Consider the following 115343-nt stretch of genomic DNA (forward strand, 5'->3'; position numbering starts at 1 on the left):
AGATCTCACCGTAGGCACCGGCCACGGAAAGGGTCTTGGCCGTCGCCATCTTCGCCGCGGACGACGGATCGTCGGGGTCGTAGTCGCTCATGTCCACCGTGGAGTAGAGAGCCGCCGCGGACTTGGCGTTCTTGACGCCGCTCTTCTCCAGCTCCGACGTCGAGTCGTTGCCGACGGTCGCCCCGTCCTTCGTGGTGCGCTTGTAGTCGCTGAGCACCGTCGCCGGCGTCGTGAGCTTGTGCGGCCCGTCGTCCTCCAGACCGCCACCGCCCCCGCCGATCACGAAGTACGCGCCCACGGCGATCGCCGCGACCACCGCGACCGCGCCGATGATGATGCCCGTCTTCTTCTTGCCGCCGCCCGGGGCCGGGGGCTGGGGGACGCCGTACGGGGCCTGGCCGTAGGGCGGCTGCTGGCCGTACGGGGGCTGCTGGCCGTAACCCTGCTGGGGCGGGACGCCCTGCGGGGGCTGCTGCGGGTAGCCGTAGCCGGGCTGGGGCGGAGGGGCCTGCTGGGGGTAGCCGTAGCCGGGCTGGGGCGCCTGCGGCTGCTGGCCGTACGGACCGGGCTGGCCGTACGGTCCGGGCTGCTGGGGCTGCCCGCCGTACGGGCCCGGCTGGTTGTAACTCATGTTCTGGGTTCCCCTCCAGATGCTTGTGCGTTCGAGACATCCTGGCGCAGACCCGTCGTGTGCATGGCATCGGGCCCCCCACCGTTACAAACCAAACGAGTTTCGGGACGGGGTGGTGACACCTCTAAACTGACCCCCGTGACCGAGAACGCTCAGCAGCAGCCACCAGCGCCCAGCACCGACCTGCCGACCCAGTACGCGCCGGCCGACGTAGAGGGGCCGCTGTACGAGCGCTGGGTAGAGCGGGGTTACTTCGAGGCGGACGAGAAGAGCGACAAGCCGCCGTACACGATCGTCATCCCGCCGCCGAACGTCACGGGCAGCCTGCACCTCGGGCACGCCTTCGAGCACACGCTCATCGACGCCCTGACCCGCCGTAAGCGGATGCAGGGGTACGAGACGCTGTGGCAGCCCGGCATGGACCACGCCGGTATCGCCACGCAGAACGTCGTCGAGCGCGAGCTAGCGAAGGAGAACAAGTCCCGGCACGACCTGGGCCGTGAGGCCTTCGTCGAGCGGGTCTGGCAGTGGAAGGGCGAGTCCGGCGGGCAGATCAGCGGACAGATGCGGCGCCTCGGTGACGGCGTCGCCTGGTCGCGCGAGCGCTTCACCATGGACGAGGGCCTCTCCAAGGCCGTCCAGACCATCTTCAAGCGGCTCTACGACGATGAGCTGATCTACCGCGCCGAGCGCATCATCAACTGGTGCCCCCGGTGCCTGACCGCCATCTCGGACATCGAGGTCGAGTACCAGGACGACGACGGCGAGCTCGTCTCCATGAAGTACGGCGACGGGGACGACACCATCGTCGTCGCCACCACCCGCGCCGAGACGATGCTCGGTGACACGGCTGTCGCCGTCCACCCCGAGGACGAGCGCTACAAGCACCTGATCGGCAAGCTGGTCAAGCTGCCGCTGACCGACCGCTCCATCCCGGTCGTCGCCGACGAGCACGTCGACCCGGAGTTCGGCACGGGTGCCGTCAAGGTCACCCCGGCGCATGACCCGAACGACTTCGAGATCGGCCAGCGCCACGACCTCCCGGCCCTGACGATCATGGACGAGCACGCGGTCATCACCGCCCACGGCCCCTTCCAGGGCCAGGACCGCCTGGAGGCCCGCTCCGCCATCGTCGCCGCGCTGCGCGCCGAGGGCCGGATCGTCGCCGAGAAGCGGCCGTACGTCCACTCGGTCGGCCACTGCTCGCGCTGCAAGACGACGATCGAGCCGCGCCTGTCCATGCAGTGGTGGGTCAAGGTCGGCCCGCTCGCGAAGGCGGCGGGTGACGCGGTCCGCGAGGGCAAGGTCAAGATCCATCCGCAGGAGATGGAGAAGCGCTACTTCGACTGGGTCGACAACCTCCACGACTGGTGCATCTCGCGGCAGTTGTGGTGGGGCCACCGCATCCCGGTCTGGTACGGCCCGAACGGCGAGGTCGTCTGCGTCGGCCCCGACGAGGAGCCGCCGAGCGGAGAGGGCTGGCGTCAGGACACCGACGTCCTCGACACCTGGTTCTCCTCCGGCCTGTGGCCGTTCTCCACGCTGGGCTGGCCCGAACAGACCGAGTCGCTCGCGAAGTTCTACCCGAACTCGGTCCTGGTCACCGGCTACGACATCCTCTTCTTCTGGGTCGCCCGGATGATGATGTTCGGCCTGTACGCGATGGACGGCACCCCGCCGTTCCACACCATCGCCCTGCACGGCATGGTCCGCGACCAGTTCGGCAAGAAGATGTCGAAGTCCTTCGGCAACGCGGTCAACCCGCTGGACTGGATGGACAAGTACGGCAGCGACGCCCTGCGGTTCACGCTCGCCCGCGGTGCGAACCCCGGCGTCGACGTCCCGATCGGCGAGGAGTGGGTCCAGGGCTCGCGCAACTTCGCCAACAAGATCTGGAACGCGACGCGCTTCGCGATGATGAACGGCGCGACGGTGGACGGCCCGCTGCCGGACCCGTCGAAGATGTCCGCGACGGACCGCTGGATCCTCTCCCGCCTGAACACGGTCGTCGCGGAAGTCGACGCGTACTACGACGACTACCAGTTCGCGAAGCTGTCCGACGCCCTGTTCCACTTCGCGTGGGACGAGGTCTTCGACTGGTACGTCGAGCTGTCCAAGACGACGTTCCAGGCGGGCGGCGAGGCGGCCGAGGTCAGCAAGCGCGTCCTCGGTGAGGTCCTCGACGTCACGCTGAAGCTGCTGCACCCGGTGGTCCCGTTCGTCACCGAGACCCTGTGGACCACCCTCACCGGCGGCGAGTCGGTCGTCATCGCCGACTGGCCGAAGGACGGTGGCTTCCGGGACGCCGACGCCGAGCGCGAGATCGAGAGCCTCCAGTCGGTCATCACCGAGGTCCGCCGCTTCCGCGCGGACCAGGGCCTCCAGCCCGGCCAGCGGGTCCCGGCCCGGCTGACCCTGGACGGCACGCCGTTCGCGACGCACGAGGCCGCCATCCGCCAGCTGCTCCGGCTCCAGCCGGAGGGCGACGCCTTCACGGCCACGGCGACCCTGCCGGTCGCCGGCGCGGAGGTCGCCCTCGACCTCTCCGGCACGATCGACGTGGCGGCGGAGCGCAAGCGTCTCGCGAAGGACCTCGCGGCGGCGGAGAAGGAGAAGGCGCAGGCGAACGCCAAGCTCGGCAACGAGGCGTTCCTGGCGAAGGCCCCCGACCACGTCGTGGACAAGATCCGCACCCGCCTGGCCAAGGCGGAGGAGGACATCGCCCGGATCCAGGCACAGCTGGAGCGTCTGCCGGAGGCGTGAACTGCTGCTTGGCGGGTGGGCGCGCAACTCGGCGCTACGAGGTGCCGCTGCGCCCACCCGTGCCGCCCCAAGCGGCACGACTGCCCGCAGCTACGCCGGCGGCTTCGCCTCCGTAGACTGGGCCCCGTGAGCGAGCTCCCTCCAGACCACAACGCCGACGACCAGCCCGACCCCCTCAACACCTTCGACGAGATCATCGCGGAGGAGACCACCCGCGACCCCGACCTCGCGGTCATCGAGGCCGGCAGCCGAACGCTGCGCACCCAGGGCGGCCCGCCCGACGCCGACATCCCGACCCGGCCCGCCGACCCCGAGGTCGACAAGGCCCTGCGCGAGGTCGAGGCGGAGCTCGCCACGCGCTGGGGCGAGACCAAACTGGAGCCCTCCGTCAGCCGGATCGCCGCGCTGATGGACGTGCTGGGGGAGCCGCAGCGGTCGTACCCGTCGATCCACATCACGGGGACCAACGGCAAGACCTCCACGGCCCGCATGATCGAGGCCCTGCTCGGCGCCTTCGAGCTGCGGACCGGCCGCTACACCTCGCCGCACGTGCAGTCGATCACCGAGCGCATCAGCCTGGACGGCGCCCCCATCTCGGCCGAGCGGTTCATCGAGACGTACCAGGACATCAAGCCGTACATCGAGATGGTCGACGCGCAGCAGGAGTACCGGCTGTCCTTCTTCGAGGTGCTCACCGGCATGGCGTACGCGGCGTTCGCCGACGCGCCCGCCGACGTCGCCGTCGTGGAGGTGGGCATGGGCGGCTCCTGGGACGCCACGAACGTGATCGATGGTGACGTCGCCGTCGTCACGCCCATAGACCTCGACCACACCGACCGGCTCGGCTCCACGCACGCCGAGATCGCCACGGAGAAGGCCGGCATCATCAAGCAGGGTGCGACGGTCATCATGGCGCAGCAGCCGGTCGACGCCGCTCAGGTGCTGCTGAAGAAGGCCGTCGAGGTGGACGCGACCGTGGCCCGGGAGGGGCTGGAGTTCGGTGTCGTGGACCGGCAGGTGGCCGTCGGCGGGCAGCTGGTGACGCTGCGCGGGCTCGGCGGTGAGTACAGCGAGGTGTACCTGCCGCTGCACGGCGCGCACCAGGCGCACAACGCTGCCGTCGCGCTCGCCGCCGTGGAGGCGTTCTTCGGCGTCGGCGCGCAGCGGGCCGACGCGCTGGACCTGGACACGGTCCGCAAGGCGTTCGCGGCGGTTGCCTCGCCGGGCCGGCTGGAGGTCGTGCGGCGTTCCCCGACGGTCGTGCTCGACGCCGCCCACAACCCCGCGGGCGCCCGGGCGGCGGCCGAGGCGATCGGTGAAGCCTTCCAGTTCAGCCGGCTCATCGGTGTCGTCGGCGCGAGCGGCGACAAGAACGTGCGGGGGCTGCTGGAGGCCTTCGAGCCGGTGTTCGCCGAGATCGTGGTCACGCAGAACTCCAGTCACCGTGCGATGGACGCCGACGAGCTGGCCGGCATCGCCGTCGAGGTGTTCGGCGAGGAGCGTGTCCAGGTCGAGCCGCGGCTGCCCGACGCGCTGGAGGCCGCGATCACGCTGGCCGAGGAGGAGGGCGAGTTCGCGGGCGGCGGTGTGCTCGTCACCGGTTCCGTCATCACCGTCGGCGAGGCCCGACTGCTCCTGGGGAAGGGCTGAGATCCGTGCGTACGCTCTGTTCTTCGACCCTGATCGGCGAGTTCTTCATCATCGGCTTCGCCGGTCTGGTCGCCATGAAGGATCCCGACCTGTCCATGACCACCGTGTGGACGGTCAGCGGTGTCGCGATGTTCCTGTGCCTGGTGCTGTGCGGCCTGGTGACGCGCCCGGGCGGGGTCGCGCTCGGCTGGGCGTTGCAGATCGCGCTCATCGCGTCGGGCTTCGCCGTGCCGATGATGTTCTTCCTGGGTGTGGTCTTCGCGGCCCTGTGGTGGGCGTCCGTGCACTACGGGCGGAAGGTGGACGACGCGAAGGCGAGATTCGCGGCCCAGGCCGGCTCCTCCACACCTGACGCTGCGTAACAGGCGCCCCGACACGCCGGGTAATCTCGTCCCACCCGCACAACCTTGATACATAAGGAGCCCGTCGTGAGCCAGCGCACCCTCGTCCTCCTCAAGCCCGACGCCGTCCGTCGTGGCCTGACCGGCGAGATCATCAGCCGCATCGAGCGCAAGGCGGGCTGGACGATCACCGCGCTGGAGCTGCGCACCCTGGACCAGGACACGCTGGAGCAGCACTACGGCGAGCACAAGGGCAAGCCCTTCTACGAGCCGCTGGTGGACTTCATGGCCTCCGGCCCGGTCGTGGCGATGATCGTCGAGGGTGAGCGGGTCATCGAGGGGCTGCGCGCGCTCGCCGGCCCGACCGACCCGATCGCCGCGGCCCCGGGCTCCATCCGCGGCGACTACGGCGTCATCGTCCGGGAGAACCTGATCCACGCCTCCGACTCGGAGGAGTCCGCCGAGCGGGAAGTGAAGATCTTCTTCCCGGGTCGCGCCTGAAGCGAAACGGCGAGAGAAGTCTGGGGGCCACGGCTCCCGGACTTTTCTGGCATATGCGTGGCGATCGAGGGAACGATGGTCCCCGAACGCCCGTCTCCACAAGCGAACCCGTGCGGCATCTGCTGACAATGGCGGAGACCCTCCCGCAGTGTTCGCGAAGGCGCGTCTACGATGGAAGCCTTCACGTCACAGCACCCACCTTTGCCTACCTGAAAAGCCCTCAAAAGCTAGTGGGAAGGCCAGACGAATCCTGATGGGGAACTCAATGTCGTTCATCGGCCGTGACATGGCTGTCGACCTCGGGACCGCCAACACGCTGGTGTACGTCAGGGGTCGCGGGATCGTACTCAACGAGCCGTCCGTCGTCGCGATCAACACCAACACCGGTGGCATCCTCGCGGTCGGTGCCGAAGCAAAGAAGATGATCGGGCGCACGCCCGGCAACATCGTTGCCGTTCGTCCGCTGAAGGACGGTGTGATCGCCGACTTCGAGATCACCGAGCGGATGCTCCGCTACTTCATCCTGAAGATCCACAAGCGGCGGTATCTGGCTCGTCCGCGGGTCGTCGTCTGTGTGCCCTCGGGCATCACGGGCGTCGAGCGCCGGGCCGTCATCGAGGCGTCGTCCCAGGCCGGCGCCCGCCAGGTGCACATCATCGAGGAGCCCATGGCCGCGGCCATCGGCTCCGGCCTGCCGGTCCACGAGGCCACGGGCAACATGGTGGTCGACATCGGCGGCGGCACCACGGAGGTCGCGGTCATCTCCCTCGGCGGCATCGTCACCGCCCAGTCCATCCGTGTCGCGGGCGACGAACTGGACAACGCGATCATCCAGCACATCAAGAAGGAGTACTCCCTCCTGCTGGGTGAGCGCACGGCCGAGCAGATCAAGATCACGATCGGTTCGGCGTACGACCTCGACTCCGACGAGCACACCGAAATCCGCGGCCGGGACCTGGTCTCCGGGCTGCCGAAGACCGTCGTCATCTCCGCGGCCGAAGTCCGCAAGGCGATCGAGGAGCCGGTCAACGCGATCGTCGACGCCGTCAAGACGACCCTCGACAAGTGTCCGCCGGAGCTGTCCGGCGACATCATGGACCGAGGAATCGTTCTGACCGGCGGCGGAGCGCTGCTGCGGGGCCTCGACGAGCGGCTGCGCCGGGAGACCGGTATGCCGATCCACATTGCCGAGGATCCGCTGGACAGCGTGGCGCTCGGTTCCGGAAAGTGCGTCGAGGAGTTCGAGGCGCTCCAGCAGGTGCTGGACGCTCAGCCGCGCAGATGACGTAACTCTTCGATTCCGCCGTACGGGACGATCTCCTCTCGTACGGCGGATCGTTGATATAGATGCATAAGCTCCCACAATGCAGCCCCTCGGGTTTCCCTGGGGCTTCCCGAATTCCGATGAGGAAGGGCACGGCCGCCGCACGTGAGGGACACACGAGAGAGCCGGCTGCTCCTGGTGCTGCTGATCGCCATCGCGTTCGCGTTGATCACGGTGGACATTCGCGGCGGGGAGGATTCCCCGGTCGACGGTGCCCGGCAGGGCGCGGCGACGGTCTTCGGCCCGATCGAGAGCGGCGTGTCGTCCGCGGTCGACCCGGTCGGCGACGCGGTCTCCGCCATCCGGGAGTCCGGCGAGCGACACGACCGGCTCGCCGTGCTGGAAGAGGAGAACGCGGCCCTGAAGGCGCGGCTCGGCAGCGACGACCGCAGCCGCAGCCGCCTCAAGCAGCTCGACAAGATGCTGAAGATGTCCGGCCGGGGCCAGTACGGCATCAAGGGCGCCGAAGTCATCGCCATCGGGGCGGCGCAGGGCTTCTCCTGGACCATCACCATCGACGTCGGCGCGGGCGACGGCATCAAACGCGACATGACCGTCCTGAACGGGGACGGGCTCGTCGGCCGGGTCACCACCGTCGGTCCCGACACCGCCACAGTGCTGCTCGCCAGCGACCCCGACTTCACGGTCGGCACCCGGATGGAGGCCAGCGACGAGCTCGGCTTCGCCTCCGGGCAGGGCGACCGCCCGCTGCGCGTGGAACTGCTCAACGGCAAGGCGGAGGTGAAGAAGGGCGACCGTCTGGTCACCTTCGGTTCGCAGGCCGACCGGCCGTTCGTGCCCGGTGTGCCCGTCGGCGTGGTCTCCCGCGTCGACCCGTCCGGCGGCGGGCTGACCCGCACGCTCTACGTCACGCCGTACGCCGCCTTCAGCAAGCTCGACATCGTCGGTGTCGTCGTCGAGGCCCCGAAGAAGGACCCGCGCGACACGGTGCTTCCGCCCAAGCCGAAGCCGACCCCCAGGCCGACGGTGACGGTGACCGTGACGCCGTCCGCCGAGGCCCCCGCGGACGGCCAGAACCAGCAAGAGCAGTAGGAGCTGTCACCTCATGCGCGTCAACCGGATCCTGCTCTCCTCCGCCCTGGTCGTCGTCGCCCTGGTGATCCAGGTGAGCGTCCTCGCCCGCCTCCATCTGCCGGGCGCCGTGCCCGACCTGATGCTCCTCACCGTCCTCGGCCTCGCCCTGGTGTACGGCCATGTGGGTGGTGCCCTCGTCGGTTTCGGCGCGGGCCTGCTCGCCGATCTGGCCCCGCCCGCCGACCACGCCGCCGGGCGCTACGCCCTCGTGCTGTGCGTCATCGGCTACCTCGCGGGCCTGGTGAAACCGGAGACGGGCCGGCTGAAGTCCGCGACCGGCCCGATGGTCGTCGTGGTGGCCGCCGCCCTCGGCTCCACCCTGCTGTACGCCGGGGTCGGTGCCCTCGTCGGTGACACGGCCGCCCGCCATGTGGGCCTGGGCAGCCTGCTGTTCACGGCCGCCCTGTACGACCTGCTGCTCGCCCCGTTCGTGGTGCCGGGGGTGATGGCGCTGGCCAGGCGCGCCGAGAACGATCCGCTCGCCGAGACCGGCTCCGCCGCCAAGGCCACCGACATCTCCTCCGGCTGGCTCTCCGGCGGCACCGGCCTGAAGATCGGCAGCCAGCGGAACGGGCTGCGGGTGAAAGCGGCCCGGGCGCGGATGGCGCGGGCCGGGCGCATCAAGGGGGTCAAGCGGCTGTGAACGCAGGGAAGTTCACCCGAACGCGCCGGTCCGGTAGGAACGCCGGCTCGTGGGTCCGTCGTTCCTCACACGTATCCGCACACACGTGCCCGGACAGACCTCAGTATCCGGGCCCGGCTTTGTACTCGCACATCCGTACGCGCACTGAGAGGGGGAGGCAGCCGCAGTGACCAACATCCCCGAGACCGGGCGGAACCCGCGGGTCCAGATCCGGCTCGTCGTCATCCAGGTCCTCGTCCTGTCCCTCCTGCTCACCCTCGGCGGACGCCTGTGGTACCTCCAGATCCGGGAGGGCGCGGCGTACGCCAAGGAGGCGTCGGGGAACCACGTCCAGCAGGTCGTCCAGCCGGCCGTCCGCGGCTCCATCCTGGACGCCCGCGGCGTGGCCCTCGCCGACAACGAGACGCGACTGGTCGTCTCCGCCTCCCGCACCGACCTGCTGAAGATGCCGGACGACGGCAAGGACGTCCTCACCAAGCTCGCCGGAGTCCTGGGCATGACGCCCAAGGAGGTCCAGGAGAAGGTCCGGCTCTGCGACGCCAAGACGCCCCAGCCCTGCTGGAACGGCTCGCCGTACCAGCCCATCCCCATCACCGACGAGGCCACCCCCAAGCAGGCCCTCCAGATCCGCGAGCGCGCCGAGGACTTCCCCGGCATCACCGCCGAGCCCGAGGCCGTGCGCCGCTACCCGAGCCCGGGCAAGGCCAACACCGCCCAGGTCCTCGGCTACCTCTCGCCGGTCACCGACGAGGAGATCAAGCAGGCGCAGAACACCAACTCGCCGTATCTGCGCTCCGACCAGGTCGGCCGCTCCGGCCTGGAGCGCCAGTACGACAAGCAGCTGCGCGGCAAGGCCGGCGTCACGCGCTACGAGGTCGACAACCTCGGCCGCGTCATCGGCCAGGCCGAGGCCGACCCGGCCCACCCCGGCGACAACCTCGTCACCAGCATCGACGCCCGCGTCCAGCGGATCGCCGAGTACCAGCTGAACGAGGCCATGAAGGAAGCCCGCAAGCAGCACGACCGGAACACCGGCACCAACTACAAGGCCGACTCCGGCGCCGTCGTCGTCATGGAGGCCAAGACCGGCCGCGTCGTCGCCATGGCCTCCAACCCGACGTACGACCCGAACGCCTGGGTGGGCGGCATCTCCGCCAAGGACTACACCCGGCTCACCGGCAAGAGCTCCAACTACCCGCTGCTCAACCGCGCGATCCAGGGCCAGTCCGCGCCCGGCTCGATCTTCAAGGTCATCCCGACGGCCGCCGCGATCAACGCCGGCTACTCCTTCGACGGCCCCTACCAGTGCTCCAGCTCGTACTCCCTGGGCGGCCAGGTCTTCAAGAACTTCGAATCCAAGGGATACGGCCCGATCAGCCTCGGCCGCGCCCTTGAGGTCTCCTGCGACACGGTCTTCTACCGGCTCTCCCACGAGGAGTGGAAGAAGGACGGCGGCAGCAAGCCGAAGAAGCACCCCAACGACTGGTTCTACAAGACCGCCCACCAGTTCGGTCTCGGCAAGGAGACCGGCATCGACCTGCCCAACGAGGTCACCGGCCGCGTCCCCGACCGCAAGTGGAAGCTGGACTACTGGAAGGCCAACAAGGACGCCTGGTGCCGCACCGGCAAGCGGAACGGCAGCTACGCCGAGAAGATCGCCTACGAGAACTGCCTCGAAGGCAACCGCATGCGCGCCGGTGACTCCGTCAACTACTCCATCGGCCAGGGCGACACCCTCGTCACGCCCATCCAGATGGCCACCATCTACTCGGCCATCTCCAACGGCGGCACCCTCTACAACCCCTCCGTCGGCAAGGCCGTCATCAGCGCCGACGGCAAGACCGTCACGCCGATCAAGCCCCAGTCGCACGGCAAGCTGCCGATGACGCAGCAGACGCGCGACCGCATAGACGAAGCCCTCGAGGGAGTCGCCACCCGCGGTACGGCCGCCTGGCGGTTCGGCGGCTGGCCGCAGGACAAGATCCCGATGCACGCCAAGACGGGTACGGCGGAGGTCTACGGCAAGCAGACCACCTCCTGGTTCGCCACGTACACCAAGGACTACTCGATCGTCATGACGATCTCCCAGGGTGGTACGGGCTCCGGCGCCTCGGGCCCCGCCGTCCGCAACATCTACAACGCGCTGTACGGCGTCTCCGAGGAAGGCGACATCGACGCGAAGAAGGCCCTGCTGCCCACCCCGGAGAAGGCCCTGCCGAAGGTCAAGACGGACGGCACCATCGCCTCCCCGAAGGTCCCCAAGGACCCGGCCAAGGACCAGCAGGCGAAAAAGAAGGACCCGAACGCCCCGGCCGACCCGCTCCAGCCGGCTACGTCGGCCCCGCCGTCGCCGGAGAACCGTGACACCCGAAGGCGTCGGCGCCGGCGGGGAAGCCGGAGGTTGCCGACATGACCGGCGGTGTGAACAGCTTCCAGGTCTCCGGCTACGGCCCCGAGCGCTCCGGCTGGACCCGGCTCCTCGCCCGCGACTCGGTGGTGCGCCGGCTCGACTGGCCGGTCCTGCTGTCCGCGACGGCCCTGTCGCTGCTCGGCACGCTCCTCGTCTACTCCGCGACCCGCAACCGCACGGAGCTCAACCAGGGCGACCCGTACTACTTCCTCATCCGGCACCTGCTCAACACCGGCATCGGCCTCGCCCTGATGGCCGGCACGATCTGGCTCGGCCACCGCGGCCTGCGCACGGCCGTGCCGGTCCTGTACGGCCTCTCGGTCCTGCTGATCCTGCTGGTGCTCACCCCGCTCGGCTCCACGATCAACGGCGCCCACTCGTGGATCAAGCTCCCCGGCGGCTTCTCCCTCCAGCCCTCGGAGTTCGTGAAGGTCACGATCATCCTCGGCATGGCGATGCTGCTGGCGGCCAGAGTCGACGCCGGCGACAGGCAGTACCCCGACCACCGCACGGTCATGCAGGCACTGGGCCTGGCCGCCGTGCCCATGGTGATCGTGATGCTCATGCCCGACCTCGGGTCGGTCATGGTCATGGTCATCATCGTGCTCGGTGTGCTGCTCGCCTCCGGTGCTTCCAACCGGTGGGTGTTCGGACTGCTCGGCACGGGCGCCATCGGCGCGATCACCGTCTGGCAGATCGGGGTGCTCGACGACTACCAGATCGCCCGCTTCGCCGCCTTCGCCAACCCCGAGCTCGACCCGGCCGGCGTCGGCTACAACACCAACCAGGCCCGCATCGCCATCGGCTCCGGAGGCCTGACCGGCTCCGGCCTCTTCCACGGCTCGCAGACCACCGGCCAGTTCGTGCCCGAGCAGCAGACGGACTTCGTCTTCACCGTGGCGGGTGAGGAGCTCGGCTTCCTCGGCGGCGGCCTGATCATCCTGCTGCTCGGCATCGTCCTGTGGCGGGCCTGCCGCATCGCCCGGGAGACCACCGACCTGTACGGGACGATCGTGGCCGCCGGCATCGTCGCCTGGTTCGCCTTCCAGACGTTCGAGAACATCGGCATGACGCTCGGCATCATGCCGGTCACCGGTCTGCCGCTGCCGTTCGTGTCGTACGGCGGCTCGTCGATGTTCGCCGTGTGGATAGCGGTCGGTCTGTTGCAGTCCATCCGGGTACAGCGCCCGATGTCGGCCTAGCGGGCAGTGACGGGGGGAGTGGAATGTCCGGGGAGTACGTGGCCCTGTGCCCGGTGACCGAGGACCTGGTGAGTCAGCTCCTCGCGCTGGCGGAGCTGGACCTGACCGACGGCGACGCCATCGAGGCGCGGATGCGCGAGGGCGGCTGGCCCGGCTGGTCGCAGGCGGTGCAGGGACCGGCGTACGAGGACACACCCGATGTCCCCGAAGCCACCCACGTCACCCCGCAGGGCCACTTCGTCACCTGCGACGGCGACGGCTCGCTCTACCTGCCGTTCGCCTACCTCTACTCGGTCGACGGCGGTCTGCTCGACGAGGACTGCTGGGGCACCCTGCCCGGCTGGACCAGCGAGGAGGGCGCCTGGCGGCCGGAGTTCGACGCGCACTTCGGCACCGTGGTGCGGCGCTTCACCGACCGGCTGGGCCTGCCGAGCCACGACATCCGGCAGCCCAGGTTCACGACCCGGTACGTCAGCTGGCGCCTGGAGCACAACGTGCTGATCGTCGGACAGGGCCCGGAGCCGCTGTCGTACCACCAGTTCGAGGACGCCCACGTGTACCTCGTCTCCCGGACGGTGAAGGACGCGCCGTTCCCGGACGGCGAGGAGATGCGGGCCCTGCTGACGACCTGAACGCGACGCCCCTCGTGACGGCACCGACCACTGCCGTCCCGGCCGGTCAGCCACTAGATTCGGTGCATGGCGGACACCAAGCGCGAGATCGAGCGGAAGTACGAGTCCGAGGACAGCGGGCTGCCCGACCTGACCGGTGTCGCCGGGGTCGCGGCCGTGCTCGACAAGGGCGTCGCCCACCTCGACGCCACCTACTACGACACCGCCGACGAACGCCTCGCCGCGTCGTCCGTCACCCTGCGCCGCCGCACCGGCGGCTCGGACGCGGGCTGGCACCTGAAGTTCCCCGTCGCCCCCGGCGTCCGCGACGAGATCCAGGCCCCGCTCTCCGACACCCTCCCCGGCGACCTCGCGGGGCTCGTCCGCTCCCGCGTCCGCGGCGGCGAACTGCTGCCCGTCGTCCGGCTGCGCTCCAACCGCGACGTGCGCCACCTCGTCGACGCCGACGGGCGGCTGCTCGCCGAGGTCAGCGTCGACGCCGTACGGGCCGACCGGCTCACGGCCGGCGGCGGTGAAACGCAGTGGACCGAGATCGAGGTGGAACTCGCCGACGGGGGAGACCCGGCCTTCCTCGACAAGGTCGAGAAGCGGCTGCGCAAGGCGGGAGTGCGGCCGTCGGCCTCGGCGTCGAAGCTGGCGCGGGCCCTGGCGGAGACGGCGCCGCACCAGCAGCAGCCCGCCGCCGTACCCGCCCGGGAACCGGCGACGGCCGGAGAGCACGTCCTGGCGTACGTGCGCGCCCAGCGGGACGCCATCGTCGAGCTCGACCCGGCCGTGCGGCGGGACGCCGAGGACTCCGTGCACAGCATGCGCGTGGCCACCCGCAGGCTGCGCAGCACCCTCAAGTCGTACGGCGAGCTGCTCGACCGGACCGTCACCGACCCGGTCGGCGACGAGCTGAAGTGGCTGGCCGGTGAGCTGGGCCTGGACCGGGACCGCGAGGTGCTGACCGAACGGCTGACGGCGGCCCTCGACGAGGTGCCGGCCACACTGGTCCGCGGCCCGGTCGCAGAGCGGCTGCACACCTGGGCGAGCGCCGCGCACGGCGGGACCCGCGGCCGGCTCATCGGCGTCCTGGACTCGCGCCGCTACCTCGCCCTGCTCGACACCTTGGACGCGCTGATCGCCGACCCGCCCCTGCGGAAGGCGGCCGGCAAGAAGCCCCGCAAGCCGATCGCCAAGGCAGTGAAGAAGGACTTCCGCAGGGTCGCCGGGCTGGTCGAGCGGGCCGTGGCACTGGAGCCCGGCACCGATCGCGATGTCGCGATCCACGAGGCCCGCAAGAAGACCAAGCGCGCCCGCTACGCGGCGGAGGCCGCCCGGCCGGCCCTCGGCAAGCCGGCCAAGGGCCTGGTCAAATCCATGAAGGCGCTCCAGACCCTGCTCGGCGAGCACCAGGACAGCGTGATGGCCCGGCAGGCCCTGCGCGAGCTGTCGGCGGTCGCCCACGCGGCCGGGGAGAGCGCCTTCACCTACGGCCTGCTCCACGAGCGCGAGGAGCAGCGGGCCGTGCGCGTGGAGACCGAGCTGCCCGGATTCTGGGACGGGATCAAGCACGGGGCGGCGGGCCTCTGATCTCCCGCTGATCCTCCTCTGATCTTCCGCGCGTACGAAGGTGCGTCCGGGTCGCGTTAGTCTGGATGGTCACCCTGTCCGTTCAGTCCAGCCCACGAAGGTGCGCGACATGCCTGCCGAAGTCGCTGCGTCGGTGTTCCCGCAGCTCGAAGCTCTGCTCCCGCACGTGCAGAAGCCGATCCAGTACGTCGGCGGAGAACTCAACTCCACGGTCAAGGACTGGGACTCCTGCGACGTCCGCTGGGCGCTCATGTACCCGGACGCCTACGAGGTCGGCCTGCCCAACCAGGGCGTCCAGATCCTCTACGAGGTGCTCAACGAGCAGCAGGGCGTCCTCGCCGAGCGCACCTACAGCGTGTGGCCGGACCTGGAGGAGCTGATGCGGGAGCACGGCGTCCCGCAGTTCACGGTGGACAGCCACCGGCCCGTGAAGGCCTTCGACGTGCTGGGCCTGTCCTTCTCCACGGAGCTGGGCTACACCAACATGCTGGCGGCCCTGGACCTCTCCGGGATCCCCCTGGAGGCCAAGGACCGCGGCCTGGACGACCCGATCGTCATGGCCGGCGGCCACGCCGCGTTCAACCCCGAGCCGATCGCGGACTTCATCGACTGCGCGGTGATCGGCGACGGCGAGCAGGCCGTCCTGGAGGTCACCGCGATCATCCGCGCCTGGAAGGCGGAGGGCCGCCCCGGCGGCCGCGAGGAGCTCCTCTTCCGCCTGGCGAAGACGGGCGGGGTGTACGTGCCCGGCTTCTACGACGTCGAGTACCTGCCGGACGGCCGTATCGCCCGCGTCGTACCGAAGCGCAGCGGTGTCCCGTGGCGCGTCTCCAAGCACACGGTGATGGACCTCGACGAGTGGCCGTACCCCAAGCAGCCCCTGGTCCCGCTGGCCGAGACGGTCCACGAGCGCATGTCGGTGGAGATCTTCCGCGGCTGCACCCGCGGCTGCCGGTTCTGCCAGGCCGGCATGATCACCCGCCCGGTCCGCGAACGCTCCATCACGGGCATCGGCGACATGGTCGAGCAGGGACTGAAGGCGACGGGCTTCGAGGAGGTCGGCCTGCTCTCCCTCTCCTCGGCGGACCACTCGGAGATCGGCGACATCGCCAAGGGCCTCGCGGACCGCTACGAGGACGACAAGATCGGCCTCTCGCTGCCGTCCACCCGCGTGGACGCCTTCAACATCGACCTGGCGAACGAGCTCACGCGCAACGGCCGCCGCTCCGGCCTCACCTTCGCTCCCGAGGGCGGCTCGGAGCGCATCCGCAAGGTCATCAACAAGATGGTCTCGGAGGACGACCTGATCCGCACGGTCGCCACCGCCTACGGCAACGGCTGGCGCCAGGTGAAGCTGTACTTCATGTGCGGCCTGCCGACGGAGACCGACGACGACGTCCTCCAGATCGCCGACATGGCGACGAAGGTCATCGCCAAGGGCCGCGAGGTGTCGAAGTCCAACGACATCCGCTGCACGGTCTCGATCGGCGGCTTCGTCCCCAAGCCCCACACCCCCTTCCAGTGGGCGCCGCAGCTGTCGGCGGAGGAGACGGACGCCCGCCTGGAGAAGCTGCGCAACAAGATCCGCGGCGACAAGAAGTACGGCCGCTCCATCGGCTTCCGCTACCACGACGGCAAGCCCGGCATCGTCGAGGGCCTGCTGTCCCGCGGCGACCGCCGGATCGGCGCCGTCATCCGCGCGGTCTACGACGACGGCGGCCGCTTCGACGGCTGGCGCGAGCACTTCTCGTACGACCGCTGGATGCGGTGCGCGGAGAAGGCGCTGGCCCCCTTCGGCGTCGACGTCGACTGGTACACGACGCGTGAGCGCACGTACGAGGAGGTCCTCCCCTGGGACCACCTGGACTCCGGCCTCGACAAGGACTGGCTCTGGGAGGACTGGCAGGACGCCCTCGACGAGACGGAGGTCGAGGACTGCCGCTGGACGCCGTGCTTCGACTGCGGGGTGTGTCCGCAGATGGACACCGAGATCCAGATCGGCCCCACGGGCAAGAAGCTGCTGCCCCTGACGGTCAAGAACGCGGCGCCGGCGCCGAGCGGGCACGCGCACTGACGGTCGTCCGGCGGCGGCACCGCATCCGTCTTGCCGCACGTGGAGCCCCCTCCGACTCGGAGGGGGCTCTTTCTCTTCTGCCGTGCATGTCGAAGGCCGACCCCCATTGCCTCATTGCCTCATGTATCGAATTTCGATAGATTCCTATCGTGGGTCGATCGAAGGAGTGGCGATGGGGAAGCTGGCCGTGGCGGCGTTGCGTGTGGTGCTCGTGGTGCTGCTCGCCGGGTCGTTGTTCGTGCAGGGGGTGATGGTCCCGCTGCTGGCCATCGACATGAACGGGCTCAGGCCCGAATACGCGTACCTGCGCACCCCGATCCTCGTGATCTTGGTGCTGGGTGTCGTTACCGCCCAGGTCGTCGTGGTCTGCGTGTGGCGGCTGGTGACGATGGTGCGTCGTGGGACGGTGTTCTCCACGGCCGCCTTCCGGTACGTGCACATCGTGATCGGCGCGTTCGTGGCGGCCGCCCTGCTGGTCTTCGCGCTCGCGGTCGTTCTCGCCCCGGGCGAGGCCGTCGCTCCCGGCGTCGTGCTGTTGCTGTGCGGGGTCGTCGTGGCCGTGCTGGGTGTGGCGCTGGTCGTGCTCGTCCTGCGGATGCTGCTCGCGCAGGCCGTCGCACGGGACGTCGAAGCGGCCCGGATGCAGGCCGAGTTGGAAGAGGTCATCTGATGCCGATCGCCGTCGACATCGACGTGATGCTGGCCAAGCGGAAGATGTCCGTGGGCGAACTCGCCGAACGCGTCGGCATCACTCCCGCCAACCTCGCGGTCCTCAAGAACGGCCGTGCCAAGGCGGTCCGTTTCTCGACCCTCGCCGCCCTCTGCGAGGTCCTCGAGTGCCAGCCGGGGGACCTGCTGCGGTGGGAGGCGGACGGGGCCGCCGACCGGACAATGCACTGATGGAGAACATCAGCATCCGCCCGGCTCGGTCCGGCGAACTGGCGGCCGTGGCGGCACTTCGCTGGGAGTGGCTCGTCGAGAACGGTGACGAGGCCCTCGGCGAACGCGAGGAATTCGTACGGCACTTCGTCGACTGGGCCCGGGACAACGCGGGTTCGCACCGGTGCATGGTGGTCGTGCGTGACGACGGCGTCGTCATCGGCATGGCCTGGCTGGCGGTGGTGCAGCGGGTGCCCACGCCCCGGGCGCCCCGGCGGGCCTCCGGCGATCTGCAGTGCGTGTACGTCGTACCCGGGGCGCGCGACGGCGGAGTGGGCGGCGCGCTCATCCGGGCCGTGCTGGACGGGGCCCGGGAGCTCGGGCTGGAGCGGGTGACCGTGCACTCGAGCCCGCGGGCGATTCCCGCGTACGCCCGGTGCGGCTTTGAGGAGTCGCCCCGGCTGCTGCACGCGCGGGTCGCCGGCACGTGAGCCGTATGATCATGACGCCGGGTGGAGGAACTGCGGAAGAACGGGGCGGGGCTGTGCGGTGCTGGATCCGGACGGGCCGCTGAGGCGTCTACGACGGTATGGATCTGGAGAAACCGGCCCGCGAGGGCTCCGAGACGCGAGTCGATCTGCGGAAACGGGTGCCCGAACCGGCCGCGCCGCCGGTGCGTGAGGCGGCGCCCGAGGGGTGTCTCGCCGTCGCGATCCGGATTCCCGTGCGGATCGTCGTACTCGTGCTGGTCGTCCCCGTGCGGATGGTGTGGGACGCGCTCGTCGTGGTCGGGCGGTTCCTGAACGACGTGCTGTTCCGGCCGCTGGGCCGGGCACTGCTGTGGCTCGGGCGGGCGGTGTTCGTCTGGCCGTTCGTGGGGCTGTGGCGGTACGTCGTCGTGCCGGTGGCCAAGGCGCTCGGCTGGCTCGGTAACGTCCTCCTCGTCGTGCCGCTGGTGTGGCTCTACCGGCACGTGCTGACGCCGGTGGGACACGCGATCGCATGGGTCGTCACCCGGGTCGCCAGAGGTATCGGGGCCGCCCTCGGCTGGGTGTACTCGTACCTGCTCACGCCGGTCGGGCGTGCCGTGCTGTGGGTGCTGAAGGGGCTCGGCGCGGTGCTCGCCGCGCTCGGGGCCGGCGTGTACGCGGTCGTGGCGTGGTTCGCCCGGTATCTCGTCGTCGTACCAGCCGTGTGGCTGTACACGTGGGTGCTCGCGCCCGTCGGGCGGGCGATCGCCTGGTGCGCGAAGGGGCTGGTGTGGCTGGTGAGCGTGGTCGTCACCGGCATCGGGACGGCTCTGTACTGGATCGCCCGGATCCTGTTCGTCCTTCCCGCGCTCGCCGTGTGGCGCTGGATCCTCACGCCGGTCGGGCGGGTCCTCGCCGTCATCGGGCGGGAGGTCGCGGACGCCCTCGGGCACGCGTGGCGGATCGCCGGGCACATCTCGCTCGCCGTCGGGCGGTTCCTCGCGACGCTCTTGAGGTGGATCTTCGTCGAGCCGGTGCGGTGGGTGTACCGGAGCGTGCTGACGCCCGTCGGGCACCTCGTGCGGGACGTCGTCCTGCGGCCCGCCGCCGAGGCCTCCCGCAGTGTGGGACGGGCCACGCGGCAGGCGCTGGCCGCCGCCCGGGAGTCCGTACGGCAGGCGCGCGCCGACTTCCGGCGGATGCTCTTCGGCGAGCCTCGGCAGCCGCAGCCGGTCGACCTCGGGGAACCTTCGGGCCGCGAGGCACGTACTCTTGGTAGCAGTACGACCGCTCTCACGAAGGACTGAACGACACTGGGCAAGCGACAGCCCGAAGGCCCGCCGCCCGCACCCGCGGTGCAGCGCATCCGACTGCGCTACACCAAGCGCGGCCGCCTCCGGTTCACCAGCCACCGTGACTTCCAGCGCGCCTTCGAGCGTGCGCTGCGCCGTGCCGAGGTGCCGATGGCCTACTCGGCGGGCTTCACACCGCACCCGAAGGTGTCGTACGCCAATGCCGCACCCACCGGCACGGGCAGTGAGGCGGAGTACCTGGAGATCGCGCTCACCGCGCAGCGCGACCCGGAGCAGCTCAGGATCCTTCTCGACGAGTCGCTGCCCACCGGCCTCGACATCGTCGAGGCGGTCGAGGCCCGCACCCCGGGCCTCGCCGACCGGCTGACGGCTTCCGTGTGGGAGCTGCGGCTGGACGGCGTGTCGCAGGAGGAAGCCCGCCGGGCGGCGGACGCCTTCAACGCGGCCGAGACCGTCGAGGTCCAGCGCCTCGCCAAGAACGGGGTACGCACCTTCGACGCCCGCTCCGCCGTCGTGAGCCTGGAGATCCCCGACCTCACAGAAACGCACAGTTCGCAGGCTGATAGGCCGACCGACCAGCCCTGTGCGATACTGCGGCTGGTTGTTCGGCACGTGACGCCTGCCGTACGACCCGACGACGTCCTGTCCGGTCTCCGCGCCGTGGCCGACCTGGCGCCGCCGGTCCCCGCAGCGGTGACCAGGCTGGCGCAGGGGCTGTTCGATGAAGAGACCGGCACGGTGACCGACCCGCTCGCGCCTGACCGCGAGGCAGCGGAGGCCCACTCAACGGCCGAACCGCCTGCCGCCGCGACGGCGCCGGCGTAGGTTCCGCGAAGGGACGGACGTCGTAGCGCCGCCCTCGGACTCGGGAGCCACCTGGGTCGGGCAGCGCACCGACCAGAAGACTTTCGCCAGGCCGTACGCATTCGGCGTACGGAACCGGCGAGACAGGACACAGAGAGCTCCCGTGCGGCGCCCGCGCCCCGGACGGCGGCGACGCGCACAGCGCGAGCCGCGGACGTCACCGGCACAGCCGGACCAGGCGCGGCGCCCGGGAGCCTGACGGGAGAAAAGCCCGCATGCTCGAACCGACCGAACCCACAGAGTCCGCCACGGACTCCGAACAGAACACCCCCAGCGACACCCTGCCGCCCCGCCGGCGGCGCCGTGCCGCGTCCCGGCCGGCGGGTCCGCCCGTCGGTACCTCCTCCGACGCTCCGGTGGAGACCGTCACGCCGGCCATACCGGCCGCGGACCCCGATCAGCTCGCGGCCGACGCCGCGGAGGCCGACGAGGTCGAGGAGACCGCCGCCGAGGAGACCGTCGCGGCGGCGCAGGAGACCACCGAGGCCGCCGAGAGCGCCGAGGAGGCCGCGCCCGCCGCTCCGAAGAGGCGCCGCGTGGTGCGCCGTGCCGCCGCCCCCGCCGGTGCTCCGGCGGGGGCTGAGGCCGCCGAGACCGTGGTGCCGGTGACCGCCGGTGCCCCCGCCGCCTCCGAGGCTTCCGAGCAGGCCGAGGCCGCCGCGTCCGCCGAGGTGTCCGAGGACGCCGCTCCGCGTCGCACTCGGCGCCGTGCGACGCGCACGGTGACCTCGCCCGCCGCGGCTCCGGCGGAGGCCGTGGAGACGGCGGCGCCTGCTGCCGGCGCGCAGGCCGAGCCGAGCGCCCCTGAGCCCGCCGCGGCCGCTGACGGCGCGGAGACCGCCGAGGAGGCTGCTCCGCGCAGGACCCGGCGGCGTGCCACGCGCCGGGTGACCGCGCCCACCGAAGCGCCTGCCGCCGCACAGGCGGCGGAAGGAACCGCCGACGCGGGCCGCTCCGGCTCCGTCACCACGACCGACGCGCCCGCCGAGGCCGCCGCTGCCGTGTCCGGTGGGCCCGCCGAGGCCCCCGCCGGCACGCCCGCCGAGGAGGCGAAGGCACCTGTGACCGATTCCCCCGCCGCTGAGTCCGACGGAGCCCCCGAGGCCGCCGCTCCCGCCGCCCAGGCGTCCGAGGCTGCCGAGCCCGCCGAGGATGCCGGTCCGCGGCGCCGCCGCCGGGTCGTCCGCCGGGCCGCCAGTGGTTTCGCCGAGCCCGCACAGTCCTCGCGGGCCTCCCGCGGCTCGAAGTCCGCGCGGGGCGCCGCCGGTGCCGCGGCCGCCGGTGAGGAGGAGACGTCGGCACGGCCCGCGCGGCCCGCCGTCGCCCTGTTCCAGGCGCCCGTGTTCACCGAGCCCCAGTTCCAGACGCCGGAGCGGGCCGCCGCCGCAGCCGCCGCCGAGGCGGCCGGGGCCGAGGAGCCCGAGGAGGCGGAGGAGTCCGCGCCGGCGGAGGTGCGGGAGGAGCAGCCCGGCGGGTCGCGCCGCAGGCGTCGTCGCCGGGGTGCAGACGAGCCCGAGGCCCAGGCCACCGAGGCCCCCGCCACCGAGAGTGCCGTCGCCGAGAGCGCCGTCGACGAGGCGGAGGAGCCCGAGGAGTCCGCCGACGGCGACGACCAGGACGACTCCGAGGGCACCGGCTCGCGCCGTCGCCGCCGCCGGGGCGGCCGCCGCCGTCGGCGTGGTGACTCCGCCGAGAGTGACGCCGAGGCCGGCGAGGGCACGGACGCCGAGTCCGAGCAGGTCGCCGCCGCGCAGGCCGCCGAGGACACCGCGGAGCAGACCGAGGAGGACCAGGACGAGTCCGACGAGGCCGCCGACCGCGACGAGTCGTCCGGCGGGGGCTCCAGCAGCAGCCGCCGTCGCCGTCGCCGCCGTCGCCGTGCCGGTGACAGCGCGCCCGAGGCCGAGCCGTCCGACGACGACCCGGAGCGCACGGTCGTCAAGGTCCGCGAGCCCCGCCCCAAGGCCGAACCGTCCGACGAGGTGCAGTCCATCAAGGGCTCGACCCGTCTGGAGGCCAAGAAGCAGCGCCGCCGGGAGGGCCGCGAGCAGGGCCGCCGGCGCGTCCCGATCATCACCGAGGCCGAGTTCCTGGCCCGGCGCGAGGCCGTCGAGCGCGTGATGGTCGTCCGCCAGCACGGCGACCGTACGCAGATCGGCGTCCTCGAGGACAACGTGCTCGTCGAGCACTACGTCAACAAGGAGCAGGCGGTCTCGTACGTCGGCAACGTCTACCTCGGCAAGGTGCAGAACGTCCTGCCGTCGATGGAGGCCGCCTTCATCGACATCGGCAAGGGCCGCAACGCGGTGCTGTACGCCGGTGAGGTCAACTTCGAGGCGCTCGGCATGGCCAACGGGCCGCGGCGCATCGAGTCCGCCCTGAAGTCCGGGCAGTCCGTGCTCGTCCAGGTGACGAAGGACCCCATCGGGCACAAGGGCGCCCGCCTGACCAGCCAGGTCTCCCTCCCCGGGCGCTACCTCGTGTACGTGCCCGAGGGCTCCATGACCGGCATCAGCCGCAAGCTGCCCGACACCGAGCGGGCGCGGCTGAAGACGATCCTCAAGAAGATCGTCCCCGAGGACGCGGGCGTCATCGTGCGCACCGCCGCCGAGGGCGCGAGCGAGGACGAGCTGCGCCGGGACGTCGAGAGGCTCCAGGGGCAGTGGGAGGAGATCCAGAAGAAGGCCAAGAACGGCGGCAACGCGCCGACGCTGCTGTACGGCGAGCCGGACATGACCGTCCGGGTCGTGCGCGACATCTTCAACGAGGACTTCTCCAAGGTCGTCGTCAGCGGCGACGAGGCGTGGCAGACCATCCACGGCTATGTCTCGCACGTCGCGCCGGACCTCGCCGAGCGGCTGACGAAGTGGACCTCCGAGGTCGACGTCTTCGCCACCTACCGGATCGACGAGCAGCTCGCCAAGGCGCTGGACCGCAAGGTCTGGCTGCCCAGCGGCGGTTCGCTGGTGATCGACCGGACCGAGGCGATGGTCGTCGTCGACGTCAACACCGGCAAGTTCACCGGTCAGGGCGGCAACCTCGAGGAGACCGTCACCAGGAACAACCTGGAGGCGGCCGAGGAGATCGTCCGCCAGCTGCGGCTGCGCGACCTCGGCGGCATCATCGTCATCGACTTCATCGACATGGTGCTGGAGTCCAACCGGGACCTGGTGCTGCGGCGCCTGCTCGAATGCCTGGGCCGGGACCGTACGAAGCACCAGGTGGCCGAGGTGACCTCGCTGGGGCTCGTGCAGATGACCCGCAAGCGGGTCGGGCAGGGCCTGCTGGAGTCCTTCTCCGAGACCTGCGTCCACTGCAACGGACGCGGTGTCATCGTGCACATGGAGCAGCCGACCAGCGCCGGCGGAGGCGGTGGCAAGCGCAAGAAGCGTGCCCGTGCCGGTGCCGCCGATCAGCCGCACGTGCACGAGGCGGCCGTCGAGACCGCCGAGCAGGAGGCGGAGACCGAAGCCGAGGTCGGTGCCGAGATCGCCGAGCCGATCGCGCTGCCCGAGCCGGTCTTCGAGCCCGACGAGGAGCTGTACAGCAGCGCCGCCGAGGCGGAGGCCGCGGCCACGCGCGGTCGGTCGCGGCGCCGGGCGAGCCGGCGGGCGTCGGCTCCGGCGGGTGCGCCGCGCGGTGAGACGGCGGAGCCGAAGGCCGAGCAGGCCGAGGTGCCGACGGCTCAGGACGTGACCGCCGCCGAGGAGGTCGCCCGTCCGGTGCAGCCGGAACCGGCCGCCGAGGCGCACGCCGAGCCGATCGCCGTCGAGGACCCGGTCGTCGAGGCCCCGGCCGCCGAGGAGGCCGCGCCCAAGGGCCGTGGCCGTCGGCGGGCGACGCGCAAGGTGTCCGCGCCGGCCGGTTCGCCGGCGGGGGCGGAGGCCACCGTGGTGACGGTTTCCGAGACCGCGCCCGCGGCGTCCGAGGCCACGCAGGCGCCCGAGCAGGCCGAACAGCCCGCGGTGGCTGAGCAGGCGCCCGCCGAGAGTGCCGCCCCGGCCCGTCCGCGGCGCCGTGCCGTGCGCAAGCCCACCGTGTCCACCGCGTCCGAGGAGGCGGCCGTCGTGGTCGTCCCGTCGGCCGCGTCCGAGGAGGCTCCGGAGACCGTGGCGGCTGACGGCGCCGCCACGGAGGAGGCCGCCGAGGAGGCGGCCCCGGCCAAGAAGACGGCCCGCAAGACGGCCAAGAAGGCCACGGCGAAGAAGGCCGCCGCCAAGAAGACCGCGGCGAAGAAGACCGCGGCCAAGAAGACGACGGCGAAGAAGGCGGCGGCGAAGACCACCAAGACCGCCGCCAAGAAGACCACGTCGAAGAAGACCGTCGCGGCGGAGCAGTCCCGCTCCTCCGTCTCGGCCTCCACCGACGAGGACTGACCCGCCTCGACGTCCGCCCGGGGCGTGCGCGAACCGCGCGCTCGCCCCGGCGGACGCGACCGGCGTGACCGGTCGCACAGGCGGCGGGCCCGGCTCGGTTTGACCCTCTTGGCCGCGGGCCCGTAACCTTGACCGTCGGCGTGTCGAATGACGCGTCACATCCCCGTAAACCTCATCCTCCGGGCGCCGGGCGCCCAGGAGAGGCCGCTCGCTGTGTCGGGTGGCTGGCCTGCGGGGGTGCCGTTTCCCGAGCGAGAGAGTGAGTCCGCGTGTACGCCATCGTGCGCAGCGGTGGCCGCCAGCACAAGGTTGCTGTCGGCGACATCGTTGAGGTTGACAAGATTTCCACTGCCCAGGTTGGCGACACGGTCGAGCTCTCGACCCTGCTCGTTGTCGACGGCGACGCCGTGACCAGCGACCCGTGGGTGCTGGCCGGCATCAAGGTCCAGGCCGAGGTCGTGGACCACCACAAGGGCCAGAAGATCGACATTCTGCGCTACAAGAACAAGACCGGTTACCGCCGTCGCCAGGGCCACCGCCAGCAGTACACGGCGATCAAGGTCACTGAGATCCCCACGGCTGCGAAGTAAGGGACTGAGGAGAAATGGCACACAAGAAGGGCGCATCGTCCACCCGGAACGGTCGCGACTCCAACGCCCAGCGGCTCGGCGTGAAGCGCTTCGGCGGTCAGGTCGTCAACGCGGGTGAGATCCTGGTCCGTCAGCGCGGCACCCACTTCCACCCGGGCGCCGGTGTCGGCCGTGGCGGCGACGACACGCTGTTCGCGCTCCAGGCCGGTTCGGTGCAGTTCGGCACCCACCGTGGCCGCAAGGTCGTGAACATCGTTCCGGTCGCCTGACCGGAAGCTTTCGCGAGGCGGACCTCACTTCCCTCACGGGAAGCGGGTCCGCCTTTCGCGTGTTACGCAGAGAACAACCCCGTACAACCCGTACACAACGGCCGTACATCACTGGAGGCACCCACCATGACCACCTTCGTGGACCGCGTCGAGCTGCATGTCGCCGCGGGTAACGGAGGTCACGGCTGTGCCTCCGTTCACCGTGAGAAGTTCAAGCCGCTGGGCGGGCCCGACGGCGGCAACGGCGGGCGCGGCGGGGACGTGATCCTCACCGTCGACCAGTCCGTCACCACGCTCCTCGACTACCACCACTCCCCGCACCGCAAGGCCACGGGCGGCAAGCCCGGCGAGGGCGGCAACCGCTTCGGCAAGGACGGACAGGACCTCGTCCTGCCGGTGCCGGACGGCACGGTGGTGCTCGACAAGGCGGGCAACGTCCTCGCCGACCTGGTAGGGCACGGCACGTCGTACGTCGCCGCGCAGGGCGGCAGGGGCGGGCTCGGCAACGCGGCGCTGGCGTCCGCGCGGCGCAAGGCGCCCGGGTTCGCGCTGCTCGGCGAGCCGGGAGACGTGCGCGAAGTCGTCCTGGAGCTGAAGACCGTCGCCGACGTGGCGCTCGTGGGGTACCCGAGCGCCGGCAAGTCGTCGCTGATCTCGGTGCTGAGCGCCGCCAAGCCGAAGATCGCCGACTACCCGTTCACCACGCTCGTACCGAACCTCGGCGTCGTCACGGCCGGCTCGACGGTGTACACGATCGCCGACGTGCCCGGCCTGATCCCCGGAGCCAGCCAGGGCAAGGGCCTGGGCCTGGAGTTCCTGCGGCACGTGGAGCGGTGCAGTGTGCTCGTGCACGTCCTGGACACCGCCACGCTGGAGTCGGACCGCGACCCGGCCTCCGACCTCGACGCCATCGAGGAGGAGCTGCGGCAGTACGGCGGGCTGGACAACCGTCCGCGGATCGTCGTGCTGAACAAGATCGACGTACCGGACGGCAAGGGCCTGGCCGAGATGGTGCGGCCCGACCTGGAGGCGCGCGGGTACCGCGTGTTCGAGGTGTCGGCCGTGGCGCACATGGGCTTGAAGGAGCTGTCGTACGCGCTCGGCGAGCTCGTGGCGAAGGCGCGTGCCGCGAAGCCGAAGGAAGAGGCCACGCGGATCGTGATCCGGCCCAAGGCCGTGGACGACACCGGCTTCACCGTGACGCGCGAGGCCGACGGCCTGTTCCGGGTTCGGGGCGAGAAGCCCGAGCGCTGGGTGCGGCAGACCGACTTCAACAACGACGAGGCGGTCGGCTACCTGGCGGACCGGCTCAACCGGCTCGGGGTCGAAGAGGAACTCATGAAGGCGGGGGCCCGGGGCGGCGACGGTGTCGCCATCGGTCCCGAGGAGAACGCCGTGGTCTTCGACTGGGAGCCGTCCGTGATGGCCGGGGCCGAAATGCTCGGCCGACGTGGTGAGGACCACCGGTTGGAGGAGGCGCGACCGGCCGCGCAGCGCCGCAGGGACCGGCAGGCCGAGCGGGACGAGGCGCAGCGGGAGTTCGACGACTTCGAGCCGTTCTGATCCGTTCCGGGGGCCGTTAACGGAAAGCAAATTCGCAACGGATCCCGAGGCAACCAAGTGGTGCTCCGGTGAGTCGTACTGGGCAGTGCGGATGAGGATCTTGGTCTTCGCCGCGTCGCAACTGCCCAGCGGATCACCGGAGTTCACGTGCCCCAGTCCATGAGCAAGCGCAACATCGGCCGAGGCGTCGAAGTCGCGGCGGCGATCGCCGTGGTCGCGGCCGTCACCGTACCGATGGCCGCGCACGCCGCCGACGCCGCCCCCACCACCCGGGCCGCCGCGGCGAAGCTCCACGACGACTTCAACGGCGACGGCTACCAGGACCTGGCCGTCGCCGCCCCGCGGGGCAAGGTGGGCGGCAAGACCCGCGCCGGGTACGTGGCCGTCGTGTACGGCTCGGCGAAGGGCGTCGACCTCGCCCGCAAGCAGGTCATCAGCCAGGACACCCCGGGCATACCCGGTGCCGCCGAGGCCGAGGACCACTACGGCGAGGGTCTGGCCGCCGGTGACCTGGACGGCGACGGTTACGCCGACCTGGTCGTGGGCGCGCAGGGCGAGGACGTCGGCGACGTCATCAGCGCCGGCACGCTCGCCGTGCTGTGGGGCGGGCCGCAGGGCCTGTCCGGCGGTACGGCCGTGGCCACCGGCACCGAGGAGGACCGCGTCGACCCGCTCCAGCCGGCGCTCGGCGACTTCAACGGCGACGGTCACCTGGACCTCGCCACCGGGAACCGCCTGCTGTACGGGCCGTTCGACCGCACCACCGGTGCCGCGAGCAGCCACCGCCTCGCCCTGGAGGCCGAGTACGCCACTGACGACGTGGCCGCCGGTGACGTCGACCACGACGGCATCACGGACCTGGTCGCGCTCATCCACGACCACAGCGACGACGACCTGCACGACCCGGACGCCAAGCACCGCCGCGTGGTCCACCTGCGCGGCACCCCGGACGGCCTGAGCGCCCCCGCCCCGCTGAACAACCCCGACGGCACGCGGATGCGGGGCGGCGAGAGCCTCGGCATCGGCGACGTGAACAAGGACGGGTACGGCGACCTCGTCATCGGCCGCCGGCTCGACGGTTCCGGTGAGGTCCCGCTGGAGGACCCGCTGCTGAAGGGCGGCCAGATCGGGGTCGTGTACGGCGCGGCCGACGGCCCCGACACCTCCCGTACGACGATCATCACGCAGGACACCCCCGGTGTGCCCGGCAGCCCGGAGTGGGGCGACGGCTTCGGCGGGGGCGTCTCCGTGGCCGACGTCAACGGCGACGGCTACGCCGACGTCTCCACCGGCAGCGGGACCGAGAGCATCGGGGACGTGTACGCGGCCGGGCAGTTCACCGTCCTGCGCGGCGGGAAGTCCGGGCTGACCGGCGACGGCGCCCTGTCCATGAACCAGAACACCGCGCACGTCCCGGGCACGGCGGAGCAGAACGACTTCTTCGGCGCCAGGACCAAGCTGCTCGACGTCAACGGCGACGGCCGGCCCGAGCTGTTCGTCAGCGCCACCGGGGAGAACCGGGACGGGGGAGTCTGGGCGTTCCCCAACCCGGCCGGCGCCCCCACCGCCACCGGCTCGGTCAGCTTCGGCGCGGGCACCCTCGGCACCGTCGCGGACGGCTCCGCCCTCGGCGCGGGATTCGCCCGGTGATCTCTGCCTGATCATCTGTCAGACCCACCCCGGCAACGGCTTGTTCCGACGCTGGCGGTGGGTCTCCTTTTGTCTGCTTAGTTGTCATGTACGTGAACTCCGGCGTTCAGCGGGCGGACCGCCCGCGAGCGTGAAGCTTCCCAGTGTCCAAGTGGCCAGCGAGGTAAGGGAGTCAGACGATGACCGGAGCAGTATCCCCCGACCGACGCCGTTTTCTGACCGCCGGTGCCGCGGTCCTCGGTGCGGCGGCCTCCGCCCAGCTGTGGCTTCCGGCCACCGCCCACGGGGCCGAGACTCCGCTGCCCGACGGCGTGTTCAGCCTCGGCGTCGCCTCCGGAGACCCGCTGCCGGACGGCATCGTGCTGTGGACCCGGCTCGCCCCGGACCCGCTGAACGGCGGCGGAATGCCCGACCGGGTGGTGCCCGTGGAGTGGCAGCTCGCGGAGGACCAGCGGTTCAGAAAGCTCGTCCGCCGGGGCACCGCCCAGGCCCGGCCCGAGTACGGGCACAGCGTTCACGTGGACGTACGCGGGCTGCGCCCGGACCGCACGTACTGGTACCGCTTCCGCACCAGCGGGCAGCTGTCGCCCGTCGGCCGCACCCGTACCGCGCCCCACCCCTACAGCTCCGGTGGCTCCCTGCGCATGGCGCTGGCCTCCTGCCAGAACTGGCAGCACGGCTATTTCACGCCGTACGCCGACATGCTCGACCAGGACCCGGACGTCGTGGTGTTCGTCGGGGACTACATCTACGAGTCCACGCCGTCGGCGACGGGTGTACGACGCCACGAGGGGACCGGTGAGCCGTTCAGCCTCGCCCAGTACCGCAACCGGTACGCCCAGTACCGCACCGACGCCGACCTCGCGGCGATGCACGCGAACGCGCCCTTCGTGGTGTCCTTCGACGACCACGAGGTGGACAACGACTTCGCCGGCGAGATCCCGCAGGACCCGGACAAGCAGCCGCACGACGCGTTCGTGGCCCGGCTGACCGCGGCCTACCAGGCGTTCTACGAGCACATGCCGGTCCGTGCGACCGCCGTCCCCAACGGGCCGCACATCCGGATGTACCGCCGTCTGGAGTTCGGCCGGCTGGCCCGGCTCAACGTCCTGGACACCCGGCAGTACCGCAGCGACCAGGCCAAGAGCCAGGCCGGTGCCCAGGACCCGTCGCTGACCATGCTGGGCGCACGGCAGAAGCAGTGGCTGCTCAACGGGCTGCAGAACTCGCCGGCCCGCTGGAACCTGATCGCCTCGCAGATCATGATGGCCGAGACGGACCTCCAGGTCGGCGAGGGCAAGCTCTGGTTCTACGACGCCTGGGACGGCTACCAGGCCGAACGCAACCGCTTCCTGAAGGAGTTCAGGCAGGTCCGCAACCCCGTCGTGCTCTCCGGCGACCGGCACCTGACGATGATCAGCGACCTCAAGGAGGACTACGCCGATCCGGACTCCACGGTCGTCGGCGCCGAGTTCGTCGGCACCTCCATCTCCAGCAACGGCGACCAGGACCAGGCGGCCTTCCGCAAGGAGTGGGACCCGCGGCGCCCGGACAACCCGCACTGGAAGCTGCTCGACGCCCACCGCGGCTACCACCTCTTCGACATCGGCCGCGCCGGCATCGACGCGCAGGTGAGGGTGGTCGACACCGTCCGGCAGCCGTCGGCGACGCCGAGCACGCTGGCCAGGCTGCGGGTCGAGGCGGGCCGGCCGGGAGTCGAGGTGGTCTGACCCGACCCCTGACACACGCGTGAGCCCGGTACTCCTCGGAGTGCCGGGCTCTTCCTCGTACGAGAGGCGTGAGCATGTGAGAAGTCCGACCCGGGCCACCGGCGTATTGCTCTCGCCGAGACCGAAATGCTGCGGAATCTTAACCACCAATTCCGCGGCAATGAGCTGCCGCGACCGGCGCCGGGGTGACGGTGCGGGCCTGCGCCGCCAAAGCGCGTACCGTGCACGAGACATCGTCCAAGGAACTCGTGAAGGTCCTGGGTCACCGCTGTCACAAGCGGCTCCGACGTCGCTGAGCACCTGTGGAGTTACTCACAGCGCATTTCCCGGAGGGTCGCGCAGCCGTCTCACCAATCACCAGGAGTGGGAGGTGAATGACAGGTTGCGCGCACATATGCGGCGGAGGGCGCTCACCTTGCACTGCGGTAACCACAAGTGGGACCATTTCCAAGTTCCCTGTCGCCCCAAGGTAGGTCACCTGTGTCCCAGCACATAGCCAAGCCCCGTACCACCGCAGTGATCCTGGCCGGTGGTACCGGTCAGCGGGTGGGTCTGTCGATCCCCAAGCAGCTGCTGAAGATCGCCGGCAAGGCAGTCATCGAGCACACGCTGACCACCTTCGAGAACGCGGACTCGATCGACGACATCATCGTGCTGATGGCACCCGGCTACGTGCCCGACGTCGAGAAGATCGTCGCGAAGGCCGGATTCAAGAAGGTCTCGAAGGTCATCGAGGGCGGCGCCACGCGGAACGAGACCACCGAGCGCGCCATCTCGGCCCTGGGCGAGGGCCTGGCCGAGGGCGAGGACGCCAACGTCCTCTTCCACGACGCCGTGCGCCCCCTGCTGTCGCAGCGCGTCATCGACGACTGCGTCACCGCGCTGGAGCGCTACCAGGCCGTCGACGTCGCCATCCCCTCCGCCGACACCATCATCGTCACGCGCACGCACGGCGAGGACGGCGAATTCATCACCGAGATCCCGGACCGCTCCCGGCTGCGCCGCGGCCAGACCCCGCAGGCCTTCAAGCTGTCCACGATCAAGCGGGCCTACGAGGTGGCCGCCGGCGACCCCAACTTCCAGGCCACCGACGACTGCTCCGTCGTGCTCAAGTACCTGCCGGACGTGCCGATCCACGTCGTCGCGGGTGACGAGTACAACATGAAGGTCACCCAGCCCGTCGACGTCTTCATCGCCGACAAGCTCTTCCAGCTGGCCTCCACCGCCGCGCCCGAGCAGGTCTCCGAGGAGGCCTACCGGGAACTGCTGACCGGCAAGACGGTCGTCGTCTTCGGCGGCTCCTACGGCATCGGCAAGGACATCGCCGAACTCGCCGAGTCCTACGGCGCCAAGGTCTACGCCCTGGGCCGCTCCACCACCGGCACCCACGTGGAGAACCCGGAGGAGGTCGACGACGCCCTGTCCAAGGCCTACGCCGAGACCGGCCGCATCGACTACGTGGTGAACACCGCCGGAGTGCTGCGCATCGGCAAGCTCGCCGAGACCGACAACGCCACCATCGAGGAGGCGCTGAAGGTCAACTACCTGGCCCCGGTGCAGATCGCCCGTTCGTCGTACAAGTACCTGTCCGAGACCAAGGGCCAGCTGCTGCTGTACACCTCCAGCAGCTACACCCGGGGTCGCGCCGAGTACAGCCTGTACTCCTCGACCAAGGCCGCCATGGTGAACCTCACCCAGGCCCTGTCCGACGAGTGGGCCGGCGACGGCGTCCGCGTCAACTGCATCAACCCGGAGCGCACCGCCACCCCGATGCGCACCAAGGCGTTCGGCCAGGAGCCGACCGGCTCGCTGCTGTCCTCCGAGGCCGTGGCCCGCACCTCGCTCGACGTGCTGCTGTCCGAGCTGACCGGCCACGTCATCGACGTCCGCCAGCAGGACCCGACCGCCGGTGCGGCCCGCGCCTCCGGCTTCGAGCAGGCACTCGCCTCGGTGCTGGACCGGCAGGACGGCGTGTAATAATTGGCGCCAAATAGACTTCGGTAATTCAGGCCTCTGCGCCCTTCTGTTAACGGCTTCGTCAACAGGGGTGTTCGCAGGGGCCTGAATCCATACCGTCTCGCGAATATTCACAGACCAGCCGCATTTCAGAACCAAGACCGGCACACCCCTCCCAAGAGCAGGTTTCTCCGTGATATCCACCGCTATTCGCGTCGCCCGGGTGGGCAGCGCGGCCGAGCTGGCCGCGGCGGTCCTCATGATGCTGGGCTTCCCCTGCCTCATGCTGGCCGCGCTCGTCCCGAGCGTCCCCGCCTTCGCGGCAGCGGCCGCCGTGACGTACCTGGCGGACCACTATCTGCACCGCAAGGGCAGCTACCTGATCAACCGCCTCAGCAAGGTGCGGGCCGGCCTGTCGATCCGCTTCCTGATCCGCCAGCTGCTCCTGGTCCTGCTGCTGGCCCGGCTGTCCCTCGCGGACAACCTGATCTACTACGGGGCGATCGCCTGCTTCATCGCCTTCTACGGTCTGCAGGCCCCGCACGGTGCGCTGGTCCAGCTGATCCGCAACCGCCGCCGCATGCCGGTCGCCACCCGCAACGTCGACCTGAAGTCCCGCATCCGCATCCCGGACGCACCGCCGCGCCGGCTGCTGCACCGCTCCGCCGAGAAGATGCTGCACCTCGACCTCTTCGCGGTCGCCGGCATCCTGCTCGCCGCGCAGGTGAAGTCGGCCCTCGTCGGTTTCGTCGGCATCGGCATCACGGTGGCCGTCGCCACCCTGTACGTCCTGGCGCTCATGCCGTACGTCCGGGGCCGGAAGATCCCGCCGAACGCCGAGAAGGTGCTGGCCGCCGTCGATGACTGGCTGGGCGAGTACAAGCCGGAGACGGTCCTGTACTTCTCCGGTTCCAAGGACTCCGCGTACCAGGTGAACATGTGGCTGGACACCATGGAGAAGCTGGACTCCAAGCCGCTGATCATCCTGCGTGAGCGGGCCATCCTGAACAACCTCGCGCCGACCACGGTCCCCGTCATCTGCGTGCCCGGAGGGGTGCACCTGATGAACATGGACCTGTCCACGGTGCGGGTCGCGCTCTACGCGGCGAACGTCGGCAAGAACATCCACATGCTGCGCGTGCCCACCATCAAGCACGTCTTCATCGGCCACGGCGACAGCGACAAGCTCGCCAGCGTCAACCCGTACAGCAAGGTCTACGACGAGGTGTGGACGGCCGGCCGCGCGGGCCGCGACCGCTACGCCATCGCCGACGTCGGTGTCCGCGACGAGGACATCGTCGAGGTCGGCCGCCCGCAGCTCGCCCCGATCCAGCCCTGGCAGGGCGTCCCCGAGGGCCGTATCCCGACCGTCCTGTACGCCCCCACCTGGGAGGGCTGGGACGGTAACCCGGGCAACACCTCGGTCGTGCTGGCCGGCGAGAACATCGTGAAGCAGCTCGTGCAGGCCGACCCGCCGGTCCGCGTCCTGTACAAGCCGCACCCCTTCACCGGCAACGTCAGCAAGGAGGCCGGCGCCGCCCACCAGCGCATCACCGCCCTGGTCCGGAAGGCCGCCGCCGAGCGTGCCGCCGACTCCCGCTTCGTCACCGACAACGCCGCCCAGACGCAGGCCAAGGCCGAGCTGGCCCGGATCGAGGCCCGGATCGCCCAGCTGGCCGGCAACGGCGGCGACAAGGGCCGCGACGAGGCCGAGGCCACCCGTGACGGGCAGGTCGACGTCGCCCGGCACGAGGAGGTCGCCCGGCTGCGCGCCGAGTGGAACGAGGTCTACTGGCGTTCCTTCCCCACCTGGGAGCACCGCGTCATCACCGGCTCCGAACCGCGGCTGTACGACTGCTTCAACGTCTCCGACGCGATGGTCTCCGACATCTCCAGCGTGGTCTCCGACTTCATCGCGAGCGGCAAGCCCTACGCGGTCACCGACTCCGCGGAGGTGGGCGTCGAGGAGTTCAAGCGGAACAACACGGCCGTGCGTGCCGCGGTGATCCTCTCCAACAGCGCGGACGAGCTGGGCGAGCTGCTGAGTGCCGTGCGCGACCCGGCCGCCGACCCGCTGGCCGAGGACCGCAAGGAGCTCAAGCAGTACCTGCTGGGCCCGGACGAGCCGGCCTCCATCGACCAGTTCAACACCGCCGTCGCGAACCTCGCGCTCAAGGCCGAGACGCGCAACGTCGGCCAGGAGTCACGGATCGCGGCCGCCACCGCCGAGTCGGAACTGGCGAACGCCGTGCCCGGGCAGCGGGTGTCCTCCGCCGGTGACACGGACGGTGTCGGCACGGCCTGAACAGCCGCCACCTGCTTCAGAGTTCGGCCCCCGAGGAGCGTCCTCGGGGGCCGAACTCTTTCGCGTTCCCGCTTCCTGTCGGTTCGCCATGTGAGGTGACTCACTAATACGTGTGTTTGAGGCAACCGCTTGTCCCGATCACTCGTCTACCAAGTAGCGAATGAGGCGATACGGGGGGAATATCCCATTGACTAGGGGGAAACGTGACCGTTGCGCAGCCTGATGTGAGTGTGATCATCGGTGCGTACGAAGCGATGCCGTACCTGATCGAGTGCCTCTCGTCCGTCGAGGCACAGACCATCGATCCGGAGCGCATCGAGGTCATCGCGGTGGACGACGGATCGACGGACGGCACAGGGGAGTACCTGGAGGAGTTCGCCGAGCGCGCTCCCATGCACGTCCTGGTGATCCGGCAGGAGAACTCCGGCGGCCCCAGCGGCCCGCGCAACGTCGGTCTGGGCAAGGCGACCGGGCGTTACGTCTTCTTCCTCGACGCCGACGACCGGCTGGGCCCCGAGGCCCTGGAGCGGATGGTCGACATGGCCGACCGCGCCGGCACGGACGTCGTCCTCGGCAAGGTCGAGGGCGTCAACCGCTCGGCCCCGAAGTCCATGTGGGGCAAGACGGTGGAGCGCACGGACGTCTACTCGTCCAACATCAAGTTCACGCTCAGCGCGCAGAAGCTGTTCCGCCGCGCGCTGCTCGACCGGCACGGCATGCGGTTCGACGAGTCGCTGTTCACCGGTGAGGACGCCCTGTTCACGATGGAGGCGTATCTGCGGGCGGACGGCGTCTCCGTGGTCGCCGACCACACCTGCTACTACCTGGTGGGGCGTGACGACGGCAAGCACGTGACCAAGAGCGGCAGTTACACGCTGCGCTTCGACTCCGCGCGGGCCCTGATGAACCTCATCGCCGAGCTCGTCCCCGCGGGCGGCCGGCGCGACCAGTTGATGGTCCGGCCGTTCCTCGTCACGCTGCTGCCGCAGTTCGGGCCCAAGTACCTGACGGACAGCGAGGAGATACGCCGGCACAAGTTCGAGCTGGCCAAGCCGCTGATGGACGCCCACTGGACCGAGGGCGTCGCCCAGCGCCTCAAGGTCCACGAGCGGCTGCGGCTGCATCTGGTCGCCGAGCAGCGTCCCGAACTGCTGCTGGACGTCGTGAAGTTCGTCAAGGCCAAGAAGCAGGCGGCGGCCCTGCTGGAGAAGAAGGGCCGCCGCGTCTACCTGGCTTATCCGCACTTCCGCGACCGCGCCGCGGGCATCCCCGACTCGGTGTACCTCGCCGAGCCGCGCGAGGCCCGCGCCTTCCCGGGCTACCGCGAGGGCGGCGTCGACACGTTCGTACGCCGGGCGGTGCGCAAGGCGCGACGGGTGCTGACGTCGCGTGAGGTGCGGCAGGCGGCGTGAACGCGGGCGCGGGGCCGGTGGGGTGATCGCCCACGGCCCCGCGTTCGGTGGGTTGGTTCGGCTGCTGGTTCGGCTGTTGGCTCGTCGTACTGTGCCGCTAGCGCGGTGCCGTCGTCGGCAGGCCCGCTCCGCCGCTCGCCGGCTGCGTGCGCTGACCGGGCAGTTCCGCCGCCGGCTGCTCCGCCGCCAGGCGCTCCGCCACCCGTGCCCGGTGGTCCCGGGCCTGAGCGCACAGAGCCTGTACGGCCGCGTTGAAGCGCTCCTGCGACGGCGGATCGGCCGGACCCAGCAGGCGCAGCTTCAACTCGGCGCGTGCCTCGGCCAGGACGTCCTTCTCCGGGTGCCGGACCGTCTCCAGCAGGCTCGGCACCCCGGTGGCGTCCGGTGTCAGCACGGTCGCCGCCGCCACCGTCGGGAACGCCGTGCGGAAGGCCTCCTCGGGCAGCCCGCTGGTGTTCGCCACCGCGTACGGCTTCTCGCTCGCCAGGAAGTCGCTGATCACGCTCGACACGTCACTGATCAGCAGGTCGGCCACGTTGAAGCAGGAGTACAGCGCGGGCCGGGCGTCCGTGATGATCTGGTGCTCGCCCTCCGGCAGCGAGGCCCAGTACGCCTCCTCCCAGGCCGCCGTCGCCCGTGCCACCGCCTCCGCCCGGCCCGGCTCCGGCGCCGACTGCACGCGCATCCGCTCCAGCGTGTCGGCCCCGGCCCGGAAGTCGGCCGTGGTGAGCCGGTCCAGCTCCTCGGTGAGACGGGCCAGTTCGGCACCGGCCGTGGGGCGACGCGCCCCCGTGCGCTCCCGGTTGGCCGACCGGATCAGCTCCCGGATGCGCAGATCGGCCGCGCCCGCGCGCGGGTCCACCGACCCCGTCAGCGGGTGCGGCTTGTACAGCAGCCGCACGCCCGGGTCGGCGAGCAGCGCCCGCACCAGGTTCTCACCGGCCGCGATCACCGACGTGTTGCCGGGGTTGCCGTCCCAGCCCTCCCAGGTCGGCGCGTACAGCACGGTCGTGTAGGTCCCGGCCGGCGGACCGGCGTACGGCTGCACGGCGTCCAGTTGCGGACGGCCCGTCTCCACGACGTCCTTGTCCTCGACGCCCACCTCGGCCAGCGCGTACCGCTCGCGCGCGGCGGGCCCGGCCACCCAGACCTCGTCGTACGCCTTCGCGTACGGGTTGCACGAGGACAGCTTGTCGCTCTCGCCGTGGTTGACGAAGGTGTGCCTGATCGTGGGGATGCGCAGCACCTGAGAGGTCTTGCCGGAGTTCGACGGGTGGATGAGGACCTGGAGCGTGGAGTGCTCGAGACGCATCAGCGTGGACACCTTCGGCAGGCACACGATCGGGATGTCCGTCGGCGCGATCTTCTGCACCATGAACCGCTCGCGCAGCACGATGACCGGCTTGCCGTCGAGCCCCGCGAGCGGCTCCAGCCACATGTTCGCCTGGTAGGCCGAGGAGGCGCCGCCGGAGAAGTACAGGCCCACGGTCGGCCGGTACTCGGCCAGCCACGCGTCGAACCAGGCGAGCACTTCCTGCTCGCCGGCCGGGCGGCGTCCCGGCAGCAGCCGGAAGAGCAGTGCGCCGAGGCCGGTCAGCGCGAGCGCGAGGGAGAGCGCGATGCCCGCGGCGGCGTACACCGGGTCGTCGCCCGGCGCTGCGGCCAGCAGCCCGGCCGTCGCCGGCAGGCCGAACACCAGGAGCCGGTGGCCGGGGCGGCGCAGCAGCACGGACGGGGCCGGGGACAGCCGCAGGGCCGAGGCGTCGATGTTGCGGGTCACCACCGGCAGGGTGCGGGTACGGCGCACCAGCACGGAGAGCGCCTGGATCGCGCAGTGCAGCACGTAGAAGGCGAGCAGACCGGCCACGAGCGGGGCGTACACGGTCTCCCGGTCCTGCTCGCCGAGCCGCAGCAGGCCCACCACCAGCAGCAGGTCCCGCAGGACGTGCCGCACGGAGATGTCCGCGTGCGACTTGGCGAACAGCGACAGCACCCCGCGCTGCCACCGGTACAGGGCGCCCTCGGTGGCCAGGGAGACGGTGGTCGCGGCGATCAGCAGGGGTACGTGGGGCAGCAGCGCCGCGACCGCCTGAGCGGCGAACGCGGCGGCCAGGACGATGGTGACCAGCCCCTTCAGCAGGGCCGGTGGGCGGGGGAGAGGTAGGGGCACTGCGGTCACTCCAGGAGCGTCGGGTCGGCGCGGCGCAGGTCGGCCGACCGGGTTAACGCGCGGCGACCTCCCGACGACACGCGCGTGTCGTCGAGGCGTGGGCGGCTGCCGTCCCGCATGGCGTCGGACCGTAGCGGAAGATTCCATTCCTGTCGGGGGGCGGGACCCGAGCAGGGCGACGGTGCTCCCGTGACACGAGCGGCACCGTCCGTAGCGTGGACCGGCGCCGCGCCCCGTCCGGCCGTCCCGTAGATTTCCTGGTGAGCGACCGAATCGACGCGAGGGGACGGACGGCGACGTGGCAGGGGCAAGGCAGGCCGTGGGCGAGGCCCGCAGGATCGTCGTCAAGGTCGGGTCCTCCTCGCTGACCACCGCCTCGGGCGGCCTGGACGCGGACCGCGTGGACGCGCTGGTCGACGTGCTCGCCAAGGTCCGTAGCGGCGGCGAACGGGAGATCGTCCTGGTCTCCTCGGGTGCCATCGCGGCCGGCCTCGCCCCGCTGGGCCTGCGCCGCCGCCCCAAGGACCTGGCCCGGCAGCAGGCCGCCGCCAGCGTCGGCCAGGGCCTGCTGGTCGCCCGCTACACCGCCTCCTTCGCCCGCTACGCCGTCCGCGTCGGACAGGTGCTGCTGACCTCCGACGACATGAGCCGCCGCGCCCACCACCGCAACGCCTCCCGCACCCTCGACAAGCTGCTCGCGATGGGCGCCTTCCCGATCGTCAACGAGAACGACACCGTCGCCACGGACGAGATCCGCTTCGGCGACAACGACCGTCTCGCCGCCCTGGTCGCCCATCTCGTCCACGCCGACCTGCTGGTCCTGCTGTCCGACGTGGACGGCGTGTACGACGGCGACCCCGCCAAGCCCGGCACCTCCCGCATCGCCGAGGTCCGCGACCCGTCCGACCTCGCGGACGTCGAGATCGGCAGCGCGGGCAAGGCCGGCGTCGGCACCGGTGGCATGGTCACCAAGGTCGAGGCCGCCCGGATCGCGGCAGCCGCCGGTGTTCCCGTCGTCCTGACCAGCACGATCCACGCGGCCGACGCCCTGACCGGCCAGGACACCGGCACCTACTTCCACCCCACCGGCAAACGCTCCGCCGACCGGCTGCTGTGGCTGCAGCACGCCTCCACCCCGCAGGGCGCCCTCACCCTGGACGACGGCGCCGTCCAGGCCGTCGTGGAGCGCCGCAAGTCGCTGCTGCCGGCCGGCATCGCCGCCGTCGAGGGCGAGTTCAGCGCCGGCGACCCGGTCGAACTGCGGGACGCCAAGGGGCACGCCGTGGCCCGCGGGCTCGTCAACTTCGACGCCAAGGAGATCCCCCGGCTGATCGGCCGCTCCACCCGCGAACTGGCCCGTGAACTCGGACCCGCGTACGAACGCGAGGTCGTACACAGGGACGACCTGGTGCTCCTGCACCCGTAATGGGTCGAAACGTCCGCCCCCGGTGGTGGACGTTCCGCAAAACCGCCACGCGATCTCTTGCGGCCTGCTCAACTTTGTCTCGGGGACATATTCCGCAGCAGCGCCACAGTGCAAAGGAGGCCGTCGTGAGACGAGTGCGCCCTGGGGCCGCGGCGTCCCGTGGTGGTGCCGGCTCCCGCGCGGCCGGTGAGGAGCGGGCCCTGACGAGCGTGGCAGCGGGGGACCGCTTCGAGGGCGAGGAGCCCGGTGACATCCCGCGCCTGTGGCACGTCACCCTCAGCGTCTCCGGCAAGGAGGCCCCGCTCCCCGAGGTCCGGCGCGCCCTGGAACAGCTGGCCCACGACCACCCCTTCCTCCTGACCAGCCGATACGCGGTCGACCACGCGGAGATCCGCTACTGGGAGGAGGCCCGCGACCTGCACGACGCGGCCGCCGTCGCCCTGCGCCTGTGGGGCGAGCACCGGCAGACCGCCGGACTGCCGCCCTGGGAGATCGTCGGCCTGGAGGTCATCGACCGCGCGACCTACCACCAGCGCATCGCCGAGGGGTACGGCCCGCCCCCGGCCTCGCCCGTCGGAGTTCACCCGTTCTGATCAGGTCCAGGGCGTGTCTCGGGGTGTGAAACGCGCGATGAACGCAATCGCCCGGCGCACTACGCTTCCCTCATGACCACGCTTTCGCCGTACGACTCCATGTCCCCGGTCACCGAGGCCGCCTACCGTGCCAAGGCCGCCGCCGCGAACCTCGCGCCGCTGCCGCGGGCCGACAAGGACGACGCGCTGCTCGCCATCGCCGACGCGCTGGAGGTCCGTACGAGCGAGATCGTCGAGGCCAACGCCAAGGACGTCGCCAAGGCCCGCGAGGCCGGCATCAGCGAGGGCATGATCGACCGGCTCACGCTCACCCCCGAGCGGGTCCGCGCCATCGCCTCCGACGTGCGTGACGTCGCCGCGCTGCCCGACCCGGTCGGTGAGGTCGTGCGCGGCTCCACGCTGCCCAACGGCATCGACCTGCGCCAGGTCCGCGTGCCGCTCGGCGTCGTCGGGATCATCTACGAGGGCCGGCCGAACGTCACCGTCGACGCCGCCGCCCTCTGCCTGAAGTCCGGCAACGCAGTCCTGCTGCGCGGCTCCTCCTCGGCGTACCAGTCGAACACGGCCCTCGTGCGGGTCCTGCGCGACGCCGTGGGCGGGGCCGGGCTGCCCGCCGACGCCATCCAGCTCGTGCCCGGCGAGAGCCGCGACAGCGTGCGCGAGCTGATGCGCGCCCGCGGCCTGGTCGACGTGCTCATCCCGCGCGGCGGCGCCTCCCTGATCAACACGGTCGTCCAGGAGTCCGTCGTCCCGGTCATCGAGACCGGCACCGGCAACTGCCACGTCTACGTCGACGCCCAGGCCGACCTCGACATGGCCGTCGAGATCCTGATCAACTCCAAGGCCCAGCGCGTCGGCGTCTGCAACGCCGCCGAGACCCTGCTGGTCCACCAGGACATCGCCGCCGAGTTCCTGCCGAGGGCCCTGGACGCCCTCGCGGAGGCCGGGGTCACGGTGCACGCCGACGAGCGCGTCCTGGCCCATGCCAAGGACTCCAAGGCCACGGTCGTCGAGGCGACGGCCGAGGACTGGGAGACGGAGTACCTGTCGTACGACATCGCCGCGGCCGTGGTGGACTCGCTGGACAAGGCCGTCGAACACATCCGGCTGTGGACCTCCGGCCACACCGAGGCCATCGTCACGACCTCCCAGCAGGCCGCCCGCCGCTTCACCCAACTGGTCGACTCGACCACGGTCGCCGTCAACGCCTCCACCCGCTTCACCGACGGCGGCCAGTTCGGCTTCGGCGCGGAGATCGGCATCTCCACCCAGAAGCTGCACGCCCGCGGCCCGATGGGGCTGCCCGAGCTGACCAGCACGAAGTACATCGTCACCGGGGACGGGCACGTGCGGCGCTGAGCCGCCTGCCACGTGGTATGGGAAGCGGCGCATGTGCGTGCGACAGGCGTGAACGGGCCGCGCGTGCGCCGTGCGGCACCCCGTGAACGCCGTCTCAACCGGCGGATGAATTTGCATACCGTCTGCCCAAAATGACCCCCCAGGTCTACTCTGGAACCGTGCCGGAGGACGTGGGGGGCACGCCGTTTCCTGACGGCCGGGAGCCCGACGACGACCACGACCGCGGGGTGTCGGACGAAGAGTTCGCCTCCGTGGTCTTCGACGAGGCCTTCGTACGCGCGGCCGTGGTGCACGAGCCGACCGCCGTGGAGCGCCTCCTGGCCGCCGCCAAGGCGAGAGCCGAGGCCTCCGAGGCGGAGGCGCGCCGCGCCCACTCCAGAGGCGAGCGGTACGACGAGGGGTACGGCCCGGACGCCCCCGGGAATTTCGGCCATGATCCCGAGCTGGACGAGCTGGACGACCCCGACATCCTCGAGGACCACTACGGCGGCACGGGGCCGTACTCCAAACAGGTCCGCTGGCACCGCCCTGTCGCCTGGCTGCTCGCCCTCGTGATGGGCATCGGCATGGTCGCGCTGGCCTTCACGGCGGTCTACCGGGGCGCGTCCTCCAACCGCGAGGATCCCGTGCCGGCGCCCACCTCGACCGGGCTGGAACAGGGCAGCGGGGCGGCTCCCTCCGCTTCCGCCGACTACTCCCAGCCGGCCGTCTCGGTGATCCCGCGCAACCCCTGACCGGAACCCGCCCGTCCTGGTGAGGACCTGTCAGAACTTGTGGTGCGGCCGGGCGTTTACCCGAGCTTCCGGAGACCTACCCTGAAGATATGGGCGGGCCTGGAGACCCACCTGAGGGGACACCGGAGGGCGCTCCCGGAGGTGGAGAGGACGAGTATCGATCCGTCGTCTTCGACGAGTCGTTCGTCCGCGCTGCCCGCCTCAAGGAGTACTCCGCCCAGGAGCGCATCGGCGATCACGCGCCCGCCGTGCGCCGCGCACCGCCCCTGCGCCGGGGCCTGTCCCGGCAGGCACTGGTCCTGGTCCTGCTGATCGCCGTCGCCTTCGGCACCGCGATCTACATGGGGGTGCGGCACCCCTACCAGACCCCCGCCGCCCGGGAAACCGCCGAACCCCTGCGGATGACCGTCATCCCGCTCGCCCCCGAGGGCAAGGTGCCCGGCACGGCCGACACGGCGTACCTGTACGAGCGCAGCCCCGCCGCACAGTTCAAGAGCGGTGCGGAGGGCGTGCCGCTGCCCGCCTCGCGGCGCACCGCGCACTTCTCGGACAGCCAGGTCGTCGGCGCCCTGACCACCGCCAAGGACTACATCGTCCGCTCCGCCCTCGACCCGGGCGTGCTCATGGGCGGCGAGGTCCGCGCCGTCCGGCTCCTGCTGGACCCCGATCAGCTGGACCAGTTCGACCAGAGCTTCGCCCGCCCCACCGCGGACGGACGCCACGCCCCCACCGGCTGGCTCGTCCGCTTCGACCCCTCCCGCGCCGAGCTGGCCGACCGCAAGGTGCGGGTCCAGGGCACGCTCCAGGCCGCCGAGGTCGACTCGTCCACGCTCGAGGTCACCGCCGACCACACGCTCGTCTACGCACTGCGGCCCGCCGGGGCCGGTGCCAAGGCCGAGGTGTCCCTGTTCACCGTCCGGCGCGAGCTGCACTTCCGCTTCGACCGCGACGACCTGCGCCTGCACCAGGGCCAGCTCGTCGTCTCCTACGTCCAGGCCGGCCCGCTGTCCTGCGCCGAGGACTCCACGAACCACCTGCGCCCCCTCCTGGCCGGCCAGACGGCCAAGGAAGGCGGCCCCGCCGGCACGGACCCCTACGCCACGGGCAGCGCCACGGCCCTCTGCGGCACCCTGGCGACGAGCGCGCAGCCGAGGGTGTGAGAAGACGGGCTTTCCAGGGCCTGGGCGGGCGCCTCAGCTGCCGTCGCGCGGCGGCTGGTCGTCGTCCGGGGAGCCCGAGGAGGAGTCCGACGGGCCCGGCGCCCCGGGGCCGGGGGGCTTCTGGCCCGGGTTCGTGAAGCCGCCGAAGCCCCGGCGGACGCGGTCGCCCAGGTCGCCCGCGCCGCCGGCGAGATCGGTGACCAGCTTCATCAGCGGGTCCTTGGAGCTCTTCACATGGGTCGTGTAGTGGTTCGCCGAATCCCGCCAGGAGTCCCGGACCGAGGTGTCCTTGTCCTCGTCGCGCCGCGGGTAGTGGCCGTCCATGATCCGCTGGTAGTCCCGGGACTCGGCCCACTTCTTCAGCTCGGCCGCCCGCACGGTGGTGAAGGGGTGGGAGCGCGGCAGCACGTTCATGATCTTCAGCACCGAGTCGCGCAGGTCGCCCCCGGCCTCGTACTCCTCGGCCTGGGCGAGGAACGCGTCCACGTTCATCTCGTGCAGGTGGTTGCCGCCCGCGATCTTCATCAGGCCCCGCATGGACGCCTGGAGATCCTGTCCGACCAGCAGCCCCGCCCGGTCCGCGGACAGCTCCGACTTGCGGAACCACTCCCGCAGCCCGGTCACGATCGCCATGATCGCGAGGTTGCCCAGCGGGATCCAGGCGACCCGGACGGCGAGGCTGGTCAGGAACAGCAGGATGGTCCGGTAGACCGAGTGCCCGGACAGCGCGTGCCCCACCTCGTGCCCGACGACCGCCCGCATCTCCTCCTCGTCGAGCAGCTCGACGAGCCCCGTCGTGACGACGATGATCGGCTCGTCCAGGCCGATGCACATCGCGTTCGGCTGCGGGTCCTGGTTGACGTACATCGGCGGGACCTTCTCCAGGTCCAGGATGTAGCAGGCGTCCCGCAGCATCACGTTCAGATGCGAGAACTGCTGGTCCGACACCCGCACCGAGTCGGACAGGAACAGCAGCCGCAGACTGCGCTCGGGCAGCAGGCCGCTGAGCGCCTTGAACACCGTGTCGAAACCGCTCAGCTTGCGCAGGGCCACCAGGGCGGAGCGGTCGGCCGGGTGCTCGTACGTACGCGAGGAGATTCCGGGGAAGCGCCTGCGCTGCCTGCTCGGCACGTGCTCGTGCCCGTTGTGCTCGTGGCCGTCGGACATGTCTTCCCCCATGTGCGTCTGTGTGACCTTTGCGGCCCCTTGTGCGGCCTTTTGCTTCCCCGAGGCGGAGCCCAGCCTAGGCGGAGTTACGGTGGTCGGGCAGTACAGCGAAGGAGACCATCGCCATGGAGCACCACCCCGCAGCCGCCTGGCTCGCCGAGGCCGCGTCCGCCGCCGATCGGCAAGGGGGGCCGGGGATGCTGCGGTACGTACTGCTCGTGATGATCGTGGGCTGTGTGCTGACGGCGTGGTTCCTGCTGCGTGGCTACAGACGGAAGGACGACTGAGGCACGGGGAAGGTTCCCCGCAGGGCCCCGGGACCGGGCCGGGCGGGACCGCGGACGGCCTCCGTGTCACGAACAGGCGGAGTCGGGGTGATCGCGGTCGGGGCGCCCGCTTACGATGAGCCGACGTCTTTAACCCGCCCACACGCGATAGGTCCTGCCGAAGATGAGCTTCCACAGCACCGCTGCCCAGTTGGTCACCCTCGCCGCCGAGGGCGAGGAGCACGGCGGTAACCACGAGAGCCTCAGCCCCTACCTCACCGGTGGCGGCGCCCTCTTCGCCCTGCTGCTCCTGCTGTGGATCACCACCCGCTTCAACCGCGACCGCTGAGCCCGGCCGGGCGCCCCGCGCGGGGCGCCCCGGGGACCACGGGGGCGGCCGGAGCCCTCAGGCAGGGCCGGTAGGGTCTGCACGCATGGGAGAGCAGGACATGCCTACCGGTCCGGCGAACGAGACGCCGCACGACCCGGCACAGGACACGGCGAGCGGCACCGAGCGACACTCGGAGCCCCGGCGTGCCGCCGCGGCGCACCGCCAGATCGACGGCCCCGGAAACGACCGGCCCCAGCCGGGCAAGCGCCGCCTCGGCGTCATGGGCGGCACCTTCGACCCGATCCACCACGGGCACCTGGTGGCGGCCAGCGAGGTCGCCGCGGCGTTCCACCTCGACGAGGTGGTCTTCGTCCCGACCGGCCAGCCCTGGCAGAAGAGCCACCGCAAGGTCTCCCCGGCCGAGGACCGCTACTTGATGACGGTCATCGCGACCGCGGAGAACCCGCAGTTCTCCGTGAGCCGCATCGACATCGACCGCGGCGGCCCCACCTACACCGTGGACACGCTGCGCGACCTGCGCGCGCTCAACCCCGACACGGACCTGTTCTTCATCACCGGCGCCGACGCGCTCTCCCAGATCCTCACCTGGCGGGACAGCGAGGAACTGATCTCCCTCGCGCACTTCATCGGGGTCACCCGGCCGGGCCACCACCTGAACGACCCAGGACTCCCGGAGGGCGGTGTCTCGCTCGTCGAGGTGCCCGCCCTCGCCATCTCCTCCACGGACTGCCGTGCGAGAGTCGCCAAGGGCGACCCCATCTGGTACCTGGTGCCGGACGGAGTCGTGCGCTATATCGACAAGCGCGAGCTGTACCGCGGCGAGTGAGCCGAGAGGGGCACCGGTGAACGACCGATACGACCCGGGGTACGGGGGCGACCAGTACGAGCTCGTCGGCTACGACGAGTACGGCCGGCCTGTCTACCGGCAGGTCCAGGCCCAGCAGACCCAGCAGCAGGCGTACGACCCGTACGCCCAGCAGCAACAGCAGGGCTACGGCTACGACCCGTACAGCGCGGCCGGGCAGCAGCCCCAGCCCGCGTACGACTACGGCACGAGCGGGCAGCAGCCCGGCTACGGCTCCTACGACCCCTACGCCTCCGGGCAGCACCAGGGCGGCACCGCGTCTCACGACCCCTACGGCCAGGCCACGGCCGGCGCCGGTACGGCCCAGCAGCCCCGCGTCGCCGAACAGACCGCCCACATCCCGCAGCAGGCGGGCCCGGCCGACGACGAGGGAGTCGGGGAGGGCCCTCGACGGGAGTACCACACCGAGCAGTTCGCCTTCGTCGAGGAGCCCGACGACAACTCCGAAGACGTCATCGACTGGCTGAAGTTCACCGAGAACCGCACCGAGCGCCGCGAGGAGGCCCGGCGCCGCGCCCGCAGCCGGATCGTCGCCCTGGTCGTCGTCCTCGCGCTCGCCGCGGTCGGCGGCGTCGGTTACCTCTGGTACGCGGGGAAGCTGCCCGGACTGTCCTCCGACGACACCGCGACGGGCACGGCGACGGCCGCGGGCGCCCAGAAGCGCGATGTGGTCGTCGTCCACCTGCACGACATCAAGGGCGGCGGCACCGCCACGGCCCTCCTCGTCGACAACACCACCACCAAGCGGGGCACCACCGTCCTGCTGCCCAACTCCCTCGCCCTGACCAGCGACGACGGCACCACGACGACGCTCGCCAAGTCGGTCGAGGACGACGGCTCCGACGGCACCCGCGGGGCGCTCGACACGGTCCTCGGCACCGACATCCAGGGCACCTGGCGCCTGGACACGCCCTACCTGCAGAACCTCGTCGACCTGGTCGGCAACATCGACGTGGACACCAACGCCGAGGTTCCCGACCCCGCCGCGAAGAAGAAGGGCGAGGCCCCCCTGGTCAGCAAGGGCAAGGCCCAGACCCTCAGCGGCAAGATGGCCGTCGCCTACGCCACCTACCGCGCACCCGGCGAGGCCCAGGACGCCCAGCTGGAGCGCTTCGGGCAGGTCCTGCAGGGCGTCCTGCGCAAGCTGTCCTCCGACCCGCAGGCCGCGACGACCACGATCCAGACGCTGCAGCAGATCCTCGACCCGTCCCTGACCGACAAGGATCTCGGCACCTTCCTCGCCGGGCTCTCCGACCTGGCCAAGGGCGGCGACTACCGGACGGACCTGCTGCCCGTACAGGCCGACGGCACGCTCAGCGCCCAGGCCAGTGCGGGCGTGGTCAAGAACGTCCTCGGCGGCACCGCCAAGAGCCCCGACAAGGACGCCGCCGTCAGCGTCTCCGTCCAGAACGCCAGCGGTGTGAAGGACAACACGGAGAAGGCCCGCGTCGTGCTCCTCAACGGCGGCTTCACCTTCCTGGAGGGCGGCACGGCCGGCTCCGCCCGGGCCACGTCCGAGGTCACCTACGCCGACGCCGCCGACAAGGCCGACGCGGCCGAGGTCGCCAAGACCCTGGGTCTGCCCGCGGGCTCCGTCACCAAGGGCAGGACCTCCGCGAGCGCCGACGTGGCCGTCGTCCTCGGACAGGACTACAAGCCGTCGTCCGACTAGCCGGCAGGAGTGTGCTCCCCACGCGGTCGCCGTAATCGCGTGGGGAGCGCGCGGCGGTCCGTGAGACCCTTGGTGGCAAGTGACCGCCGACGGAAAGCCTTGTAGTGACCGTGACCGACCGCTCTCACGAGCTGATCAACACCGCCGCCCAGGCGGCCGCCGACAAGCTGGCACACGACATCGTCGCCTACGACGTCAGTGACGTGCTGTCCATCACGGACGCCTTCCTGCTGGCCTCCGCGCCCAACGACCGCCAGGTCAAGTCGATCGTCGACGAGATCGAGGAGCGCCTCAGCAAGGAGCTCGGCGCCAAGCCGGTGCGCCGCGAGGGCGACCGCGAGGCCCGCTGGGTGCTGCTCGACTACGTCGACATCGTCGTCCACGTCCAGCACAGCGAGGAGCGCGTCTTCTACGCCCTGGAGCGGCTGTGGAAGGACTGCCCCGAGCTGGAGCTGCCCGAGGACGCCAAGGCCACCCGCGGCAAGGCCGAGGAGCACGCCAAGCTGCGGGCGGCCGAGGAGGCGGCGGAGCTGGAAGGTGACTGGCGGTGACCTCCTTCAGTGAGGCGTCCGCCGGCAAGGGCCGGGGCCGCCGCATCATCCTCTGGCGGCACGGCCAGACCGCGTGGAACGTGGAGCGCCGCTTCCAGGGCACCACGGACGTCGAGCTCACCGAGACCGGCGTCGCCCAGGCCCGGCGCGCGGCCCGCCTGCTGGTCGCCCTGAAGCCGGACGCGATCGTCGCGTCCGACCTGAAGCGGGCCGCGAACACGGCCGCCGAACTCGCCGCGCTCACGGACCTCGACGTGACCCACGACGAGGCGCTGCGCGAGACCTACGCGGGCGCCTGGCAGGGCCTGACGCACGAGGAGATCATCGCCCGGTACGGCGCCGAGTACGCCGCGTGGAAGCGCGGCGAGCCGGTACGCCGCGGCGGCGGCGAGCTGGAGACCGAGGTCGCCGACCGCGCCGCCCCCGTGGTGCTGCGGCACGCCGAGAAGCTCCCCGAGGACGGCACGCTCGTCGTGGTCAGCCACGGCGGAACCATCCGCACCACCATCGGCCGCCTCCTCGCCCTGGACGCCCACAACTGGGAGAGCCTCGGCGGACTCTCCAACTGCTGCTGGTCCGTCCTCGGTGAAGGCGCCCGCGGCTGGCGCCTGCTGGAGCACAACGCCGGCACCCTGCCGGAACCGGTGCTCGGCGACGACGACTGACCCCGGATTTCACTTTCCGGCAGGTCGCAGGCTAAAGTTCTTCTTGTTCGCCCGGCCCGCCGGGAAGGAACATGAGGGGCTATAGCTCAGTTGGTAGAGCGCCTGCATGGCATGCAGGAGGTCAGGAGTTCAATTCTCCTTAGCTCCACGCTTCAAGATCCCGTTCCCGTCAGGGGGCGGGATTTTTCATGCTCCCTCTTGAGTCACTCGGGCCCCCTGAGGCGTATACCTCTACGGCCCCGCCGGGTTGCCGTGTCCGGACTGGTACTGAGGCGTCGCTGACCGTATTGGTCCGGTCGTGGCAGAATCAAACGGCCGGAAGGGGGCGCGGCCCGACGGGAGGGAGTAGCGATGCCTGCGAGCATCCAGGAGGTCGACCACCTCCTCGGAGCAGCATTGACAGGGGATATGTCGACCCGCCTCAGCTGCCCTTCCTGCGGATCCGCGCACGTGGCCCAGATGCTCGGCGACAACGGCGGGATCTCCTACGTGTGCACGGCCTGCGGCCACAGCTGGAGCTGATCGATGGGTGCACACAGGCGGAAATGCGACTGGTGTGGCAGCGGGACTCCGATCGTCCGTGACATGGAGCCGATCAATCCCGACTACCAGTACTGGTGCGAGGAGTGCGCACGGGCGCTGATCATAAAGGGCGACCCGATCGAGACGTACCGTGAGCTGGAGGGCGAGCCGATCTACGGCCGGCTTCTGGAGGAGCACTGCACGCTCAAGCGGTTCTATTCGTTCGTCACGGCTTAGCGCCAGCAGAGTCGGTGCAAATCCGACATAACGGGCATCTCTGTACGAGGTGAAATCGATTTGGCGTTGGGCCCGGAGGACCAGTAATGTTGGCGTCGCCGCCAGGGAAACCAGGGGGCAACACAGCAAGGGGCTATAGCTCAGTTGGTAGAGCGCCTGCATGGCATGCAGGAGGTCAGGAGTTCAATTCTCCTTAGCTCCACAGCAGATGAGAAGGCGGGCCATCCGATCGGATGGCCCGCCTTTTCGTGTGCGGTACCCGTGTGCGGTGTCCGTGTACGCCTACGGCGGGCTCCCCTGAGGGAAGCCCGCCGTACGACGTCTGCTCAGCGGCCGAGGGCGCGGCGGCCGCGGCCCTGGGACAGGACCGGGAGGTTGCGGGACGGCGCGCCGCCCTGAGCGCGCGTGTCCTCCTCGATGCGCAGGGCCAGCGCCGGGCAGCGGCGCACCGCGCGTAGAGCCTTGTCCTCGGCGTACCGCGGCACCTTCGCCTGCGCCACGGTCGGGAAGCCGTCGGCGCCGAGCTGGAACACCTCGGGGAGGATGTCCGCGCACAGGCCGTGGCCCCGGCACAGCGTCCAGTCGACGAAGATCTTCTGGCGGCTGGGGCCGTTCTCCTCGGACTCGCCGCCGCCCGGGATGCCCGTAGGGGCCCTGCCGCCCTCGAAGAGCGGCAGAACGCCCTCCACGGGCCGTCCGCAGCCGTTTCCGAGGACGTGGGCGGCCAGGTCGTCCGTGAACGCCTTGATGGTCGACTCGATGAACATCGCGGAGCCGTCCGGGTGCGAGCACGCGCCGCGCCGCTTCACGTTCTTGGCGACCTGCTTGAGGGCTTCCAGAGCGGCCGGTCCGCCGCCGTTGAGGATGTCCTCCAGGCCGCGCGCGGCGGCCGGCAGACCGAGGTAACAGGGGCCGCACTGGCCCGCGCTCTCCTCCGCCAGCCACTGGGCGACGCGCAGTGACTCGCCCAGCGGGCACGTCTCCTGAGTGATCGGCAGGATCGCGCCGGCGCCGAGCGCACCGCCCACCGCGTCAAGGGAGTTGCGCGAGACGATCGCCTCGTTGACCGTCGCCGCGTCGATCCACTTGCCGTGGTAGCCGCCGGTGAGCACGCCCTGGGGCACCGGCGGGGCGCCGGCGAGCTGGAGGACGTACCGCAGCGGCACGCCCGTGGGGACCTCGATCACCATGGGGCGGGCGACCGCACCGGAGACCGTGAGCATGACGGTGCCCGGCTCGTCGTACAGGCCGGTGTTCCCGTAGCGCTCCGGGCCGATGCGGGCGGCGATGGCCAGTTGGGCGAAGGTCTCGGCGTTGGACAGCAACGTGGGGGCGCCGCCGACGCCGTTCTGCGAGGCGCTGACCTTGCGGCCCGGCGGGATGGCCGGGCCGCCGTCGATGGAGCGGATCAGCGACGCGGCGGCACCGGTGACCATGCGGACCGGATTGCGCTGCACGCGCGCGCGGAGAGCCGATCGGCGGCCGTTGTTGAGGCCGCGTTCGGCGAGCGCGGCCTCCATGGAGCGCTGTGTGGACTCACGGGTGACCCCCACCACGAGCGTGCGGGCACCCAGGGCCTCGGCGCACAGCAGCGCGCCGTCCAGGATCAGATGGGGAGCACGGTTGATCAGGACCGTGTCCTTGCGGCAGGCCGGCTCGTCCTCGCTGCCGTTCACGACGACGACCGGCCGGACGCCGCGCTTGATCGCCGCCTCGGCGACCGAGCGCAGCTTCTTGTGGAAGGGGAAGCCCGCGCCGCCGCGGCCCTTCAGGTTGATGCGTTCGGCGAGTTGCGCGAGCTGCTCGCCGCCCATCGGCTCGAGTGGCCCATGCACCTTCAGGTGCATGGGCAGGTCGAGCCGATCGACAAGGTCGAAGCCGGACGTGAGCTGGGGAAGGCCGACTACGCGGACTTCGGGTACGTCAGGCAAAGCCTCGTTCACTTAAAGCCTCCGGAAGGCGTGTTCCAAGGTTCGCCCGATCCCGGTGCGTCGAAGTCGTAGGACGCACCGGGCAGTGTTTCAGTGGCGGGACCGCTGTTGTACGTGTCGTTCGGGTAGTACGTGTCGTAGACGGCGTTCGTCTCACCCGTGTCGTACACGTCACTCGATCCGTAGCCGGCGGCGCCTGGATTGCCATAGGCCGGGATGCTTTGTCCGGTGTCCTGGAGCGGGTCGTAGGGCGGGATGTTGAAGCCCGTGTCCTGGAGCGGGTCGTAGGCCGACGGCGGGGCCTCGCCGACCGGGGGCGGGGACGGGATCGGCCAGTTGCCCGAGGTGCTGGAGGGGCCGTCCACGGTCGGGATGGTCTGGGTGGGCTGCATGTCCAGCGGCAGTTCCGCGCGGTCGGTCGGTCCCGGCGCGAACGCCTGCTGGCCCAGGGGCGGGCTCGAGACGGCCCGGTAGGCCGCGGCGAAGCCGTTCGTGGGCTCCTGCGGCGCGGCGCGCTCCGCCTTCTCGTACCGCGGCCCCGACGAGGAGGCCATGGCCCCCACGGGCGTGTCCCGGCCCTCGTAGCCGGGCAGCGCGGAGCCGGTGCCCGCCCGGGCCCGGCTCTCCTCCAGGTCCCTGCGGCCCAGACCGTCCCCCGGCCCGATGAGCTGGGCGAACTTGTCGGCGACCTTGCGCTTGACCGGGCGCGGAGCGGCGCGCAGGGCGAGGGCTCCGGCCACGGCGACCAGGGACACGCAGTACAGGATGACGAAGATCGGCTTGGCCTGGCGGCCCGCGTAGAGGCCGTGGACCAGGGCGGCGCACCAGGCCGGGTAGGCCAGCATGTGCATGGCCCGCCAGCGGGCCGCGACCGGCGCCGGGGACGCGAAACGGTTGCGCAGCACGCCCGTGACGCCCACGAAGATCATGAGCATGCTGGCCAGGGTGCCGAGGCCGACGAGGAACGACCGGCCCATGATCTCGTCGTTGTCGCTGGCGATGAGACCGAAGGGGATGAACACCGCGACCCACGTGGTGTGGGCGAGCGCCAGCTTGACCCCGATGTGCACCAGGAGGAAGACGATCGAGGCGACCGCCGTGGTCCGGTGCACGGCCTGCGCCAGGATGCGCCTGCGCGTGTCCAGCAGGATCCGGTCCTGGGCGACCAGTCCCCAGATCACCGAGCAGGAGAGACACACGAGGGACAGCACGCCGGCGCCGAAGTTGAGGAAGTCGGCGAACGAGTCGTCCACCGTGGAGTCGTAGTTCGTCACGGCCGGCCTCCCCACATCCCGGTGACGGGGCGTAGCGAGCTGTTACTGCGATGAGGGTTCATGGGGGCAACTCCGAGCGGTTCGGGAAAGCGGTCCCGCTGCCGCACTCTAAGCGGCGCCATACCGATGGGTACGAGGTTTGAGTTATTGCGTTGTTATCAAAGGACAATGTGGCTGTTGTGATGTCCTTTAGCGGCTGTTACGCGAAGTAACTTTTGACCCTTGTTCAGCTTTTTGGGTGCCGAGGAGGCGCAGCGGAAGCGCGTCGCGGTGCGCTGGGGGCCTGCGGTACCCTAACGCCATGCGTGCCGTACGCCTTCTGCTTAGCGGGCCGCGCTGATCAGTCCCGGCCACCGGACGAGTCGAGTGGCCGGAATCGGCGCGGCGTCCCCTCCTGTGCGAGGGGATTTTTCGTTTCTCGAACCACACAGCCGCAGGCAGAGACGATCGATGGAGCTTTGAGGATCATGAGCGAGACGAACCCCGCTGCCGCCTCCGAGGTGGCAGCGCCGCACCGCTACACGGCCGCGATGGCTGCCGAGATCGAAGCACGCTGGCAGGACTTCTGGGACGCCGACGGCACCTACGGCGCGCCCAACCCGAAGGGTGACCTGGCGGGCGACCAGGGGACCGTCGCCAAGCCCAAGAAGTTCATCATGGACATGTTCCCGTACCCCTCGGGTGCGGGCCTGCACGTCGGCCACCCGCTGGGCTACATCGCCACGGACGTCTTCGCCCGCTTCCAGCGGATGACCGGCCACAACGTCCTGCACACCCTGGGCTTCGACGCCTTCGGCCTGCCCGCCGAGCAGTACGCGGTACAGACCGGCACGCACCCGCGCGCGTCCACCGAAGCCAACATGGAGAACATGAAGTCCCAGCTGCGCCGGCTGGGCCTGGGCCACGACAACCGCCGGTCGTTCGCCACGATCGACCCGGAGTACTACAAGTGGACCCAGTGGATCTTCCTGCAGATCTTCAACTCCTGGTACGACCACGAGGCGAAGAAGGCCCGTCCGATCTCGGAGCTGATCGACCAGTTCGAGTCGGGTGAGCGGCCCGTACCGGGCCACACGCGCGCGTGGAGCGAGCTGAGCGCCGCCGAGAAGGCCGACGTCCTGGGTGAGTTCCGGCTGGCCTACGCCTCCGACGCGCCGGTCAACTGGTGCCCCGGGCTGGGCACGGTGCTGGCCAACGAGGAGGTCACCGCCGACGGCCGCTCCGAGCGCGGGAACTACCCCGTCTTCAAGGCCAAGCTGCGCCAGTGGAACATGCGCATCACGGCCTACGCCGACCGGCTGCTGGATGACCTGGAGGCGCTGGACTGGCCCGAGGCCATCAAGCTGCAGCAGCGCAACTGGATCGGCCGCTCGGAGGGCGCCCGCGTCGACTTCCCCATCGACGGCGAGCGCATCACCGTCTTCACCACTCGCCCGGACACCCTGTTCGGCGCCACCTACATGGTGCTGGCGCCCGAGCACCCGCTGGTCGAGAAGTTCACCCCGGCCGCCTGGCCGGAGGGCACCCACGAGGTGTGGAAGGGCGGCCACGCGACCCCGGCCGAAGCCGTCGCCGCGTACCGCGCGCAGGCCGCGTCCAAGTCCGACGTGGAGCGGCAGGCCGAGGCCAAGGACAAGACCGGAGTCTTCATCGGCGCGTACGCGACCAACCCGGTCAACGGCGAGCAGATCCCGGTCTTCATCGCCGACTACGTGCTGATGGGCTACGGCACCGGCGCGATCATGGCGGTCCCGGCGCACGACACGCGTGACTTCGAGTTCGCACGCGCCTTCGAGCTGCCGATCGACTGCGTCGTCGAGCCGACCGACGGCCGCGGCACCGACACCTCGACGTGGGACGCCGCCTTCGTGTCGTACGACGCGAAGATCGTCAACTCCACGGGGGAGGGTGTCTCCCTGGACGGCCTGGGTGTTGTCGACGCCAAGGCGCGCATCACCGAATGGCTGGAGTCGTCCGGCGTCGGCGAGGGCACCGTCAACTTCCGGCTGCGCGACTGGCTGTTCAGCCGCCAGCGCTACTGGGGCGAGCCCTTCCCGATCGTCTACGACGAGGACGGCATCGCCCACGCGCTGCCCGAGTCGATGCTGCCGCTGGAGCTGCCCGAGGTCGAGGACTACTCGCCGCGCACCTTCGACCCCGACGACGCGGACACGCAGCCCGAGACGCCGCTGTCGCGCAACGAGGACTGGGTCAACGTCACGCTGGACCTGGGCGACGGTCCGAAGAAGTACCGGCGTGAGACCAACACCATGCCCAACTGGGCCGGTTCCTGCTGGTACGAGCTGCGCTACCTGGACCCGCACAACAGCGAGCAGCTGGTCGACCCGGAGATCGAGCGGTACTGGATGGGCCCGCGCGAGGGGCAGCCGCACGGCGGTGTCGACCTGTACGTCGGCGGCGCCGAGCACGCGGTGCTGCACCTGCTGTACGCCCGCTTCTGGTCCAAGGTGCTGTACGACCTGGGGCACGTCTCCTCGGCCGAGCCGTTCCACAAGCTGTTCAACCAGGGCATGATCCAGGCCTACGTCTACCGCGACAGCCGTGGCATCGCGGTCCCGGCCGCCGAGGTGGAGGAGCGCGACGGCGCCTACTACTACCAGGGCGAGAAGGTCTCCCGGCTGCTGGGCAAGATGGGCAAGTCCCTGAAGAACGCGGTCACTCCGGACGAGATCTGCGCCGAGTACGGCGCCGACACGCTGCGGCTGTACGAGATGGCGATGGGCCCGCTGGACGTCTCCCGGCCCTGGGACACGCGCGCGGTGGTGGGCCAGTTCCGGCTGCTGCAGCGGCTGTGGCGGAACATCGTCGACGAGGCGACCGGCGAGGTGACCGTGGTCGACGTCGAGGACGCCGACATCGACGTGGAGACGCTGCGCGCCCTGCACAAGGCGATCGACGGGGTGCGCGGGGACCTGGAGGGCATGCGGTTCAACACCGCCATCGCCAAGGTCACCGAGCTGAACAACCACCTGACCAAGGCGGGCGGCGCCGTGCCGCGGTCCGTCGCGGAGCCGCTGGTGCTGATGGTGGCGCCGCTGGCCCCGCACATCGCCGAGGAGCTGTGGCGCAGGCTGGGGCACGAGGACTCGGTGGTGCACCAGGACTTCCCGGTGGCCGACCGGGCGTACGTGGTCGACGAGACCGTGACCTGCGTCGTGCAGATCAAGGGCAAGGTCAAGGCGCGGCTGGAGGTCTCGCCGTCGATCTCCGAGGACGAGCTGGAGAAGGTCGCCCTGGCGGACGAGAAGGTCGCCGCCGCGCTGGACGGGGCCGGGATCCGGAAGGTGATCGTGCGGGCTCCGAAGCTGGTGAACATCGTTCCGGCGTAGCCGCCGGGCACTGCGGACCGCTCTCGGGGTGGTCCCCTACGGGCAGGTTCGGGGTTTTTCTGGAACTCCGGGCCTGCCTGTTGCGTTTACCGTTGAAGAGCGACGTGAGGTGCGCGGCGAGGTCCTGAGGAGGAGCCGGTGGAAGCAGTGATCGCAGTGTTCGCCCTGCTTTTCGTCCTCTTTCTGGGGCTCGGCGTGTACGCCACGGTCAAGGTGGTCGGCGCCGCCAAGCGCGGCGTGGACCGCGGCATCACACAGGCGCGCCGCACGGTCGAGGACCACACCCTGCGGGCCAAGTCCTTCGCCCAGCCGGGCGCCGCGGGGGAACTCGCCCAACTCCGGCTGAAACTACGCACGTCGATGCGCGCCACCCAGGACGCGCTGCACGCGGCCGTCGCCGAGGACGAGTCCCTGAAGGAGTCCATCGGCCTCTTCGAACGGCTCAGTGCGCACGGGCAGGAGCTGGACGACGAGCTGAAACGCCTGGAGGCCGAGCCCGACCGCACCGCGCTCACCGAGCGGCTGCCCGGGCTGCGCGAGCGCACCGAACGCGTCACACAGTCGGCTGACGCCCTGCGCTGGGCGGCCCGCGACCGCGCCCGCCGCTTCGCGGAGGACGACCTGGACACGCTCAGCGCCCAGATCCACATGGAGGCCGGGGCGCTGCGGCACTGGACGACGGAACCGGAGCCGGAGCCCCGGCCCGCCGCCTCGCCGAAGCCGGAGCCCCGGGCCGCCTCCACGCCATGGCCCGAGGCGCCCGCCGCCGATCCCGCCGCGGCCGGGCAGACCTGGCCGGAGACCCCGCAGTCGAGCCCGGCGCCCGAGCCGGCACGGCCCGCCATCAGCCCGTCGGGACCGCGCCCGACCTACCCCTGGCAGAAGAAGCCCCGCCCCGAGAGCACCACTTGATCCGGCCACTCGCGTCACACGGCACGGGGGCCGGGCTGCCGCACGGGCGCTACGGCAGGTAACCTCCAGCTCATGTCCCGCCATGTCGCGATCGTCACCGATTCAACGGCCTACCTGCCGGCCCGGACGATGGAGCGCCACGGCATCACAGCGGTACCTCTCACCGTCGTCCTCGGCGACCGGGCCCTGGAGGAGGGCACCGAGATCTCGACCCGCGCCCTCGCCCAGGCTTTGCAGAAGCGGCGCCCGGTGACGACCTCGCGGCCCAGCCCCGCCCTCTTCGAGGAGACGTACCGCAAGGTCGCCGAGTCCGGCGCCACCGGCATCGTCTCCCTCCATCTCTCCGCCGAGCTCTCCGGTACGTACGACGCGGCCGTCGTCGCCGCGCGGCAGGCGGAGGTGCCCGTGCAGGTGGTGGACACCGGCATGATCGCGATGGCGCTCGGCTTCTGCGCGCTCTCCGCGGCGGAGGCCGCGGAGTCGGGCGGCACGATGGACGAGGCCGTCACGGCCGCGGAGAAGCGGGCCGCGGGCACGTCCGCCTACTTCTACGTCGACACCCTCGACTACCTGCGCCGCGGCGGCCGTATCGGTGCCGCGCAGGCCTTGCTGGGCTCGGCCCTCGCGGTGAAGCCGCTGCTGCAACTGGCCGACGGCCGCATCGAACCGCTGGAGAAGGTGCGGACCGCCTCGAAGGCGATCGCCCGCCTGGAGGAGATCGCGGCCGAGCGCGCGGGCAGCGCCCAGGTGGACATCGCCGTCCACCATCTCGCCGCCCCGGACCGGGCGTCGGCCCTCGCCGACCGGTTGCGGGCAAGGGTGCCCGGGCTCGCCGATCTGCATGTCAGCGAGGTCGGAGCGGTGATCGGGGCGCACACGGGGCCCGGGTTGCTGGGGGTCGTGGTTTCGCCGCAGTGAACGGTCACGGCGGGCCCTGATCACCCGTGCGGGTGGCTGGGTTATCCACAAGTCGGCCGTTCTCCCCGAGATTTGACCAAGATCATCGCGAGGGTGCCGATGTGGCCGATCCTCGTCGCATGGCACTTCGATCACGTTCACGCACAGCGACTGCGACCAGCGGGCCGGGCCGTGGACCGGCGTCCGACGGCCGCGTCCGTCACCGCCGTCACCGACCTGTCGCACGCGGCCGGGCACGGCATCGCCATGCCTCGGCGGAGGAACTCCGCCGGCGCGCGGAGGTGCTGTTCGGCGACCATGCCGAACGAGGCGGGGAGCGGCGGGAGTCGGGGCATGGCCCGCCCGAGCCCGAGGAGAGGGTTGCTCCCGCCGGGGCGGGCAGCGGCAGCGGGGACGGCCGTCCTGGGGAAGGGGCCTGGCCGGCGCGGGCCGGTCTCGCGGTGCGGGAGCGCCTGCCTGTGTGGTTGCAGGCGAGGTGTGGCCTGGAGCGGCGGAGCGTGCTCGCGTTGACGGTGGTGCTCGTCGTCGCCGCGGCGTTCGCCGTGCAGCACTTCTGGGCCGGCCGAACCCAGTCCGTGCGGCCGCCGGAGGTGGTGCGAGCGGCGGCACCCCACGGGGCGCGGGGACACGGTGGACAGGCCGATCCGGAACGAGGAGCGGGTGCGCTCGCGGGGGCGGCGAAGTCGACAGGTGCGGCGGGTGCGGCAGGGGCGGCCGAGATCGTCGTGGACGTCGGCGGCAAGGTCCGTGAACCCGGGATCCACCGGCTGCCGGCCGGTTCGCGTGTCGCGGACGCGCTGCGCGCGGCGGGCGGGGTGAAGCCCGGCACGAAGACCGACGGTCTCAACCACGCCCGGTTCCTCGTGGACGGCGAGCAGGTGATCGTCGGGGGACCGGCTCCCGCTGCGGGGGCGGGGGTGGGGACCGGTGCGGGTGGTCCTGCCGCCGGAGGCACGGGTGGTGCGGCGGCGGGCGGCATGATGCCGGGGGCTCCCGTCTCGCTCAACACGGCCACCGCCGACCAGCTCGACACCTTGCCGGGTGTCGGCCCGGTGCTGGCGCAGCACATCATCGACTACCGCACGCAGCACGGCGGCTTCCGTTCCGTGGACGAGTTGCGCGAGGTGAACGGTATCGGCGACCGCCGCTTCGCCGATTTGCGGAATCTCGTACGGCCATGAGGAGCGGCCGTGACGTGCCGACGGGACGGGACGAGGCGGCGCCTGAGGCCTTCACCGCCGGGTCGCCCCCTCCCAGCGGCTCCGCCTCTCCCGCCCGTTCGTCCGTGCACGCCTCCTCCGGGAAGCGGCTGGGCAGCGCCCGTCCGCGGCAGGAAGGCCCCACAGACCTGCGGCTCGTCCCACCCGCCCTCGCGGCCTGGGGCACGGCGGCGCTGGTGCTGGACGCGTCGCCGGGGTGGGTCCTCGGCCTCGTGGCCGGCTGTCTGGCCGCCCTCGGACTGCTGCCGCTCGCCCGGCGGGCGGGATGGGCCTCCTGGCCGCGAGCGTCGGCCGCAGCCGTGTTGCTGTGCGTGGCCGCGGCTGCCGTCTCGGCCGGGCTGCACGGGGCGGATCTGCACCGGGGACCTGTGCCCGGCCTGGCGCGGGAGTACGCGACGGTGACTGCCGAGGTGGAGCTGACCTCCGATCCCCGGCTCACCCGGCCGAAGGTCCGGGGAGATCACGTCGCTCCGACCGCCGTGCTGATCGATGCCGATGTGCGGCGCGTCCAGGAGGCGGGCGGCGCGACGGTGAGGACGCGGACGCCGGTGCTGATGATCGTCGACTTGGGGTCGGCCGACCGGACGGCAGGTGGGCGGCCAGTCGCCGATGGGCCGGTGCGGTCGCCGTGGCTGGGGCTGCTGCCCTCGACGCGGCTGCGGGTCAGCGCACGGCTGGCGCCCGCGATGACGGGCGGTGACCGGGTCGCGGCGGTGCTGCGGATACGGGGCCGGGCCGAACCGGAGGTGGTCGGGGAACCCTCGGCTGCTCAGCGGCTCGCCGGGCGGTTGCGGGCCGGGCTGCGGGAGGCGACCGACGGGCTGCCGGCGGATGCCCGGACGCTGTTGCCCGGGCTGGTCGTGGGGGACACCTCGCGGATCACCCTGGAGCTGGAGGAGGCCTTCAAGGAGACCGACCTCACCCACACGTTGGCCGTGTCCGGGGCCAACTTCACGATCCTGCTCGCCCTGCTGCTCGGGCCACCGGGCCTGGCACAGCGCGCCGAGCGGCGGGGGCTCGCGCCTCGCCTCGGTGTCTCCCTGCGGGCGACCGCCGTGCTCGGGGGCGGGCTCTCACTCGGGTTCGTCGTCGTGTGCAGACCCGATCCGAGCGTGCTGCGGGCCGCGGCCTGCGGAGCCGTCGCGCTGCTCGCCCTAGCGACCGGCCGCCGCAGGTCCCTCATCCCGGCGCTGGCGACGGCGGTCCTGCTGCTGGTGCTGTACGACCCGTGGCTGGCGCGGAGTTACGGGTTCCTGCTCTCCGTCGTGGCCACCGGCGCCCTGCTCACGCTCGCGCCGCGCTGGAGCGCCGGGCTGCGGCGGCGCGGGGTGCCGCCGCGGTTGGCCGAGGCGCTGGCCGCCGCTGCCGCCGCGCAGGCCCTGTGCGCGCCCGTCGTCGCAGTGCTGTCGGCGCGCGTGAGCCTGGTGGCGGTGCCGTGCAACCTGATCGCGGAGTTCGCGATCGCGCCGGCCACCGTGCTCGGCTTCGCCGCACTGGCCACGGCACCGATGGTGATGCCCGTGGCCAAGGTCTTCGCGTGGGTCGCGCATTGGCCCGCCGAGTGGATCGCGGAGGTCGCCCGTACCGGGGCCGCCTTGCCGGGAGCGGGAGTCGACTGGCCGGGCAGTTGGACGGGGGCGGCGCTGCTCGCGGCCGTGACGCTGGTCGTGCTGATCCTGGGGCGGCGGCTGCTCGGGCATCCCTGGTGGTGCGGGGTCTGCGGCCTCGTGCTGGTGCTGGTGATGGTGCAGCCGCCGCCGCTGACCCGGGTGGTCACGGGCTGGCCGCCGCCCGGCTGGCGGCTGGTGATGTGCGACGTGGGGCAGGGCGACGCCCTGGTGCTCGCGGCGGGCGAGGGCGCAGGTGTCGTGGTGGACGCGGGACCCGATCCGCAGCTCGTCGACCACTGCCTGCGCTCACTCGGCATCACCAGGATTCCGCTGATCGTGCTCACCCACTTCCACGCCGATCATGTGGCTGGCCTGCCCGGTGTGCTGCGCGGACGGGCGGTGGGCGCGATCGAGACCACCGGCTTCGAAGAGCCCGCGGACCAGGCCGCGTTCGTCCGCAGACAGGCGGCGGCCCGGCGGGTCCCCGTGACGCGGGCTGCCGCCGGGGAGCAGCGCCGCACGGGGGAGCTGTCCTGGCAGGTGGTGTGGCCGCCCCCGAGCCCGTCCTCGAGCCCTCCATCGGGCCCACCCCCGGCCCTTCCACCGGGCCCGCATCCGCAGGTGCTCCCGGCCGACCCGGCCCACCCGGCGCCGGAGGGGCCGAACGACGCCAGTGTCGCCATGCTGGTCCGCTCGGCCGGACTGCGCCTGCTGCTCCTCGGCGACCTCGAACCTCCGGCCCAGCGGGCGCTGGCGAGATCACCGGCGGCCGAGGCCCTGGAGAACGTGGACGTGCTGAAGGTCGCCCATCACGGATCGGCGTATCAGGACCCCGGCCTGACAGGCCGGGCCGCCCCGCGGCTGGCCCTGATCAGTTGCGGTGCCGTCAACAGCTACGGACATCCGGCGCCCGGCACGGTCGCGGCGCTGCGCGCCGGGGGTGCGGCGGTGCTGCGGACGGACCGGGACGGCGCACTTGCGGTCGTAGGAGAGGGCGGGGAGCTGAGGGTGGCGCGAGACTGAGGGCATGAACTCAGCACAGGTTGATGCCTATCTCCGCCGCCTGGGAGTCGAGCACCCGGCGTGGCCCACCGTCGACGTGCTCCGCGAACTGCACCTGCGCCATCTGAGGGCCGTGCCGTTCGAGAACCTGTCGATCCATCTCGGCGAGGAGATCGTGCTGGAGGAGAAGCGGCTGCTGGACAAGGTGGTGGGCGCCCGGCGCGGCGGGTTCTGTTACGAACTGAACGGCGCCTTCGGGGCGTTGCTCGCCGCGCTGGGGTACGACGTGGAGCTGCTCGCGGGGCGGGTGTACGGGGACGGGGAGCGGCTCGGGATCCCGTACGACCATCTCGCGCTGCGGGTGCGGACGGTGGACGGGGGCGACTGGCTGGCCGATGTCGGGTTCGGGGCGCACAGCCATCTGCCGCTGGCGTTCGGGGAGAGGGGAGAGCAGGAGGATCCCGGGGGCACGTTCCGGATCGTCGAGGCGCAGCCGGACGCGGCCGGGGTGCGCGGTGGGCACGACACGGTGGAGGCGGCGGACCTGGACGTGATCCGCGACGGCAGACCGCAGTACCGCCTGGAGGTACGGCCGCGGGTGCTCGGGGACTTCGTGGCCGGGGTGTGGTGGCACAGCACGTCGCCGGTGTCGCACTTCACGCGGTCGCTGGTCTGTTCGCGGGTCACGGAGGACGGAGGGAGGATCACGCTCAGCGGCCGCAGGCTCACGGTGACCGGAGCCGACGGCACCCGGGAGGAGCGGGAGCTGGGGACGGACGAGGAGGTGCTCGGGGTGTACCGGGAGCGGTTCGGCATCGAGCTCGGATCGGTTCCGACGGTTCGGGGCACCGGCCAGGACGGCTGATCGGGGCCGGATGAGGGGCAGGGCGAGCGAGAGCAGATGAGGGGGAGGGGGAGCGAGAGCAGACGAGTCAGAGGGGGCAGACACCCCACTTGGCCCACATGGGGCTACTCATGCGTAGTCCCAGCACAAGCGCTGGATTCCCGTGATGTGGTCCCGTGTTGCCTCGAAAGCCCCATCGGTGGTCGAATGCCTCCTCGGTGAACAGTGATCAAACAGCTGACTTCGAGTCGCACGAGGTGTCCAGATGATCGGCCGCTGGCTGGGAAGCCGAACCAACCGGGTGCAACGTACGAGCCCCTTGGCGGCGGTGCCGACGCCGCCGAGTGCCGGGGTGCTGGCCTGCCGGGTGCTCGACCCCGTCAACGAACCGGTCAGACATGCCGAGTTCGCGGTCACCGACGCCATGGGGCGTCCGGTGGTCAGCGGGGGAGCGGATCCGTTCGGGTCGTTCGTGACGACGGTCCCCGCGGGGGAGTACCGGCTCGCGGTGTCCGCGGAGGGGTACGCGCCGTACCGGGCGACCACGCAGGTCGCCGAGGACTCGCTCGCCTCGCTCGGTGACGTGACGCTCCAGGTGGCCCGGCCGCCGGAGCTGCCCGCGCCCGGCGACTGGGAGATCGAGTCGGCGCACTCCTCGATCGGCTTCACCGCGCGGCACATCGGCATGGCCCGCATCCACGGACAGTTCAAGTCCTTCGCGGGCGTCATACGGATCACCGAGCCGCTGGAGCGGTCGGCGATGCACGTGGTGATCGACGCGGCGTCCATCGACACCAACATGAAGATGCGCGACGACCATCTGCGGTCGGCGGACTTCCTGGACGTCGCCAAGTTCCCGACGCTCGAGTTCTACAGCGATCGGTTCGTGCACAAGGGCGGGAACCGGTGGGCCGTGACGGGGGCGCTGTCGCTGCACGGCGTGACGCGCACGGTCACGCTGGACACGGAGTACCTGGGGCTGGGCAACGGCATGGAGGGCGAGGTGCGCGCTGCCTGCCGGGCCACGACCGAACTGCACCGGGACGACTTCACGGTGAGCTGGCAGACGATGCTGGCCCGCGGCATCGCGGTGGTGGGACCGAGCATCAAGGTCGACCTCGACGTGCAGGTCGTCCGCAAGGCCTGAGCGGCCGGGCCGGGAGCCGGTGTCGGACAATGGCCGGCGTGAGTGATGTGCGACATGTGCTGGTGCTGCCCGACCGTGATGCCGCGGAAGAGGTGGTGGAGGCCCTGCGGGAGCGGTTCGCGGTCGCCGAGGAGCCGCAGCTGGTGCGGGACGCGCTGGCCGGCGAGGACGATGCCGAGGACGCGCAGTGGCTGGTCGTCCTGAGGGACGAGGAAGAGCGGCTGGATCCCGGGGAGCTGGACCGGTTCGCCGGTGAGTGGGAGGGCTGGCGGGAGGAACCGTAGGCCCGGTCGAGAACCGTAGGCCTGGTTGTCAGTGCCGCGTGGGATGCTTGTCGCGATGGCCAGGAAGACTGCGAATGACGATCCTCTCGCCCCCGTGACGCTCGCCGTGGGCCAGGAGGAGCTGCTGCTCGACCGTGCCGTGCAGGAGGTGGTGGCCGCCGCGAAGGCCGCCGACGCCGACACGGACGTACGGGACCTGACCCCCGACCAGGTGCAGCCCGGCACGCTCGCCGAGCTGACGAGCCCGTCGCTCTTCGCGGAGCGCAAGGTCGTCGTCGTACGCAACGCGCAGGACCTGTCGGCCGACACGATCAAGGACGTGAAGGCCTATCTCGGGGCGCCCGCCGAGGAGATCACCCTGGTGCTGCTGCACGCCGGCGGGGCCAAGGGGAAGGGGCTGCTCGACGCGGCGCGCAAGGCGGGGGCGCGCGAGGTGGCCTGTCCGAAGATGACGAAGCCGGCGGACCGGCTGGCGTTCGTGCGGGGCGAGTTCCGGGCGGTGGGCAGGTCCGCCACGCCGGAGGCGTGCCAGGCGCTCGTCGACTCGATCGGGAGCGATCTGCGGGAGCTCGCGTCGGCAGTTTCGCAGCTGGTCGCGGACGTCGAGGGGACGATCGACGAGGCGATCGTCGGGCGGTACTACACGGGCCGGGCCGAGGCGTCGAGCTTCACGGTCGCCGACCGGGCGGTCGAGGGGCGGGCGGCGGAGGCGCTGGAGGCGTTGCGCTGGTCGCTGGCGACCGGGGTGGCACCGGTGCTGATCACGAGCGCGCTGGCGCAGGGCGTCCGGGCGATCGGGAAGCTGTCGTCGGCGCGTGGCGGACGGCCGGCCGATCTCGCGCGCGAGCTGGGCATGCCGCCGTGGAAGATCGACCGGGTGCGGCAGCAGATGCGGGGCTGGACTCCGGACGGGGTGGCCGTGGCGCTGCGGGCGGTGGCAGAGGCGGACGCGGGCGTGAAGGGCGGCGGGGACGATCCCGAGTACGCCCTGGAGAAGGCGGTGGTCACGATCGCGCGGGCGGCCCGCTCCAGGGGACGGGGATAGGCATCCGCCGACCGAGCTGCCCTGCAAAGGCGTGTCCGCACAGGGTGTCTCAGTAGACCGGCTCCCCGATCCCCAGCAGGTTCCCCTCGCTGTCGTGGAACCAGGCGCCGCGTTCGCCCCGGGCGCCCTTGCTCGGGTAGTTCCCCTCGATCTCGGCGATCCCGCCCTCCGTGCGGAAGCCGGGCACGTCGACCTCCTCGAAGACCACGCCGCGCCGCTTGAGCTCCGCCACGGCGGCCTCGATGTCGCCCACCTCCAGCGCCATCTGGGTGAAGGTGCCGGGCGAGGCCCCCGTCGACCGGAACAGCACGAAATCCGCGCCGCCGCAGCGGTACAGCAGCCCGCCGGGCCGTTCGTCGACCGGCTCAAGACCGAGTTTCTCGGAGTAGAAGCGCCGCGCCCGGTCCAGATCCCGGGCGGGCAGCCTGGTCGCCACACGGGCCCCGGCCAGCACGTCCCTGTCGTCCGCCCTGCTGTCTGCCCTGTCGTCCGCGTCCATGTCTCCACTGTGCCGCGAGTGCCGCCCGGAGGGAGAATCGGGAGTGTCAGCCGTACTCGCCAAGCGACGGAGAGGTGGCGAAGGCCATGGCTGAACACCCGCACGCAGCGCTGGTCCGCAAGGGATTCGAGGCCTTCTCGCGCGGTGACATGGACACCCTGCGCGGGCTGATCGCCGGGGACGCCACACACCACGTGCCCGGCGATCACCCGTTGTCGGGCGACTTCAAGGGCGTGGACTCGATCATCGAGATGTACGAGCGGCTCGGCGCGGAGACCAACGGGACGATGCGAGCCGAACTGATCGGCGTCGCTGTCGACGGCCGCGGCCACGCGGTCGGCATGACCCGCTTCACGGCCGAACGCAACGGCAAGCGCCTGGACGACACCGGCTGCATCGTCTTCCGGATCGTCGGAGACAAGGTCACCGACCTCGACGAGTGTGTCGAGGACATCGACAAGAACAACGAGTTCTGGTCCTGAACAGGCCGAAGGCCGGGTGCCTTCCCATGGGGAACAGGAGGGCAACCGGCCTTCGGTTCAAGCTGTTGGATCCGCGCCCGCGTGGCGAACGCAGGCCGCGCGCGGACCCGAAGGGGTGCCGGACGGGAGCGGATGAGAGAGGGCCCGCTCGATTCCCTCCGGCGTCACATCAGACGTCAGCCCTTGAGCGCGGCGACCTTCTGAGCCAGCGCCGACTTCTTGTTGGCAGCCTGGTTCTTGTGGATGACGCCCTTCGAGACGGCCTTGTCGAGCTGACGCGCGGCAGCGCGCTGGTACTCGGTGGCCTTCTCGACGTCACCCGCGGCAGCAGCCTCACGGGCCTTGCGGATCGCGGTCTTGAGGGAGGACTTGACGGCCTTGTTGCGCAGCCGCGCCTTCTCGTTGGTCTTGATCCGCTTGATCTGGGACTTGATGTTCGCCACGAATGAGCCTTCTCAGGTTCTGGCACGGGGCCGCACGGATGCCGCACGGTCTGTACCGGGTGATTTCTTGAAGGAGTGCCTCCTGCGAGAGGGCATGAGGCACAGCCCCCCACGGTACCAGCGGGCTCATTCATGGCCCAAACCCGTCCATGGTCCCCACCCGTGGGACCATGGAGGCTACGTATCGATCCGATCCGACCCGAGACCGCAGACACTGCGGACGCCTCAAGAATCAGGACCCTGCGTGCCCGCGATCCCTAGCCATGTGCCCGAGCCGAGCCGTACCGACCCGGCTCTGATCCGCAATTTCTGCATCATCGCGCACATCGACCACGGCAAGTCCACGCTCGCCGACCGGATGCTCCAGCTGACCGGAGTGGTCGAGCAGCGGCAGATGCGTGCTCAGTACCTCGACCGCATGGACATCGAGCGTGAGCGCGGCATCACGATCAAGTCCCAGGCGGTGCGACTTCCGTGGGCCCCGTCCCACGACAAGAGCAAGACGCACATCCTGAACATGATCGACACCCCGGGGCACGTCGACTTCACCTACGAGGTCTCGCGATCGCTCGCAGCCTGTGAGGGCACCATCCTCCTGGTCGACGCTGCCCAGGGCATCGAGGCGCAGACCCTCGCCAACCTCTACCTGGCGATGGAGAACGACCTCACGATCATCCCCGTGCTGAACAAGATCGACCTGCCGGCCGCGCAGCCCGAGAAGTTCGCCGAGGAGCTCGCCCACCTCATCGGGTGCGAGCCCGACGACGTGCTCAAGGTCTCCGCCAAGACCGGGCTCGGTGTCGAGGCACTGCTGGACAAGGTCGTCGAACAGGTCCCGGCCCCGGTCGGCGTGAAGGACGCCCCCGCGCGTGCCATGATCTTCGACTCCGTCTACGACTCCTACCGGGGCGTGGTGACGTACGTCCGTGTCATCGACGGGCAGCTCAACAAGCGTGAGCGCATCAAGATGATGTCCACCGGCGCGACGCACGAGCTGCTGGAGATCGGCACCAACTCGCCGGAGATGCTGGCGTCCGACGGTCTCGGCGTCGGCGAGGTGGGCTACCTCATCACCGGCGTGAAGGACGTCCGCCAGTCCAAGGTCGGTGACACCGTCACCAGCCAGTCCAAGGGCGCCGAGAAGCCGCTGGGCGGCTACAAGGACCCCAAGCCCATGGTCTTCTCCGGCCTCTATCCCCTGGACGGCTCGGACTACCCGGAGCTGCGCGAGGCCCTCGACAAGCTCCAGCTCAACGACGCCGCGCTGGTCTACGAGCCGGAGACCTCCGCCGCCCTCGGCTTCGGTTTCCGCGTCGGTTTCCTCGGCCTGCTGCACCTGGACGTGATCCGGGAGCGGCTGGAGCGCGAGTTCGGGCTGGACCTGATCGCCACCGCGCCGAACGTGGTCTACCGCGTCGTCATGGAGGACGGCACCGAGCACACGGTCACCAACCCGAGCGAGTTCCCCGAGGGCAAGATCTCGGAGGTCTACGAGCCGGTCGTGCGGGCCACCATCCTGGCGCCCAGCGAGTTCATCGGCTCGATCATGGAGCTGTGCCAGACCCGGCGCGGCACCCTGCTCGGCATGGACTACCTCTCCGAGGAGCGGGTCGAGGTCCGCTACACCCTGCCTCTGGCCGAGATCGTCTTCGACTTCTTCGACCAGCTGAAGTCCAAGACCCGCGGCTACGCCTCGCTCGACTACGAGCCCACCGGCGAGCAGACCTCCAGCCTGGTCAAGGTCGACATCCTGCTGCACGGCGACAAGGTCGACGCGTTCTCGGCGATCACCCACAAGGACCAGGCGTACGCCTATGGCGTGCGGCTCGTCGCGAAGCTCAAGGAGCTCATCCCGCGGCAGGCCTTCGAGGTGCCGGTCCAGGCCGCCATCGGCTCCCGGGTCATCGCCCGCGAGACCATCCGCGCCATCCGCAAGGACGTCCTCGCCAAGTGCTACGGCGGTGACATCTCCCGTAAGCGGAAGCTGCTGGAGAAGCAGAAGGAGGGCAAGAAGCGGATGAAGATGGTGGGTTCTGTGGAAGTTCCGCAGGAGGCGTTCATCGCCGTCCTGTCGAGCGATGACAGTGCGGGGTCGGGCAAGGGCAAGAAGTAATCACGGGTTACCGTGGGTTACACCGCAAACCGGGTAGTACAGGGGCCCGTCGTGCGAAAGTGCGGCGGGCCGCTGTGCGTACACGGGGTAGCTCTCTGTAGGAAGTGACAGGCCGCGGACCCTTACGCAGCGGCCGGTCGACCTTTACTCTGATCCCTGCTCGATAGTTACTCGCGAGTTAAACAACGGCTCGCGAACAGCAGCTCGTGAGTCAAAACCAGCCGCACCTGAGCCAGCCGCACCGTCGCGGGCCCCGGAGGATGTCGTGAGCGACACACAGACACTGATCGAGAACCGTCCGCCGTCCGTGGCGGGCCTCTTCCTGGACCGCGTGGCGGCCACGCCGGACGCCGAGGCCTACCGCTATCCGGTGCCCGCGTCCTCGGGGCAGGGGCCGGACGACTGGAAGTCGCTGAGCTGGGCGCAGGCCGCCGAGCGGGTCTACGCCATCGCGGCCGGCCTCATCGAGCTGGGCGTGCAGCCCGAGCAGCGCGTCGCCCTCGCTTCCAGCACCCGCATCGAGTGGATCCTCGCCGACCTCGGCATCATGTGCGCCGGCGCCGCCACGACCACGGTCTACCCGCAGACCAACGCCGAGGAGTCGGCGTACATCCTGTCGGACTCCGAGAGCCGGGTGCTCATCGCGGAGAACGTCGAGCAGCTGGCCAAGGCGCAGGAGAAGCGCGCCGAGCTGCCCGACCTCACCCATGTCGTGGTCGTCGACCCGGCCGGGGTCGAGACCGCCGACTGGATCCTCACCCTGGACGAGCTGGAGAAGCGCGGCGCGGCCCGGCTGGAGAAGGACCCCGACCTGATCAAGGAGCGGGTCGGCGCGATCACCAAGGACCAGCTGGCCACGCTCATCTACACCTCCGGAACCACCGGCCGCCCCAAGGGCGTGCGCCTCCCGCACGACAACTGGTCGTACATGGCGAAGGCGATCGCCGCGACCGGGCTGATCAGCGGCGAGGACGTGCAGTACCTGTGGCTGCCCCTCGCGCACGTCTTCGGCAAGGTGCTCACCTCCGGCCAGATCGAGGTCGGGCACGTCACCGCCGTGGACGGCCGCGTCGACAAGATCATCGAGAATCTGCCGGTGGTGCAGCCGACGTACATGGCGGCCGTGCCGCGCATCTTCGAGAAGGTCTACAACGGTGTCGCCGCGAAGGCCCGGGCGGGCGGTGGCGCCAAGTACAAGATCTTCCAGTGGGCCGCCGAGGTGGCCCGCGAGTACGCCAAGACCGCGCAGGACAACTTCCGGCGGACCGGGACCATGTCCGTGCCGTTCGGGCTGGGCGCGAAGCACAAGGTCGCGGACGCGCTGGTGTTCGCCAAGATCCGGGAGGCCTTCGGCGGGAACCTGCGGGCGTGCGTCTCGGGCTCGGCGGCGCTGGCACCCGAGATCGGGTACTTCTTCTCCGGCGCCGGCATCCACATCCTGGAGGGCTACGGCCTGACCGAGTCCTCGGCGGCGTCGTTCGTGAACCCGGGCGAGGCCTATCGCACCGGTACGGTCGGCAAGCCGCTGCCCGGCACGGAGGTGCGGATCGCCGACGACGGGGAGATCCTGCTGCGCGGCCCGGGCATCATGGAGGGCTACCACAAGCTGCCCGAGAAGACCGCCGAGGTGCTGGAGGCGGACGGCTGGTTCCACACCGGGGACATCGGGGAGCTGTCGCCCGACGGGTACCTGCGGATCACCGACCGCAAGAAGGACCTCATCAAGACGTCGGGCGGCAAGTACATCGCGCCGGCCGAGGTGGAGGGGCAGTTCAAGGCGGTGTGCCCGTACGTCTCCAACATCCTCGTGCACGGGGCCGACCGGAACTTCTGCACGGCGCTCATCGCGCTCGACGAAGTCGCGATCACGGAGTGGGCGAAGGAGAACGGGCTGGCGGGGAAGTCGTACGCGGAGATCGTTTCCTCGCCGGTCACGGTGGAGATGGTCGACGGGTATGTGAAGCAGCTCAACGAGGGGCTTCAGCGGTGGCAGACGATCAAGAAGTTCCGGTTGCTGCCGCGGGATCTCGATGTGGAGCACGGTGAGATCACGCCGAGTCTGAAGCTGAAGCGGCCGGTTGTGGAGCGGGAGTACAAGCATCTGATCGAGGAGATGTACGAGGGGTCTCGCGAGGCGTAGGGGGTGGTGGCGCTGTGTGAGCGGCTGCGGGTCCGTCGTGGTTGCTCGCGCAGTTCCCCGCGCCCCTAAAAGCCTCCGTCCACCCGGCGTCGTAGGTCCTGGATCTCTGCGCGTAGGCGTTCGACCTCTCTGCCTTTGCGGTAGAGGTCCAGGAAGACGCTGACCTTTGCCCTGAGGACCCAGGGGTCGAAGGGCTTGGTCACGTAGTCGGCGGCGCCTGTGGCGTAGCCGCGGAAGGCGTAGCCCGAGTCGTCGTCCGCGCCTGTCAGGAAGATGATCGGGACGTCGCGGGTCTGGTCCAGGCGTTTGATGTGGGCGGCCGTCTCGAAGCCGTCCATGCCGGGCATGCGGACGTCGAGCAGGACCAGGGCGATGGGCTGCCGCAGCACCGCCTTCATCGCCTCCTCGCCGGAACGGGCACGTATCAGAGGCTCGTTGAGTGAGGCGAGGACGGCCTCCAGGGCGGTCAGGTTGTCCTCCATGTCGTCGACCAGGAGGATTCCGGCGCGTGCGGTGCTCATGACGGTCGGGCCTCCTCCGTGCCCTCCGTCTCCCGCGTGTCGTCCGGGTTCAGCAGTTCGCACACGACCGTCAGCAGCCGGTCGATGTCCACCGGCTTGGGCACGTAGTCGTTTGCGCCACCGGCGATGGACTTCTCGCGGTCGCCGGGCATCGCCTTCGCGGTCAGGGCGACGATGGGCAGGTCCGCCCAGCGCGGGGTGCGGCGGATGGCGGAGATGGTCTCGTAGCCGTCCATCTCCGGCATCATGATGTCCATCAGGACCAGTTCGACGTCCGCGGTGCGCTCCAGCGTCTCGATGCCCTCGCGGCCGTTCTCCGCGTACAGCACGGTCATGCCGACGCGGCCCAGGACGTGGGTGAGGGCGAAGACGTTGCGGATGTCGTCGTCGACGATCAGCACCCGCCGCCCGGCCAGGATCCGGCCCGGCCTGCCGGACGTCCACGCCTCCAGCCTGGTCGGCGAGGGCCAGGCGTCGTCGGTGTCGTACGCGGCCGGGAACGGTCCGGCGGTGGCCGGCTGGAGGGTCAGGGGCACTTCGGGATGATCCTCGGGAGCCGGTTCCGGTCCCGGTGCCGTGTGACCGGGGCTCACGACAGGCACGTACAGGGTGAACGTGGAGCCCTTGCCGGGTTCGCTCTCGGCGACGATCCGGCCGCCGAGCAGGCCCGCGATCTCCCGGCTGATGGACAGGCCGAGGCCGGTGCCGCCGTACTTGCGGTTGGTGGTGCCGTCGGCCTGCTGGAACGCCTCGAAGATCACCGGGAGTTTCTCCGGCGCGATGCCGATGCCCGTGTCGGACACGGCGAAGGCGATGACGTCGTCGGTGTCCCGGACGTAGTGATGCTCGGCGTCCTTCACCCGGTCGACCCGTAGCTCGACCTTGCCCGACGCGGTGAACTTGATCGCGTTGGAGAGGAGGTTGCGCAGAATCTGCTGGAGGCGCTGCTCGTCCGAGTACACCTCGCGCGGCACGTCCTCGCCGACCGCCAGCTCGAAGGCGAGCCCCCGGTCGATGGTGAGCGGGCGGAACGTGGCGTGGACGTAGTCGAGCAGCTTGATGAGGGGGAGCCGCTTGGGGCGTACGTCCATCCGGCCGGCCTCGATCTTCGACAGGTCCAGGATGTCGTTGATGAGCTGGAGGAGGTCCGAGCCCGAGCGGTGGATCGTCGTCGCGAACTGCACCTCCTGGTCCGAGAGATGACCGTCCGGGTTGTCGGAGAGCAGCCGGGCCAGGATCAGCAGGGAGTTGAGCGGGGTGCGCAGCTCGTGCGACATGTTCGCCAGGAACTCCGACTTGTACTGCGAGGACGTGGCCAGCAGGGCGGCCTTCTCCTCCAGTTCGGCGTTGGAGCGCTGCAGCTCGCCCTGCTGCTTCTGGAGTTCGTCCGAGCGCTCCTGGAGCTGCATGGCCAGGCGCTGGGACTCGCCGAGCAGGGACTCCGTGCGGGAGTTGGCGATGATCGTGTTGATGGCGACGCCGATGGTGTTGACGAACTGGTCGAAGAAGGCCAGGTGCACATCGGAGAAGCGGGAGAAGGAGGCGAGCTCGATGACGCCGAGGAGCTTGTCCTCGAAGAGGATCGGGATGATGACGATCGTGGTCGGGGCCGCCTCGCCGAGGCCGCTGTTGATCTTGATGTAGTCGGGCGGGGCGCCCTCGACCAGGATCCGCTTCTTCTCCCGGGCCGCCTGGGCGACCAGGCCGTGCACCGGGAGGGCGCCGGTCTCGACGGTCGCGTCCTGGGCGGCGCCGTAGCCGGCGATGAAGGCGAGCCCCTTGGTGGGAACCGTCGCTCCGGCCTCCTCCGGGTCGGCCAGGTAGAACGCGCCGTACTGGGCGTTCACCAGCGGGGTCAGCTCGCGGAGTATCAGGTCGGCGACCTCCATCAGGTCGCGATGACCCTGCATCAGGGAGGCGAGGCGGGCCAGGTTGGACTCCAGCCAGTCCTTCGCGCGGGTGGTCTCGCGCAGGTTGGCCACCATCAGGTTGATGTTGTCCTTCAGCTCGGCGACCTCGCCGCGGGTCTCGACCGTGATCGAGCGGGACATGTCCCCCTGGGCCACGGCGGAGGCCACCTCGGCGATCGCACGGACCTGGGTGGTGAGGTTCGAGGCCAGTTCGTTGACGTTCGTCGTCAGGCGCTTCCAGGTGCCGTAGACGCCCTCGACCCTGGCCTGGCCGCCGAGCTGTCCCTCGGAGCCGACCTCGCGGGCCACGCGCGTGACCTCCGAGGCGAAGGAGGACAGCGTGTCGACCATCGTGTTGATCGTGGTCTTCAGCTCCAGGATCTCGCCGCGCGCGTCCACGTCGATCTTCCGGGACAGGTCGCCCTGCGCCACGGCCGTCGCGACCTGGGCGATGTTGCGCACCTGGGAGGTGAGGTTGTCGGCCATGGAGTTGACGTTGTCCGTCAGGTCCCGCCAGACACCGGAGACGCCCAGCACCTGGGCCCGCCCGCCGAGCCGGCCGTCGGTGCCGACCTCGCGGGCGACCCGCGTGACCTCGTCGGCGAAGGCGCGCAGCTGCTCCACCATCGTGTTGACGGTGTCCTTCAGTTCGAGGATCTCGCCGCGGGCGTCGACCGTGATCTTCTTCGACAGGTCGCCGTTGGCCACGGCCGTGGTCACCTGGGCGATGTTGCGGACCTGCGAGGTCAGGTTCAGCGCCATGAAGTTGACGTTGTCGGTGAGGTCCTTCCAGACGCCGGAGACGCCCCGGACCTGTGCCTGGCCTCCGAGGTTGCCCTCGGTGCCGACCTCGCGGGCGACGCGGGTGACCTCGTCGGCGAAGGCGGAGAGCTGGTCGACCATGGTGTTGATCGTGGACTTGAGCTCCAGGATCTCGCCCTTGGCCTCCACCGTGATCTTCTTGCCGAGGTCGCCCTGGGCGACGGCGGTGGAGACGAGGGCGATGTTCCGCACCTGGGAGGTGAGGTTGTCGGCCATGAAGTTGACGTTGTCGGTGAGGTCCTTCCAGACGCCGGAGACGCCCCGGACCTGTGCCCGGCCGCCGAGGTTGCCCTCGGTGCCGACTTCCCGGGCGACGCGGGTGACCTCGTCGGCGAAGGCGGAGAGCTGGTCGACCATGGTGTTGATCGTGGACTTGAGCTCCAGGATCTCGCCCTGCGCGTCGACCGTGATCTTCTGGGACAGGTCGCCGTTGGCCACGGCCGTGGTCACCTGGGCGATGTTGCGGACCTGCGAGGTCAGGTTCGACGCCATGAAGTTGACGTTGTCGGTGAGGTCCTTCCAGACGCCGGAGACGCCCCGGACCTGTGCCCGGCCGCCCAACTGGCCCTCGGTGCCGACCTCCCGGGCGACCCTGGTCACCTCGTCGGCGAAGGCGGAGAGCTGGTCGACCATCGTGTTCACGGTCAGCTTCAGTTCCAGCAGTTCGCCGGTCGCCTCCACCGTGACCGTGCGGGTCAGATCCCCGCGTGCCACCGCCGTCGTGACCGCCGCGATGTCCCGCACCTGAGCCGTCAGCCGGGACGCCATCGTGTTGACGGCCTCGGTCACGTCCCGCCAACTCCCCGAAAGCCCCTGCACCTTGGCCCGGCCGCCGAGCCGCCCCTCGGTGCCGACCTCGCGCGCGACCCGTGTCACCTCGCCGGTGAACAGGGAGAGCTGGTCCACCATCTTGTTCACGGCCCGGCCGAGGCGCCGCAGGTCGCCCCGTAACTCCCGCGTGCCGTCGTGCAGATCCACCCGCTGGGTCAGATCGCCGCCGGCCACCGCGTCCAGCACGCGCGTGGCGTTCGCCGCCGGGGCGACGAGGGCGTCCAGCAGCTGGTTCACGTCGTTGACGCGGGATGTCCACAGGCCCTGTCCCGGACTGGCCGAGAGCCGCTCGTCGAGTCGGCCGTGCCGCACCAGCTCCCGTCTCACCCGGCGCACCTCGGTGGTGAAGTGGACGCTGCGGTCCATGATCTGGTTGTAGACCGCGGTGAGTTCGGCCACCATCCCGTGGCCGGTTTCCGGCACCTTGGTGAAGTCGCCGTCGCGGGCGGCTGTCATGGCGGCGAGCAGGGGACGCAGATCGGATGCACGAATCTGACCGTCTTCGTACCGGTCTTCGACCACAGGAGTAGCACTGTTCTCACTCATGACGGCCCACTTCGGTAACTCGGCGCTTATGGGCGTGGCCAGTCTGTCACCCTGTCGGCATCGACTGTGGCGTATTCGTACGAACTGCCCGGGGAGCTGTCCATGGGGGCCATTCCGACGCAACGGGAGACCGCTTCCCGTGCCTCAGAGGCGCCTGCGCACGCTTCGGAGATGCCTGTACCCCTGCACGAGGGGGCCGTCTCCGAGGATTGTGCGCCGTCTTCCGAGGCGCCGGTGCCCGGGTGCGAGGCGCCCGTGGCCGGGCCCGAGGCGTCCGTGCCCGGCTGTGAGGCGCCCGTGCTCACCGCTGAGGCACCCGGGGGCGCGTCCGAGGTCTCCGGGCTCGCGTCCGAGGCGCCCGTGATCGCGCCCGAGGTGTCCGGCCCGGTATCCGAGGTGTCCACAGTCGCTTCCGAGGCGCCCGTGAAGGAGCGTGCGCGGGCGTACGCGACCCTGCCCGGCAGCTCACTCGCGCCGGGCTCCGCTCGCGCCCTGGTGCGCGCGGCGATCACCGAGTGGACCGGGCTCGGTCTGCCCGGCGCCGAGCACCTCACCGACCGTCTCGCCGACGACGCCCTGCTCGTCGTCAGCGAACTCGTCACCAACGCCGTCGTGCACGCCGGCACCGACGTCCAGCTGGAGTGCCGGCTGGAAGGCGACGACAAGGACACGGCCGCGCTCCTCGTCGAGGTCTCCGACCACCACCCCTCACGCGCCCCGCGCGGCGGCGAGCCGGAAACGCCGCACGACACCCCGGAGTACGGGCGCGGCCTGCGGCTCGTCGGCGCGCTCTCCGAGGCCTGGGGCATCACGTACCGCACGGGCCGGAAGACCGTGTGGGCGCGGCTGCCCGCCGGGGGCTGTGAGGCCGGCGATCAGATCGAGGCGTACGCCGGGGAGCACGCGCTGGCGCGCGGGCTGCGCGTGGCGGAGATCCTGGCGCCGGATCCGCCCCCCGGGCAGGATGCCCGGGAGAGGGGACCGAGGGACGCGCGGGACCCGCACGATTCTGGCGGCGGCTCGGGCGACCTGCGCGACTGGCACGACCTGCGGGAGTGGCGGGAGCGGTACGAGGACTGCGACGGCCGTGACGGACGCGACGGGTCCTGGCTGGGCCGCGGGGCCCTCTCCTTCCTCGCCGAGGCCTCCGACCTGCTCGCCGGACAGCTCGACGAGGACCTGGTCGCCGCCCTCGCCGGGCAGTTGATCGTGCCCCGGCTGGCCGACTGGTGCGCGGTGTGGCTGGAGGACGAGGCCACCGCCGGCGGCTGGAGCGGCGGGGCCGGAGCGGGCGGGCCCCGGCTGGCCCGGGTCTGGCACGGCAGCGAGAACCGCATCGAGGAGCTGCGCCGGGCCCTGGAGAAGGACGCACCGCACCCGTCCGACCCGTCAGAGGCCGGGCCGGCCGACTATCCCTGGCCCGGTGAGGCGCTCGGTGACGCCCCCGGCGAGCCGGGCTCGGCCCTCGCGTACCGGCTCGTCGCCGGCGGACGCCCGCTGGGCACCCTCGTCATCGGACGGTCCGGGTCCGCCGGCTTCCCCGACGAGATCACCGGCCTCGTCGAGGACCTCAGCCGCCGGGTCGCGCTCGCCATCGGGGCCGCCCGCCAGTACGCCCGCCAGGCCACCATCAGCGCCGTCCTCCAGCGCGGACTGCTGCCCGGCGCCGTGGCCGAGATCCCCGGGGTGCGCAGCGCCCTCGTCTACGAACCGTGCGACAAGGGCGGGCCCAGCGGCGACTTCTACGACCTGTTCCCGGCCGGTGACGGCCGCTGGTGCTTCGCCGTCGGCGACGTCCAGGGCAAGGGGCCCGAGGCCGCCGTCGTGATCGGCCTGGCCCGGCCCTGGCTGCGGCTGCTGGCCCGTGAGGGCTATCGGGTCGCCGACGTCCTCGACCGCCTCAACCAGCTCCTGCTCGACGACGCCACGGAGGCCGCGGACGCGGCGGCCCGCGCGCTGGTGGCCGCCGGCGCGCGGCCGACCCCGCCCGGCGACGGCCCTCAGACACGCTTCCTGTCCCTGCTGTACGGCGAGCTGGTCCCCTTCGACGGTGGCGTCCGCTGCACCGTCGCCTCCGCCGGGCACCCGCTGCCCCTCGTGCTCGGGGCGGGTGGCGAGGTCCACACGGCCGCGCAGCCGCAGACCCTGCTGGGGGTCGTCGAGGACGCCGCGTACGCGAGTGAGACCTTCGAGCTGCGCTCCGGCGACACCCTGCTGTGCGTCACGGACGGAGTGACCGAGCGGCGCTCGGGCTCCCGCCAGTTCGACGACGGGGACGGGCTGGCGACGGCGCTGGCCGGGTGTGCGGGGCTGGACGCGGAGCTGATAGCCGAGCGGATCAAGCGGATGGTGCACGAGTTCGGGGCGCGGCCCCCGGCGGACGATCTGGCGCTGCTGGTGCTTCAGGCCGAGTGACCGCCCGGGTGCTGGACAATGGAGGACATGCCTTCCGCACTCCCCGACGGTGAGCCCGTCCCCGACGACGGCGCGCTGCCCGCATCCGCGCTCGCCGGGGCCGCCGACCGTCCGCTCGGGTTCTACCTGCACGTTCCGTACTGCGCGACCCGCTGCGGCTACTGCGACTTCAACACCTACACGGCGACCGAGCTGCGCGGCACCGGTGGCGTGCTGGCCTCGCGCGACAACTATGCCGAGACGCTGGTCGACGAGGTCCGGCTGGCGCGGAAGGTGCTGGGGGACGACCCCCGGCCCGTTCGTACGGTGTTCGTGGGCGGGGGTACGCCCACCCTGCTCGACGCCGGTGACCTGGTGCGGATGCTCGCAGCCGTCCGTGACGAGTTCGGGCTGGCGGAGGACGCCGAGGTCACGACCGAGGCGAACCCGGAGTCGGTGGATCCGGCGTATCTGGCGGCCCTGCGTGAGGGGGGCTTCAACCGGATCTCCTTCGGGATGCAGAGTGCGCGGCAGCATGTGCTGAAGGTGCTGGACCGCACGCACACGCCGGGGCGGCCGGAGGCGTGCGTCGCGGAGGCCCGGGCGGCCGGGTTCGAGCATGTGAATCTCGACCTGATCTACGGCACGCCCGGGGAGTCCGACGACGACTGGCGGGCCTCGCTGGACGCGGTGCTGGGGGCTGGGCCGGACCATGTCAGCGCGTACGCCCTGATCGTCGAGGAGGGGACGCAGCTGGCGCGTCGGATCCGCCGGGGCGAGGTGCCGATGACCGACGACGACGTGCATGCCGACCGGTACCTGATCGCGGACGAGGTCCTCTCGGGCGCGGGCTTCGAGTGGTACGAGGTGTCGAACTGGGCGACCTCGGAGGCGGGGCGGTGCCTGCACAACGAGCTGTACTGGCGGGGGGCCGACTGGTGGGGGGCCGGGCCGGGCGCGCACAGTCACGTGGGTGGGGTGCGGTGGTGGAACGTGAAGCATCCCGGGGCGTATGCGGGGGCGCTGGCGGCGGGGCGGTCGCCGGGGGCCGGGCGTGAGGTGCTGTCGGAGGAGGACCGGCGGGTCGAGCGGATCCTGCTGGAGCTGCGGTTGCGGGAAGGTGTGCCGTTGTCGTTGCTGCGGGAGGAGGGGCTTGCGGCGTCGCGGCGGGCGTTGTCGGACGGGCTTTTGGATGCCGGTCCGTACGAGGAGGGGCGTGCCGTGCTGACGTTGCGCGGGCGGTTGCTGGCGGATGCGGTGGTTCGGGACCTCGTGGACTGAGGTGCTGCGGCGTCGGTGCTGGGGCCGGGGCGTTGCGCAGCCCGGCGGAGCGGGGTGCCGCTGCGCCGACCCGTGCCGCCCCAGCGGCACGACTGCCCGCAGCTAAGCGGCATGCAGCAGCCCGGCGGAGCGGGGTGCCGCTGCGCCCACCCGTGCCGCCCTGGGGGCACCTCCCAGGCCCTTAAGGCACTGGGGGAGGCACGCATGCCCGCAGCTAGGCCGTCACGAAGTCGATCAGTTCCTCGACCCTGCCCAGCAGGGCCGGCTCCAGGTCCTTGTACGACCGTACGGCCGACAGGATCCGCTGCCAGGCCGCGCCCGTGTTCTCCGGCCAGCCCAGCGCGCTGCACACCCCCGTCTTCCAGTCCTGGCCGCGCGGGATCCGGGGCCATGCCTCGATGCCCAGGGACGACGGTTTCACCGCTTCCCAGATGTCGATGTAGGGGTGGCCCACGACCAGGGCGTGCTCGCTCGTCACCGACTCGGCGATACGCCACTCCTTGCTGCCCGGCACCAGGTGGTCCACCAGGACGCCCAGCCGCGCGTCCGCGCCGGGGGCGAAGTCGGCGACGATCGACGGCAGGTCGTCGACGCCCTCCAGATACTCCACTACCACGCCCTCGATGCGCAGGTCGTCGCCCCAGACCTTCTCGACCAGCTCGGCGTCGTGCCGGCCCTCGACGTAGATGCGCCCGGCGCGGGCCACGCGGGCGCGGGCGCCGGGGACGGCCACCGAACCGGACGCCGTACGGGTGGGACGTGCGGGGCCGGCGGGCGAGGGGCGCACCAGCGTCACGACCCTGCCCTCCAGGAGGAAGCCGCGCGGCTCCAGGGGGAACACCCGGTGCTTGCCGAAGCGGTCCTCCAGGGTCACCGTGCCCGCCTCGCAGCGGATCACCGCACCGCAGAAACCGGTCCCGGCCTCCTCGACCACCAGGCCCGGCTCCGCCGGAACCTCGGGCACCGGCTTCGGCTTCTTCCACGGCGGGGTCAGGTCCGGAGAGTACTGGCGCATTCGAATGACGATAGGAGAAGGCGTACGGCGATCACCGCGACACGCCGAAATGCGCCGCCAGCGCGTCGCGCTGGGCGCGCACGAACGCCGCGTCCACCACCGCTCCGTGACCGGGCACGTACAGCGCGTCCTCGCCGCCCAGGTCGAGCAGCCGGTCCAGGGCGGCCGGCCAGTGCGACGGCACGGCGTCGGGGCCCGCCTGCGGCTCGCCGGACTCCTCGACCAGGTCGCCGCAGAACACCACCTCCGGATCCCCCGGCACCAGCACCGCCAGGTCGTGCGCGGTGTGCCCGGGGCCCACGTTGGCCAGCAGCACCTGGCGCCCGCCGCCCAGGTCGAGGGTCCACTCGCCGGAGACCAGGTGGCGGGGCGCGACCAGCCGGTCCGCCGCCTCCTGCGCGGTGGTCTCCGCCAGGCCGCCTCGCACCGCGTCGGCGCGCAGCTCCTCGCGGTCCCGGACGCGCGTCAGCACCGCGTCCACGCCCACCGCGCCGAACACCTCCGCGTCCGTGAACTCCGCCACCCCGAAGACATGGTCGAAGTGGGGATGGGTCAGCGCGAGATGCGTCACACGGTGACCGGTGAGCGACCGCGCCTGCTCGCGCAACCGCGCGCCCTCGGCCGGGCTCGACCCCGCGTCGATCATGAGGACCGCGCCCTCACCGGCGACCAGCCCCGCCGTGCAGTCCCACACCGGGAGCCGGCACCGCCCCACCCCGGCGGCCACGCGTTCCCATCCGAGCTCTTCCCAAGTCACCGTCATACGGCGACGCTAGCGGTGACCGCCGCCCTGGGCACGACAGCACGCGACCAGCCTTGCCGGGGGTGTACCTCACCGCCGTACACTGGGCGGGGAATGCTGGCACTCGCACGCGCAGAGTGCCAGGCCTCACAGGCAGGACACCAGGCGGACGACTTCTGGAGGTGTGCGCGAATGCTCAGTGAACGCAGGCTTCAGGTGCTGCGCGCCATCGTCCAGGACTACGTCGGCACCGAGGAGCCGGTGGGCTCCAAGGCCCTCACCGAGCGGCACAACCTCGGCGTCTCGCCGGCCACCGTCCGCAACGACATGGCAGCCCTGGAGGACGAGGGGTACATCGCCCAGCCGCACACCAGCGCCGGGCGCATCCCCACCGACAAGGGCTACCGGCTGTTCGTGGACAAGCTGGCCGGGGTCAAGCCGATGACCGCGCCCGAGCGGCGCGCGATCCAGAACTTCCTCGAGGGAGCCGTCGACCTCGACGACGTCGTGGCGCGTACGGTGCGGCTGCTGGCCCAGCTCACGCGCCAGGTCGCCGTCGTGCAGTACCCGTCGCTGACCCGCTCGACCGTGCGCCACGTGGAGCTGCTCGCTCTCGCGCCCGCGCGGCTGATGCTCGTGCTGATCACGGACACCGGGCGGGTCGAGCAGCGCGTGGTCGACTGCCCGGCGCCCTTCGGCGAGGCCTCGCTCGCGGATCTGCGCGCGCGGCTCAACAGCCGGGTGGCGAACCGCCGTTTCGCGGATGTGCCGAGTCTGGTGGAGGATCTGCCGGAGGCGTTCGAGCACGAGGACCGGGGTACGGTCTCCACGGTGCTCTCCACACTTCTGGAGACGCTCGTCGAGGAGAACGAGGAGCGGCTGATGATCGGCGGCACCGCCAACCTGACCCGCTTCGGGCACGACTTTCCCCTCACGATCCGGCCGGTGCTGGAGGCGCTGGAGGAGCAGGTCGTGCTCCTCAAGCTGCTCGGCGAGGCGAAGGATCCGGGCGTGACCGTACGTATCGGTCATGAGAACGCCCACGAAGGACTCAACTCCACGTCCGTCGTGTCGGTCGGCTACGGTTCGGGCGGCGAGGCTGTCGCCAAGCTCGGCGTGGTCGGACCGACCCGCATGGACTACCCGGGAACGATGGGAGCGGTACGCGCAGTGGCACGGTACGTCGGACAGATCCTGGCGGAGTCGTAGTGGCCACGGACTACTACGCCGTACTCGGCGTGCGCCGCGACGCGTCGCAGGAAGAGATCAAGAAGGCCTTCCGGCGGCTCGCGCGCGAGCTGCACCCGGACGTCAACCCCGATCCGAAGACCCAGGAGCGGTTCAAGGAGATCAACGCCGCCTACGAGGTGTTGTCGGACCCGCAGAAGAAGCAGGTCTACGACCTCGGCGGCGACCCGCTCTCGCAGGCCGGGGGCGGCGGCGCGGGCGGCTTCGGGGCCGGCGGCTTCGGGAACTTCTCCGACATCATGGACGCGTTCTTCGGCACGGCGTCGCAGCGCGGTCCGCGCTCGCGCACCCGCCGCGGCCAGGACGCGATGATCCGCATCGAGGTGGAGCTCGACGAGGCGGCCTTCGGCACGACGAAGGACATCCAGGTCGACACGGCGGTCGTCTGCAACACCTGTAACGGTGAGGGCGCGGCGCCGGGGACCTCCGCCCAGACGTGCGACATGTGCCGCGGTCGCGGTGAGGTGTCCCAGGTCACGCGGTCCTTCCTCGGCCAGGTCATGACCTCGCGGCCCTGCCCGCAGTGCCAGGGCTTCGGCACCGTGGTGCCCACGCCGTGCCCGGAGTGCGCGGGTGACGGGCGCGTGCGGTCGCGCCGTACGCTCACGGTCAAGATCCCGGCCGGTGTCGACAACGGCACGCGGATCCAGCTCGCCGGTGAGGGCGAGGTCGGGCCCGGCGGCGGTCCCGCGGGCGACCTGTACGTCGAGATCCACGAACTGCCGCACTCGCAGTTCCAGCGGCGCGGCGACGACCTGCACTGCACGGTCACGCTGCCGATGACGGCGGCCGCCCTCGGCACGAAGGTGCCGCTGGAGACGCTGGACGGCCTGGAGGAGGTCGACATCCGCCCGGGCACCCAGTCCGGCCAGTCGATCCCGCTGCACGGCCGCGGAGTCACACACCTGCGGGGCGGCGGACGCGGCGACCTCATCGTCCACGTCGAGGTCCAGACCCCGAACAAGCTGGACGTCGAGCAGGAGCGCCTGCTCCGCGAGCTGGCCAAACTGCGCGGCGAGGAACGGCCCACGGGTCAGTTCCAGCCGGGGCAGCAAGGGCTGTTCTCGCGGTTGAAGGACGCGTTCAACGGGCGGTGACGCCGGCTCCCCAGGGGGCCTGCGGGTGGCTTTTCCTCTGGTCTATGCCACACGGCAGGCCGGTTTCGGAGTAGTCCGGAGGACGTGACAACATGCGGTCATGTCCTCCGCGCTGACCGATCTCTTCCCCCACCCGATCGTGCAGGCCCCCATGGCGGGCGGCGTCTCCGTGCCGAAGCTCGCCGCCGCCGTGTGCGAGGCGGGCGGGCTCGGGTTCCTCGCCGCCGGGTACAAGACCGCCGACGGGATGTACGAGGAGATCAAGCAGCTGAGGAGCCTCACCGGCAGGCCCTTCGGCGTGAACCTCTTCATGCCGCAGCCGGAGTACGCCGACCCCGCCGCCATCGACGTCTACGCCCACCAGCTGGCCGGCGAGGCCTCCTGGTACGAGGCCGAGTTGGGCGACCCCGACAGCGGCCGTGACGACGGCTACGAGACCAAGCTCGCGGTCCTGCGCGACAACCCCGTGCCGGTGGTGTCGTTCCACTTCGGCGCACCGAGCCGGGAGGTCGTCGACGCCCTGCACCGGGTCGGCACCTTCGTCCTGGTCACCGCCACCACCCCGGACGAGGCCCGGGCCGTCGAGCGGGCGGGCGCGGACGCGGTCATCGCGCAGGGCGTCGAGGCCGGCGGCCACCAGGGCACGCACCGGGACCTCCCCGAGACGGACGGCTGCGGCATCGGGCTGCTGTCGCTGGTCGCCCAGATCCGGGAGACCGTCAGCATCCCGATCATCGCCGCCGGCGGCATCATGCGCGGCGGCCAGATCGCCGCCGTCCTCGCCGCGGGCGCGAGCGCGGCCCAGCTCGGCACCGCGTTCCTCGCCACCGCCGAGTCGGGCGCGAACGCCCTGCACAAGCAGGCGCTGACCCACCCCCTGTTCGTCCGTACGGAGTTGACCCGGGCCTTCTCCGGGCGCCCGGCGCGCGGCCTGGTCAACCGCTTCCTGCGCGAGCACGGCCCGTACGCGCCCGCCGCCTATCCCGAGATCCACCACCTCACCGCGCCGCTGCGCAAGGCCGCCGCCAAGGCGGGGGACGCGCAGGGCATGGCGCTGTGGGCCGGGCAGGGCCACCGGATGGCGCGGGAGCTGCCCGCCGGGCAGCTCGTGGAGGTGCTGGCCGGTGAACTCGCCGCGGCGCGGACAGCGTTGTCGGGCGGAGGCGGAGTGCGATGACAGCTCCGGTGTTCGTGGTCGAGCACTTCGACGCGGGCGGAGGCGGCCGCTATGTCCTCGACGGCCCGGAGGGACGGCACGCCGTCTCCGTGAAGCGGCTGCGTCCCGGAGAGGACGTGGTCCTCACGGACGGGGCCGGGCGCTGGGCGGACGGTGTCGTGCTCGACACCGAGGGCAAGGACCGGCTGATCGTCCGGCTGGACCCGGTGACGGAGGAGCCGCCGGAGCAGCCGCGGGTGACCGTCGTCCAGGCGCTGCCCAAGGGCGACCGCGGGGAGCTGGCCGTCGAGACGATGACCGAGGTCGGCGTCGACGCGATCGTGCCCTGGGCGGCGGCGCGCTGCATCACGCAGTGGAAGGGCGACCGCGGGCTGAAGGCGCTGGGCAAGTGGCGGGCGACGGCCCGGGAGGCGGGCAAGCAGTCCCGCCGGGTGCGCTTCCCGCAGGTCGCGGAGGCGGCGACGACCAAGCAGGTCGCGGCGCTGCTGGCCGGTGCCGACTTCGCCGCCGTGCTGCACGAGAGCGGGGACGAGGCGCTGGCGACGGCCGAACTGCCGTCGTCCGGCGAGATCGTGCTCGTCGTGGGGCCCGAAGGGGGCGTGGCGCCGGAGGAGTTGGCGCTGTTCGCACAAGCGGGGGGCAAGGCGTATCGCCTCGGGCGCAGTGTGCTGCGCACATCGACTGCCGGGACCGCGGCCACGGCCGTGCTCCTGGCTCGCACCGGCCGCTGGACCTGAACCCTTCTCGGAGGCACCGTGGAACTCGCACAGGTACGACTGCTCGTGACCGACTTCGCCGCCTGCTACCGCTTCTACGGCGAGGTCCTCGGCCTCAAGCCGCAGTCGGGGGCGGCGGACGGGCCGTACGAGAAGTTCAGCCCCGCCGTGGGCTCGGCGGGGATCGCCCTCCAGGACCGCACGATGATGGCCGAGGTCCTGGACGAGTTGGGCGACACGGCGAACGGCCACCGCTCCCTGGTCGTCCTGCGCGTCGACGCCCTGGACGCGTACTGCGAGGAGGTCACGATGCGCGGCGCCACGATCCTCCACGGTCCGGCCCACCTGACCGACCGCCTGCGCGTCGCCCACCTCAAGGACCCCGAGGGCAACTTGGTCGAGCTGCAGGAGTGGTTGCTGCTGCGCGGCTGACGCCTTTGCGCCCTACCGCGCGGCCCCCGACGGTGGCAGGCTCCCCTCCATGGGGGTACTGAGGAGGATTCGGCGAGGGCCGCGCAACCGTACGGTGGCGGTCGCGGTGACCTGCGCGGTGGCTGCCGTCGGCGGCGTGGTGGCGTGTGAACCCGGTGGCGGGATCAGTTCCGCGTCCGTCGCGTACACCACCGACGAGGCCGTCACCAAGGAGCTGAACCGGCAGAAGGCCGGCGTGCGTTGGCTCACGTGCACCGCCTCCTACGGGGATTCCGGCCAGGGCGGGAAGCCGTCGCCGTCGGCGAGTGAGAGGACCGTCGCCACCGTCGACTGCGAGGGGGAGACGGAGGACGGGAAGGACATCACCGTCGACGGCAAGGTCACCCACGCGCTGGACGGCGCCTGTGTGCGCGGGAACATCACCGCCAAGGTGGACGGCAAGGTGTGGTTCGAGGTCGACGGGCTCGGCGACTGCAACTCCACCAGCCCGCCGCCCGTCGGAGGCGGGCCCCCGAACGGGCAGCCCGGCCCCACCGTCACCGTGACCGTCACGCAGACCATCTGGTGTGACCGGTACCCGGACTGCCGCCCTGTCGAGGGCAAGTGATCCGAACCCTGTCCGTACGACGGCCTCCCTGCATAGGGTGATCGGGTGACACAGTCCGCATCGCCTGCTTACCTCCGTTTCCCGCACGTGCACGGTGACCTGGTCGCCTTCACCGCCGAGGACGACGTGTGGCTCGCTCCTCTCGACGGCGGACGGGCCTGGCGGGTCAGCGCCGAGAACGTGCCGGTGACCCTGCCCCGCATCTCGCCCGACGGCACCACCGTCGCCTGGACCTCCACCCGGGACGGCGCCCCCGAGGTGCACATCGCCCCGGTCGACGGCGGCCCCGCCAAGCGCCTGACGTACTGGGGCAGTCTGAAGACACAGGTGCGCGGCTGGACCCCGGACGGCGAGGTGCTCGCGATCAGCTCCCACGGGCAGGCGAGCCTGCGGCGCACGTGGGCGCGTGCCGTGCCGCTCGACGGCGGTCCGGCCACCACGCTGCCGTACGGGCCGGTCGGTGACATCGCCTTCGGGCCGAGTGTCGTCCTGCTGTCCGCGCCGATGGGGCGCGAGGCCGCCTGGTGGAAGCGGTACCGGGGCGGTACCGCCGGGAAGCTGTGGATCGACCCCGACGGAGACGGCGAGTTCGTACGGCTCCACGAGGGGCTGGACGGGAACATCGAGTACCCGCTGTGGGTGGGGGACCGGATCGCCTTCCTCTCCGACCACGAGGCCACCGGCGCGCTGTACTCCTCCCTCGCCGACGGATCCGACCTGCGCCGGCACACACCGCTCGACGGTTTCTACGCCCGGCACGCGGCGACCGACGGCACCCGTGTCGTCTACTCCAGCGCCGGTGAGCTGTGGGTGCTGGACGACCTGGACGGGGCGGAGCCGCGGCGGCTCGACGTGCGGCTCGGCGGACAGCGCGTCGACCTCCAGCCGTTCCCCGTGAACGCCTCCCGGTGGTTCGGGTCGGCGTCCCCGGACCACACCGCGCGCGGCAGCGCCGTGTCCGTACGCGGCTGCGTCCACTGGGTCACCCACCGCTCCGGCCCGGCCCGCGCCCTGGCCGCGACGCCCGGCGTCCGGGCCCGGCTGCCGCGGACGTTCCGCGCGGACGGCGAGGAGTGGGTGGTGTGGGTCACGGACGCCGAGGGCGACGACGCCCTGGAGTTCGCGCCCGCCACCGGCCTCACCCCGGGGGCGACACCGCGCCGGCTCGCCGCCGGGCAGCTCGGCAGGGTGCTGGAGCTCGCCATGGCACCGGACGGCAGCCGTGCGGCCGTGGCCTCCCACGACGGGCGCCTGCTGCTCGTGGAGCGGGAGACGGGCGAGGTGCGGGAGGTGGACCGCAGCGAGGACGGTGACGTCTCCGGGCTGGTCTTCTCACCCGACTCCTCCTGGCTCGCCTGGTCCCACCCCGGCCCGCGCCCCCTGTCGCAGCTGAAGCTCGCCAACACCACCGACCTGTCGGTCACCGAGGCCACCCCGCTGCGCTTCCAGGACTACGCGCCGGCGTTCACGACGGACGGCAAGCACCTCGCGTTCCTGTCGACCCGCTCCTTCGACCCGGTCTACGACGAGCACGTCTTCGACCTGGCCTTCGTGGAGGGTGCCCGGCCGCATCTGATCACCCTCGCGGCCACCACGCCCTCCCCGTTCGGGCCCCAGCGGCACGGCCGGTCCTTCGAGACGCCCGACCGGGAGGAGACCCCCGACAGCGAGGGCACCCCCACCACCCGCATCGACCTCGAAGGCCTCGCCGACCGCATCGTGCCCTTCCCGGTCGAGGCCGCCCGCTACTCCAACCTGCGTGCCGCCAAGGACGGCGTCCTGTGGCTGCGCCACCCGGTCGCCGGTGTGCTCGGCGCGTCCCGGGCCACCCCGGACGACCCCGAGCCCAAGTCCGAGCTGGAGCGGTACGACCTCGCCCAGCAGCGGATCGAGCATCTCGCCGTCGACGCCGACCACTTCGAGGTCAGCGGCGACGGCAAGCGGGTGCTGCTGTGGACCGACGGCCGGCTGAAGGTCGTCCCCAGCGACCGGCGCGCCTCCGGCGACGACGACAGCGACACCAACATCACCGTCGACCTGGGCCGCGTACGCCAGTTCGTCGACCCGGCCGCCGAGTGGCGGCAGATGTTCGACGAGAACGGCCGCATCATGCGCGACCACTTCTGGCGGCCGGACATGAGCGGCGTCGACTGGGACGGCGTCCTCGACCGCTACCGGCCGGTCGTGGACCGGCTCGCCACCCACGACGACCTGGTCGACCTGCTGTGGGAGGTGCAGGGCGAACTCGGCACCTCGCACGCCTACGTCACCCCGCGTGGCGGCTTCGGCGGCGGTCCCCGCCAGGGCCTGCTCGGCGCCGACATCTCCCGCCACGAGGACGGCACCTGGCGCGTCGACCGCATCCTGCCCTCCGAGACCTCCGACCCGGACGCCCGCAGCCCGCTGGCCGCGCCCGGTGTCGCCGTACGCCCCGGGGACGCGATCCTCGCGGTCGCCGGCCAGCCGGTCGACCCGGTGGCAGGACCCGGCCCGCTGCTGATCGGCACGGCGGGCAAGCCGGTGGAGCTGACCGTCTCCCCGTCCGGCGGCGGCGACCCGCGGCACGCCGTCGTCGTCCCGGTCGCCGACGAGGAGCCGCTGCGCTACCACGCCTGGGTCGCCGACCGGCGCGCCTACGTCCACGAGAAGTCCGGCGGCCGCCTCGGCTACCTCCACGTCCCGGACATGCAGGCCCCCGGCTGGGCCCAGATCCACCGCGACCTGCGCGTCGAGGTCGCCCGCGAGGGCCTGGTCGTCGACGTCCGGGAGAACCGCGGCGGCCACACCTCCCAGCTGGTCGTCGAGAAACTCGCCCGCCGCATCGTCGGCTGGGCCGTCCCCCGCGGCATGCGCCCCTACAGCTACCCCGAGGACGCCCCGCGCGGCCCGGTCGTGGCCGTCGCCAACGAGTTCTCCGGCTCCGACGGCGACATCGTCAACGCCGCGATCAAGGCCCTGGGCCTCGGTCCGGTGGTCGGCACCCGCACCTGGGGCGGCGTCATCGGCATCGACAGCCGCTACCGCCTGGTCGACGGCACCCTGGTCACCCAACCCAAGTACGCCTTCTGGCTGGAGGGTTACGAGTGGGGGGTGGAGAACCACGGGGTGGACCCGGACGTGGAGATCCTCCAGCGGCCCCAGGACTACGCGGCGGGCAGGGACACCCAACTGGACGAGGCCATCCGGCTCGCGTTGGAGAGTCTGGAGGCCAATCCCGCAAAAACGCCTCCGGCTTTGCCGACTTCTTAAGGGCGCGGGGCTGTATCGATTTGCGGCTCCGCCGCGTGGGCGCGACCAGCCCAAACGCGCCCGCACCCGACGACGATACGATGCCCGAGTCGGACCCCCATTCGGCCAACCCCCGGAGGAAACATGGCAGGGGAACCCCAGGACGACTGCCTGTTCTGCAAGATCGTCGCTGGAACCATCCCGGCGACGATCGTCCGCCAGACGGAAACGACTGTCGCGTTCCGCGACATAAACCCCCAGGCCCCCACCCACGTCCTGATCATCCCCAAGGCGCACTACGAGAACGCCGCCGCCCTCGCCGCCGCCGACCCGGCCCTCACCGCGGACGTGCTCCGCGAGGCCCGGGCCGTCGCCGACGAGGAGAAGCTGGACAGCTACCGCCTCGTCTTCAACACCGGCAGCGGCGCCGGCCAGACGGTCTGGCACGTGCACGGCCACGTGCTCGGCGGCCGCGGTCTCGACTGGCCTCCGGGGTAACGGGGTAGTCCGCCTTGTCCGTACGCGAACTCGTGGTGCTCGGCACCGCCAGCCAGGTCCCGACCCGCCACCGCAACCACAACGGCTACCTGCTCCGCTGGGACGGTGAGGGCATCCTGTTCGACCCCGGCGAGGGCACGCAGCGCCAGATGGTGCGTGCCGGGGTCGCCGCGCACGACCTGAACCGGATCTGCGTCACGCACTTCCACGGCGACCACGCACTCGGCTTGCCCGGGGTCATCCAGCGCATCAACCTCGACCAGGTGCCGCACGAGATCACCGCCCACTACCCGAAGTCCGGGCAGCGCTTCTACGAGCGGCTCCATTTCGCCACGCCCTTCCGCGCGACCGTCTCCCTCACCGAGGCCCCGGCCGACGGGGACGGTGTGCTCGCGGTCACGCCGTCGTACACGCTGGACACCCGCAGGCTGTCGCACTCGATCGAGTCGTACGGCTACCGGATCACCGAGCACGACGGCCGCCGCATGCTGCCCGAGCGGCTCGCCGCGCACGGCATCAAGGGACCGGACATCGGCCGGATCCAGCGCGAGGGCTCGCTCGGCGGGGTCTCGCTCGACGAGGTCAGCGAGCTGCGGCGCGGGCAGCGGTTCGCGTTCGTCATGGACACCCGCCTGTGCGAGGGGGTGTACGCGCTCGCCGAGGGCTGCGACATGCTCGTCATCGAGTCGACCTTCCTCGACGAGGACGAGCAACTCGCGGTGGAACACGGTCACCTGACGGCGGGTCAGGCTGCCCGGGTGGCCCGGGACGGCGGTGTGCGGCACCTCGTGCTGACCCACTTCAGCCAGCGCTACACCGACCCCGACGAGTTCGAGCGGCAGGCGCGGGCGGCGGGGTACGAGGGCGAGCTGACCGTGGCCCACGATCTGCTGAGGGTGCCGGTTCCGAAGCGTCGGTGAAACGCCCGTACGATGAATTGATGTCCCTCCCCAAAGCCGAACTGCACCTTCATATCGAAGGCACCCTGGAACCGGAACTCGCCTTCGAGCTCGCCACGCGCAACGGCCTCACGCTGCCGTACGCGGACACGGACGAGCTGCGCGAGGCCTACCGGTTCGAGGACCTCCAGTCGTTCCTGAACCTGTACTACGAGCTCATGGCCGTCCTGCGCACCGAGCGGGACTTCGAGGACCTGGCGAACGAGTACCTCGAACGCGCCGCCGCCCAGGGTGTGCGGCACGCCGAGATCTTCTTCGACCCGCAGGCCCACACCAGCCGCGGCCTGGAGCTCGGCACCGTCGTCGAGGGGTTGTGGCGGGCGCTCGGTGACAGCGAGTCCAAGCACGGTGTCTCGACCCGGCTGATCCTGTGCTTCCTGCGCGACGAGTCCGCCGAGTCGGCCCTGGCGACCCTGGAGGCGGCCAAGCCGTACCTGGACCGGATCACCGGCGTCGGACTCGACTCGGCCGAGGTCGGGCATCCGCCGGCGAAGTTCCGCGAGGTGTACGAGGCCGCCGCGACGCTCGGGCTGCGGCGGGTCGCGCACGCCGGTGAGGAGGGGCCGCCGGAGTACATCACCGAGGCGCTGGACGTCCTCGGCGTCGAGCGGGTCGACCACGGGCTGCGCTGCGTGGAGGACCCGGTGCTGGTGGAGCGGCTGGTGCGGGAGCGGGTGCCGCTGACGCTGTGTCCCCTGTCGAACGTCCGGCTGCGCACCGTCGAAACCCTCGCCGACCATCCGCTGCCCGCCATGCTGGACGCCGGCCTCATGTGCACGGTCAACTCGGACGATCCGGCGTACTTCGGCGGGTACGCCGGTGACAACTTCGATGCCGTGCGCGGCACCCTCGGCCTGAGCGAGGAGCGGCTGCGCGAGCTCGCCCGCAACTCCTTCCTCGCCTCGTTCCTGGAGGACGACGAGGAGTTGCGGGCGCGGTATCTCGCCGAGGTGGAGGCCTACGAGTTCCGCTGAGGAACCCGCAGCCGTAGAAGATCCCCCGGCCTCACAGGACCTCCGACCCCGCCTGGCCGTAGGCGCGCTGGGCCGGGACGGCCGGGGCGTCCACGGGGATCTCCACCACCTGCTGTTCCCGGGCGCCGATCTCGGGGACCGCGCCGGTGGGGGTGCCCGTGGTGGCGGCGACCAGGGCGGCCGGGTGGCCGCCGCGGCGGCGGATCGCCCCGGCGAGCAGCGGGCGCCCGCTCGTGTGCAGGGCGACGGCGGTCATCGGCAGGGCGATCACCAGCAGACCGGCGGCCAGGATCGCGCCCATGACCGGGAACCCGGCCTGCGCCGACAGCACGCTGCCGGCCAGCGGCCCGGCGGCCGTGCCCAGCGAGGACGCCGAGCCGACGAGCACCGCCCAGCGGCCGCGCGGGTCGAGCGAGGCGGCCAGCCCGATCAGGTACGACAGCACCACCGGATACAGGGTGTTCCAGGCGATCTCGCCGGTGGCGAAGCTCGTCAGGTCGGTCGCGGAGGCGCTGAGCACGATGCAGCCGGCGATCAGGACCGTGCCCGCCCCGATCGGCACCGCGCGTCCCAGCCGCGCCCCGAGCGCGCCCGCCGCGAGGACGCCGGTCAGTCCGGCGCCCAGCGCCACGGCGAAGACGGCACCGACGGTGGCCTCGCCGAGGTGGGCCTGGGTCAGCCCGATCTGTCCGCTCACGCCCCACAGGGAGTTCTGGGCGAGCGACCAGCACAGCATGGCGGCGGCCAGCACCAGGCCCGAACGGGCGTGCGGCAGCCGGGCCTTGTGGTGGCGCGTGGGTGCGGCGGGCGTACCGGCGGGCAGGCGGCCGGTCAGCGGCCACACGGCCAGGGCCGTGAGGGCGATCGCGGCCAGGGGCAGTCCGTGCCCCGGGCCGAGGTGCGGGACCGTCAGATACACGGCGCCCGCGAGGGCGGAGACGGTGAGCAGCCCGGCCGTGGAGGCCCGGTGCGGGTCCCGCTGGGCGGCTATCAGGGTCGCGGCGACGGTGGTGGCCGTGCCGGATCCGAAGCCGCCGACCATGGCGCCGGCGACGACGGCGGGGACGGCGGTGGTCAGCGCGGCAGCGCCGTAGCCGAGCAGGGCGAGTGCGAGCCCGAGCCGGGCGAGGGTGCGGGCTCCGATCCGCTCGACCCGTGAGGCCAGGGCGAATCCGGCGGTCGCCGAACTCAGCAGCAGCGCACTGCCGACGGCGCCGGCCTGGGTGGCGGAGAGCGGAAGGCCCGAGTCGAGTCTGCCGACGGTGGTCGGCAGCAGATACGGGGCGAGGTACCCGGCCGTGAAAAGGGCGACGAGGGGCCAGGGGGTGGTGCGGGGGGCGAACACGGGCGTTCCCAGGGCATGCGAAAGGAGCGGTGGAGGAGGGGGGTTGGGCGACGACCGTCGACGGACAGGAACGCGCGGGCAATTTGTATCAAGCAAGTAGTCGTACGAGTTAACCCGGAGGGTGTGATGTGGCGCACGTTGCGTTTGGTGCGGTGAAGTCCGGGTAGACGAGGGCCTTTCGCGAGGTGGCGTGCGGGTTCCGCTAGCGCCAGCGCACCGATCCGGCCCCCGGAACCGTCGCCTCCACCTTCGCCCGGATCTCCCGCATCACCGCGACGATCCGCTCCTCGTGCTCCGGCGTGAGCCGGGCCACCGGCACCGAGCAGCTGATCGCGTCCAGTGCGGGGGTGTCGTAGCGCAGCGCGAACCCGAAGCCGACGATGCCGGTCACGCCCTCCTCGCGGTCCACGGACCAGCCGCGGGCCCGGACCCGGGCCAGGTCGGCCGTGAGGGACTCCCGGCTGGTGTGCGTGTTCGGGGTCAGCGCCTCGTACGGCCCCTCGGGCAGTTCCGCATCCGGGCGTTGTGCCAGCAGGGCCTTGCCCAGCGCCCCGGCGTGCGCGGGCAGGCGGCGCCCCACCCGGCTGATCGTGCGCAGGTACTCGTGCGACTCCCGCGTCGCCAGGTACGCCACGTCCCGGCCGTCCAGCCGCCCCATGTGGATCGTCTCGCCGAGCGCCTCGGACGCCTCGTCGAGATATGGCCGTACGACCCGGACCCGCGGGTCGGAGTCGAGGTAACCGGTGCCGGTGAGCAGGGCGTGGATGCCGATGCCGTACAGGGAGCCGGTGACGTCCGTGCGGACCCAGCCGCGCGAGATCAGGGTCTGGAGCAGCGCGTACATCGAGCTGCGCGGCACGCCGAGTTCGTCGGCCAGCTCCTGGAGCCGGGCCGGGCGGTCGCCGCGCGCCGCGAGGAGTTCCAGCAGCTCGACCGTGCGGGCCGCGGACTTCACTTCACGGACGCCCCCTGTGTCTGACATGCGCCGATCGTAAATCGGACCGCCCCGCGCGGTTGACGTTCGCGTACTCAACCACCATTCTCATACATAAATGACGTCTACATAAGGAGATGGCGAGGGGATGACCGAGGAGATGACGGTGAGCGCCGGCCCGGACGGGGTGGCGCACCGCCTGCGGGAGGGCATGGCCGGCGGCGTGCTGTCGTTCCCGCTGACCAGCTTCCGCGACGACGGCAGCCTCGATCCGGAGGGCTTCCGCGCCTACGTCGCGGACCGGCTCGCCGCCTCGCCCGGCGCCGTCTTCCCCGCCTGCGGCACCGGCGAGTTCTTCTCGCTCGACGAGGACGAGTACCGGCAGGTCGTCGCCATCACGGTCGAGGAGGCGGCGGGCCGCGTACCCGTCGTCGCGGGCATCGGCTACGGCTGGGCGCAGGCCGTCCGGTTCGCCCGCATCGCCGAGGACGCCGGGGCCGACGCCCTCCTCGTGCTGCCGCACTACCTCGTCGCCGCCCCGCAGGACGGCCTGGTCGCCCAGCTGGAACAGATCGCCGCCCGCACCCGGCTGCCCCTGATCGCCTACCAGCGCGGCCAGGTCGCGTTCACCGCCGAGTCGCTCAAGCGCATCGCGGCCCTGCCAGGTGTCATCGGCCTCAAGGACGGCCACAGCGACCTCGACCGGCTCCAGCGCCTCACCCTCGCCGCGCCCGAGGACTTCCTGTTCTTCAACGGCGCCGCCACCGCCGAGATCCAGGCCCGCGCCTACGCCACCGTCGGCGTCCCCGCCTACTCGTCCGCCGTGCACGCCTTCGCCCCCGAGATCGCCGGCGCCTTCTTCGCCGCCCTGCGCGACGGTGACCACGGCACCGTCGACAAGCTGCTGCGCGGCTTCTACGTCCCGCTCGTCGAACTGCGCGACCGCGTCCCCGGGTACGCCGTGTCGCTGGTGAAGGCGGCGGCCCGCCTGCGCGGCCACGCCGTGGGCCCCGTACGCGCCCCGCTCACCGACCCCTCGCCCGCCGACCAGGCCGCCCTCACCGCCCTCCTCGCCACGGGACTCGACCTCGTAGGAGCCGCCCTGTGAACCTCGCCATCACCGACGTGCGGCTGACGCCGATCCTGGTCGCGGACCCGCCGCTGCTCAACACACAGGGCGTGCACCAGCCGTACACGCCCCGGCTGGTCGTCGAGGTCGTCACGGCGGACGGGGTCACGGGCGTGGGGGAGACCTACGGCGACACCAAGTACCTGGAGCTGGCCCGGCCCTTCGCCGAGCGGCTGAAGGGACGGCCGGTCAGCGATCTGAACGGGCTGTTCACGCTCGCGGACCAGGTCGCGGTGGACGCCTCCCGGGTCGAGAACGCCGTCGACGTCGGCGGGCTGCGCGGCGTCCAGACCGCCGACAAGCTGCGCCTTTCCGTCGTCTCCGCGTTCGAGGTCGCCTGCCTCGACGCCCTCGGCAAGGCCCTCGGGCTGCCCGTGCACGCGCTGCTGGGCGGCAAGGTGCGCGACGCCGTCGAGTACAGCGCGTACCTGTTCTACAAGTGGGCCTCTCACCCGGATGGCGTCACCTGCGAGAAGGACGACTGGGGAGCCGCCGTCGACCCGGCCGGGGTGGTGGAACAGGCCCGCCGGTTCACCGAGCGGTACGGCTTCACCTCCTTCAAGCTCAAGGGCGGCGTCTTCCCGCCCGACGAGGAGATCGCGGCGGTCCGGGCGCTCGCCGAGGCGTTCCCCGGGCACCCGCTGCGGCTCGACCCCAACGGCGCCTGGTCCCTTCAGACCTCGCTGAAGGTGGCGCGGGAACTCGGGGACGTCCTGGAGTACCTGGAGGACCCGACCCTCGGCACCCCGGCCATGGCCGAGGTCGCCGAGCGGACCGGGGTGCCCCTCGCCACCAACATGTGCGTGACGACCTTCGCCGAGATCAAGGAGGCGTTCACCGCGGGCGCGGTCCAGGTGGTGCTCTCGGATCACCACTACTGGGGCGGACTGCGCAACACCCAGCAGCTCGCGGCCGTCTGCCGCACCTTCGGCGTCGGCGTGTCGATGCACTCCAACACCCACCTGGGCATCTCGCTCGCCGCGATGACCCACGTGGCGGCCACCGTCCCGGACCTCCACCACGCCTGTGACTCCCACTACCCCTGGCAGTCGGAGGACGTGCTCACCGAGCGGCTCACCTTCGAGGGCGGCAGGGTGACCGTGTCGGACGCGCCCGGGCTCGGCGTGGAGCTCGACCGTGAGCGGCTGGCCGTACTGCACCGGCGGTGGCTGGATGACGACGGTGCGCTGCGGGACCGCGACGACGCGGCGGCCATGCGGGTCGCCGACCCGGAGTGGGTGACGCCCTCGATGCCCCGCTGGTAGCCCCGGCTCTCCGGGCGCCCAGGGGGCGCGCGGGGGCCGGTGCGAGCTGACGGAACGGGTGGGCCCGGCGTGATCGGCGTCACGTTGTCGGTGGTGTGGTGCACACTGGCCTGATCCGCACCACGTCAGGGAGCGCATCGTGATCGCGTCCACCGCCCCGGCAGGAAAGGGCCCGGCCGGAAAGGGATCGCACCGCCAGAGCCAGGTCGATCCCCTCGCCCCGCTGCGCGCGCCGGACGACCCGCCCTGGGACGTCTACCTCACCGGCACCGTCTTCCTCGACATCATCTTCACCGGGCTCGACTCCGCCCCGGTGCGCGGGACCGAGTCCTGGGCACGCGGGATGGGGTCGAGCCCCGGCGGCGTCGCCAACATGGCCACCGCCCTGGCCCGTCTCGGCCTGCGGACGTCCCTCGCGGCGGCCTTCGGCGACGACCACTACGGCGACTACTGCTGGGACGCCCTGGAGCACGGCGAGGGCATCGACCTCTCCCCGTCGCGCACGGTGCCCGGCTGGCACTCCCCGGTGACGGTCTCCATGGCCTACGAGGGGGAGCGCACGATGGTCTCGCACGGCCACGAGCCGCCCCCGGAGGAGCCCGCCCCCGAGTGCCCGCCCCGCGCGCGTGCCGCCGTCGCCTCCCTCGCCCCCGGCGTGAGCGCGCCCTGGATCGCCCAGGCCGCGAGCAAGGGCACCCGGGTCTTCGGCGACGTCGGCTGGGACGACACCGGCGCGTGGGACCTGGCGGCGCTGTCCGACCTGCGGCACTGCGAGGCGTTCCTGCCGAACGCGGAGGAGGCCATGCGGTACACGGGCGCGGACTGTCCCAGGGCAGCGGCGCACGCGCTGACCGACTACGTGCCGCTCGCGGTGGTCACTCTCGGGGCGGACGGGGCGTACGCGGTGGACCGGCGTACGGGGGAGACGGCGGAGGTGCCGGCGATCGAGGTCGAGGCGCTCGATCCGACCGGGGCGGGGGACGTGTTCGTCGCCGGGTTCGTGACCGGGACGCTGGCGGACTGGCCGCTGGCGGACCGGCTGGCCTTCGCCGGCCTGACGGCGGCGCTGTCGGTGCAGGAGTTCGGCGGGTCGTTGTCGGCGCCGGGGTGGTCGGAGATCGCGGCGTGGTGGCGCAGGGTGCAGTCGGTGGAGGGGCAGGATCCGGAGGCCTTGCAGCGGTACGGGTTCCTGGCGGGGCTGGTGTCGGAGGAGTTGGTGAGGCCCTGGCCGTTGCGGCGTGCTGTACCGACGATCGGCTTCCGGCGCTCGGCGTGACGCTGTGGCCGCCCGGAGCCCTGGTGGAAACCCCGCCCCCAAAACCCCTACGGCGTTGTCAGTCCCCCGTCGTACCCTGGGAATCGCGAGGCCGCCCTCAGCTACGCGGCCGTGAAGAGGAGGAACCGCAGGCCTTCAGCGCCGGCCCATGACTCAGACACCGACAGCTCACACCCCCGCGCAGGAGCAGGCGAGAGCACAGTTCACCGTCCCCGCTCAGCACCCCATGGTGACCGTGCTGGGTTCCGGCGACGCCCTCCTGCGCGTGATCGAGAAGGCCTTCCCGGCGGCCGACATCCATGTCCGGGGCAATGAGATCAGCGCGGTCGGCGACCCCGTGGACGTCGCCCTCATCGCCCGCGTGTTCGACGAGATGATGCTGGTGCTCCGCACCGGACAGCCGATGACGGAGGACGCAGTGGAACGCTCGATCGCCATGCTCAAGGCGAGCGAGAACGGGGAGAGCGACGGCCAGGAGACCCCGGCCCAGGTGCTCACGCAGAACATCCTGTCCTCGCGAGGCCGCACGATCCGCCCCAAGACGCTCAACCAGAAGCGCTACGTGGACGCGATCGACAAGCACACGATCGTCTTCGGCATCGGGCCGGCGGGTACCGGCAAGACGTACCTGGCGATGGCCAAGGCCGTCCAGGCCCTGCAGTCCAAGCAGGTCAACCGCATCATCCTGACCCGCCCGGCGGTCGAGGCCGGAGAGCGGCTCGGATTCCTCCCGGGCACGCTCTACGAGAAGATCGACCCGTACCTGCGCCCGCTCTACGACGCGCTGCACGACATGCTCGACCCGGACTCCATCCCACGGCTGATGGCGGCGGGCACGATCGAGGTCGCGCCGCTCGCCTACATGCGCGGCCGCACGCTCAACGACGCCTTCATCATCCTGGACGAGGCCCAGAACACGAGCCCCGAGCAGATGAAGATGTTCCTCACCCGCCTCGGCTTCGACTCGAAGATCGTGATCACGGGTGACGTGACGCAGGTCGACCTCCCGGACGGGACGAAGAGCGGTCTGCGGCAGGTGCAGGACATCCTGGACGGCGTCGAGGACGTCCACTTCTCCCGGCTGTCGTCCCACGATGTCGTCCGGCACAAGCTGGTGGGCCGTATCGTCGACGCGTACGAGCAGTACGACACCAAGCACGGCACCCAGAACGGCGCGCACAAGAGCCGAGGCAAGTCCGGGCACAAGGGGAAGTAGACAAGCACCACACCATGTCGATCGACGTCAACAACGAGTCCGGCACCGAGGTCGACGAGCAGGCGATCCTCGACATCGCCCGCTACGCGCTGGCGCGGATGCGCATCCACCCACTCTCCGAGCTCTCGGTGATCGTCGTGGACGCCGACGCCATGGAGCAGCTCCACATCCAGTGGATGGACCTGCCGGGCCCCACGGATGTCATGTCCTTCCCGATGGACGAGCTGCGCCCGCCGCCCAAGGACGACGACGAGCCGCCGCAGGGGCTGCTCGGCGACATCGTGCTGTGCCCCGAGGTCGCGGAGAAGCAGGGCAGGGAAGCGGGCACGCAGCACTCCATGGACGAGGAGCTCCAGCTCCTCACCGTCCACGGCGTGCTGCACCTGCTCGGCTACGACCACGAGGAACCGGACGAGAAGGCCGAGATGTTCGGCCTCCAGGCGGCCATCGTGGACGGCTGGCGCGCGGAGCGGGGCCTGACCGGCCCGTCCCCGGCGCCGACGGTCTCGTAGCGCCGCCGATGAGTCCGCAACTGGCCCTGGGTGCGGTCGCCCTGGTCGTCGTGGCGTGGCTCGCCGCCTGCGCGGAGGCGGGCCTCGCGCGCGTCTCCAGCTTCCGTGCGGAGGAGGCCGTGCGCTCCGGCCGCCGGGGCAGCGCCAAGCTGTCCCAGGTCGCCGCCGACCCGACCCGCTATCTGAACGTGGCGCTGCTGGTCCGTGTCGCCTGCGAGATGGCCGCCGCCGCGCTGATCACCTACGGCTGCCTGAAGGAGTTCGACGGCACGACCGAGGCCCTCCTGATCGCCATCGCGGTCATGGTCCTCGTGTCGTACGTCGCCGTCGGCGTCTCCCCGCGCACCATCGGCCGCCAGCACCCGCTGAACACGGCGACGCTCTCGGCGTACGTCCTGGTGCCGCTGGCCCGGATCATGGGCCCGATCCCGTCGCTGCTCATCCTCATCGGCAACGCGCTCACCCCCGGCAAGGGCTTCCGGCGCGGCCCGTTCGCCTCCGAGGCGGAGCTGCGCGCGCTGGTCGACCTCGCCGAGAAGGAGTCGCTCATCGAGGACGAGGAGCGCCGCATGGTGCACTCGGTCTTCGAGCTGGGCGACACCCTCGTCCGCGAGGTCATGGTCCCGCGCACGGACCTGGTGGTCATCGAGCGCTACAAGACCATCCGCCAGGCCCTCACCCTCGCCCTGCGCTCCGGCTTCTCGCGGATCCCGGTGACCGGCGAGAGCGAGGACGACATCGTCGGGATCGTGTATCTGAAGGACCTGGTCCGCAAGACGCACATCAGCCGCGACGCCGAGTCCGAGCAGGTGTCCACGGCGATGCGCCCGGCGTTCTTCGTGCCCGACACCAAGAACGCGGGCGACCTGCTGCGCGAGATGCAGAAGGAACGCAACCACGTCGCCGTCGCCGTCGACGAGTACGGCGGCACCGCCGGCATCGTCACCATCGAGGACATCCTCGAGGAGATCGTCGGCGAGATCACCGACGAGTACGACCGCGAACTGCCGCCGGTGGAGGACCTCGGCAAGGACCGCTACCGGGTCACCGCCCGCCTGGACATCGGCGACCTGGGCGAGCTGTACGGCCTGGAGGCGTTCGACGACGAGGACGTCGAGACGGTCGGCGGTCTGCTGGCGAAGGCGCTGGGCCGGGTTCCCATCGCCGGTGCCTCGTCCGTCGTCGGCCTCCCCGACGGCCGGGAACTGCGTCTGACCGCGGAGGCCGCGGCCGGCCGGAGGAACAAGATCGTGACGGTGCTGGTGGAGCCGGTGGACCCGGCGGATCTCCCATCGGACGAGGAGGAGAAGCCGGAATGACTCCGCAGGAACTGCGCGCGTTCTGCCTGTCGTTCAACGCGGCGGTCGAGGACTTCCCGTTCAGCCCGGAGATCTCGGTCTTCAAGGTCCAGGGCAAGCTCTTCGCCCTGTCGCACCTCGACGCGCGTCCCCTGAAGGTCAACCTCAAGTGCGACCCGGACGACGCGATCCGGCTGCGCCGTGAGCACGAGGGGTTCATCGTCCCCGGCTGGCACATGAACAAGCGGCACTGGAACACGGTCACGTGCGACGGGGGACTCCCGGACCGGCTGGTCCGGGAGCTCGTCGAGGACTCCTACGACCTCGTCGTCGCGGGCCTGCCGCGAGCGGACCGCCTGCGCCTCGACCGGTCCTGACGCTTACGTATGCTCAGACCATGACCGACAGCAGCGCGCTCGACCCCGAGGACCGCAAGATCGTCACCCTGGCCCGTTCCGCACGGGCCCGCAACGGTGTGCCCGAGGGCGCGGCCGTACGGGACGAGACCGGACGTACGTATGTCGCGGGGACCGTGGCCCTCGACTCCCTGAAGCTCAGTGCCCTCCGGACGGCGGTGGCGATGGCGGTGGCCTCGGGTGCGCAGTCCCTGGAGGCCGCTGCCGTGGTGACGGAGGCGGAGACCGCGTCCGACGAGGACCGGGCGGCGGTACGGGATCTCGGTGGCGCGCAGACGCCGGTGTTGGTGGCCGGGCCCGACGGGACGGTCCGGACGACCGTGACGGCCGGCTGAAGTCCGGTGTAACCGGCGGTAATTAGGCGCGAATTCAACCTTGCCGCCGTCTGCCCCAGGCGCATCAATGGGAACCGTAAGTTCCGACGGACCGTCAGGTTCGGCGCTCGTGTGACGTGCCCGCACTCACCCGCCGAGCGTCCCCCCACACGGAAACGGAGCCGGAATCCCATGAGACGCAAGCGAATCGCAGCAGGCGCGGCCCTGGCGGCCGGGGCCCTCGCGGTCACCGGGCTCGCCTTCGCCCCCGCCGCACTCGCCGTCACCCCGCAGACGGCGACGATCAGCGCCGACTGCGGCACCTTCGGCAGCGGCGAGGCCACGCTCACGGCCACGCAGGACGGCACCGCCGCCACCGTCACCGTCAAGTCCTCCGCGATCACCGCGCCGATCGCCCTCGGCGAGGACTCGATCGCGTCCACCCTCACTCTGGTGAAGTCCGGCGGCGGCACCGTCGACTTCACCGGCACTCAGAACCCGGCGATGTCCGCCGGCGCCCCCGTCGAGGTCGGCCCCCTCAGCGGCACCGTGGCCTCCGGCGACAGCCTGGAGGCCTTCGGCGGCTCGCTGAGGATGACCGTCTTCGGCATCACCATCACCTGCACGGCGACCGGGCCGCAGTCGCCGGGCCCGTTCGTGTTCGACTGATCCCGGCCGGGCCGGGCGCGAGCTACAGCGCGTCCGGCCCGCGTTCGCCCGTCCGCACCCGCACGATCGTGTCCACGGGCAGCGCCCACACCTTGCCGTCGCCGATCTTGCCGGTGTGCGCGGCCTTCACGACCGCGTCGATGACGGCCTCGGCGTCCGCGTCCTCGACGACGACCTCGATCCGGACCTTCGGCACCAGGTCGACCTGGTACTCGGCGCCGCGGTACACCTCGGTGTGGCCGCGCTGCCGGCCGTAGCCGCTGGCCTCGCTCACGGTCAGGCCCTGCACGCCGAGTTCCTGCAAGGCGTTCTTGATCTCGTCGAGGCGGTACGGCTTGACGATCGCGGTGATGAGCTTCATGCCTGGGGGGTGACCTTCTGGGCGGAGGGGACGACGGAGGAGGAGACCGGGGCGCCGTGGCCCAGGACCCCGTGATCGTAGGCCGTCTCGGCGTGCACCGTAAGGTCCAGGCCCGTCTGCTCCTGCTCCTCGCTCGCGCGCAGGCCCATCGTGGCGTCGATCAGCTTGCCGATCCCGTACGTCACACCGAACGCGTACACCGCCACCACGACCACGGCCAGCAGCTGCTTGCCGAGCTGGCCGAGGCCGCCGCCGTAGAGGAGGCCCTCGGCGCCGCCGGTCATCGACTCCACGGCGAAGACGCCGATGAGGAGCGTGCCGATGATCCCGCCGACCAGGTGGACGCCGACGACGTCGAGGGAGTCGTCGTAGTTCAGCTTGAACTTCCAGCTCACGGCGTACGAGCAGACGGCACCGGCGGTGAGGCCGACGACCAGGGCGCCGAGCAGGGAGACCGAGCCGCAGGACGGGGTGATGGCGACCAGGCCGGCGACCGCGCCGGACGCGGCGCCCAGGGTCGTGGGGTGGCCGTCGCGCTTCTGCTCGACGAAGAGCCAGCCGAGCAGGCCGGTGCAGCCCGCGGCGAGGGTGTTGAGGAACGCGGCGGCCGCGAGGCCGTTGGCGCCGAGGGCGGACCCGGCGTTGAAGCCGAACCAGCCGAACCAGAGCAGACCGGCGCCGAGCATCACCATGGGCAGGTTGTGCGGGCGCATGGCGTCCTTCTTGAAGCCCAGTCGCGGGCCCAGGACCAGGCACAACGCCAGGCCCGAGGCGCCGGAGACGATCTCCACGGGCAGACCGCCGGCGAAGTCCAGGGCACCGAGCTTCTCCAGGATCCAGCCGCCCGGGCCCCAGACCCAGTGTGCGACCGGAACGTATACGAGCAGCGCCCACACCGGCACGAAGACCAGCCACGCCCCGAACTTCGCCCGGTCGGCGACCGCGCCGCTGACCAGGGCGGCCGTGATGATCGCGAAGGTGAGCTGGAAGGTGGCGAAGAGGAGGGTGGGGACCGTCCCCTGGAGGCTGTCCGGGCCGAGGCCGCTCATGCCCGCGTGGTCGAGGCCGCCGATGAGCCCGCCCGCGGTGTCCTCGCCGAAGGCGAGGGAGTACCCGGCGGCCAGCCACACCACGGTCACCAGGGCGATCGACACGAAGCTCATCATCAGCATGTTGAGCACGCTCTTCGTGCGGACCATGCCGCCGTAGAACAGGGCCAGGCCCGGGGTCATCAGCAGGACGAGAGCGGTGGCGGCGAGCAGCCAGGCGGTGTCGCCGGTGTCGGCGCTTGCGGCGGCCAGAGGCACGGTGTCTCCAACGAGGTGGGGCTCCGGGGGCTCGTCAGAGGTTCACCGGCCTGCGTTTCCGGTTGCGTACGGGTGTGTTTCCGTGACGTTTCGTTGCTTGCGGGTTTCGTGAACCTCACGGCGCGGGCGGCGTTCGGGCGCCTGTGCGGCAGGGGTCTGTGGATCAGGGAGAATGGGCGCCATGAGCGTTCGTACCCAGTCATCCGAAGAGCCGGCCGAGGCTGTCCACAGGGCCGGCTTCGCCTGCTTCGTGGGCCGCCCCAACGCGGGCAAGTCCACCCTCACGAATGCTCTGGTCGGCCAGAAGGTGGCGATCACGGCGAACCAGCCGCAGACGACGCGGCACACCGTGCGGGGCATCGTGCACCGCCCGGACGCCCAGCTGATCCTGGTCGACACCCCGGGGCTGCACAAGCCGCGCACGCTGCTGGGCGAGCGGCTGAACGACGTCGTGCGCACGACGTGGGCCGAGGTCGACGTGATCGGCTTCTGCCTGCCGGCGAACGAGAAGCTCGGCCCCGGTGACCGCTTCATCGCGAAGGAACTGGCGTCCATCAAGAAGACGCCGAAGATCGCCATCGTCACCAAGACCGACCTGGTGGACAGCAAGACGCTCGCCGAGCAGCTCATCGCGATCGACCAGCTCGGCAAGGAGCTGGGCTTCGAGTGGGCGGAGATCGTCCCGGTGTCGGCGGTCGGCGACCAGCAGGTGGACCTGCTGGCCGATCTGCTCGTCCCGCTCCTCCCTCAGGGCCCGGCGCTCTATCCCGAGGGTGACCTGACCGACGAGCCCGAGCAGGTCATGATCGCGGAGCTGATCCGCGAGGCCGCGCTGGAGGGCGTCCGCGACGAGCTCCCGCACTCCATCGCCGTCGTCGTCGAGGAGATGCTCCCCCGCGAGGACCGCCCCGCCGACAAGCCCCTGCTCGACATCCACGCCTTCGTCTACATCGAGCGCCCCAGTCAGAAGGGCATCATCATCGGCCCCAAGGGCAAGCGCCTGAAGGAAGTCGGCATCAAGTCCCGCAAGCAGATCGAGGCCCTGCTCGGTACACCCGTGTTCCTGGACCTGCACGTGAAGGTCGCGAAGGACTGGCAGCGGGATCCGCGACAGTTGCGCAAGCTGGGGTTCTGAGCTTTCAAAGCGCGCTATAACGCCGTCGCCAGGCTCGCCCAGACCGCGTTTCCGCCGGTGAGGGGCGAGCGCGTGACTCCCCAGCTGTCGGCTATCTCGCGGACGAGCAGCAGGCCGCGGCCGCCCTCGTCGTCGAGGCCGGGGCAGCGGTCGGGGATGCCGCGGCCCGTGAGGTCGCCGTCGTGCACCTCCAGGCGGAAACGCTCCGCCGTCATCCGGCCGACGCCGCACAGGACCCACTCGCCGGGCGTGTGCAGCACGGCGTTGGTCACCAGCTCGGACACCAGCAGGACGGCGTTCGCGCACACCTCGTCGGGCACCTGCCACGAGGCCAGCCGCGCCTGCGTGGCATGACGGGCCACTCTGACGCTGGTCCGGTGGGACGGCAGCTCCAGCCAGTGCGTGCGGCCCGGGCGCACCGCGTCCAGGAACCGGGGGGTGGAAGTCGTGTGGGGGGACACGGCGTTCGCCTTCCGTGGGGGGTGGGCGCAGTCGAGGAAGGGGCGAGGCGCGAATCAGACCGTCCGGAAAGGGGAGTTGGGGGTTCCGGTGCCCTGTTCCCACGAGTAACTATGCTCGCAGAGCAGTTCACGCTGCAACCATCTGCCTGATAATTTCAGGTGGAAGGTATCGCTGCTCCGGGTCGCTTGGCGGAACGATCAAGTCCCTGTCAGGCTTGCGCCGGTGACGACCCCTCGGGAGGCACGGCGTGAGCGACGCGCGATCAGGCACCGGCGCCGGCGCGCCCACCGTTCTCCGCATGATCCTGGGACGCCGTCTCCAGGAGGCCCGGCAGACCGCGGGCCTCTCCCTCGACGAAGCCGCCAAGGCCCTGCGCGTCACCCCGCTGACCATCCGCCGCCTGGAGAAGGCCGAGGTCGGTCTGAAGATCCTCTACGTCGAGAAGCTGCTCCAGACCTACGGGGCGGAGCAGCAGGAGATCGACGAGTTCGTCACCCTGGCCGAGCGGGCCAACGAGCCCGGCTGGTGGCACCCGTACCGCGATGTGATGCCCTCCTGGTTCACCGCCTACGTCAGTCTGGAGACCGGCGCGAGAACACTGCGCACCTATGAGCCGCAGTACGTCACCGGCCTGCTCCAGACACCCGGGTACGCGCGTGCCGTGCTGCGTGGAGGCTTCCCGAACGACAACGACGAGGACCTGCAGCGGCGCGTGGAGCTGCGGCTGCGCCGCCAGAGCCTGCTCACCAAGCCGGACGCGCCCACGCTGTGGGTGGTGATGGAGGAGGCCGTGCTGCACCGGGTCGTGGGCGGCCCCGAGGTGATGCGCGAGCAGATCGACCGGCTCCTGGAGGCCTCCGAGCTGGACCACGTCAGCGTCGACATCGTGCCGTTCGACGCGGGCGCCCACGTCGGGGCGTGCGCGCCCTTCACCTACTTCCGGTTCGAGGAGCGGGAGCTGCCCGACATCGTCTACAGCGAGATCCTCTCCGCGTCGGTCTACCTCGACCAGCGCGCCGACGTCGTGGCCCATCTGGAGGCCCACAACCGGCTGTCGCTGAAGACCTCGTCCGCGGACAGCAAGGCGCTGTTGAACCGCATGCGGAAGGAGTACTCATGACCATCACCGAGGGCACCGTCTACAACGGGATGCCCGCGTCGGACCTCGGGGAACAGGGCTGGGAACGTCCGTGGAGCGGCCCCAACGGGGGCCAGTGCGTGGAGACCAAGCAACTGGCCGACGGCCGCGTGGCGGTTCGGCAGTCGGCCGATCCCGCCGGCCCCGCGCTGATCTACACGCCCGAGGAGATCACCGCGTTCGTCGCGGGGGTCAAGCAGGGCCTCGCCGACCATCTCACCGGCCACTCGGCCCACTGAGCCCCACCGAGCCGGATCGCACCACCACCCCCCACGAGAGGCACCCCCCATGACCCACTCGCAGGCAGCGCGGGACATCGACACCAGCAGGCCGCACTCCGCCCGTATGTACGACTACTACCTCGGCGGCAAGGACCACTTCGAGGTCGACAAGCAGGCGGCCGAGCGGGTCGCCGAGGCCTACCCCGCCATCTTCGTCTGCGCCCGCGAGAACCGGGCCTTCATGCACCGCGCCACCCGGGTCCTCGCCCGCGAGCACAGCATCCGCCAGTGGCTGGACATCGGCACCGGCATCCCCACCGAGCCCAACCTGCACCAGGTCGCCCAGTCCGTGGTCCCCGACGCCCGCGTGGTCTACGCCGACAACGACCCCCTCGTCCTCAAGTACGCCGAGCGCCTGATGCGCAGCACGTCCGAGGGCCGTACGACGTACATAGAGGCGGACGTCAACGACCCCCAGACGCTGCTGACCGCACCAGAGCTGGCCGAGGTCCTGGACCTGAGCCGCCCGGTCGCGCTGTCCCTCAACGCCCTGATGCACTTCGTCACCGACGCCCAGGACCCGTACGGCATCGTGCGCCGCCTGCTGGACGTCCTGCCCTCCGGCAGCGCCCTGGCGCTGAGCCACTGCACGCCCGACTTCGACCCGGCCACCTGGCAGAAGGTCACCGACATCTACACCTCTGCCGGGACGCCGGTGCAGTTCCGCTCACGGGCGGACGTCGCCCGCTTCTTCGACGGCCTGGAGCTGCTCGAACCCGGCGTCACCGTCGGCCACCGCTGGCGGCCCGACGCCACCGACGGCGACGCCCCGACGGACGCCGAGGTCAGCCTGTGGACCGGCGTGGGCCTCAAGCCGTAGTCCCCGTCCCCTGAGCTCGCAGCACCTCCCGGTACCAGCCGTACGACGACTTCGGGGTCCGCCGAAGGGTCTCGAAGTCGACGTGGATCAGGCCGAAGCGGCGTGCGTAGCCCTCCGCCCACTCGAAGTTGTCGAGCAGGGACCACACGAAGTAGCCGCGCACGTCGACGCCCGCCTCCAGCGCCCGGTGCAGGGCCCGGATGTGGCCGTCCAGGTAGGCGATGCGGTCCTGGTCGTCGACGTCCGGGTACGAGCAGCCGTTCTCGGTGATGACGACGGGCGGGAGCCGGTCGCCGTAGCGGTCGCGGAAGGCCATGAGGAGTTCGGTCAGGCCCTCGGGCACGACCGGCCAGCCGAAGTCGGTGACCGGGTGGCCCGTGATCTCCCGGACCGCGAAGGGGAGCTCGGCGGGCATGGCGACGCCGCCGAAGGTGATGTCGGTGCCCTGCGGGGCGCCCACCCGCGTCGGCGCGTAGTAGTTGACGCCGTACCAGTCGAGCGGCTCGGCGATCACCTCCAGGTCGGCCTCGACGTCCCCCGGCATCAGCTCGCCGATGCCGTCCGGGTAGCGGCCCAGCAGCAGCGGGTCCGCGAACAGGCGGTTCAGCAGCACGTCGTAGAACTCGGCCGCCTCCACGTCCGCCGCCTCGGTCGACGCGGCCCAGGTCGGGCCGTGGGAGTTGGCGATGCCGATGTCCGTGGCGCCCGAGGCGCGCAGGGCGCGTACGGCCAGGCCGTGGGCCAGCAGCTGGTGGTGGGCGGCCGGGAGCGCGTCGAACAGCAGCTGCCTGCCCGGCGCGTGCACGCCCAGGGCGTGACCCAGCAGGGTGTGCTCGGCGGGCTCGTTGAGGGTGATCCACTTCGTCACCCGGTCCCCGAGGCGGCCGGCGACCTGAGAGACGTACTCGGCGAAGCGCGCGGCCGTGTCCCGCTCCAGCCAGTCGAGGTCCGCCGGCAGGTCCCAGTGGAACAGGGTCGGGACCGGGCGGACGCCCGCCGCGCACAGGTCGTCCACCAGCCGGTCGTAGAAGTCCAGGCCCTTCTCGGAGCGCACCCGCGGCCACGAGACCGAGAAGCGGTAGGCGTTCACGCCGAGGCCGGCCAGCAGGGCCACGTCCTCGCGGTGGCGGTGGTAGTGGTCGCAGGCCACCGCCGCCGTCGAGCCGTCCTTCACCCGGCCCGGCTCGGCCGTGAAGGCGTCCCACACGGACGGCTCGCGCTCGTCCGCCGCGCCCTCGATCTGGTGCGCCGAGGTCGACACGCCCCAGAGGAAGCCGGCCGGGAAGCGGGGGATCGGAGTGCCTGCGTCAGTCGCCATGCGCTGGATCATCCGTACCGGTGGTAACAGAAGTCAACAGGCCGCCGCGGAGGAGCTGTTACGCCCCTTCCTTGAGCACCCGCGAGATCAGCTTCCGCTGTTCGTCCGTCAGTCGCGGGTCGGCCGCGTACACCGTCTTCCCGTCCACGGTGATCTGGTAGCTGAACCCGTCCGGAACCCCGATCGGCGGCGTGTGCCGGCCGGCGGCGACCGCCTGCTCGGCCAGGGCGTGCCATTCGGGGGCATCGGGGCGGCCGGAGGTGTCCACCTCGGCATGCCGCTCGATGCCCGCGAACCCGCCCGTGCGCCTCACCTGAATACGCATGGCACCTGTCTAGTACGGAACTACAGGGTCCGCACCCCGACCTGCTCCCAGGCCTTCGACACGGCGTCCAGCTCCTCCCCGTCGCCGAACCGCTCCCGCGCGGCCTTGACGGTGAGCGTGGCGAAGTCGGCGAACATGGCCTGCTGCTTCAGTTCGCCGCCGGTCAGCACGTCGTACCAGATCAGCCCCGCGCGCTCCCAGGCGTGGCCGCCGAGGGCCGTGGCCGCCAGGTAGAAGGCGTGGTTCGGGATGCCCGAGTTGATGTGGACACCGCCGTTGTCGCGGCCGGTGCGCACGAAGTCGTCCATCGTGGCCGGCTGCGGGTCCTTGCCCAGGACGTCGTCGTCGTACGCCGTGCCCGGCTCCTTCATGGAGCGCAGCGCCTTTCCCGTCACCCGCGGGGCGAGCAGGCCCGCGCCGATCAGCCAGTCGGCCTCGGCGGCGGTCTGGCCGAGCGTGTACTGCTTGATGAGCGAGCCGAAGACGTCCGACACGGACTCGTTCAGCGCGCCGGGCTGGCCGAAGTAGGTGAGGTTGGCCGTGTACTGCGTGACGCCGTGGACCAGTTCGTGGCCGATGACGTCGATCGGGATGGTGAAGTCGAGGAAGATCTCTCCGTCCCCGTCGCCGAACACCATCTGCTCGCCGTTCCAGAAGGCGTTGTTGTAGTCGCGGTCGTAGTGCACCGTCGCCTTCAGCGGGAGGCCGTCGCCGTCGATCGAGTCGCGCCGGTACGCCTTCAGGAGCAGCTCGAAGGTGGCGCCGAGACCGGCGTAGGCGCGGTTGACGGTGGCGTCCTTGCCGGGCTTGTCGCCCTCGCCGCGGACCTTGTGGCCGGGCAGGTCGGTGCCGTGCCGGGCGTCGTGCACCGTGCGCTGCGGCTTGCCGTCGGCGACCGCGGCGACGGCGGTGGCGCCGATGACCGTGGTGAGGCGGCGCTGGGTGCGCTCGAAGGCGTCGCGCTGCAGGGTGCGGCGGGCGGGTCCGGCGAGCGCGGGGTCCTCGGCCTGGGCGAGCTTGTCGAGGACATGGGGCGGAACGATGGTGCAGAAGACGGGCTCGAAGCCCCCGTGAGTCGTCATGCCCGGCACCCTTGCACTGCGTGACGAGGCTGTCACTAGTCGCCACCATGATTGGTGAAATACGGGGACAAGGGCCCTCACGCTCCGTGGCGAAGTGGTATAGCGCACTTTTTGTCCCGTATGCGCGCCCGGTCCCGCATACTGATACGGACCCGCGCACCCGGAGGGCCTCGGCTAGCATGCTGCGCATCATGCGTTTCGGGCTGCTTCTCCTTAGCTGCCGCGGCGAGGGCCTGTAGTCGAGGCCGACTCCCTCCCCGCGGAGCTTGGTGCTGCGTCGTCGGCCGTCCTTCCGGACACCCTCTGAGGAGCCCCCGCATCATGGCGAACCGCCAGCAGCCCAGTTCCATGCCGATCCACAAGTACGGCCGCTACGAGCAGGTCGACATCCCGGACCGCACCTGGCCGGACCAGCGCATCACCACCGCCCCCCGCTGGCTCTCCACGGACCTGCGTGACGGCAACCAGGCCCTGATCGACCCCATGTCGCCCGCCCGCAAGCGCGCGATGTTCGACCTGCTGGTCAAGATGGGCTACAAGGAGATCGAGGTCGGCTTCCCGGCGTCGGGCCAGACGGACTTCGACTTCGTACGGTCGATCATCGAGGAGCCGGGGGCCATCCCGGACGACGTCACCATCTCGGTGCTGACCCAGGCCCGCGAGGACCTGATCGAGCGCACGGTGGAGTCGCTGAAGGGCGCCAAGCGCGCGACCGTCCACCTCTACAACGCCACCGCCCCCGTCTTCCGCCGGGTCGTCTTCCGGGGTTCCAAGGACGACATCAAGCAGATCGCCGTCGACGGCACGCGGCTGGTCATGGAGTACGCGGAGAAGCTGCTGGGCCCGGAGACCGAGTTCGGCTACCAGTACAGCCCCGAGATCTTCACCGACACCGAGCTGGACTTCGCGCTGGAGGTCTGCGAGGCCGTCATGGACGTCTGGCAGCCCGGCCCGGGCCGCGAGATCATCCTCAACCTGCCCGCCACGGTGGAGCGTTCGACCCCCTCGACCCACGCGGACCGCTTCGAGTGGATGGGCCGCAACCTGTCCCGCCGCGAGCACGTCTGCCTGTCCATCCATCCGCACAACGACCGCGGCACGGCCGTCGCCGCCGCCGAGCTGGCCCTGATGGCCGGCGCCGACCGCGTCGAGGGCTGCCTGTTCGGGCAGGGCGAGCGCACCGGCAACGTCGACCTGGTCACCCTGGGCATGAACCTCTTCTCCCAGGGCGTCGACCCGCAGATCGACTTCTCCGACATCGACGAGATCCGTCGCACGTGGGAGTACTGCAACCAGATGGAGGTCCACCCGCGCCACCCGTACGTGGGCGACCTGGTCTACACGTCCTTCTCCGGCTCCCACCAGGACGCCATCAAGAAGGGCTTCGACGCCATGGAGGCCGACGCGAAGGCCAAGGGCGTCACCGTCGACGACATCGAGTGGGCCGTGCCGTACCTGCCCATCGACCCGAAGGACGTCGGCCGCTCCTACGAGGCGGTCATCCGGGTCAACTCGCAGTCCGGCAAGGGCGGCATCGCGTACGTCCTGAAGAACGACCACAAGCTGGAACTGCCCCGCCGGATGCAGATCGAGTTCTCGAAGATCATCCAGGCGAAGACGGACGCCGAGGGCGGTGAGGTCACGCCGAAGGACATCTGGGCGGCCTTCCGGGACGAGTACCTGCCCAACCCCGAGAACCCGTGGGGCCGGATCCAGGTCAAGAACAACCAGTCGACGACCGACACGGACGGCGTGGACACGCTGACGGTGGAGGCCACGGTCGACGGCCAGGACACCGTCCTGACCGGCTCCGGCAACGGTCCGATCTCAGCCTTCTTCGACGCCCTCCAGTCCGTCGGCATCGACGTACGCCTGCTGGACTACCAGGAGCACACGATGAGCGAGGGCGCCTCCGCGCAGGCCGCCTCCTACATCGAGTGCGCGATCGACGACAAGGTCCTGTGGGGGATCGGAATCGACGCGAACACCACGCGGGCCTCGCTGAAGGCGGTCGTCTCGGCCGTCAACCGCGCAACGCGCTGACCAGCCCTGCAGGCGGTTTGAGGGCTCCGTCCGCTGATGTCCGGCGGGCGGAGCCCCGTCGCATACCGGCCAATCCCTGTGAGGGTCACGGAAAGGTCTCCTCCGGGGTACTGACTCCTCCTCACGGATGTGGCTAACATCACGCAAGCGCGGCGACGCTGCCGTGCGGCGTGACGGAGGTGCGACGTGCTGCCAGGACGGGGACGAAACGGCCATGCCGCCAGGCTTTCGAGCATCCTGGGCACCCGTACCGCGTGGACGCCCACCGGTGACGGGGAGTTCTTCTGCCCCGGCTGCGGCGGCGACCGCAACTACCAGCGGCTGACCGGACAACGCCGCTTCACCCTGCTGGGCCTGCCCGTGCTGTCGCGCGGCGAGACCGGCCCGGTCGTGGAGTGCGCCGCCTGCCGCCGCCACTTCGGCACGGACGTCCTCGACCATCCGACCACCACCCGCTTCTCCGCGATGCTCCGCGACGCCGTGCACACCGTCGCCCTCGCCGTGCTGGCCGCGGGCGGCACCGGTTCCCGTACGGCGCTGGAGGCCGCGGTGCTCGCCGTGCGCGCGGCCGGCTTCGACGACTGCACGGAGAAACAGCTGGTCGCCCTCGTGGAGGCGCTGGAGGCGGACACCGGCCGGATCACCGGGGAGCCCTGCGGTGCGGGGCTGGCCATAGAGCTGCACGAGGCGCTGGACCCGCTCGCCCCGCACCTCGCCACGGTCGGCCGCGAATCGGTCCTGCTCCAGGGCGCGCGTATCGCCCTGGCGGACGGGCCGTACACACCGGCCGAGCGGGACGTGCTCACGACGGTGGGGGCGGCGCTCACCATCTGCTCGGACGACGTGACACGGGTGATGACGGCGGCTGCGCGTACGCCGTCGTAGCGCAGCGCCCCTGCCGGGTACCCCCGGCCGTTACTCCCCGGGGAGTAATCCGCCGCCCGTACCGCCCCGCGCAGTAACCCCCGACTCGGCCTCGGGCCCGACGAATCGGCCCCCGCGCGCCGGGAGTCTGGAGACCGTTCCAGACACCCGGACCGGAGGGAGCCCGAACAGTGGGGGACACAAGGAACACCGCACGGCGGCGGGCCGTGCCCTGGGCGGTGGTCGGTCTGTGGCTCGCCGCGCTCGTGGTGCTCGGACCGCTCGCCGGGAAGTTCGCCGGCATCCAGCAGAACCGCGCGGTCGACTACCTGCCCGACAGCGCCGACTCGACCCAGGTGGCGCGCATCCAGGACGAGTTGCCGGGCGGCGAGTCGACCGACCTGGTGCTCGTGTACCACCGCGGCGGCGGGCTGACCGACGCCGACCGTCGCACGGCCGCCGAGCAGATCGCCGAGGTGCGCGGCGCCTACGACCTGGCGGGTGAGCCGCGGGGCGCCCCGTCGAAGGACGGATCCACCCTGATGTACCCGGTCTCCAGTACCCAGCCGGGCCAGGACGCGGAGGCCCGCGACGCCTTCGTCGACGGCGTGCGGGACATCGCCGAGGACGGGGGCGGACTGAGCGTCGAGGTCGGCGGGCCGGGGGCGCTGAACACCGACATGAACAAGGTGTTCGAGACGCTCGACGCCACACTGCTGCTCGCCACCCTCGGTGTCGTCACCGTCCTGCTCGTCCTCATCTACCGCAGCCCCTTCCTGTGGCTGGTGCCGCTCGCCGTCGCGGGCGTCGCCGCCGCCGTGTCGATGGCCGCCGGGTACGGACTCCACGAACTGTTCGACGTCACCGTCACCGGCCAGAGCGGCGGCGTGATGACCGTGCTCGTCCTCGGCGCCGGCACCGACTACGCGCTGCTGCTCATCTCCCGCTACCGCGAGGAACTGCGCCGCCACGAGCGGCCGTACGACGCCATGAGCGCTGCCCTGCGCGGATGCGGACCGGCCGTCCTCGCCTCCTCGGGGACCGTCGCGGCCGGGCTGCTGTGCCTGCTCGCCGCGGACCTCAACAGCAGCAGCGGCATGGGGCCGGTCGGCATGGTCGGGGTGCTCGCGGCGCTGGTGGCCATGACGACGCTGCTGCCCGCGGTGCTGGTGCTGCTCGGGCGACGGGTCTTCTGGCCGCTGATCCCGGCGTTCGGCAGTGAGCCCAAGGTCCGCCGGTCGCTGTTCGCCGCGATGGGGACCTCGGCGACGCGACGGCCCGCCGCCGTGCTCGTCGGTGGAGGCGTCCTGCTCGGTGCGCTGGCGCTCGGCACGCTGAACCTGTCCGGCAGCATCAAGCAGGAGGACTCCTTCACGGAGCGGCCCGAGTCGATCACCGCGATGCAGACGCTGGCGCGGGAGTATCCGGAGCGCAGCAGCCGGCCCGTGACCGTGATCGCCCCCGCCGGCAAGGCCGCGGAGGTCCTGGACCGGGCCCGGGCGACCGACGGGGTCGCCGAGGCGGTCGCGGGACGCAGCGGGTCGGGCTGGACCGAGATCGCCGTCTTCGCCACCGCGCCGCCGGAGACACCGGCCGAGACTCGCACCATCGAGGCCCTGCGGGCCGGGCTCGACCCCGAGGGCGCCTATGTCGGCGGGCCCAGT

98 protein-coding genes and 2 tRNA genes (2 of these 100 running past the window's edge) are annotated in these 115343 nt (G+C 71.1%); 81 read left to right on the forward strand and 19 right to left on the reverse strand.

Annotated elements, in window-relative coordinates; translation table 11 throughout:
* Nucleotides 1-631, reverse strand: partial view of a hypothetical protein gene (locus MQE23_RS29585; RefSeq protein ID WP_020271911.1) — the 5' portion only. 320 nt of this gene lie to the left of the window's left edge; 631 of the gene's 951 nt are visible here — the first part of the coding sequence; it begins with the start codon at nucleotides 629-631; its stop codon lies beyond the left edge, outside the window.
* Nucleotides 632-769: 138 nt separating this feature from the next.
* Between MQE23_RS29585 and MQE23_RS29590 the strand changes: the two genes are divergently transcribed.
* The 26 genes from MQE23_RS29590 to MQE23_RS29715 all read left to right on the forward strand — a co-directional run bounded on the left by MQE23_RS29590 (nucleotide 770) and on the right by MQE23_RS29715 (nucleotide 36218).
* Nucleotides 770-3394 (forward strand): valine--tRNA ligase, encoded by a 2625-nt coding sequence (locus MQE23_RS29590; RefSeq protein ID WP_243380746.1) that lies wholly within the window; start codon nucleotides 770-772, stop codon nucleotides 3392-3394.
* Nucleotides 3395-3520: 126 nt separating this feature from the next.
* Nucleotides 3521-5044, forward strand: a complete 1524-nt coding sequence (locus tag MQE23_RS29595; RefSeq protein ID WP_020271913.1) for a folylpolyglutamate synthase/dihydrofolate synthase family protein — start codon at nucleotides 3521-3523, stop codon at nucleotides 5042-5044.
* A 5-nt stretch (nucleotides 5045-5049) separates the two neighbouring features.
* A complete protein-coding gene (locus MQE23_RS29600; protein ID WP_243380747.1) occupies nucleotides 5050-5406 on the forward strand; it encodes a DUF4233 domain-containing protein in 357 nt (118 codons plus the stop codon).
* A 66-nt stretch (nucleotides 5407-5472) separates the two neighbouring features.
* The gene (gene ndk / locus MQE23_RS29605) at nucleotides 5473-5886 is read left to right on the forward strand and encodes a nucleoside-diphosphate kinase (protein ID WP_243380748.1); all 414 of its coding nucleotides are present in this window, start codon (nucleotides 5473-5475) and stop codon (nucleotides 5884-5886) included.
* Between the two features lie 265 nt (nucleotides 5887-6151).
* A complete protein-coding gene (locus MQE23_RS29610; RefSeq protein WP_004001297.1) occupies nucleotides 6152-7171 on the forward strand; it encodes a rod shape-determining protein in 1020 nt (339 codons plus the stop codon).
* Nucleotides 7172-7315: 144 nt separating this feature from the next.
* On the forward strand, nucleotides 7316-8263 hold the full coding sequence (gene mreC / locus MQE23_RS29615) for a rod shape-determining protein MreC (protein WP_243380749.1): 948 nt from the start codon (nucleotides 7316-7318) through the stop codon (nucleotides 8261-8263).
* A gap of 13 nt (nucleotides 8264-8276) precedes the next feature.
* A complete protein-coding gene (gene mreD, locus MQE23_RS29620) occupies nucleotides 8277-8948 on the forward strand; it encodes a rod shape-determining protein MreD (protein ID WP_020275778.1) in 672 nt (223 codons plus the stop codon).
* 166 nt (nucleotides 8949-9114) lie between these two features.
* Nucleotides 9115-11361, forward strand: coding sequence for a penicillin-binding protein 2 (gene mrdA, locus MQE23_RS29625; protein WP_020275777.1), 2247 nt, complete (start codon nucleotides 9115-9117; stop codon nucleotides 11359-11361).
* Entirely contained in the window at nucleotides 11358-12560 is a 1203-nt protein-coding gene (gene rodA / locus MQE23_RS29630) for a rod shape-determining protein RodA (protein ID WP_243380750.1), read from the forward strand. Before mrdA ends, rodA begins: the two co-directional genes overlap by 4 nt.
* 23 nt (nucleotides 12561-12583) lie before the next feature.
* Nucleotides 12584-13192, forward strand: a complete 609-nt coding sequence (locus tag MQE23_RS29635; RefSeq protein WP_243380751.1) for a hypothetical protein — start codon at nucleotides 12584-12586, stop codon at nucleotides 13190-13192.
* Between the two features lie 66 nt (nucleotides 13193-13258).
* On the forward strand, nucleotides 13259-14767 hold the full coding sequence (locus MQE23_RS29640) for a CYTH and CHAD domain-containing protein (protein WP_243380752.1): 1509 nt from the start codon (nucleotides 13259-13261) through the stop codon (nucleotides 14765-14767).
* Nucleotides 14768-14876: 109 nt separating this feature from the next.
* A complete protein-coding gene (locus MQE23_RS29645) occupies nucleotides 14877-16841 on the forward strand; it encodes a TIGR03960 family B12-binding radical SAM protein (protein WP_243380753.1) in 1965 nt (654 codons plus the stop codon).
* Between the two features lie 172 nt (nucleotides 16842-17013).
* Entirely contained in the window at nucleotides 17014-17511 is a 498-nt protein-coding gene (locus MQE23_RS29650) for a DUF2975 domain-containing protein (RefSeq protein WP_243380754.1), read from the forward strand.
* Entirely contained in the window at nucleotides 17511-17741 is a 231-nt protein-coding gene (locus MQE23_RS29655) for a helix-turn-helix transcriptional regulator (RefSeq protein ID WP_020275770.1), read from the forward strand. Before MQE23_RS29650 ends, MQE23_RS29655 begins: the two co-directional genes overlap by 1 nt.
* The gene (locus tag MQE23_RS29660) at nucleotides 17741-18211 is read left to right on the forward strand and encodes a GNAT family N-acetyltransferase (protein WP_020275769.1); all 471 of its coding nucleotides are present in this window, start codon (nucleotides 17741-17743) and stop codon (nucleotides 18209-18211) included. The genes MQE23_RS29655 and MQE23_RS29660 overlap by 1 nt, the downstream gene beginning before the upstream one ends.
* A gap of 98 nt (nucleotides 18212-18309) precedes the next feature.
* Nucleotides 18310-19497 carry a hypothetical protein gene (locus MQE23_RS29665; RefSeq protein WP_020275768.1) on the forward strand — a complete coding sequence of 396 codons (1188 nt, stop codon included), beginning with the start codon at nucleotides 18310-18312 and terminating at the stop codon, nucleotides 19495-19497.
* Between the two features lie 48 nt (nucleotides 19498-19545).
* A complete protein-coding gene (locus MQE23_RS29670) occupies nucleotides 19546-20328 on the forward strand; it encodes a TIGR03936 family radical SAM-associated protein (protein ID WP_020275767.1) in 783 nt (260 codons plus the stop codon).
* A 254-nt stretch (nucleotides 20329-20582) separates the two neighbouring features.
* On the forward strand, nucleotides 20583-24743 hold the full coding sequence (locus tag MQE23_RS29675) for an Rne/Rng family ribonuclease (RefSeq protein WP_243380755.1): 4161 nt from the start codon (nucleotides 20583-20585) through the stop codon (nucleotides 24741-24743).
* A 269-nt stretch (nucleotides 24744-25012) separates the two neighbouring features.
* The gene (rplU, locus tag MQE23_RS29680) at nucleotides 25013-25333 is read left to right on the forward strand and encodes a 50S ribosomal protein L21 (RefSeq protein ID WP_020269559.1); all 321 of its coding nucleotides are present in this window, start codon (nucleotides 25013-25015) and stop codon (nucleotides 25331-25333) included.
* A gap of 14 nt (nucleotides 25334-25347) precedes the next feature.
* Nucleotides 25348-25602 (forward strand): 50S ribosomal protein L27, encoded by a 255-nt coding sequence (rpmA, locus tag MQE23_RS29685; protein ID WP_010041940.1) that lies wholly within the window; start codon nucleotides 25348-25350, stop codon nucleotides 25600-25602.
* 126 nt (nucleotides 25603-25728) lie between these two features.
* Nucleotides 25729-27165, forward strand: a complete 1437-nt coding sequence (obgE, locus tag MQE23_RS29690) for a GTPase ObgE (protein WP_020269558.1) — start codon at nucleotides 25729-25731, stop codon at nucleotides 27163-27165.
* 159 nt (nucleotides 27166-27324) lie between these two features.
* Nucleotides 27325-28815 (forward strand): FG-GAP-like repeat-containing protein, encoded by a 1491-nt coding sequence (locus MQE23_RS29695; RefSeq protein WP_243380756.1) that lies wholly within the window; start codon nucleotides 27325-27327, stop codon nucleotides 28813-28815.
* Between the two features lie 179 nt (nucleotides 28816-28994).
* Entirely contained in the window at nucleotides 28995-30545 is a 1551-nt protein-coding gene (locus MQE23_RS29700; RefSeq protein ID WP_020269556.1) for an alkaline phosphatase D family protein, read from the forward strand.
* A gap of 480 nt (nucleotides 30546-31025) precedes the next feature.
* Nucleotides 31026-32522, forward strand: coding sequence for a bifunctional cytidylyltransferase/SDR family oxidoreductase (locus MQE23_RS29705; protein ID WP_020269555.1), 1497 nt, complete (start codon nucleotides 31026-31028; stop codon nucleotides 32520-32522).
* Nucleotides 32523-32724: 202 nt separating this feature from the next.
* The gene (locus MQE23_RS29710; RefSeq protein WP_020269554.1) at nucleotides 32725-34806 is read left to right on the forward strand and encodes a hypothetical protein; all 2082 of its coding nucleotides are present in this window, start codon (nucleotides 32725-32727) and stop codon (nucleotides 34804-34806) included.
* A gap of 203 nt (nucleotides 34807-35009) precedes the next feature.
* Nucleotides 35010-36218, forward strand: coding sequence for a glycosyltransferase (locus MQE23_RS29715; RefSeq protein ID WP_037666730.1), 1209 nt, complete (start codon nucleotides 35010-35012; stop codon nucleotides 36216-36218).
* Nucleotides 36219-36315: 97 nt separating this feature from the next.
* On the opposite strand, the gene MQE23_RS29720 is transcribed toward MQE23_RS29715, so the two are convergent.
* Nucleotides 36316-38388: a hypothetical protein gene (locus tag MQE23_RS29720; RefSeq protein ID WP_243382804.1), complete on the reverse strand. Its 2073-nt coding sequence runs from the start codon at nucleotides 38386-38388 to the stop codon at nucleotides 36316-36318.
* A gap of 319 nt (nucleotides 38389-38707) precedes the next feature.
* On the opposite strand from MQE23_RS29720, the gene proB reads away from it, so the two are divergent.
* The 5 genes from proB to MQE23_RS29745 all read left to right on the forward strand — a co-directional run bounded on the left by proB (nucleotide 38708) and on the right by MQE23_RS29745 (nucleotide 43660).
* Nucleotides 38708-39814, forward strand: a complete 1107-nt coding sequence (proB, locus tag MQE23_RS29725) for a glutamate 5-kinase (protein ID WP_020269551.1) — start codon at nucleotides 38708-38710, stop codon at nucleotides 39812-39814.
* Nucleotides 39815-39948: 134 nt separating this feature from the next.
* Nucleotides 39949-40407, forward strand: coding sequence for a hypothetical protein (locus MQE23_RS29730; protein ID WP_037666728.1), 459 nt, complete (start codon nucleotides 39949-39951; stop codon nucleotides 40405-40407).
* A gap of 72 nt (nucleotides 40408-40479) precedes the next feature.
* A complete protein-coding gene (locus MQE23_RS29735; protein ID WP_020269549.1) occupies nucleotides 40480-41766 on the forward strand; it encodes a glutamate-5-semialdehyde dehydrogenase in 1287 nt (428 codons plus the stop codon).
* Between the two features lie 131 nt (nucleotides 41767-41897).
* The gene (locus MQE23_RS29740; protein ID WP_037666727.1) at nucleotides 41898-42500 is read left to right on the forward strand and encodes a hypothetical protein; all 603 of its coding nucleotides are present in this window, start codon (nucleotides 41898-41900) and stop codon (nucleotides 42498-42500) included.
* A gap of 89 nt (nucleotides 42501-42589) precedes the next feature.
* Nucleotides 42590-43660: a hypothetical protein gene (locus MQE23_RS29745; RefSeq protein ID WP_243380757.1), complete on the forward strand. Its 1071-nt coding sequence runs from the start codon at nucleotides 42590-42592 to the stop codon at nucleotides 43658-43660.
* 33 nt (nucleotides 43661-43693) lie between these two features.
* On the opposite strand, the gene MQE23_RS29750 is transcribed toward MQE23_RS29745, so the two are convergent.
* Complete coding sequence (locus tag MQE23_RS29750; protein ID WP_243382806.1) at nucleotides 43694-44827, reverse strand: M48 family metallopeptidase; 1134 nt, start codon at nucleotides 44825-44827, stop codon at nucleotides 43694-43696.
* Nucleotides 44828-44952: 125 nt separating this feature from the next.
* Between MQE23_RS29750 and MQE23_RS29755 the strand changes: the two genes are divergently transcribed.
* The 10 genes from MQE23_RS29755 (at nucleotide 44953) to MQE23_RS29800 (ending at nucleotide 50159) form a co-directional block, all read left to right on the forward strand.
* Nucleotides 44953-45114: a hypothetical protein gene (locus MQE23_RS29755; protein ID WP_020269545.1), complete on the forward strand. Its 162-nt coding sequence runs from the start codon at nucleotides 44953-44955 to the stop codon at nucleotides 45112-45114.
* Nucleotides 45115-45277: 163 nt separating this feature from the next.
* Nucleotides 45278-45442 (forward strand): hypothetical protein, encoded by a 165-nt coding sequence (locus MQE23_RS29760; RefSeq protein WP_010041970.1) that lies wholly within the window; start codon nucleotides 45278-45280, stop codon nucleotides 45440-45442.
* An 85-nt stretch (nucleotides 45443-45527) separates the two neighbouring features.
* Nucleotides 45528-46271, forward strand: coding sequence for a nicotinate-nucleotide adenylyltransferase (gene nadD, locus MQE23_RS29765; protein ID WP_020269544.1), 744 nt, complete (start codon nucleotides 45528-45530; stop codon nucleotides 46269-46271).
* A 16-nt stretch (nucleotides 46272-46287) separates the two neighbouring features.
* The gene (locus MQE23_RS29770; protein WP_243380758.1) at nucleotides 46288-47982 is read left to right on the forward strand and encodes an LCP family protein; all 1695 of its coding nucleotides are present in this window, start codon (nucleotides 46288-46290) and stop codon (nucleotides 47980-47982) included.
* Nucleotides 47983-48086: 104 nt separating this feature from the next.
* The gene (gene rsfS / locus MQE23_RS29775; RefSeq protein WP_086843922.1) at nucleotides 48087-48533 is read left to right on the forward strand and encodes a ribosome silencing factor; all 447 of its coding nucleotides are present in this window, start codon (nucleotides 48087-48089) and stop codon (nucleotides 48531-48533) included.
* Nucleotides 48524-49198 carry a histidine phosphatase family protein gene (locus MQE23_RS29780; RefSeq protein ID WP_037666726.1) on the forward strand — a complete coding sequence of 225 codons (675 nt, stop codon included), beginning with the start codon at nucleotides 48524-48526 and terminating at the stop codon, nucleotides 49196-49198. Before rsfS ends, MQE23_RS29780 begins: the two co-directional genes overlap by 10 nt.
* 75 nt (nucleotides 49199-49273) lie before the next feature.
* Nucleotides 49274-49346: transfer RNA gene (locus MQE23_RS29785), tRNA-Ala, on the forward strand.
* Nucleotides 49347-49549: 203 nt separating this feature from the next.
* Nucleotides 49550-49720 (forward strand): hypothetical protein, encoded by a 171-nt coding sequence (locus MQE23_RS29790; RefSeq protein WP_150480816.1) that lies wholly within the window; start codon nucleotides 49550-49552, stop codon nucleotides 49718-49720.
* 3 nt (nucleotides 49721-49723) lie between these two features.
* Complete coding sequence (locus MQE23_RS29795) at nucleotides 49724-49957, forward strand: hypothetical protein (RefSeq protein ID WP_006136074.1); 234 nt, start codon at nucleotides 49724-49726, stop codon at nucleotides 49955-49957.
* Between the two features lie 129 nt (nucleotides 49958-50086).
* Nucleotides 50087-50159: transfer RNA gene (locus MQE23_RS29800), tRNA-Ala, on the forward strand.
* A 124-nt stretch (nucleotides 50160-50283) separates the two neighbouring features.
* Here MQE23_RS29800 and MQE23_RS29805 read toward each other — a convergent pair.
* Nucleotides 50284-51900, reverse strand: coding sequence for an NADH-quinone oxidoreductase subunit NuoF family protein (locus MQE23_RS29805; protein WP_020269540.1), 1617 nt, complete (start codon nucleotides 51898-51900; stop codon nucleotides 50284-50286).
* A complete protein-coding gene (locus MQE23_RS29810; protein WP_243380759.1) occupies nucleotides 51897-53162 on the reverse strand; it encodes a ferric reductase-like transmembrane domain-containing protein in 1266 nt (421 codons plus the stop codon). Before MQE23_RS29810 ends, MQE23_RS29805 begins: the two co-directional genes overlap by 4 nt.
* 467 nt (nucleotides 53163-53629) lie before the next feature.
* On the opposite strand from MQE23_RS29810, the gene leuS reads away from it, so the two are divergent.
* The 9 genes from leuS to holA all read left to right on the forward strand — a co-directional run bounded on the left by leuS (nucleotide 53630) and on the right by holA (nucleotide 65494).
* Nucleotides 53630-56512 carry a leucine--tRNA ligase gene (gene leuS / locus MQE23_RS29815; RefSeq protein WP_020269537.1) on the forward strand — a complete coding sequence of 961 codons (2883 nt, stop codon included), beginning with the start codon at nucleotides 53630-53632 and terminating at the stop codon, nucleotides 56510-56512.
* Between the two features lie 138 nt (nucleotides 56513-56650).
* Nucleotides 56651-57424: a hypothetical protein gene (locus MQE23_RS29820; protein ID WP_243380760.1), complete on the forward strand. Its 774-nt coding sequence runs from the start codon at nucleotides 56651-56653 to the stop codon at nucleotides 57422-57424.
* A 72-nt stretch (nucleotides 57425-57496) separates the two neighbouring features.
* Entirely contained in the window at nucleotides 57497-58342 is an 846-nt protein-coding gene (locus tag MQE23_RS29825) for a DegV family protein (protein ID WP_243380761.1), read from the forward strand.
* Between the two features lie 119 nt (nucleotides 58343-58461).
* Nucleotides 58462-59523 carry a ComEA family DNA-binding protein gene (locus MQE23_RS29830; protein ID WP_243380762.1) on the forward strand — a complete coding sequence of 354 codons (1062 nt, stop codon included), beginning with the start codon at nucleotides 58462-58464 and terminating at the stop codon, nucleotides 59521-59523.
* Nucleotides 59524-59627: 104 nt separating this feature from the next.
* On the forward strand, nucleotides 59628-62195 hold the full coding sequence (locus MQE23_RS29835; protein ID WP_243382809.1) for a ComEC/Rec2 family competence protein: 2568 nt from the start codon (nucleotides 59628-59630) through the stop codon (nucleotides 62193-62195).
* A gap of 4 nt (nucleotides 62196-62199) precedes the next feature.
* The gene (locus MQE23_RS29840) at nucleotides 62200-63039 is read left to right on the forward strand and encodes an arylamine N-acetyltransferase (RefSeq protein WP_243380763.1); all 840 of its coding nucleotides are present in this window, start codon (nucleotides 62200-62202) and stop codon (nucleotides 63037-63039) included.
* A 244-nt stretch (nucleotides 63040-63283) separates the two neighbouring features.
* Nucleotides 63284-64165, forward strand: coding sequence for a YceI family protein (locus MQE23_RS29845; protein WP_128092469.1), 882 nt, complete (start codon nucleotides 63284-63286; stop codon nucleotides 64163-64165).
* A gap of 38 nt (nucleotides 64166-64203) precedes the next feature.
* Nucleotides 64204-64449 (forward strand): hypothetical protein, encoded by a 246-nt coding sequence (locus MQE23_RS29850; RefSeq protein WP_082319740.1) that lies wholly within the window; start codon nucleotides 64204-64206, stop codon nucleotides 64447-64449.
* Nucleotides 64450-64504: 55 nt separating this feature from the next.
* Nucleotides 64505-65494 (forward strand): DNA polymerase III subunit delta, encoded by a 990-nt coding sequence (gene holA, locus MQE23_RS29855; RefSeq protein WP_243380764.1) that lies wholly within the window; start codon nucleotides 64505-64507, stop codon nucleotides 65492-65494.
* A gap of 49 nt (nucleotides 65495-65543) precedes the next feature.
* On the opposite strand, the gene MQE23_RS29860 is transcribed toward holA, so the two are convergent.
* Nucleotides 65544-65993, reverse strand: a complete 450-nt coding sequence (locus tag MQE23_RS29860; protein ID WP_020270220.1) for a VOC family protein — start codon at nucleotides 65991-65993, stop codon at nucleotides 65544-65546.
* A gap of 86 nt (nucleotides 65994-66079) precedes the next feature.
* Between MQE23_RS29860 and MQE23_RS29865 the strand changes: the two genes are divergently transcribed.
* A complete protein-coding gene (locus tag MQE23_RS29865; RefSeq protein WP_037667199.1) occupies nucleotides 66080-66475 on the forward strand; it encodes a nuclear transport factor 2 family protein in 396 nt (131 codons plus the stop codon).
* Between the two features lie 176 nt (nucleotides 66476-66651).
* On the opposite strand, the gene rpsT is transcribed toward MQE23_RS29865, so the two are convergent.
* Nucleotides 66652-66918 (reverse strand): 30S ribosomal protein S20, encoded by a 267-nt coding sequence (gene rpsT / locus MQE23_RS29870; RefSeq protein WP_010042013.1) that lies wholly within the window; start codon nucleotides 66916-66918, stop codon nucleotides 66652-66654.
* 244 nt (nucleotides 66919-67162) lie between these two features.
* Here rpsT and lepA point away from each other — a divergent pair, with 244 nt between their 5' ends.
* On the forward strand, nucleotides 67163-69031 hold the full coding sequence (lepA, locus tag MQE23_RS29875; protein WP_037667194.1) for a translation elongation factor 4: 1869 nt from the start codon (nucleotides 67163-67165) through the stop codon (nucleotides 69029-69031).
* A 265-nt stretch (nucleotides 69032-69296) separates the two neighbouring features.
* A complete protein-coding gene (locus MQE23_RS29880; protein ID WP_020270223.1) occupies nucleotides 69297-71171 on the forward strand; it encodes an AMP-dependent synthetase/ligase in 1875 nt (624 codons plus the stop codon).
* Between the two features lie 65 nt (nucleotides 71172-71236).
* On the opposite strand, the gene MQE23_RS29885 is transcribed toward MQE23_RS29880, so the two are convergent.
* Both MQE23_RS29885 and MQE23_RS29890 read right to left on the reverse strand, forming a co-directional pair.
* Nucleotides 71237-71692, reverse strand: a complete 456-nt coding sequence (locus MQE23_RS29885) for a response regulator (protein WP_020270224.1) — start codon at nucleotides 71690-71692, stop codon at nucleotides 71237-71239.
* Nucleotides 71689-75801, reverse strand: a complete 4113-nt coding sequence (locus tag MQE23_RS29890; protein WP_243380765.1) for a HAMP domain-containing protein — start codon at nucleotides 75799-75801, stop codon at nucleotides 71689-71691. Before MQE23_RS29890 ends, MQE23_RS29885 begins: the two co-directional genes overlap by 4 nt.
* Nucleotides 75802-75972: 171 nt before the next feature.
* On the opposite strand from MQE23_RS29890, the gene MQE23_RS29895 reads away from it, so the two are divergent.
* Entirely contained in the window at nucleotides 75973-78216 is a 2244-nt protein-coding gene (locus MQE23_RS29895; RefSeq protein ID WP_243380766.1) for a SpoIIE family protein phosphatase, read from the forward strand.
* A 27-nt stretch (nucleotides 78217-78243) separates the two neighbouring features.
* Nucleotides 78244-79476, forward strand: coding sequence for a radical SAM family heme chaperone HemW (hemW, locus tag MQE23_RS29900; RefSeq protein ID WP_243380767.1), 1233 nt, complete (start codon nucleotides 78244-78246; stop codon nucleotides 79474-79476).
* Between the two features lie 214 nt (nucleotides 79477-79690).
* On the opposite strand, the gene MQE23_RS29905 is transcribed toward hemW, so the two are convergent.
* Both MQE23_RS29905 and MQE23_RS29910 read right to left on the reverse strand, forming a co-directional pair.
* Nucleotides 79691-80491 (reverse strand): DUF3097 domain-containing protein, encoded by an 801-nt coding sequence (locus tag MQE23_RS29905; protein WP_243380768.1) that lies wholly within the window; start codon nucleotides 80489-80491, stop codon nucleotides 79691-79693.
* Between the two features lie 31 nt (nucleotides 80492-80522).
* On the reverse strand, nucleotides 80523-81254 hold the full coding sequence (locus MQE23_RS29910; protein WP_243380769.1) for an MBL fold metallo-hydrolase: 732 nt from the start codon (nucleotides 81252-81254) through the stop codon (nucleotides 80523-80525).
* A 171-nt stretch (nucleotides 81255-81425) separates the two neighbouring features.
* Between MQE23_RS29910 and hrcA the strand changes: the two genes are divergently transcribed.
* From hrcA to MQE23_RS29960, 10 genes are all read left to right on the forward strand, one after another.
* Nucleotides 81426-82442 carry a heat-inducible transcriptional repressor HrcA gene (gene hrcA, locus MQE23_RS29915; protein WP_020270537.1) on the forward strand — a complete coding sequence of 339 codons (1017 nt, stop codon included), beginning with the start codon at nucleotides 81426-81428 and terminating at the stop codon, nucleotides 82440-82442.
* Complete coding sequence (gene dnaJ / locus MQE23_RS29920) at nucleotides 82442-83578, forward strand: molecular chaperone DnaJ (RefSeq protein ID WP_020270536.1); 1137 nt, start codon at nucleotides 82442-82444, stop codon at nucleotides 83576-83578. Before hrcA ends, dnaJ begins: the two co-directional genes overlap by 1 nt.
* A 100-nt stretch (nucleotides 83579-83678) precedes the next feature.
* On the forward strand, nucleotides 83679-84755 hold the full coding sequence (locus MQE23_RS29925; protein ID WP_020270535.1) for a nitronate monooxygenase: 1077 nt from the start codon (nucleotides 83679-83681) through the stop codon (nucleotides 84753-84755).
* Nucleotides 84752-85492 (forward strand): 16S rRNA (uracil(1498)-N(3))-methyltransferase, encoded by a 741-nt coding sequence (locus MQE23_RS29930; RefSeq protein ID WP_243380770.1) that lies wholly within the window; start codon nucleotides 84752-84754, stop codon nucleotides 85490-85492. Before MQE23_RS29925 ends, MQE23_RS29930 begins: the two co-directional genes overlap by 4 nt.
* Before the next feature lie 18 nt (nucleotides 85493-85510).
* Nucleotides 85511-85903, forward strand: a complete 393-nt coding sequence (locus tag MQE23_RS29935) for a VOC family protein (protein WP_020270533.1) — start codon at nucleotides 85511-85513, stop codon at nucleotides 85901-85903.
* Nucleotides 85904-85952: 49 nt separating this feature from the next.
* Nucleotides 85953-86510 (forward strand): hypothetical protein, encoded by a 558-nt coding sequence (locus MQE23_RS29940; RefSeq protein ID WP_243380771.1) that lies wholly within the window; start codon nucleotides 85953-85955, stop codon nucleotides 86508-86510.
* 45 nt (nucleotides 86511-86555) lie between these two features.
* Nucleotides 86556-89759: a S41 family peptidase gene (locus MQE23_RS29945; protein WP_243380772.1), complete on the forward strand. Its 3204-nt coding sequence runs from the start codon at nucleotides 86556-86558 to the stop codon at nucleotides 89757-89759.
* A gap of 123 nt (nucleotides 89760-89882) precedes the next feature.
* Nucleotides 89883-90236 (forward strand): histidine triad nucleotide-binding protein, encoded by a 354-nt coding sequence (locus MQE23_RS29950; protein WP_020270530.1) that lies wholly within the window; start codon nucleotides 89883-89885, stop codon nucleotides 90234-90236.
* 14 nt (nucleotides 90237-90250) lie between these two features.
* A complete protein-coding gene (locus MQE23_RS29955) occupies nucleotides 90251-91156 on the forward strand; it encodes a ribonuclease Z (protein ID WP_020270529.1) in 906 nt (301 codons plus the stop codon).
* Nucleotides 91157-91176: 20 nt separating this feature from the next.
* A complete protein-coding gene (locus MQE23_RS29960; protein WP_020270528.1) occupies nucleotides 91177-92169 on the forward strand; it encodes an adenosine deaminase in 993 nt (330 codons plus the stop codon).
* Between the two features lie 31 nt (nucleotides 92170-92200).
* Here the strand turns inward: MQE23_RS29960 and MQE23_RS29965 are convergent, their stop codons facing one another.
* Nucleotides 92201-93514, reverse strand: coding sequence for an MFS transporter (locus tag MQE23_RS29965; protein WP_020270527.1), 1314 nt, complete (start codon nucleotides 93512-93514; stop codon nucleotides 92201-92203).
* Between the two features lie 202 nt (nucleotides 93515-93716).
* Nucleotides 93717-94496, reverse strand: coding sequence for an IclR family transcriptional regulator (locus MQE23_RS29970; protein WP_243380773.1), 780 nt, complete (start codon nucleotides 94494-94496; stop codon nucleotides 93717-93719).
* 112 nt (nucleotides 94497-94608) lie between these two features.
* Between MQE23_RS29970 and MQE23_RS29975 the strand changes: the two genes are divergently transcribed.
* The 9 genes from MQE23_RS29975 to MQE23_RS30015 all read left to right on the forward strand — a co-directional run bounded on the left by MQE23_RS29975 (nucleotide 94609) and on the right by MQE23_RS30015 (nucleotide 102543).
* Nucleotides 94609-95556 (forward strand): 5-dehydro-4-deoxyglucarate dehydratase, encoded by a 948-nt coding sequence (locus MQE23_RS29975; RefSeq protein WP_063610740.1) that lies wholly within the window; start codon nucleotides 94609-94611, stop codon nucleotides 95554-95556.
* Nucleotides 95553-96842, forward strand: a complete 1290-nt coding sequence (locus MQE23_RS29980; RefSeq protein WP_243380774.1) for a glucarate dehydratase family protein — start codon at nucleotides 95553-95555, stop codon at nucleotides 96840-96842. The genes MQE23_RS29975 and MQE23_RS29980 overlap by 4 nt, the downstream gene beginning before the upstream one ends.
* Nucleotides 96843-96981: 139 nt before the next feature.
* The gene (locus MQE23_RS29985; RefSeq protein ID WP_020270523.1) at nucleotides 96982-98118 is read left to right on the forward strand and encodes a PfkB family carbohydrate kinase; all 1137 of its coding nucleotides are present in this window, start codon (nucleotides 96982-96984) and stop codon (nucleotides 98116-98118) included.
* A gap of 148 nt (nucleotides 98119-98266) precedes the next feature.
* Entirely contained in the window at nucleotides 98267-99334 is a 1068-nt protein-coding gene (locus tag MQE23_RS29990) for a PhoH family protein (RefSeq protein ID WP_082319753.1), read from the forward strand.
* Between the two features lie 14 nt (nucleotides 99335-99348).
* Nucleotides 99349-99846 carry an rRNA maturation RNase YbeY gene (gene ybeY, locus MQE23_RS29995; RefSeq protein WP_243380775.1) on the forward strand — a complete coding sequence of 166 codons (498 nt, stop codon included), beginning with the start codon at nucleotides 99349-99351 and terminating at the stop codon, nucleotides 99844-99846.
* Between the two features lie 8 nt (nucleotides 99847-99854).
* Nucleotides 99855-101165 carry a hemolysin family protein gene (locus tag MQE23_RS30000; RefSeq protein ID WP_020270520.1) on the forward strand — a complete coding sequence of 437 codons (1311 nt, stop codon included), beginning with the start codon at nucleotides 99855-99857 and terminating at the stop codon, nucleotides 101163-101165.
* Nucleotides 101162-101521: an MmcQ/YjbR family DNA-binding protein gene (locus tag MQE23_RS30005; RefSeq protein ID WP_020270519.1), complete on the forward strand. Its 360-nt coding sequence runs from the start codon at nucleotides 101162-101164 to the stop codon at nucleotides 101519-101521. Before MQE23_RS30000 ends, MQE23_RS30005 begins: the two co-directional genes overlap by 4 nt.
* A 20-nt stretch (nucleotides 101522-101541) precedes the next feature.
* Nucleotides 101542-101895, forward strand: a complete 354-nt coding sequence (locus MQE23_RS30010) for a hypothetical protein (RefSeq protein WP_020270518.1) — start codon at nucleotides 101542-101544, stop codon at nucleotides 101893-101895.
* A 171-nt stretch (nucleotides 101896-102066) separates the two neighbouring features.
* Entirely contained in the window at nucleotides 102067-102543 is a 477-nt protein-coding gene (locus MQE23_RS30015) for a hypothetical protein (protein ID WP_020270517.1), read from the forward strand.
* 22 nt (nucleotides 102544-102565) lie between these two features.
* On the opposite strand, the gene MQE23_RS30020 is transcribed toward MQE23_RS30015, so the two are convergent.
* Nucleotides 102566-102904 carry a P-II family nitrogen regulator gene (locus MQE23_RS30020; RefSeq protein WP_020270516.1) on the reverse strand — a complete coding sequence of 113 codons (339 nt, stop codon included), beginning with the start codon at nucleotides 102902-102904 and terminating at the stop codon, nucleotides 102566-102568.
* The gene (locus tag MQE23_RS30025) at nucleotides 102901-104211 is read right to left on the reverse strand and encodes an ammonium transporter (RefSeq protein ID WP_020270515.1); all 1311 of its coding nucleotides are present in this window, start codon (nucleotides 104209-104211) and stop codon (nucleotides 102901-102903) included. The genes MQE23_RS30020 and MQE23_RS30025 overlap by 4 nt, the downstream gene beginning before the upstream one ends.
* Nucleotides 104212-104383: 172 nt before the next feature.
* Between MQE23_RS30025 and era the strand changes: the two genes are divergently transcribed.
* On the forward strand, nucleotides 104384-105346 hold the full coding sequence (gene era, locus MQE23_RS30030; protein ID WP_020270514.1) for a GTPase Era: 963 nt from the start codon (nucleotides 104384-104386) through the stop codon (nucleotides 105344-105346).
* A gap of 14 nt (nucleotides 105347-105360) precedes the next feature.
* On the opposite strand, the gene MQE23_RS30035 is transcribed toward era, so the two are convergent.
* Nucleotides 105361-105807, reverse strand: a complete 447-nt coding sequence (locus MQE23_RS30035) for an ATP-binding protein (RefSeq protein ID WP_020270513.1) — start codon at nucleotides 105805-105807, stop codon at nucleotides 105361-105363.
* Nucleotides 105808-106055: 248 nt separating this feature from the next.
* On the opposite strand from MQE23_RS30035, the gene MQE23_RS30040 reads away from it, so the two are divergent.
* From MQE23_RS30040 to MQE23_RS30050, 3 genes are read left to right on the forward strand one after another with little or no spacing between them, the layout of a single operon-like run.
* The gene (locus MQE23_RS30040; protein WP_037667464.1) at nucleotides 106056-106928 is read left to right on the forward strand and encodes a helix-turn-helix transcriptional regulator; all 873 of its coding nucleotides are present in this window, start codon (nucleotides 106056-106058) and stop codon (nucleotides 106926-106928) included.
* On the forward strand, nucleotides 106925-107185 hold the full coding sequence (locus MQE23_RS30045; RefSeq protein ID WP_020270511.1) for a DUF397 domain-containing protein: 261 nt from the start codon (nucleotides 106925-106927) through the stop codon (nucleotides 107183-107185). The genes MQE23_RS30040 and MQE23_RS30045 overlap by 4 nt, the downstream gene beginning before the upstream one ends.
* Nucleotides 107186-107234: 49 nt before the next feature.
* Nucleotides 107235-108047, forward strand: coding sequence for an SAM-dependent methyltransferase (locus tag MQE23_RS30050; protein WP_243380776.1), 813 nt, complete (start codon nucleotides 107235-107237; stop codon nucleotides 108045-108047).
* Here MQE23_RS30050 and MQE23_RS30055 read toward each other — a convergent pair.
* Genes MQE23_RS30055 through MQE23_RS30065 form a run of 3 tightly spaced genes read right to left on the reverse strand, consistent with a single transcriptional unit; the run spans nucleotide 108037 to nucleotide 110772 of the window.
* Nucleotides 108037-109365, reverse strand: coding sequence for a GH1 family beta-glucosidase (locus MQE23_RS30055; protein ID WP_243380777.1), 1329 nt, complete (start codon nucleotides 109363-109365; stop codon nucleotides 108037-108039). The genes MQE23_RS30050 and MQE23_RS30055 overlap by 11 nt on opposite strands.
* 58 nt (nucleotides 109366-109423) lie before the next feature.
* On the reverse strand, nucleotides 109424-109690 hold the full coding sequence (locus MQE23_RS30060) for a protealysin inhibitor emfourin (protein WP_020273176.1): 267 nt from the start codon (nucleotides 109688-109690) through the stop codon (nucleotides 109424-109426).
* Nucleotides 109691-109710: 20 nt separating this feature from the next.
* Nucleotides 109711-110772: a M4 family metallopeptidase gene (locus MQE23_RS30065; RefSeq protein ID WP_037669694.1), complete on the reverse strand. Its 1062-nt coding sequence runs from the start codon at nucleotides 110770-110772 to the stop codon at nucleotides 109711-109713.
* Nucleotides 110773-111093: 321 nt separating this feature from the next.
* On the opposite strand from MQE23_RS30065, the gene leuA reads away from it, so the two are divergent.
* The 3 genes from leuA to MQE23_RS30080 all read left to right on the forward strand — a co-directional run.
* On the forward strand, nucleotides 111094-112815 hold the full coding sequence (gene leuA, locus MQE23_RS30070; RefSeq protein ID WP_243380778.1) for a 2-isopropylmalate synthase: 1722 nt from the start codon (nucleotides 111094-111096) through the stop codon (nucleotides 112813-112815).
* 186 nt (nucleotides 112816-113001) lie between these two features.
* Entirely contained in the window at nucleotides 113002-113700 is a 699-nt protein-coding gene (locus tag MQE23_RS30075) for a TerB family tellurite resistance protein (RefSeq protein WP_020273173.1), read from the forward strand.
* A 170-nt stretch (nucleotides 113701-113870) separates the two neighbouring features.
* On the forward strand, nucleotides 113871-115343 hold the 5' portion of the coding sequence (locus MQE23_RS30080) for an MMPL family transporter (protein WP_243380779.1). Its footprint extends 612 nt past the window's final position; 1473 of the gene's 2085 nt are visible here — the first part of the coding sequence; the start codon lies at nucleotides 113871-113873; the stop codon falls past the right edge of the window.

Source organism: Streptomyces sp. HP-A2021 (assembly GCF_022807935.1).
Lineage (GTDB): Bacteria > Actinomycetota > Actinomycetes > Streptomycetales > Streptomycetaceae > Streptomyces > Streptomyces afghaniensis.

Coding starts and splice junctions, on each gene's coding strand:
- obgE (WP_020269558.1), top strand. CDS start 25,729: ATGACCACCTTCGTGGACCGCGTCGAGCTGCATGTCGCCGCGGGTAAC.
- rpmA (WP_010041940.1), top strand. CDS start 25,348: ATGGCACACAAGAAGGGCGCATCGTCCACCCGGAACGGTCGCGACTCC.
- MQE23_RS30060 (WP_020273176.1), bottom strand. CDS start 109,690: ATGCGTATTCAGGTGAGGCGCACGGGCGGGTTCGCGGGCATCGAGCGG.
- MQE23_RS30055 (WP_243380777.1), bottom strand. CDS start 109,365: ATGGCGACTGACGCAGGCACTCCGATCCCCCGCTTCCCGGCCGGCTTC.
- MQE23_RS29890 (WP_243380765.1), bottom strand. CDS start 75,801: ATGAGTGAGAACAGTGCTACTCCTGTGGTCGAAGACCGGTACGAAGAC.
- MQE23_RS30020 (WP_020270516.1), bottom strand. CDS start 102,904: ATGAAGCTCATCACCGCGATCGTCAAGCCGTACCGCCTCGACGAGATC.
- hemW (WP_243380767.1), top strand. CDS start 78,244: ATGCCTTCCGCACTCCCCGACGGTGAGCCCGTCCCCGACGACGGCGCG.
- MQE23_RS29665 (WP_020275768.1), top strand. CDS start 18,310: ATGGATCTGGAGAAACCGGCCCGCGAGGGCTCCGAGACGCGAGTCGAT.
- MQE23_RS29700 (WP_020269556.1), top strand. CDS start 28,995: ATGACCGGAGCAGTATCCCCCGACCGACGCCGTTTTCTGACCGCCGGT.
- MQE23_RS29660 (WP_020275769.1), top strand. CDS start 17,741: ATGGAGAACATCAGCATCCGCCCGGCTCGGTCCGGCGAACTGGCGGCC.
- MQE23_RS29655 (WP_020275770.1), top strand. CDS start 17,511: ATGCCGATCGCCGTCGACATCGACGTGATGCTGGCCAAGCGGAAGATG.
- mreD (WP_020275778.1), top strand. CDS start 8,277: ATGCGCGTCAACCGGATCCTGCTCTCCTCCGCCCTGGTCGTCGTCGCC.
- MQE23_RS29885 (WP_020270224.1), bottom strand. CDS start 71,692: ATGAGCACCGCACGCGCCGGAATCCTCCTGGTCGACGACATGGAGGAC.
- MQE23_RS29645 (WP_243380753.1), top strand. CDS start 14,877: ATGCCTGCCGAAGTCGCTGCGTCGGTGTTCCCGCAGCTCGAAGCTCTG.
- MQE23_RS29635 (WP_243380751.1), top strand. CDS start 12,584: ATGTCCGGGGAGTACGTGGCCCTGTGCCCGGTGACCGAGGACCTGGTG.
- MQE23_RS29825 (WP_243380761.1), top strand. CDS start 57,497: ATGTCCCGCCATGTCGCGATCGTCACCGATTCAACGGCCTACCTGCCG.
- MQE23_RS29640 (WP_243380752.1), top strand. CDS start 13,259: ATGGCGGACACCAAGCGCGAGATCGAGCGGAAGTACGAGTCCGAGGAC.
- MQE23_RS30045 (WP_020270511.1), top strand. CDS start 106,925: ATGACCATCACCGAGGGCACCGTCTACAACGGGATGCCCGCGTCGGAC.
- MQE23_RS30000 (WP_020270520.1), top strand. CDS start 99,855: ATGAGTCCGCAACTGGCCCTGGGTGCGGTCGCCCTGGTCGTCGTGGCG.
- era (WP_020270514.1), top strand. CDS start 104,384: ATGGGCGCCATGAGCGTTCGTACCCAGTCATCCGAAGAGCCGGCCGAG.
- MQE23_RS29695 (WP_243380756.1), top strand. CDS start 27,325: ATGAGCAAGCGCAACATCGGCCGAGGCGTCGAAGTCGCGGCGGCGATC.
- hrcA (WP_020270537.1), top strand. CDS start 81,426: ATGCTCAGTGAACGCAGGCTTCAGGTGCTGCGCGCCATCGTCCAGGAC.
- MQE23_RS29745 (WP_243380757.1), top strand. CDS start 42,590: ATGGGCGGGCCTGGAGACCCACCTGAGGGGACACCGGAGGGCGCTCCC.
- MQE23_RS29950 (WP_020270530.1), top strand. CDS start 89,883: ATGGCAGGGGAACCCCAGGACGACTGCCTGTTCTGCAAGATCGTCGCT.
- MQE23_RS29905 (WP_243380768.1), bottom strand. CDS start 80,491: ATGCGCCAGTACTCTCCGGACCTGACCCCGCCGTGGAAGAAGCCGAAG.
- leuS (WP_020269537.1), top strand. CDS start 53,630: ATGAGCGAGACGAACCCCGCTGCCGCCTCCGAGGTGGCAGCGCCGCAC.
- MQE23_RS29760 (WP_010041970.1), top strand. CDS start 45,278: ATGAGCTTCCACAGCACCGCTGCCCAGTTGGTCACCCTCGCCGCCGAG.
- MQE23_RS30065 (WP_037669694.1), bottom strand. CDS start 110,772: ATGACGACTCACGGGGGCTTCGAGCCCGTCTTCTGCACCATCGTTCCG.
- MQE23_RS29975 (WP_063610740.1), top strand. CDS start 94,609: ATGACGGTGAGCGCCGGCCCGGACGGGGTGGCGCACCGCCTGCGGGAG.
- MQE23_RS29865 (WP_037667199.1), top strand. CDS start 66,080: ATGGCTGAACACCCGCACGCAGCGCTGGTCCGCAAGGGATTCGAGGCC.
- MQE23_RS29795 (WP_006136074.1), top strand. CDS start 49,724: ATGGGTGCACACAGGCGGAAATGCGACTGGTGTGGCAGCGGGACTCCG.
- MQE23_RS29840 (WP_243380763.1), top strand. CDS start 62,200: ATGAACTCAGCACAGGTTGATGCCTATCTCCGCCGCCTGGGAGTCGAG.
- MQE23_RS29990 (WP_082319753.1), top strand. CDS start 98,267: ATGACTCAGACACCGACAGCTCACACCCCCGCGCAGGAGCAGGCGAGA.
- leuA (WP_243380778.1), top strand. CDS start 111,094: ATGGCGAACCGCCAGCAGCCCAGTTCCATGCCGATCCACAAGTACGGC.
- MQE23_RS29940 (WP_243380771.1), top strand. CDS start 85,953: ATGGGGGTACTGAGGAGGATTCGGCGAGGGCCGCGCAACCGTACGGTG.
- MQE23_RS29650 (WP_243380754.1), top strand. CDS start 17,014: ATGGGGAAGCTGGCCGTGGCGGCGTTGCGTGTGGTGCTCGTGGTGCTG.
- MQE23_RS29930 (WP_243380770.1), top strand. CDS start 84,752: ATGACAGCTCCGGTGTTCGTGGTCGAGCACTTCGACGCGGGCGGAGGC.
- MQE23_RS29675 (WP_243380755.1), top strand. CDS start 20,583: ATGCTCGAACCGACCGAACCCACAGAGTCCGCCACGGACTCCGAACAG.
- MQE23_RS30015 (WP_020270517.1), top strand. CDS start 102,067: ATGAGACGCAAGCGAATCGCAGCAGGCGCGGCCCTGGCGGCCGGGGCC.
- MQE23_RS29830 (WP_243380762.1), top strand. CDS start 58,462: ATGGCACTTCGATCACGTTCACGCACAGCGACTGCGACCAGCGGGCCG.
- holA (WP_243380764.1), top strand. CDS start 64,505: ATGGCCAGGAAGACTGCGAATGACGATCCTCTCGCCCCCGTGACGCTC.
- ybeY (WP_243380775.1), top strand. CDS start 99,349: ATGTCGATCGACGTCAACAACGAGTCCGGCACCGAGGTCGACGAGCAG.
- nadD (WP_020269544.1), top strand. CDS start 45,528: ATGGGAGAGCAGGACATGCCTACCGGTCCGGCGAACGAGACGCCGCAC.
- MQE23_RS29925 (WP_020270535.1), top strand. CDS start 83,679: ATGTCCTCCGCGCTGACCGATCTCTTCCCCCACCCGATCGTGCAGGCC.
- MQE23_RS29910 (WP_243380769.1), bottom strand. CDS start 81,254: ATGACGGTGACTTGGGAAGAGCTCGGATGGGAACGCGTGGCCGCCGGG.
- MQE23_RS29790 (WP_150480816.1), top strand. CDS start 49,550: ATGCCTGCGAGCATCCAGGAGGTCGACCACCTCCTCGGAGCAGCATTG.
- MQE23_RS30005 (WP_020270519.1), top strand. CDS start 101,162: ATGACTCCGCAGGAACTGCGCGCGTTCTGCCTGTCGTTCAACGCGGCG.
- MQE23_RS29860 (WP_020270220.1), bottom strand. CDS start 65,993: ATGGACGCGGACGACAGGGCAGACAGCAGGGCGGACGACAGGGACGTG.
- MQE23_RS29845 (WP_128092469.1), top strand. CDS start 63,284: ATGATCGGCCGCTGGCTGGGAAGCCGAACCAACCGGGTGCAACGTACG.
- rodA (WP_243380750.1), top strand. CDS start 11,358: ATGACCGGCGGTGTGAACAGCTTCCAGGTCTCCGGCTACGGCCCCGAG.
- MQE23_RS29610 (WP_004001297.1), top strand. CDS start 6,152: ATGTCGTTCATCGGCCGTGACATGGCTGTCGACCTCGGGACCGCCAAC.
- MQE23_RS29960 (WP_020270528.1), top strand. CDS start 91,177: ATGTCCCTCCCCAAAGCCGAACTGCACCTTCATATCGAAGGCACCCTG.
- MQE23_RS29970 (WP_243380773.1), bottom strand. CDS start 94,496: ATGTCAGACACAGGGGGCGTCCGTGAAGTGAAGTCCGCGGCCCGCACG.
- MQE23_RS29740 (WP_037666727.1), top strand. CDS start 41,898: ATGACCCCCCAGGTCTACTCTGGAACCGTGCCGGAGGACGTGGGGGGC.
- MQE23_RS29750 (WP_243382806.1), bottom strand. CDS start 44,827: ATGTCCGACGGCCACGAGCACAACGGGCACGAGCACGTGCCGAGCAGG.
- MQE23_RS30010 (WP_020270518.1), top strand. CDS start 101,542: ATGACCGACAGCAGCGCGCTCGACCCCGAGGACCGCAAGATCGTCACC.
- MQE23_RS29895 (WP_243380766.1), top strand. CDS start 75,973: ATGCCTGTACCCCTGCACGAGGGGGCCGTCTCCGAGGATTGTGCGCCG.
- MQE23_RS30050 (WP_243380776.1), top strand. CDS start 107,235: ATGACCCACTCGCAGGCAGCGCGGGACATCGACACCAGCAGGCCGCAC.
- MQE23_RS29755 (WP_020269545.1), top strand. CDS start 44,953: ATGGAGCACCACCCCGCAGCCGCCTGGCTCGCCGAGGCCGCGTCCGCC.
- MQE23_RS29735 (WP_020269549.1), top strand. CDS start 40,480: ATGACCACGCTTTCGCCGTACGACTCCATGTCCCCGGTCACCGAGGCC.